The sequence below is a fragment of the Nocardioides sp. GCM10027114 genome, from assembly GCF_042659625.1.
Classification (GTDB): domain Bacteria; phylum Actinomycetota; class Actinomycetes; order Propionibacteriales; family Nocardioidaceae; genus Nocardioides.
In genome coordinates, this window is sequence record NZ_JBHSSS010000023.1 from 1 (window position 1) to 107,474 (window position 107,474).

101 protein-coding genes are annotated in these 107,474 nt (G+C 73.4%); 53 read left to right on the forward strand and 48 right to left on the reverse strand.

Going from position 1 to position 107,474, the window contains the following annotated elements; genetic code table 11:
* Positions 1 to 199: 199 nt before the first annotated feature.
* Together ACFP2E_RS11275 and ACFP2E_RS11280 are read right to left on the reverse strand one after the other, a co-directional pair.
* On the reverse strand, positions 200 to 1,099 hold the full coding sequence (locus tag ACFP2E_RS11275; protein WP_378522927.1) for an NAD(P)H-binding protein: 900 nt from the start codon (positions 1,097 to 1,099) through the stop codon (positions 200 to 202).
* A 55-nt stretch (positions 1,100 to 1,154) separates the two neighbouring features.
* Positions 1,155 to 1,880 (reverse strand): MerR family transcriptional regulator, encoded by a 726-nt coding sequence (locus ACFP2E_RS11280; RefSeq protein ID WP_378522926.1) that lies wholly within the window; start codon positions 1,878 to 1,880, stop codon positions 1,155 to 1,157.
* Between the two features lie 129 nt (positions 1,881 to 2,009).
* Between ACFP2E_RS11280 and ACFP2E_RS11285 the strand changes: the two genes are divergently transcribed.
* The 4 genes from ACFP2E_RS11285 (at position 2,010) to ACFP2E_RS11300 (ending at position 8,087) form a co-directional block, all read left to right on the forward strand.
* Positions 2,010 to 3,221 carry an acetyl-CoA C-acetyltransferase gene (locus ACFP2E_RS11285; RefSeq protein WP_378522925.1) on the forward strand — a complete coding sequence of 404 codons (1,212 nt, stop codon included), beginning with the start codon at positions 2,010 to 2,012 and terminating at the stop codon, positions 3,219 to 3,221.
* A gap of 129 nt (positions 3,222 to 3,350) precedes the next feature.
* On the forward strand, positions 3,351 to 5,555 hold the full coding sequence (locus ACFP2E_RS11290) for a 3-hydroxyacyl-CoA dehydrogenase NAD-binding domain-containing protein (protein ID WP_378522924.1): 2,205 nt from the start codon (positions 3,351 to 3,353) through the stop codon (positions 5,553 to 5,555).
* Between the two features lie 227 nt (positions 5,556 to 5,782).
* Complete coding sequence (locus tag ACFP2E_RS11295) at positions 5,783 to 6,556, forward strand: ABC transporter ATP-binding protein (RefSeq protein WP_378522923.1); 774 nt, start codon at positions 5,783 to 5,785, stop codon at positions 6,554 to 6,556.
* Entirely contained in the window at positions 6,531 to 8,087 is a 1,557-nt protein-coding gene (locus ACFP2E_RS11300) for a hypothetical protein (RefSeq protein ID WP_378522922.1), read from the forward strand. The genes ACFP2E_RS11295 and ACFP2E_RS11300 overlap by 26 nt, the downstream gene beginning before the upstream one ends.
* A gap of 16 nt (positions 8,088 to 8,103) precedes the next feature.
* Here the strand turns inward: ACFP2E_RS11300 and ACFP2E_RS11305 are convergent, their stop codons facing one another.
* Entirely contained in the window at positions 8,104 to 8,709 is a 606-nt protein-coding gene (locus ACFP2E_RS11305) for a hypothetical protein (protein ID WP_378522921.1), read from the reverse strand.
* 169 nt (positions 8,710 to 8,878) lie between these two features.
* Positions 8,879 to 9,469: a hypothetical protein gene (locus ACFP2E_RS11310; RefSeq protein WP_378522920.1), complete on the reverse strand. Its 591-nt coding sequence runs from the start codon at positions 9,467 to 9,469 to the stop codon at positions 8,879 to 8,881.
* A gap of 28 nt (positions 9,470 to 9,497) precedes the next feature.
* Here ACFP2E_RS11310 and ACFP2E_RS11315 point away from each other — a divergent pair, with 28 nt between their 5' ends.
* Genes ACFP2E_RS11315 through ACFP2E_RS11330 form a run of 4 tightly spaced genes read left to right on the forward strand, consistent with a single transcriptional unit; the run spans position 9,498 to position 13,298 of the window.
* Positions 9,498 to 10,745, forward strand: a complete 1,248-nt coding sequence (locus tag ACFP2E_RS11315; RefSeq protein ID WP_378522919.1) for an acyl-CoA dehydrogenase family protein — start codon at positions 9,498 to 9,500, stop codon at positions 10,743 to 10,745.
* Positions 10,742 to 11,500 carry an SDR family NAD(P)-dependent oxidoreductase gene (locus tag ACFP2E_RS11320; RefSeq protein ID WP_378522918.1) on the forward strand — a complete coding sequence of 253 codons (759 nt, stop codon included), beginning with the start codon at positions 10,742 to 10,744 and terminating at the stop codon, positions 11,498 to 11,500. The genes ACFP2E_RS11315 and ACFP2E_RS11320 overlap by 4 nt, the downstream gene beginning before the upstream one ends.
* Positions 11,497 to 12,615 (forward strand): phosphotransferase family protein, encoded by a 1,119-nt coding sequence (locus ACFP2E_RS11325; RefSeq protein WP_378522917.1) that lies wholly within the window; start codon positions 11,497 to 11,499, stop codon positions 12,613 to 12,615. The genes ACFP2E_RS11320 and ACFP2E_RS11325 overlap by 4 nt, the downstream gene beginning before the upstream one ends.
* Entirely contained in the window at positions 12,615 to 13,298 is a 684-nt protein-coding gene (locus ACFP2E_RS11330) for a histidine phosphatase family protein (protein WP_378522916.1), read from the forward strand. The genes ACFP2E_RS11325 and ACFP2E_RS11330 overlap by 1 nt, the downstream gene beginning before the upstream one ends.
* A gap of 28 nt (positions 13,299 to 13,326) precedes the next feature.
* Here ACFP2E_RS11330 and ACFP2E_RS11335 read toward each other — a convergent pair whose 3' ends face one another.
* On the reverse strand, positions 13,327 to 14,091 hold the full coding sequence (locus ACFP2E_RS11335; protein WP_378522915.1) for an SDR family oxidoreductase: 765 nt from the start codon (positions 14,089 to 14,091) through the stop codon (positions 13,327 to 13,329).
* Between the two features lie 29 nt (positions 14,092 to 14,120).
* Here ACFP2E_RS11335 and ACFP2E_RS11340 point away from each other — a divergent pair, with 29 nt between their 5' ends.
* The 16 genes from ACFP2E_RS11340 to ACFP2E_RS11415 all read left to right on the forward strand — a co-directional run bounded on the left by ACFP2E_RS11340 (position 14,121) and on the right by ACFP2E_RS11415 (position 31,092).
* Positions 14,121 to 14,495: a VOC family protein gene (locus ACFP2E_RS11340; RefSeq protein ID WP_378522914.1), complete on the forward strand. Its 375-nt coding sequence runs from the start codon at positions 14,121 to 14,123 to the stop codon at positions 14,493 to 14,495.
* Positions 14,496 to 14,603: 108 nt separating this feature from the next.
* Positions 14,604 to 15,950: a flavin-containing monooxygenase gene (locus ACFP2E_RS11345; protein ID WP_378522913.1), complete on the forward strand. Its 1,347-nt coding sequence runs from the start codon at positions 14,604 to 14,606 to the stop codon at positions 15,948 to 15,950.
* Positions 15,951 to 16,023: 73 nt separating this feature from the next.
* Positions 16,024 to 16,428, forward strand: a complete 405-nt coding sequence (locus ACFP2E_RS11350; protein WP_378522912.1) for a DUF4282 domain-containing protein — start codon at positions 16,024 to 16,026, stop codon at positions 16,426 to 16,428.
* 198 nt (positions 16,429 to 16,626) lie between these two features.
* A complete protein-coding gene (locus ACFP2E_RS11355; RefSeq protein WP_378522911.1) occupies positions 16,627 to 17,253 on the forward strand; it encodes a PadR family transcriptional regulator in 627 nt (208 codons plus the stop codon).
* The gene (locus tag ACFP2E_RS11360; protein WP_378522910.1) at positions 17,250 to 17,411 is read left to right on the forward strand and encodes a hypothetical protein; all 162 of its coding nucleotides are present in this window, start codon (positions 17,250 to 17,252) and stop codon (positions 17,409 to 17,411) included. Before ACFP2E_RS11355 ends, ACFP2E_RS11360 begins: the two co-directional genes overlap by 4 nt.
* A complete protein-coding gene (locus ACFP2E_RS11365) occupies positions 17,408 to 18,130 on the forward strand; it encodes an ABC transporter ATP-binding protein (RefSeq protein WP_378522909.1) in 723 nt (240 codons plus the stop codon). The genes ACFP2E_RS11360 and ACFP2E_RS11365 overlap by 4 nt, the downstream gene beginning before the upstream one ends.
* The gene (locus ACFP2E_RS11370) at positions 18,127 to 20,790 is read left to right on the forward strand and encodes an FtsX-like permease family protein (protein WP_378522908.1); all 2,664 of its coding nucleotides are present in this window, start codon (positions 18,127 to 18,129) and stop codon (positions 20,788 to 20,790) included. The genes ACFP2E_RS11365 and ACFP2E_RS11370 overlap by 4 nt, the downstream gene beginning before the upstream one ends.
* Before the next feature lie 134 nt (positions 20,791 to 20,924).
* Positions 20,925 to 21,614: a TetR/AcrR family transcriptional regulator gene (locus tag ACFP2E_RS11375; RefSeq protein WP_378522907.1), complete on the forward strand. Its 690-nt coding sequence runs from the start codon at positions 20,925 to 20,927 to the stop codon at positions 21,612 to 21,614.
* Positions 21,615 to 21,616: 2 nt separating this feature from the next.
* On the forward strand, positions 21,617 to 22,420 hold the full coding sequence (locus tag ACFP2E_RS11380) for a TIGR03084 family metal-binding protein (RefSeq protein ID WP_378522906.1): 804 nt from the start codon (positions 21,617 to 21,619) through the stop codon (positions 22,418 to 22,420).
* Positions 22,413 to 24,149 carry an acyclic terpene utilization AtuA family protein gene (locus tag ACFP2E_RS11385; protein ID WP_378522905.1) on the forward strand — a complete coding sequence of 579 codons (1,737 nt, stop codon included), beginning with the start codon at positions 22,413 to 22,415 and terminating at the stop codon, positions 24,147 to 24,149. The genes ACFP2E_RS11380 and ACFP2E_RS11385 overlap by 8 nt, the downstream gene beginning before the upstream one ends.
* On the forward strand, positions 24,146 to 25,306 hold the full coding sequence (locus ACFP2E_RS11390) for an acyl-CoA dehydrogenase family protein (RefSeq protein WP_378522904.1): 1,161 nt from the start codon (positions 24,146 to 24,148) through the stop codon (positions 25,304 to 25,306). Before ACFP2E_RS11385 ends, ACFP2E_RS11390 begins: the two co-directional genes overlap by 4 nt.
* Positions 25,303 to 25,809 (forward strand): SRPBCC family protein, encoded by a 507-nt coding sequence (locus tag ACFP2E_RS11395; RefSeq protein ID WP_378522903.1) that lies wholly within the window; start codon positions 25,303 to 25,305, stop codon positions 25,807 to 25,809. The genes ACFP2E_RS11390 and ACFP2E_RS11395 overlap by 4 nt, the downstream gene beginning before the upstream one ends.
* Positions 25,810 to 25,868: 59 nt before the next feature.
* On the forward strand, positions 25,869 to 27,506 hold the full coding sequence (locus ACFP2E_RS11400) for an acyl-CoA carboxylase subunit beta (RefSeq protein WP_378522936.1): 1,638 nt from the start codon (positions 25,869 to 25,871) through the stop codon (positions 27,504 to 27,506).
* A gap of 8 nt (positions 27,507 to 27,514) precedes the next feature.
* Positions 27,515 to 29,497, forward strand: coding sequence for an acetyl/propionyl/methylcrotonyl-CoA carboxylase subunit alpha (locus ACFP2E_RS11405; RefSeq protein ID WP_378522935.1), 1,983 nt, complete (start codon positions 27,515 to 27,517; stop codon positions 29,495 to 29,497).
* Positions 29,497 to 30,672 carry an acyl-CoA dehydrogenase family protein gene (locus ACFP2E_RS11410; protein WP_378522902.1) on the forward strand — a complete coding sequence of 392 codons (1,176 nt, stop codon included), beginning with the start codon at positions 29,497 to 29,499 and terminating at the stop codon, positions 30,670 to 30,672. Before ACFP2E_RS11405 ends, ACFP2E_RS11410 begins: the two co-directional genes overlap by 1 nt.
* 42 nt (positions 30,673 to 30,714) lie before the next feature.
* A complete protein-coding gene (locus tag ACFP2E_RS11415) occupies positions 30,715 to 31,092 on the forward strand; it encodes an MmcQ/YjbR family DNA-binding protein (protein ID WP_378522901.1) in 378 nt (125 codons plus the stop codon).
* A 13-nt stretch (positions 31,093 to 31,105) separates the two neighbouring features.
* Here the strand turns inward: ACFP2E_RS11415 and ACFP2E_RS11420 are convergent, their stop codons facing one another.
* From ACFP2E_RS11420 to ACFP2E_RS11470, 11 genes are all read right to left on the reverse strand, one after another.
* Positions 31,106 to 31,945 (reverse strand): hypothetical protein, encoded by an 840-nt coding sequence (locus ACFP2E_RS11420; protein WP_378522900.1) that lies wholly within the window; start codon positions 31,943 to 31,945, stop codon positions 31,106 to 31,108.
* 49 nt (positions 31,946 to 31,994) lie between these two features.
* The gene (locus tag ACFP2E_RS11425) at positions 31,995 to 32,567 is read right to left on the reverse strand and encodes a protein-L-isoaspartate O-methyltransferase (RefSeq protein ID WP_378522899.1); all 573 of its coding nucleotides are present in this window, start codon (positions 32,565 to 32,567) and stop codon (positions 31,995 to 31,997) included.
* 109 nt (positions 32,568 to 32,676) lie between these two features.
* Positions 32,677 to 33,486 carry a DUF1295 domain-containing protein gene (locus ACFP2E_RS11430; RefSeq protein WP_378522898.1) on the reverse strand — a complete coding sequence of 270 codons (810 nt, stop codon included), beginning with the start codon at positions 33,484 to 33,486 and terminating at the stop codon, positions 32,677 to 32,679.
* 12 nt (positions 33,487 to 33,498) lie between these two features.
* The gene (locus tag ACFP2E_RS11435) at positions 33,499 to 34,812 is read right to left on the reverse strand and encodes a class I SAM-dependent methyltransferase (RefSeq protein ID WP_378522897.1); all 1,314 of its coding nucleotides are present in this window, start codon (positions 34,810 to 34,812) and stop codon (positions 33,499 to 33,501) included.
* Positions 34,809 to 36,125: a class I SAM-dependent methyltransferase gene (locus ACFP2E_RS11440; protein ID WP_378522896.1), complete on the reverse strand. Its 1,317-nt coding sequence runs from the start codon at positions 36,123 to 36,125 to the stop codon at positions 34,809 to 34,811. The genes ACFP2E_RS11435 and ACFP2E_RS11440 overlap by 4 nt, the downstream gene beginning before the upstream one ends.
* Complete coding sequence (locus ACFP2E_RS11445; protein ID WP_378522895.1) at positions 36,125 to 38,245, reverse strand: FAD-dependent oxidoreductase; 2,121 nt, start codon at positions 38,243 to 38,245, stop codon at positions 36,125 to 36,127. The genes ACFP2E_RS11440 and ACFP2E_RS11445 overlap by 1 nt, the downstream gene beginning before the upstream one ends.
* Positions 38,245 to 38,994: an anti-sigma factor domain-containing protein gene (locus ACFP2E_RS11450; protein WP_378522894.1), complete on the reverse strand. Its 750-nt coding sequence runs from the start codon at positions 38,992 to 38,994 to the stop codon at positions 38,245 to 38,247. The genes ACFP2E_RS11445 and ACFP2E_RS11450 overlap by 1 nt, the downstream gene beginning before the upstream one ends.
* Positions 38,994 to 39,596 (reverse strand): ECF RNA polymerase sigma factor SigK, encoded by a 603-nt coding sequence (gene sigK, locus ACFP2E_RS11455; RefSeq protein WP_378522893.1) that lies wholly within the window; start codon positions 39,594 to 39,596, stop codon positions 38,994 to 38,996. The genes ACFP2E_RS11450 and sigK overlap by 1 nt, the downstream gene beginning before the upstream one ends.
* 45 nt (positions 39,597 to 39,641) lie before the next feature.
* Entirely contained in the window at positions 39,642 to 40,280 is a 639-nt protein-coding gene (locus ACFP2E_RS11460) for a fasciclin domain-containing protein (protein WP_378522892.1), read from the reverse strand.
* A 118-nt stretch (positions 40,281 to 40,398) separates the two neighbouring features.
* On the reverse strand, positions 40,399 to 41,298 hold the full coding sequence (locus ACFP2E_RS11465; protein WP_378522891.1) for a DMT family transporter: 900 nt from the start codon (positions 41,296 to 41,298) through the stop codon (positions 40,399 to 40,401).
* Positions 41,299 to 41,344: 46 nt separating this feature from the next.
* The gene (locus ACFP2E_RS11470; protein ID WP_378522890.1) at positions 41,345 to 42,949 is read right to left on the reverse strand and encodes a molybdopterin-dependent oxidoreductase; all 1,605 of its coding nucleotides are present in this window, start codon (positions 42,947 to 42,949) and stop codon (positions 41,345 to 41,347) included.
* 64 nt (positions 42,950 to 43,013) lie between these two features.
* Between ACFP2E_RS11470 and ACFP2E_RS11475 the strand changes: the two genes are divergently transcribed.
* The 4 genes from ACFP2E_RS11475 to ACFP2E_RS11490 all read left to right on the forward strand — a co-directional run bounded on the left by ACFP2E_RS11475 (position 43,014) and on the right by ACFP2E_RS11490 (position 47,940).
* Positions 43,014 to 43,763, forward strand: coding sequence for an enoyl-CoA hydratase-related protein (locus ACFP2E_RS11475; RefSeq protein ID WP_378522889.1), 750 nt, complete (start codon positions 43,014 to 43,016; stop codon positions 43,761 to 43,763).
* 58 nt (positions 43,764 to 43,821) lie between these two features.
* The gene (locus ACFP2E_RS11480) at positions 43,822 to 44,400 is read left to right on the forward strand and encodes a SigE family RNA polymerase sigma factor (protein WP_378522888.1); all 579 of its coding nucleotides are present in this window, start codon (positions 43,822 to 43,824) and stop codon (positions 44,398 to 44,400) included.
* Positions 44,397 to 45,659 carry a hypothetical protein gene (locus tag ACFP2E_RS11485; RefSeq protein ID WP_378522887.1) on the forward strand — a complete coding sequence of 421 codons (1,263 nt, stop codon included), beginning with the start codon at positions 44,397 to 44,399 and terminating at the stop codon, positions 45,657 to 45,659. The genes ACFP2E_RS11480 and ACFP2E_RS11485 overlap by 4 nt, the downstream gene beginning before the upstream one ends.
* Before the next feature lie 94 nt (positions 45,660 to 45,753).
* On the forward strand, positions 45,754 to 47,940 hold the full coding sequence (locus ACFP2E_RS11490; protein ID WP_378522886.1) for a HelD family protein: 2,187 nt from the start codon (positions 45,754 to 45,756) through the stop codon (positions 47,938 to 47,940).
* Here the strand turns inward: ACFP2E_RS11490 and ACFP2E_RS11495 are convergent.
* Positions 47,933 to 48,355 (reverse strand): hypothetical protein, encoded by a 423-nt coding sequence (locus tag ACFP2E_RS11495; RefSeq protein ID WP_378522885.1) that lies wholly within the window; start codon positions 48,353 to 48,355, stop codon positions 47,933 to 47,935. The genes ACFP2E_RS11490 and ACFP2E_RS11495 overlap by 8 nt on opposite strands.
* A 49-nt stretch (positions 48,356 to 48,404) precedes the next feature.
* Here ACFP2E_RS11495 and ACFP2E_RS11500 point away from each other — a divergent pair, with 49 nt between their 5' ends.
* From ACFP2E_RS11500 to ACFP2E_RS11515, 4 genes are all read left to right on the forward strand, one after another.
* Complete coding sequence (locus ACFP2E_RS11500; RefSeq protein WP_378522884.1) at positions 48,405 to 48,623, forward strand: PLDc N-terminal domain-containing protein; 219 nt, start codon at positions 48,405 to 48,407, stop codon at positions 48,621 to 48,623.
* 63 nt (positions 48,624 to 48,686) lie between these two features.
* On the forward strand, positions 48,687 to 50,612 hold the full coding sequence (locus ACFP2E_RS11505) for an anthranilate synthase family protein (protein WP_378522883.1): 1,926 nt from the start codon (positions 48,687 to 48,689) through the stop codon (positions 50,610 to 50,612).
* A 29-nt stretch (positions 50,613 to 50,641) separates the two neighbouring features.
* Complete coding sequence (locus ACFP2E_RS11510; RefSeq protein WP_378522882.1) at positions 50,642 to 51,229, forward strand: anthranilate synthase component II; 588 nt, start codon at positions 50,642 to 50,644, stop codon at positions 51,227 to 51,229.
* Positions 51,226 to 52,512 carry an anthranilate synthase component I family protein gene (locus tag ACFP2E_RS11515; RefSeq protein WP_378522881.1) on the forward strand — a complete coding sequence of 429 codons (1,287 nt, stop codon included), beginning with the start codon at positions 51,226 to 51,228 and terminating at the stop codon, positions 52,510 to 52,512. Before ACFP2E_RS11510 ends, ACFP2E_RS11515 begins: the two co-directional genes overlap by 4 nt.
* A gap of 17 nt (positions 52,513 to 52,529) precedes the next feature.
* Here ACFP2E_RS11515 and ACFP2E_RS11520 read toward each other — a convergent pair whose 3' ends face one another.
* From ACFP2E_RS11520 to ACFP2E_RS11555, 8 genes are all read right to left on the reverse strand, one after another.
* The gene (locus ACFP2E_RS11520; protein WP_378522880.1) at positions 52,530 to 53,291 is read right to left on the reverse strand and encodes a class I SAM-dependent methyltransferase; all 762 of its coding nucleotides are present in this window, start codon (positions 53,289 to 53,291) and stop codon (positions 52,530 to 52,532) included.
* A gap of 1 nt (position 53,292) precedes the next feature.
* A complete protein-coding gene (locus ACFP2E_RS11525) occupies positions 53,293 to 54,669 on the reverse strand; it encodes a M23 family metallopeptidase (protein WP_378522879.1) in 1,377 nt (458 codons plus the stop codon).
* Positions 54,670 to 54,766: 97 nt separating this feature from the next.
* On the reverse strand, positions 54,767 to 56,215 hold the full coding sequence (locus ACFP2E_RS11530; protein WP_378522878.1) for a sensor histidine kinase: 1,449 nt from the start codon (positions 56,213 to 56,215) through the stop codon (positions 54,767 to 54,769).
* Complete coding sequence (locus tag ACFP2E_RS11535; RefSeq protein ID WP_378522877.1) at positions 56,212 to 56,910, reverse strand: response regulator transcription factor; 699 nt, start codon at positions 56,908 to 56,910, stop codon at positions 56,212 to 56,214. Before ACFP2E_RS11535 ends, ACFP2E_RS11530 begins: the two co-directional genes overlap by 4 nt.
* A 178-nt stretch (positions 56,911 to 57,088) precedes the next feature.
* Complete coding sequence (locus ACFP2E_RS11540; protein WP_378522876.1) at positions 57,089 to 57,784, reverse strand: HAD family hydrolase; 696 nt, start codon at positions 57,782 to 57,784, stop codon at positions 57,089 to 57,091.
* A gap of 97 nt (positions 57,785 to 57,881) precedes the next feature.
* Positions 57,882 to 58,739 (reverse strand): fructosamine kinase family protein, encoded by an 858-nt coding sequence (locus ACFP2E_RS11545; protein ID WP_378522875.1) that lies wholly within the window; start codon positions 58,737 to 58,739, stop codon positions 57,882 to 57,884.
* The gene (locus ACFP2E_RS11550; RefSeq protein ID WP_378522874.1) at positions 58,736 to 59,254 is read right to left on the reverse strand and encodes a low molecular weight protein-tyrosine-phosphatase; all 519 of its coding nucleotides are present in this window, start codon (positions 59,252 to 59,254) and stop codon (positions 58,736 to 58,738) included. The genes ACFP2E_RS11545 and ACFP2E_RS11550 overlap by 4 nt, the downstream gene beginning before the upstream one ends.
* A 2-nt stretch (positions 59,255 to 59,256) precedes the next feature.
* Positions 59,257 to 59,649, reverse strand: a complete 393-nt coding sequence (locus ACFP2E_RS11555; protein WP_378522873.1) for a phage holin family protein — start codon at positions 59,647 to 59,649, stop codon at positions 59,257 to 59,259.
* 43 nt (positions 59,650 to 59,692) lie between these two features.
* Here ACFP2E_RS11555 and ACFP2E_RS11560 point away from each other — a divergent pair, with 43 nt between their 5' ends.
* Both ACFP2E_RS11560 and hisC read left to right on the forward strand, forming a co-directional pair.
* Complete coding sequence (locus ACFP2E_RS11560) at positions 59,693 to 60,295, forward strand: VanZ family protein (protein WP_378522872.1); 603 nt, start codon at positions 59,693 to 59,695, stop codon at positions 60,293 to 60,295.
* Positions 60,296 to 60,305: 10 nt separating this feature from the next.
* Complete coding sequence (gene hisC / locus ACFP2E_RS11565) at positions 60,306 to 61,376, forward strand: histidinol-phosphate transaminase (protein WP_378522871.1); 1,071 nt, start codon at positions 60,306 to 60,308, stop codon at positions 61,374 to 61,376.
* On the opposite strand, the gene ACFP2E_RS11570 is transcribed toward hisC, so the two are convergent.
* Both ACFP2E_RS11570 and ACFP2E_RS11575 read right to left on the reverse strand, forming a co-directional pair.
* On the reverse strand, positions 61,348 to 62,634 hold the full coding sequence (locus tag ACFP2E_RS11570) for an MFS transporter (protein WP_378522870.1): 1,287 nt from the start codon (positions 62,632 to 62,634) through the stop codon (positions 61,348 to 61,350). The genes hisC and ACFP2E_RS11570 overlap by 29 nt on opposite strands.
* The gene (locus tag ACFP2E_RS11575) at positions 62,631 to 63,215 is read right to left on the reverse strand and encodes an ArsR/SmtB family transcription factor (RefSeq protein WP_378522869.1); all 585 of its coding nucleotides are present in this window, start codon (positions 63,213 to 63,215) and stop codon (positions 62,631 to 62,633) included. Before ACFP2E_RS11575 ends, ACFP2E_RS11570 begins: the two co-directional genes overlap by 4 nt.
* Positions 63,216 to 63,314: 99 nt before the next feature.
* Between ACFP2E_RS11575 and ACFP2E_RS11580 the strand changes: the two genes are divergently transcribed.
* From ACFP2E_RS11580 to ACFP2E_RS11590, 3 genes are all read left to right on the forward strand, one after another.
* Entirely contained in the window at positions 63,315 to 64,304 is a 990-nt protein-coding gene (locus ACFP2E_RS11580; RefSeq protein ID WP_378522868.1) for a glutathione S-transferase family protein, read from the forward strand.
* 343 nt (positions 64,305 to 64,647) lie between these two features.
* Positions 64,648 to 65,877, forward strand: a complete 1,230-nt coding sequence (locus tag ACFP2E_RS11585; protein WP_378522867.1) for a DUF222 domain-containing protein — start codon at positions 64,648 to 64,650, stop codon at positions 65,875 to 65,877.
* A gap of 28 nt (positions 65,878 to 65,905) precedes the next feature.
* Positions 65,906 to 66,838, forward strand: coding sequence for a cation diffusion facilitator family transporter (locus ACFP2E_RS11590; RefSeq protein ID WP_378522866.1), 933 nt, complete (start codon positions 65,906 to 65,908; stop codon positions 66,836 to 66,838).
* Positions 66,839 to 66,860: 22 nt separating this feature from the next.
* Here ACFP2E_RS11590 and ACFP2E_RS11595 read toward each other — a convergent pair whose 3' ends face one another.
* The gene (locus ACFP2E_RS11595) at positions 66,861 to 67,076 is read right to left on the reverse strand and encodes a DUF2945 domain-containing protein (RefSeq protein ID WP_378522865.1); all 216 of its coding nucleotides are present in this window, start codon (positions 67,074 to 67,076) and stop codon (positions 66,861 to 66,863) included.
* Between the two features lie 268 nt (positions 67,077 to 67,344).
* Between ACFP2E_RS11595 and pdhA the strand changes: the two genes are divergently transcribed.
* The 4 genes from pdhA (at position 67,345) to ACFP2E_RS11615 (ending at position 72,490) form a co-directional block, all read left to right on the forward strand.
* Positions 67,345 to 68,517, forward strand: a complete 1,173-nt coding sequence (gene pdhA, locus ACFP2E_RS11600; RefSeq protein ID WP_378522864.1) for a pyruvate dehydrogenase (acetyl-transferring) E1 component subunit alpha — start codon at positions 67,345 to 67,347, stop codon at positions 68,515 to 68,517.
* Positions 68,517 to 69,494, forward strand: a complete 978-nt coding sequence (locus tag ACFP2E_RS11605) for an alpha-ketoacid dehydrogenase subunit beta (RefSeq protein ID WP_378522863.1) — start codon at positions 68,517 to 68,519, stop codon at positions 69,492 to 69,494. The genes pdhA and ACFP2E_RS11605 overlap by 1 nt, the downstream gene beginning before the upstream one ends.
* A gap of 17 nt (positions 69,495 to 69,511) precedes the next feature.
* The gene (locus tag ACFP2E_RS11610) at positions 69,512 to 71,023 is read left to right on the forward strand and encodes a dihydrolipoamide acetyltransferase family protein (RefSeq protein ID WP_378522862.1); all 1,512 of its coding nucleotides are present in this window, start codon (positions 69,512 to 69,514) and stop codon (positions 71,021 to 71,023) included.
* Positions 71,024 to 71,110: 87 nt separating this feature from the next.
* Positions 71,111 to 72,490 (forward strand): serine/threonine-protein kinase, encoded by a 1,380-nt coding sequence (locus ACFP2E_RS11615; RefSeq protein ID WP_378522861.1) that lies wholly within the window; start codon positions 71,111 to 71,113, stop codon positions 72,488 to 72,490.
* 1 nt (position 72,491) lies between these two features.
* Here the strand turns inward: ACFP2E_RS11615 and ACFP2E_RS11620 are convergent, their stop codons facing one another.
* On the reverse strand, positions 72,492 to 73,964 hold the full coding sequence (locus ACFP2E_RS11620) for a carboxyl transferase domain-containing protein (RefSeq protein ID WP_378522860.1): 1,473 nt from the start codon (positions 73,962 to 73,964) through the stop codon (positions 72,492 to 72,494).
* A gap of 9 nt (positions 73,965 to 73,973) precedes the next feature.
* A complete protein-coding gene (locus ACFP2E_RS11625) occupies positions 73,974 to 74,567 on the reverse strand; it encodes a TetR/AcrR family transcriptional regulator (RefSeq protein ID WP_378522859.1) in 594 nt (197 codons plus the stop codon).
* Between the two features lie 94 nt (positions 74,568 to 74,661).
* Here ACFP2E_RS11625 and ACFP2E_RS11630 point away from each other — a divergent pair, with 94 nt between their 5' ends.
* Positions 74,662 to 75,135, forward strand: coding sequence for a hypothetical protein (locus tag ACFP2E_RS11630; protein ID WP_378522858.1), 474 nt, complete (start codon positions 74,662 to 74,664; stop codon positions 75,133 to 75,135).
* Here the strand turns inward: ACFP2E_RS11630 and ACFP2E_RS11635 are convergent.
* The 5 genes from ACFP2E_RS11635 to ACFP2E_RS11655 form a co-directional block, all read right to left on the reverse strand.
* The gene (locus ACFP2E_RS11635; protein WP_378522857.1) at positions 75,124 to 76,125 is read right to left on the reverse strand and encodes an NAD-dependent epimerase/dehydratase family protein; all 1,002 of its coding nucleotides are present in this window, start codon (positions 76,123 to 76,125) and stop codon (positions 75,124 to 75,126) included. The two genes, ACFP2E_RS11630 and ACFP2E_RS11635, sit on opposite strands and share 12 nt — an antisense overlap.
* A 69-nt stretch (positions 76,126 to 76,194) precedes the next feature.
* Complete coding sequence (locus tag ACFP2E_RS11640; protein WP_378522856.1) at positions 76,195 to 77,694, reverse strand: M1 family metallopeptidase; 1,500 nt, start codon at positions 77,692 to 77,694, stop codon at positions 76,195 to 76,197.
* Between the two features lie 9 nt (positions 77,695 to 77,703).
* Entirely contained in the window at positions 77,704 to 78,285 is a 582-nt protein-coding gene (locus tag ACFP2E_RS11645) for an RNA polymerase sigma factor (RefSeq protein ID WP_378522855.1), read from the reverse strand.
* 92 nt (positions 78,286 to 78,377) lie between these two features.
* Positions 78,378 to 79,220: an ABC transporter permease gene (locus ACFP2E_RS11650; protein WP_378522854.1), complete on the reverse strand. Its 843-nt coding sequence runs from the start codon at positions 79,218 to 79,220 to the stop codon at positions 78,378 to 78,380.
* Complete coding sequence (locus tag ACFP2E_RS11655) at positions 79,217 to 80,116, reverse strand: ABC transporter ATP-binding protein (RefSeq protein ID WP_378522853.1); 900 nt, start codon at positions 80,114 to 80,116, stop codon at positions 79,217 to 79,219. Before ACFP2E_RS11655 ends, ACFP2E_RS11650 begins: the two co-directional genes overlap by 4 nt.
* Positions 80,117 to 80,246: 130 nt before the next feature.
* On the opposite strand from ACFP2E_RS11655, the gene ACFP2E_RS11660 reads away from it, so the two are divergent.
* Positions 80,247 to 81,782 (forward strand): serine/threonine-protein kinase, encoded by a 1,536-nt coding sequence (locus ACFP2E_RS11660; RefSeq protein WP_378522934.1) that lies wholly within the window; start codon positions 80,247 to 80,249, stop codon positions 81,780 to 81,782.
* Between the two features lie 24 nt (positions 81,783 to 81,806).
* Here ACFP2E_RS11660 and ACFP2E_RS11665 read toward each other — a convergent pair whose 3' ends face one another.
* Positions 81,807 to 82,481: a hypothetical protein gene (locus ACFP2E_RS11665; protein ID WP_378522852.1), complete on the reverse strand. Its 675-nt coding sequence runs from the start codon at positions 82,479 to 82,481 to the stop codon at positions 81,807 to 81,809.
* Positions 82,482 to 82,569: 88 nt separating this feature from the next.
* Between ACFP2E_RS11665 and paaN the strand changes: the two genes are divergently transcribed.
* A complete protein-coding gene (gene paaN / locus ACFP2E_RS11670) occupies positions 82,570 to 84,243 on the forward strand; it encodes a phenylacetic acid degradation protein PaaN (RefSeq protein ID WP_378522851.1) in 1,674 nt (557 codons plus the stop codon).
* Here paaN and ACFP2E_RS11675 read toward each other — a convergent pair.
* Complete coding sequence (locus ACFP2E_RS11675; protein WP_378522850.1) at positions 84,226 to 84,729, reverse strand: hypothetical protein; 504 nt, start codon at positions 84,727 to 84,729, stop codon at positions 84,226 to 84,228. The two genes, paaN and ACFP2E_RS11675, sit on opposite strands and share 18 nt — an antisense overlap.
* 52 nt (positions 84,730 to 84,781) lie before the next feature.
* Entirely contained in the window at positions 84,782 to 85,186 is a 405-nt protein-coding gene (locus ACFP2E_RS11680; protein ID WP_378522849.1) for a hypothetical protein, read from the reverse strand.
* A 75-nt stretch (positions 85,187 to 85,261) separates the two neighbouring features.
* On the opposite strand from ACFP2E_RS11680, the gene ACFP2E_RS11685 reads away from it, so the two are divergent.
* Positions 85,262 to 85,888, forward strand: coding sequence for a MerR family transcriptional regulator (locus tag ACFP2E_RS11685; protein ID WP_378522848.1), 627 nt, complete (start codon positions 85,262 to 85,264; stop codon positions 85,886 to 85,888).
* Positions 85,885 to 87,423 carry an amidohydrolase gene (locus tag ACFP2E_RS11690; protein ID WP_378522847.1) on the forward strand — a complete coding sequence of 513 codons (1,539 nt, stop codon included), beginning with the start codon at positions 85,885 to 85,887 and terminating at the stop codon, positions 87,421 to 87,423. The genes ACFP2E_RS11685 and ACFP2E_RS11690 overlap by 4 nt, the downstream gene beginning before the upstream one ends.
* A 73-nt stretch (positions 87,424 to 87,496) precedes the next feature.
* Here the strand turns inward: ACFP2E_RS11690 and ACFP2E_RS11695 are convergent, their stop codons facing one another.
* Together ACFP2E_RS11695 and ACFP2E_RS11700 are read right to left on the reverse strand one after the other, a co-directional pair.
* Positions 87,497 to 88,120: a fasciclin domain-containing protein gene (locus ACFP2E_RS11695; protein ID WP_378522846.1), complete on the reverse strand. Its 624-nt coding sequence runs from the start codon at positions 88,118 to 88,120 to the stop codon at positions 87,497 to 87,499.
* A gap of 112 nt (positions 88,121 to 88,232) precedes the next feature.
* A complete protein-coding gene (locus ACFP2E_RS11700) occupies positions 88,233 to 89,525 on the reverse strand; it encodes a PucR family transcriptional regulator (protein WP_378522845.1) in 1,293 nt (430 codons plus the stop codon).
* A gap of 84 nt (positions 89,526 to 89,609) precedes the next feature.
* On the opposite strand from ACFP2E_RS11700, the gene ACFP2E_RS11705 reads away from it, so the two are divergent.
* Both ACFP2E_RS11705 and ACFP2E_RS11710 read left to right on the forward strand, forming a co-directional pair.
* Positions 89,610 to 90,716: a ferredoxin reductase gene (locus ACFP2E_RS11705; RefSeq protein ID WP_378522844.1), complete on the forward strand. Its 1,107-nt coding sequence runs from the start codon at positions 89,610 to 89,612 to the stop codon at positions 90,714 to 90,716.
* A gap of 40 nt (positions 90,717 to 90,756) precedes the next feature.
* Positions 90,757 to 91,980, forward strand: coding sequence for a fatty acid desaturase family protein (locus tag ACFP2E_RS11710; protein WP_378522843.1), 1,224 nt, complete (start codon positions 90,757 to 90,759; stop codon positions 91,978 to 91,980).
* Here the strand turns inward: ACFP2E_RS11710 and ACFP2E_RS11715 are convergent.
* From ACFP2E_RS11715 to ACFP2E_RS11725, 3 genes are all read right to left on the reverse strand, one after another.
* Positions 91,949 to 92,869 (reverse strand): GNAT family N-acetyltransferase, encoded by a 921-nt coding sequence (locus tag ACFP2E_RS11715; RefSeq protein WP_378522842.1) that lies wholly within the window; start codon positions 92,867 to 92,869, stop codon positions 91,949 to 91,951. The two genes, ACFP2E_RS11710 and ACFP2E_RS11715, sit on opposite strands and share 32 nt — an antisense overlap.
* 18 nt (positions 92,870 to 92,887) lie before the next feature.
* Positions 92,888 to 94,210 carry a TolB family protein gene (locus tag ACFP2E_RS11720; protein WP_378522841.1) on the reverse strand — a complete coding sequence of 441 codons (1,323 nt, stop codon included), beginning with the start codon at positions 94,208 to 94,210 and terminating at the stop codon, positions 92,888 to 92,890.
* A gap of 146 nt (positions 94,211 to 94,356) precedes the next feature.
* A complete protein-coding gene (locus ACFP2E_RS11725; RefSeq protein ID WP_378522840.1) occupies positions 94,357 to 95,754 on the reverse strand; it encodes an FAD-binding oxidoreductase in 1,398 nt (465 codons plus the stop codon).
* A 161-nt stretch (positions 95,755 to 95,915) separates the two neighbouring features.
* Between ACFP2E_RS11725 and ACFP2E_RS11730 the strand changes: the two genes are divergently transcribed.
* On the forward strand, positions 95,916 to 99,275 hold the full coding sequence (locus ACFP2E_RS11730; RefSeq protein ID WP_378522839.1) for a BTAD domain-containing putative transcriptional regulator: 3,360 nt from the start codon (positions 95,916 to 95,918) through the stop codon (positions 99,273 to 99,275).
* A gap of 26 nt (positions 99,276 to 99,301) precedes the next feature.
* Here the strand turns inward: ACFP2E_RS11730 and ACFP2E_RS11735 are convergent, their stop codons facing one another.
* Positions 99,302 to 100,027, reverse strand: a complete 726-nt coding sequence (locus tag ACFP2E_RS11735) for a hemerythrin domain-containing protein (protein WP_378522838.1) — start codon at positions 100,025 to 100,027, stop codon at positions 99,302 to 99,304.
* 143 nt (positions 100,028 to 100,170) lie between these two features.
* Between ACFP2E_RS11735 and ACFP2E_RS11740 the strand changes: the two genes are divergently transcribed.
* Positions 100,171 to 101,739 carry a hypothetical protein gene (locus ACFP2E_RS11740; protein ID WP_378522837.1) on the forward strand — a complete coding sequence of 523 codons (1,569 nt, stop codon included), beginning with the start codon at positions 100,171 to 100,173 and terminating at the stop codon, positions 101,737 to 101,739.
* A gap of 4 nt (positions 101,740 to 101,743) precedes the next feature.
* Here ACFP2E_RS11740 and ACFP2E_RS11745 read toward each other — a convergent pair whose 3' ends face one another.
* Both ACFP2E_RS11745 and ACFP2E_RS11750 read right to left on the reverse strand, forming a co-directional pair.
* Entirely contained in the window at positions 101,744 to 102,220 is a 477-nt protein-coding gene (locus ACFP2E_RS11745; RefSeq protein WP_378522836.1) for a cupin domain-containing protein, read from the reverse strand.
* Complete coding sequence (locus tag ACFP2E_RS11750; RefSeq protein WP_378522835.1) at positions 102,217 to 102,525, reverse strand: hypothetical protein; 309 nt, start codon at positions 102,523 to 102,525, stop codon at positions 102,217 to 102,219. The genes ACFP2E_RS11745 and ACFP2E_RS11750 overlap by 4 nt, the downstream gene beginning before the upstream one ends.
* Positions 102,526 to 102,632: 107 nt before the next feature.
* On the opposite strand from ACFP2E_RS11750, the gene ACFP2E_RS11755 reads away from it, so the two are divergent.
* Both ACFP2E_RS11755 and ACFP2E_RS11760 read left to right on the forward strand, forming a co-directional pair.
* A complete protein-coding gene (locus ACFP2E_RS11755) occupies positions 102,633 to 103,739 on the forward strand; it encodes a LuxR C-terminal-related transcriptional regulator (protein WP_378522834.1) in 1,107 nt (368 codons plus the stop codon).
* A 20-nt stretch (positions 103,740 to 103,759) separates the two neighbouring features.
* A complete protein-coding gene (locus ACFP2E_RS11760) occupies positions 103,760 to 104,125 on the forward strand; it encodes a hypothetical protein (protein ID WP_378522833.1) in 366 nt (121 codons plus the stop codon).
* Between the two features lie 4 nt (positions 104,126 to 104,129).
* Here the strand turns inward: ACFP2E_RS11760 and ACFP2E_RS11765 are convergent, their stop codons facing one another.
* A complete protein-coding gene (locus ACFP2E_RS11765; RefSeq protein ID WP_378522832.1) occupies positions 104,130 to 105,296 on the reverse strand; it encodes an alpha-hydroxy-acid oxidizing protein in 1,167 nt (388 codons plus the stop codon).
* Positions 105,297 to 105,310: 14 nt separating this feature from the next.
* Complete coding sequence (locus tag ACFP2E_RS11770) at positions 105,311 to 106,432, reverse strand: alpha-hydroxy-acid oxidizing protein (protein WP_378522831.1); 1,122 nt, start codon at positions 106,430 to 106,432, stop codon at positions 105,311 to 105,313.
* A 106-nt stretch (positions 106,433 to 106,538) separates the two neighbouring features.
* On the opposite strand from ACFP2E_RS11770, the gene ACFP2E_RS11775 reads away from it, so the two are divergent.
* Positions 106,539 to 107,474: hypothetical protein (locus ACFP2E_RS11775; RefSeq protein ID WP_378539338.1), on the forward strand; the 936-nt coding region annotated here is incomplete at its 3' end.

Sequence of the window (107,474 nt, forward strand, 5' to 3'; positions counted from 1 at the left end):
CGCCATCGAGCTCAACAACCGACCCCGCAAGACCCTCGACTGGCGCACCCCGGCCGAGGCCCTGGACAAGCTACTGTCCGAACACGACAACAAGACCGGTGTTGCGAACGCAGGTTGAAACCGCCCGGGGCGCCTCGCACCTCAACCACCGGTGCCACCTCTGGTCTCGACGGGCTCGACCAACGTGGGTCGCTACCGGCTAGCGGGCGCCGCGCTCCTCGAGGGCGAGGCGGACGGCCTCGGCGTAGGGGATGGGATCGCCGGGGACGACGTCTTGGATGGTGCGATCGGTGACGATGACCTCGGTGCCCATCGAGTCGATGAGGTTGCGGGCGGTGGTGACGTCGACGTCGGTGACGAAGGCCAGCCAGTAGGAGGAGAGCCGGGGCGTCAGCACCGGGACCCGCACGATCGGCACCCGCTTCCCGGCGGACACCTCCGAGGCCACCTGCAGCATCTCGAGGTAGGTCATCTGCTCGGGCCCGCCGATCTCGTAGACCCGCCCGTAGGTCTCCTCGCGGCCGACGACGCCGGCGAGGTAGCGGATCACGTCGTCCACCGCGATCGGCTGGGTGCGGGTGCTGACCCACTTCGGCACCACCATCGCGGGCAGGTTCTTCACCAGCTGCCGGGTGAGCTCCCACGAGATGCCGCCGTCGCCGACGACGATCGCGGCGCGCAGCACGGTGACGGGGACGCCGGCCTCGGCGAGCAGGCCCTCCACCTCCCGGCGGGAGCGCAAGTGTGCGGAAAGGTCCTCGTCGTCGGCGCCGAGCCCGCCGAGGTAGACGATCTGCTTCACGCCCGCAGCCGCGGCGGCCTTGCCGAAGACGCGCGCGGCCTCGGCGTCCTTCTCCTCGAAGTCGGGGCTGTCGAGCGAGTGCACCAGGTAGACCGCCACGTCGGCGCCCTCGAGCGGCTCGGTCAGCGAGGCGCGGTCCTCGACGTCGCCGCCCACCGCGGTGCCGGGACCGTCGTACTCCTCGGGTCGCCGGGTCATCGCCCGGACGTCGTGGCCCTGCGCGACCAGCACCGGCGTCAGCCGGCGGCCGATGAACCCGGTCGCGCCGGTGACCAGGACGGTGAGGCGCTCGCTCATGCCCCCACCCTAGGGATGCCGACCCAACCGGGGAACGGGATCGCCCGGGGAACGCTCAGCGCGCCCGCTTGGCGATGCCCTCGCGCTTGGTCTCGTCCATCGCCGCCTCGTACGCCGCCACCAGGCTGGCGATCGACAGCGGCTTGAGCCGCTCGACGATCTGGCGCACCGTCTCCGGCGGCGTGCCGGACTCCTGGAACACCGGCCACGCCTTGGTGCGGAACACCTCGTAGAGCTCCTCGGCGATCGCCCGGCCGTGGGCGGCGTACACGTCGGCGGCGGCGAGCGCCGCCTCCGTCGGGAAGCCCAGGTCGAGCAGCGCCAGCCCGATCGAGAGCTGGGAGACCGCCACCTGGTAGCGGCCGCGCTTGTTGCGCAGCACGATCCCGAGCGCGGCCAGGGTCACCAGGTCCTCGTCGTCGAGGGTGCGGCCGGCGCGCTGGTCGAGCTCGGCGCGGGTCATCTCGATCGGCGACTCGTGCTGCCAGGGCGCCAGCATGGTCCGCTGCAGCGCGATGTCCTCGGGAGTGGCGTCGGCCGGGATGTTGGCGACGTACCGCTCGATCGCCGCGAGCGTGAAGCCGTGGCTCTGCAGCTCCTGCACCAGCTCGAGCCGGGCCACGTGATCGGCGGTGTAGTAGCCGGACCGGCCGCGCCGGATAGGCGGCGGCACCAGCCCCTTGGTCGTGTAGAAGCGGACGTTGCGCACGCTCATCCCGACCCGCTGGGTCAGCTCGTCGAGGGTCAGCAGCTCGCGCCGCGTCTCGAGCGTCTCGTCCACTCCACCTGCTCCTCTGCCACATCCTGCCGTCCGCGTGATCCAGACCACACGGACCAACGCTCCTTGACGATGATGACAGTAAAGGTGTCACAATCGAAAGAGGCAGCAACCGCGATCCCGAGGACGGTCATGGCAGAAGCATTCGTGTACGACCACATCCGTACGCCGCGTGGCAAGGGCAAGAGGGTCGGCGCGCTGCACGAGGTCAAGCCGATCGACCTCATCGTCGGCCTCCTCGAGGAGATCAAGGTCCGCAACCCCTCGCTCGACCCCGGGCGCATCGACGACGTCGTGCTCGGCGTGGTCACCCCGATCGGCGAGCAGGGTGGCGACATCGCCAAGACCGCGGCGCTCGCTGCCGGCTACCCCGAGACGGTGTCCGGGGTCCAGCTCAACCGCTTCTGCGCCTCGGGCCTCGAGGCCGTCAACCAGGCCGCGGCCCGGATCCGCTCCGGCATGGAGGACCTGATCCTCGCCGGTGGCGTCGAGTCGATGAGCCGGGTGCCGATGGGCAGCGACGGCGGCGCCTGGGCGGCCGACCCGGCCACCGCCCTGAAGACCGGCTTCGTGCCGCAGGGCATCGGCGCCGACCTGATCGCCACCCTCGGCGGCTGGAGCCGCGCCGACGTCGACGCGTTCGCCGCCGAGTCCCACCACCGGGCCGCCAAGGCCTGGGCCAACGGCTACTTCGCCGACTCCGTCGTCCCGGTCCGCGACATGAACGGCCTGACGATCCTCGACCACGACGAGCTCGTCCGGCCCGACACCTCCGTCGAGGGCCTCGCCGGGCTGAAGCCGTCGTTCGCGCAGATCGGCGCCGACGCCGGCTTCGACGACGTGGCGCTGGAGAAGTACCACTGGGTCGAGCGGATCGACCACGTCCACCATGCCGGCAACTCCTCGGGAATCGTCGACGGCGCCGCCGTGATGGCCATCGGCACCGAGCAGGCGGGCAGCGACCTCGGCCTGACGCCGCGGGCGCGGATCGTCTCGATGGCGGTCTCCGGCTCCGACCCGACGATCATGCTGACCGGACCCGCGCCGGCCGCGCGCAAGGCGCTGGCCAAGGCCGGGCTCGAGGTCGGCGACATCGACCTGTTCGAGATCAACGAGGCGTTCGCCGCGGTGGCGATGCGCTTCATGCGCGACCTCGGCATCACCCACGAGATCACCAACGTCAACGGCGGCGCGATCGCCATGGGCCACCCGCTCGGCGCCACCGGCGCGATGATCCTCGGCACCCTTGTCGACGAGCTCGAGCGGCGCGACCTGCGCCGCGGCCTCGCCACGCTCTGCGTCGGCGGCGGCATGGGCATCGCGACCATCGTCGAGCGCATCTGAGCGCGAGCGCGGAGACGCGCTCATCGGTGGTTGAGCCGCGAGCCGGGCTGAGCTCGCGAAGCCCGGACCGAGCGTGTCGAAACCCAGTGAGCCAACAGACCACCTGAGCCCGAGACACAGGACGAGAACATGACCGAGACCCAGACCGTTTCCGCCGTCCGCTACGACCGCGACGCCGACGGGATCGTCACGCTGACCCTGGACGACCCCACCGCGGGCGCCAACACCATGAACGAGCTCTACAAGGACTCGATGGCCGCCGCGGTCGACCGGCTCCACGCGGAGCAGGACGACGTGACCGGCGTGGTGATCACCAGCGCCAAGAAGACCTTCTTCGCCGGCGGCAACCTCAAGGAGATGGTCAAGGCGACCCCGGACGACGCCGCCGCGATCTTCGCCGCCGGTGAGGAGATCAAGCGCGACTTGCGCCGTCTCGAGTTGTTCCCGAAGCCGGTCGTCGCGGCGATCAACGGCGCCGCGCTCGGCGGCGGCTTCGAGATCGCGCTGGCCTGCAACCACCGGGTCGTCGTCGACGACCCGAAGGCCGAGCTCGGCCTGCCCGAGGCGACGCTCGGACTGCTGCCCGGCGGGGGCGGCGTCACCCGCGTCGTCCGGATGCTCGGGCTGCAGTCCGCGCTGATGGACGTGCTGCTGCAGGGCACCCGATTCAAGCCGGCGCAGGCCAGGGAGAAGGGCCTGGTCGACGAGCTCGTCGCCACCCGCGACGAGCTGGTCCCGGCCGCCAAGGCGTGGATCGCGGCCAACCCGGACGCCGCGCGCAACCCCTGGGACGCGGACGGCTACCGGATGCCCGGCGGCACCCCCAGCCACCCGAAGCTGGCGGCGTTCCTGCCGGCATTCCCCGCGCTGCTGCGCAAGCAGACCAAGGGCGCGGTCTACCCCGCCCAGCGCGCGATCCTGTCCGCCGCGGTCGAGGGCGCGCAGGTCGACTTCGACACCGCCTCGCGCATCGAGTCGCGCTACCTGACGAACCTCATCGTCGGGCAGAACAGCAAGAACATGATCCAGGCGTTCTTCTTCGACCTGCAGGCCGTCAACGCCGGCAAGCTCCGCCCGCAGGGCATCGAGCCGTGGCAGGCCACCAAGGTCGGCGTCCTCGGCGCCGGGATGATGGGCGCGGGCATCGCCTACTCGTGCGCCCGCGCCGGCATGCAGGTCGTCCTCAAGGACGTTGCGCTCGAGAACGCCGAGCGCGGCAAGGCCTACAGCGCCGGCCTGCTCGACAAGGCGATCGCCCGCGGCCGCAGCACCGAGGAGAAGAAGGTCGAGCTGCTCGACCGGATCACCCCGACCGCCGACCCGGCCGACCTCGCCGGCTGCGACCTCGTCATCGAGGCGGTCTTCGAGGACCCGACGCTCAAGCACCAGGTCTTCGGCGAGATCGCGTCGCACGTGAACCCCGACGCGCTGCTGTGCTCCAACACCTCGACCCTGCCGATCACCGAGCTGGCCCAGGGCGTGGACCGGCCGGCCGACTTCATCGGCCTGCACTTCTTCTCACCCGTCGACAAGATGCCGCTCGTCGAGATCATCCGCGGCGAGCAGACCACCGACGAGACGCTGGCGAAGGCGTACGACGTCGTCCGGCAGATCCGCAAGACCCCCATCGTGGTCAACGACAGCCGCGGCTTCTACACCTCCCGCGTCATCAGCACGATGGTCAACGAGGGCCTCGCGATGCTGGCCGAGGGTGTCCACCCGGTCTCGATCGAGCGGGCGTCGACCCAGGCCGGCTACCCGGTCGGCGTGCTCCAGCTGACCGACGAGCTCAACATGGAGCTCTTCGGCAAGATCGCCAAGGCGACCAAGGAGGCCGCAGAGCGCGACGGCAAGGAGTGGACCGAGCACCCGGGCGAGGCGGTCAGCCGCCGGATGGTCGAGATCGGGCGTCCGTCGCGGCTCAGGGGCGCCGGCTTCTACGAGTACGACGAGGCCGGCAGGCGGCAGGGCCTGTGGTCCGGCCTGGCCGAGGAGTTCCCGGTCGCCGAGGAGCCGGTGCCGCTCCGCGACGTCAAGGACCGGCTGCTGTTCGTCGAGGCGATCGAGACCGCGAAGTGCTTCGAGGAGGGCGTCCTCGACTCCGCCGCGGCCGCCAACATCGGCTCGATCATGGGCATCGGCTTCCCGCCGAACACAGGCGGCGCCGCCCAGTTCATGACCGGCTACCAGGACCCCGAGGACCCGACCGCCCCGATCGGGCTGGCGGCGTTCGTGGCGCGGGCCGACGAGCTCGCCGAGCAGTACGGCGACCGGTTCCGCCCCACGGCGTACCTCCGGGGGATGGCGGAGCGGGGCGAGACCTTCCCCTCCTGAGGACCTTCCTGACCCCCTGACCCACGGCGAGCTGCCACCAGTTTCCGGCTGGACGGGCAACTGGTGGCAGCTCGTGGTGCTTCGTGGGGGAACTGCTGGCAGCTCGTGGTGCTTCGTGGGGGAACTGCTGGCAGCTCGCGGGGTTTCCCGGGGGATATCCCCACGATCGGGGATTGGATCGGCCAAGCCGGCCCCGCGACCCGCGCCCGCCGGGCACACTGGGCCGGGTGACGGACGCAGCAGCAGCGGGCCGGGACGATGCACGCGCCGGGGGTCCCGCCGACGGCCGGGCCGACCAGCGGCCGGGGGTGGAGGTGCGCTCGCTCCATGTGCGCTTCGGCGACGTGGAGGCGGTCGCGGGTGTCGACCTGCTCGCGGAGGCCGGCCGCGCGACGGCGCTGCTCGGCCGCAACGGCGCCGGCAAGTCCACCACCATGCGGGTGCTGGCCGGCGTGGTGCCGCCGACCGCCGGCACCGTCCTGGTCGCCGGCCACGACGTGCGGCGCGACCCGCTCGCGGTGAAGCGCGCCGTCGGCTACTGCCCTGACGTCGGCGGCCTGGTGCCGCGGGCGACCCCGTGGGAGCACATCCAGCTCAGCGCCCGGCTGCGCCGGCTGCGTGACTGGGAGCCGCGCGCCCGCGACCTGCTCGAGCGGTTCGAGCTCGGCGACGTGGCCCACCGGGTGACCGGCGGCTTCTCGCACGGCATGGGCCGGCGGCTGTCGGTCCTGCTCGCCGCGCTGCACGAGCCCGAGGTGCTGCTCCTCGACGAGCCCTTCGACGGCGTCGACCCGATCGGGGTCGAGGCGACGATGGACGTCGTCGCCGACGCCCGCGCCCGCGGCGCCTGCGTGCTGGTCTCGACCCACCTGCGCGAGCTCGCCGTCGCCGCCTGCAGCGAGGTGCTGGTGCTGCGCGGCGGCGCCCGGGTCGCCACCGTCGCCGCCACCGACATGACCGGCGAGGAGGGGGCGCGTGCCTACCGCGGCCTCCTCGACTGAGCGGCACCGCGGCGGGACCGGGCTGCTGAGCCCGGCCGGCTGGCGCGCGTCGTGCGCCGACGTCGGCCACGTGCTGCGCTTCCGCGCCCAGACCGTACGCCGCGGCGCGTCGCTGTGGGCGGCCGTCTCGCTGCTGCTGGTCACCGCCGCGATCGCGCTCGTCCCGGCCTTCGTCGGGGACGCGGGCGAGGGCCCCGGCGCCGTCGAGGTGGCGATCCTGCTGCCCACCGGGTTCGCGGCGTTCCTGCTGATCGCGATCGTCTCGGCGGTCGTCTCCGGCGGCGGCCGGGAGCTGCTGCCGCGCGACCAGGCGGCGATCCACCCGCTCAGCCCGACCAGCGACCACCTCGGCGCGCTGCTGCTCGCGCCCCTCAACATCGCGTGGCTGCTGCAGGCGTGGGCGCTGCTCGGCAGCGCGGCCTACGGCCTCGGCCCCGACACCCTGCACACGATGATCCCGGTGATCCTGCTGTGGCTGGCCGCGGCGACCGCGGCCGCGCAGGTGGTGGCCTGGGCGGTCGAGGCGGTTCGGCGGATGCACGGCGGGGTCGTCGTGGTCCGGCTGCTCGGCATCACCGTCGCGGTCGTGGCCCTGTGGCTCCACGTCAGCGGCCGGCTCACCTCGGTGCTCGACAGCCTGCCGACGGTCTGGTTCGTGGTCGGCGGCGTGGAGGGCGTCACGTGGCGGTTCGCCGCCACGCTCGCTGCCGAGGCCGGGATCTTCGTCGTTGCGGTGCTGGTGGGCGCGCTGCCCGCCCACCTGGCCGCGCGGCGGACCGCGCGTGACGAGGTGCGGCTGGACAGCGCGGCGCGCGAGCCCCTGCCGATGCCGCGCGGCGACCTGCTGGCCCTGGTCCGCACCGACCGGGCGTCGGTGTGGCGCACGGTGCCGGTCCGCCGCGGCATGGCGGTGCTGGCGGTCGGGCCGGGCCTGGTGGCCCTGGCCGGCAACCTGCAGTGGGCCACCATGACCGTGCTGCCGGGACTCGTCGCGTCCGGTGGCGCGCTGCTGTTCGGGGTGAACGTGTGGTGCCTCGACGGCCGCGGCGGGCTGTGGCGCGAGAGCCAGCCGGTCGAGCCCGGTCCGGTGTTCGCGGCCCGGGCCTGGGTGCTCGCGGAGTTCCTGCTGCTGGCGTCGGCGATCACCATCGCGTTGGCGTCGCTGCGTGCCGGCATCCCGTCGAGCGCCGAGCTGACCGCCCTGCTGTGCACCCTGGTCGTCGTGACCATCCAGGTCGTCGGTGCGGCGATGCGCTGGTCGATGCAGCGGCCGTTCGCCGCCGACCTGCGGTCGGCACGCGCCACCCCCGCCCCTCCGGTGGTGATGGTCGGCTACTCGGCCCGGCTCGCCCTCAGCACCACCCTCACCGGACTGGTGTTCTCGGGCCTGGCGCGGGTGCCGGTGTGGGAGGCGTCGGTGCTGATCGCGATCCCCTTCGTGGGTTGGTCGCTCACGCGCCTGGCCCGGACGCGGGCACGGTGGCTGGATCCCGTGCAGCGCGCCCGGGTGGTCGCGTCGGTCGCCGCCTGATTCCCAGCAGCGGCGGTCAGCGGCCGGCGGACTGGAACCAGGGGTGGTGCAGGTCGTAGAACGTGGCCGTCGGCATGACCTCGTCCATCGCCTCGCGCAGCGCCGGCGGCATCTCCGGCATCTCCTTCTTCTCGCCGACACGGGCGCTGGCCTCGTCGGTGAAGGCGATGGTCTCGGTGAACGTGCCGTCCTCCTCGATCGCCAGCGTGCCGCCGATGATCTCCGGCCGCAGGCGGTGGAGGTCATCGGTGTCGGTCATCGCGCCCTTGAACCGCTCGCGGTCCTCGACGCGGCCGCGGATGACCTGCACGAAGCCGGCCTCGTCCGAGCCGCCGTCCATCATGAGCGTGACGTCGGCGCAGTCGTGGTACTCCACGGGCCCGTCCATCAGCTCCTCCATGCGCCGGGCCCACTCGCCCTGCTCGGCGCGTTCGGAGTTCGCCTGCGCGGCCTCGCGCGACTCGAACCGCACCACGCCGAGGAACTGGTCGTCGTCGGTGAATCCGTAGGTGCCGCCGAGCCAGCCCTCCGCGCCCGGGGCCATCTCGCGGCCCCACTCCTCGGCGAGCGCGCGCAGCTCGTCCTGCCGGGTGCACTTGCCCTGGATGATCTGGATGAACACGACGCCTCCTCTCGCAGGCCGCCTCGGGGTGAGGTGGTCTGGCGGTCCTCTGTCTACCGACGCTAGGAGGGCGCGACCGCCCCGTCCATGCCCTCGACGGGCCAGCCCGGACGGGGTGCCCCGGGGGTCAGTTGCCGGGGGTCAGTTGCCGGGGGGTCAGGTACCGGCGTCAGCGTGGGGCGAGCGAGGACTTCTGGCACTCCGACTGGGCGCGGCCGAGCCGCATCAGGTCGACGCCCTGCCAGTTGCCGGTCAGCGAGTCGACGACCGCGGCCCGCATCTGCTCCGGGGTGAGCTCCCCGCGCAGGCATCCGGCGTACGGCTCGTCGAGGATCCGGCCCTTCGTGGCCGCCTGCTGGGCGCGGGTCGACTCCTCGACGAAGTCGGTGCACGCGAACTGCGCCTCCGCCCAGGCCTCGGCGATGTCCTCGCGCAGCCGGGGGAGGTCCTCGACGACGTCGTACGACGAGTCCAGCACCCCGCCGGCCTGCAGCGCGTCCAGCGACGTGCTGCTGGTCAGCTCCTCGGCGAAGCACTCGCCGGTCGCCGTCTGCCGGGCGTCGGGGTGGTCCCCGGCGAACAGCGCGGCCAGGTCGGCCCGCACCTTCGCGACCCGGGCCGCGTCCTCGCCGCCCGATCCCATGGTCGACCCCTCGCCGGAACCGCCGGCGCTGCAGCCCGCCAGCACGACGGCCAGCACAGGGACGGCGACGGCGAGCGCAACGGGGCGGACGAGAGGCGTGGAACGGGGGAGGAGCACCGCCACATGCTCCCACTAGGGTCGCCGCATGGACTTCGCCCCCTCGCCGCGCGCGGCCGACCTGACCGCCCGGGTGGCGGCGTTCCTCGCCGAGGAGATCGACCCGGTCGAGCCGCAGTACCACCGCGACCTCGCCGAGCAGCGCCGTACGGGCGACCCGTGGCAGCCGCTGCCGGTGCTCGCGGACCTGCAGGCGAAGGCCCGGGCGCAAGGGCTGTGGAACCTGTTCCTGCCGAAGGAGCACGCCGGCGAGTACGCCGCCCGGTTCGGCACCGACGGCGGCGAGGGGCTCAGCAACGTCGACTACGCGCCCGTGGCGGAGGTGATGGGCCGCTCCGCGATCGCGCCGCTGGTCTTCAACTGCAACGCCCCCGACACCGGCAACATGGAGGTGCTGCTGCGCTACGGCACCGACGAGCAGCGTCGCGAGTGGCTCGAGCCGCTGCTCGACGGCCGGATCCGCTCGGCGTTCACGATGACCGAGCCCGACGTGGCGTCCTCCGACGCGACCAACATGGCCGCCACCGCGGTCCTCGACGGCGACGAGGTCGTCATCAACGGCCGGAAGTGGTGGTCCACCGGGATCGGCCACCCGGACTGCAAGGTGCTCGTCTTCATGGGGCTGACCGACCCGGACGCCGACCGCCACCACCGCCACTCGATGGTGCTGGTGCCGCGGGACGCGCCGGGTGTCGAGGTCGTGCGGATGCTCGACACGATGGGCCACCACGACGAGCCGCTCGGGCACGGCGAGGTCTCCTTCACCGACGTGCGGGTGCCGCGCGCCAACCTGCTGGTCGGTCCGGGCGAGGCGTTCGCCATCGCGCAGGGCCGGCTCGGCCCCGGCCGGGTCCACCACTGCATGCGGCTCATCGGGCTGGCCGAGCGGGCGCTCGAGCTCGCCTGCCGCCGAAGCCTCGAGCGGGCGGCGTTCGGCAAGCCGCTGGCCAACCTCGGCGGCAACCGGGAGCGGATCGCCGAGGCGCGGATCGCCATCGACCAGGCCCGGCTGCTGGTGCTGCACGCAGCGTGGAAGCTCGACACGGGCGGCCCGCTCACCGCGCTCTCGGAGGTCTCGCAGATCAAGGTCGCGGTGCCGGCGATGGCCCAGCAGGTCATCGACATGGCGATGCAGCTCCACGGCGGCGGCGGCCTCTCCAGCGACTTCCCGCTCGCGGCGGCCTGGACCTCCGCCCGCGCGCTGCGGCTGGCCGACGGTCCCGACGAGGTGCACCGCGGCGTGGTTGCCCGGATCGAGCTCGGCAAGCACCAGTGACCCGGCGGATCCTGGTCACCGGCGCCGCCTCGGGGCTGGGCGCGGCTCTCGTCCGCGCCTGGCGTGCCCGGGGCGACGAGGTGCTGGCGACCGACGTGGCGGGCGCGGCCGCCGACCTCAGGCTGGACGTCACGTCCGACGACGACTGGTCGGCCGCGCTCGACCACGTCGAGCGGACGTGGGGCGGGCTCGACGTGCTGGTCAACAACGCCGGGATCGCCGGTGGCGGCCGCCTCGACGTCGCCACGGTCGAGGAGTGGCAGCGGCTCGTCGACGTCAACCTGCTCGGCGCCGTGCGCGGCACCCGCGTCTTCACCCCGCTCCTCAAGCGGCAGCGGTCGGGCCACGTCGTCAACGTCGCCTCGCTCGCCGGGCTCGTCCACCCCGCGGGCATGGCGCCCTACAACGCCGTGAAGGCCGCGGTCGTGGCGCTCACCGAGACCACCGGGCACGAGCTCGCCGCCCACGGGGTGCGCGCGACCGCGGTCTGCCCGTCGTATTTCCGCTCGGCGCTGATGTCGTCGATGACCGGCAGCGACGCGGCGGTCGGCGCCGTGGTGCGCCGGCTGGTGGAGGAGTCGCCGCTGACCGCCGACGACGTAGCCGCCGAGGTGCTCGCCGGGCTCGACCGTGGCGAGGAGCTCGTCGTGCCCGACGAGGCGGCCCGTGCCGCGTGGCGGCTCAAGCAGGACGACCGGCCGGGGTACGACGCCCTGATGCGGCAGCAGGCCCGCAAGCTGGAGGAGCAGGCATGACCCCGGCTGAGAGCACCGACCCCGGTGAGGAGGCCCGCGCGGTCCGCGACGAGGACGCCTTCGACGTCGACGCGGCGGCCGCCTGGCTGCGCGGGCACGCGCAGGCCTTCCGTGACGACCTCGAGGGCACCCCGCAGGTCCGGCAGTTCCCGGGCGGCGCGTCCAACCTGACCTACCTGCTCCGCTACCCGCGCCGCGACCTGATCCTGCGCCGCCCGCCCGCCGGGGCGAAGGCGGCCAGCGCCCACGACATGGGCCGCGAGCACCGGATCCAGGCGGCGCTGGCGCCGGTCTTCCCGTACGTCGCGACGATGGTGGCGTTCTGCGACGACCCTGCGGTGATCGGGTCGGAGTTCTACGTGATGGAGCGGCTCGAGGGCACGATCCTGCGACGCGACCTGCCGTGGGACCTGCCGCCCGAGCACGTCTCGACGCTGTGCGAGCGGGCCCTCGACGTGCTCGTCGACCTGCATTCCGTCGACGTCGCGGCGGTGCCCGACCTCGCCGCGCTCGGCCGCGGCGAGGGGTACGTCCTCCGGCAGCTGGCCGGCTGGACCGACCGGTTCGACCGGGCCCGCACCGACGACACCGGCGACTGGTCCGACGTGGTCGGCTGGCTCGAGCGGCACCAGCCCGACGACGTCGCCCAGCGACTGATCCACAACGACTACCGGTTCGACAACCTCGTCCTCGCGGTCGACGACCCGCCGACCCGCTCGGCGCCGCGGGTTGTGGGCGTCCTGGACTGGGAGATGGCGACGGTCGGTGACCCGCTGATGGATCTCGGCGGCGCGCTGGCCTACTGGGTCGAGCCCGGCGACGACGAGTTCTTCCAGCTCTTCCGGCGCCAGCCCACGACCGCCCCGGGCATGTGGACCCGCGAGCAGGTCGTGGCGGCGTACTGCGAGCGGATGGGGTTCGAGATGACCCCGGAGCGGTGGCGGTTCTACGAGGTCTTCGGGCTGTTCCGGCTGGCGGTGATCGCCCAGCAGATCTGGTACCGCTACGTGCACCGGCAGACCACCAACGAGGCGTACGCCGTCTTCGGTCCGGCCGTCGGCTACCTCGAGCAGCGCTGCCGTCGGCTGGCCCGGGGCGGCGGGGCGGGACGCTGATGGGAGTCGTCCTCCTGGTCCGGCACGGCCAGGCGTCGTTCGGCGCCGACGACTACGACGTGCTCTCCGACACCGGCTGGGAGCAGTCGCGGCTGCTCGGCCGCTACCTCGCCGAGCGCGGGGTGACGCCGGACGTGGTGCTGCGCGGCGACATGAGGCGGCACCGGGAGACCGGCGAGGGGATGCTGGCCGGCGCCGCCTGGGCGTGCCCGGCCGAGGCCGACCCCGGCTGGGACGAGTTCGACCACGTCGGCGTGGTCGCGGCGTACCTGAAGGCGGCGGGAGCCGACCTGCCTGCCGGCCAGATGGACCGGCGCGAGTTCCAGCGGGTCTTCGAGCAGGCAACCGCTCGCTGGACCTCCGGCGAGCACGACGCCGACTACGCCGAGCCCTTCGCCGCCTTCCGCGCCCGGGTCGCAGGCGCGCTGCGCCGCGCCTGCGACCGCGCCGGCTCCGGATCGACGGTCGTGGTGGTCTCCTCGGGCGGGCCGGTGGCGACCGCCTGTGGCGAGCTGGTCGCCCCCGGCGCCCCCGCCGACCTGGCCTGGCAGCTCTGGGGCCGCTTCAACACGGTCGTCGTGAACACCTCGGTCTCCCGGGTGGTCGTCGGCGCCACCGGCGCCCGCCTGCTGACCTTCAACGAGCACGCCCACCTCGAGGGGGAGCACCTCACCTACCGCTGACGGCTCGTTCGTCGGCTGAAGTCCTAACTCAGATCAGCTTCCTGAACACCGGCAGCGGGGCGTGCTTCAGGACCACCGACAGCGGCGCCCACGGCAGGGCCGGCACGCAGGCGGACGGCTTCTCCTTCTCGATGGCCGCGACGATCGATCGCACGCCCTTCTCGGTGGAGACCATGAGCGGCTGCTCGTGGGCGACGTGCTCGTTCATCTCCGAGACGATGTAGCCGGGGTAGATCACCGACACCTTGATGGGCTTGCCGTGCAGCTCGGCGCGCAGGCCCTCGGCCAGGTGGGCGACGGCGGCCTTGGTGGCGGCGTACGTCGTCATCGTCCTGGGCATGCCGCGCATCGCGGAGACCGACGAGATCATCACCAGGTGGCCCGAGCCCTGGGCGCGGAAGACCTCCATCGCCGCCTCGGTCTGCGCGAGGGCGCCGATGACGTTCGTCTGCGCGGTCTCGAGGTTGGCGCGGAAGTTTCCGGTGCCCAGCGGAGCGCCCTTGCCGAGGCCGGCGTTGACGACGACCCGGTCGAGGCGGCCGAGCGCCTTCGCGAGGTCGTGGAACACCTCGAAGACCCGGTCGTGGTCGTTGACGTCGAGCGCCCGGACCTCGACGCGGGCCTCCGGGTGGCGGGCCAGGATCTCGTCGCGCAGCGCCTCGAGCCGGTCGGTGCGGCGGGCGCACAGGCCGAGGTCGTGCCCCCGTTCGGCGAGCTGCCGCGCCATCTCCGCCCCCAGTCCTGAGGAAGCTCCGGTGATGAGGACGGTCGTGCGCTCGCTGCGGGTACCCATGGCTCGCAGTCTGGCGTAGCGTCCAAAGCATGAGCGGACGAGTGGTGCACTTCGAGATCCCCTTCGACGACGCCGAGCGGGCGCAGGAGTTCTACAAGCACGTGTTCGGCTGGGAGGTCCAGCCGATGCCGGAGATGGACTACACCATGGTGCAGACCGGCCCCACGGGCGAGCAGGGCCCCACCGAGGCCGGCTACATCGGCGGCGGCATGATGAAGCGGCAGATGCCGGGCCAGGGACCCAACGTGGTCATCGACGTCGAGAACATCGACGAGGCGATGAAGCACGTCTCCGAGCACGGCGGCAGCCAGATGGTCGAGAAGATGCAGGTCGGTGACATGGGGTGGGCGGCCTACTTCCAGGACCCCGAGGGCAACGTCATCGGGCTCTGGCAGAACGCCTGATCCCGCGTAGTCACGGCTGACCCGGACGGGCTGCAGGTCTGGCCCGGGCGGGTCACTGCGGGCCGAAACCCTTCCCCGCCCGCGGGGCCGTGCGTAGGCTCCGCTGCCATGTGTGCCGCTGCTCCCGCCCCCGGTCCCCGCGTCTGCATCATCGGCGCCGGCTCCTCGGGGATCACCGCGGCACAGGTCCTCGACGCCAAGGGGATCGCCTTCGACTGCTACGAGATGGGCTCCGGCGTCGGCGGCAACTGGCGCTACGACAACGACAACGGCGTCAGCTCGGCGTACCGCTCGCTCCACATCAACACGTCGCGGCAGGCGATGGAGTACGCCGCCTACCCGATGCCCGAGTCGCTGCCGGACTACCCGAGCCACTGGCAGATCGCGCAGTACTTCGACGACTTCGTCGACCACTTCGGGCTGCGCGACAAGATCACCTTCCGGACCGAGGTGGTGAAGGTGGCGCCGGCCCGGAGCGGCGGGTACGACGTCACGACGCGACGGCTCGACGGCCGCCACGAGCCCGAGCACCACCACTACGACCACGTGCTCGTCGCCAACGGCCACCACTGGGACCCGCGCTGGCCCGAGCCCGGCTTCCAGGGGAGCGAGACCTTCCCCGGCGTGCAGCTGCACGTCCACTACTACCGGACCCCCGACGTGCTCGAGGGCAAGCGGGTGGTCGTGCTGGGCATCGGCAACTCCGCCACCGACATCGCGGTCGAGTCCGCGCGGGTGGCGAAGGAGACCTACCTCGCCATGCGCCGCGGGGCGCACATCCTGCCCAAGTACATGTTCGGCATGCCGACCGACCACCTCACCGACTCGCCGCTGGCCCGCGGGCCGCTGCTGCTGCAGAAGCTGGGGATGCGCGCGATGCTGCGGCTCGCGGTCGGCAAGGTCACCGACTACGGCCTGCCCGCACCCGACCACCAGGTGCTCGAGGCGCACCCCACCGTCAGTGACGACCTGCTGACCCGGCTCGGCCACGGTGACATCGAGGTGAAGCCGACCATCGACCGGTTCGAGGGGTCCAAGATCTTCTTCACCGACGGCACGGCCGTCGAGGCCGACGTGGTCGTCTACTGCACCGGCTACAAGGTGACCTTCCCGTTCCTCGACGAGCGGGTGGTCCCGGTGGAGAACAACCACGTCGACCTCTACCGCCGGGTCGTCGACCCCGACCATCCCGGGCTCTACTTCATCGGCCTGATCCAGCCCCTCGGGGCGGTGATGCCGCTGGCCGAGGAGCAGGCGCACTGGGTGGCGGAGCTGATCTCCGGCGAGGTGACGCTGCCGTCGCGGCAGGAGATGAAGCAGCAGATCGCGGCGTACGACACGGCGCTGCGCAAGCGGTACGTCGCCTCCAAGCGGCACACGATCCAGGTCGACACGCACAAGTACCGCGCCGAGCTGCGCAAGGAGCGACGCGCCCGGGCGCGCGCGAACGCCTGACGGCGGGGCCCTCCGCGCGCAGGATGGGGTCGACCCGCGGCACGGGTCCGCGGGCCCACACGGAGGAGACCCCATGAGCTACGGAACGCCGCCGCCCGGACAGACACCCCCTCCCGGCCAGACCCCGCCGCCTCCGCCTCCGCCTCCGCCGCCCGGCGCCGGCGGCCCGTCGGGACCCGGAGGTCAGCCCGCCTCCTCGGCCAAGGGCTTCTTCGGGGCCCTCTTCGACTTCAGCTTCGAGCACTTCATCACGCCGATCATCGTCAAGGTCGTGTACGTGATCGCGATGGTCGCGCTGGTCCTCGGCTGGCTCGTCTTCCTCGTCGCAGCCTTCGCCGACAGCGCCGGCGGCGGTATCGCGGTGCTGATCCTCGGCCCGGTCCTGCTGGTGCTCTACCTCGCCTTCATCCGGATGACGCTGGAGTTCTACCTCGCCATCGTCCGCATGAGCCAGGACATCCACCACCGCCTGCGCTGAGGCGCGCGACGTGACGTAGCGATCCCCGGCTCGCCGGGGATCGCTGCGCTTCTCGGCCACTGGAGTGCCCGAGAAGCGGGGCGAGTGGCCGAGAAGCAGCCGCTCGAATTGGGCTATACCGAGTATGCGCATACGTGGTATACATACCCGGTATCCATCGCCACGGGGGCGAAGGACGCCCGAGGTGAAGGAGCCGCGATGTCGGTCAGGCAGGCGATGCTGGCGCTGCTGGAGGAGGGGCCGATGTACGGCTACCAGCTCCGCGCCGAGTTCGAGGAGCGCACCGGGTCCACCTGGCCCCTCAACGTCGGGCAGGTCTACACGACGCTCGCCCGGCTCGAGCGCGACGGTCTCGTCGAGAAGACCGAGACCGAGGAGGCCGAGCACGGCGCCATCTACGCGGTCACCGAGGCCGGCCGCGCCGAGGTGGCGGCCTGGTTCACCACACCGGTCGCCCGCACCCAGCCGCCGCGCGACGAGCTCGCCATCAAGATCGCGCTGGCCGTCACCGTGCCCGGCGTCGACGTCGGCGCGCTGATCCAGCAGCAGCGCAGCGCCACCATGGCCGCGCTGCAGGACTACACCCGCCTCAAGCGGCAGCGCGACGCCGAGGCGAGGGCCGAGGCCGCCGGCGCCGGCGACGACCTCGCCTGGGGCCTGGTGCTCGATTCCCTGGTCTTCGCGACCGAGGCCGAGATCCGCTGGCTCGACCACTGCGAGGCGCGGGTACGCCGGGCGGCGGCCAACGGCGCTGCCTCGGCGGCGGGGGTTTCGAGGCTCGGCGCTGACGCGTCTCGCACCTCAACCGCCGGAGGCCGGCGATGAGCGCGCTGCGCGACCTCGACCACGCCCGGCTCCGCCGCGCCGAGCGCACCTGGCTCGCCCAGAGCGCCGAGCGGCTGCGCCGTGCCACCGCCGACCCAGCACGCCGTACCCGCCCCGCCGCCGACCGCGGCGCCCGGAACGAAGGGATCGCCCGATGAACGCCGTCCTCCGCCTCGACGAGGTCAGCCGGGTCCACGGCTCGGGCGAGACCGAGGTGCTCGCCCTGCGCGGCGTCTCCTTCGCCGCCCACGCCGGCGAGCTCGTGGCCGTGATGGGCCCCTCCGGCTCCGGCAAGTCGACGCTGCTGACCCTGGCGGGCGGGCTCGACCAGCCCACCGCGGGCACGGTCAGCGTCGAGGGCGTCGACCTCGGCGCGCTCGACCAGAAGGAGCGCGCCCGGATGCGGCGTACTTCGATCGGCTACGTCTTCCAGGACTTCAACCTGATCCCGGCGCTCACCGCCGCGGAGAACGTCGCCCTGCCGCTCGAGCTCGACGGCCGCCGGGCCCGCGACGCCCGTCGCGCCGCCCGCGCCGCGCTCGAGGAGGTGGGCATCGGCGCCCTCGCCGACCGGTTCCCGGACGAGATGTCGGGCGGCCAGCAGCAGCGCGTCGCCATCGCCCGTGCGGTGGTCGGCGAGCGCCGGCTGATCCTCGCCGACGAGCCGACCGGCGCCCTCGACACGGAGACCGGCGAGGACATCCTGCGGCTGCTGCGCGCCCGCTGCGACGCCGGCGCCGCCGGGGTGATGGTGACCCACGAGGCCCGGCACGCCGCCTGGGCCGACCGGGTGGTCTTCCTGCGCGACGGCGTCGTCGTCGACGAGTCCGGGTCCGCCCCGGTCGAGACCCTGCTCGAGCCGGGGATGGTCCGGTGACCCTCCTCCGACGACGGCTCGCCGGCTGGCGACCGTCCCTCCGCATGGCCTGGCGCGACGCCTGGCGCCACAAGGGCCGCAGCATCCTGACGCTCGTGATGATCGCGCTCCCGGTCCTCGGCGTCGTGGCGGCCGACATCGTGATCCACACCGCCCGCGTGAGCGGGGCGGAGGCTCTCGAGCGGCGGCTCGGGGCGGCCGACGCCCGTATCACGGTCTCGCCGGGCGCCGGCCGGGTCGTGCAGGACATCGACCCCGACGCGGGCATGGGCAGCTGGAGCGGACCCCGGCAAGAGGAGACCGCAACGCTTCACGGTGTCGCCAAGGTCCTCGGCAGGGAGGTGCGCGCGGTCGAGATGGCGGCCGGCGCGAAGCCGTTCGAGACCGACGAGGGGATCGGAACCCTCGACGTCGTCGAGCTCGAGGTCGCCGATCCGCTCGCCGCCGGGCTCTACGACCTCACGGAGGGCTCCTGGCCGACCAGCGTGGACGAGGTCGCGGTCAGCGCCGAGGCCGCGTCGCGCGGACCCGGCGTCGGCGAGGAGCTGGTCCTGGGTCGCAGCGGGGTGACCAAGACCGTCGTGGGCATCGCCGAGGACGCCTCGAGCACCGGCTTCCCGCTTGCGGTGGGCCTGCCCGGCTCCTTCGGGCTGATCGAAAGCGGCTCGGGCCACCACACCTGGCTCGTCGACGCGGGGCCGGTCACCTGGGACGATGTGCTCGCCCTCAACGCCATCGGCGCCAGCGTGCTGTCGCGTGCGGTCCTGCTGGACCCACCGCCGAGGTCCGCGCTCGACCCCGAGGTCACCCAGTGGGACGGCGGCCCCCAGGAGGCCACCATCGCGGTCGCGGTGCTCATCGTGGTGATGGCTCTGCTCGAGGTGGTGCTGCTCGCCGGCCCGGCGTTCGCCGTCGGAGCCCGCCGGCAGGCCCGGACCCTCGCCCTGATGGCGGCCAGCGGCGGTACGCCGCGGCAGGCCCGCCGCGTCGTGCTGGCGAGCGCGATCGTGCTCGGCAGCCTCGCCAGCGCCTTGGGCGTCCTCCTCGGGCTGGTCGCGGCCCGGGCGCTGCTCCCGGTGCTGCAGGGCTTCAGTCAGAGCAGGTTCGGCCCCTTCGAGGTGCCGTGGACCCACGTGGGCGGCGTGGCCGCCTTCGGACTGACCAGTGCGCTGCTCGCCGCCGTGGTCCCTGCCTGGCTGGCCTCGCGGCAGGACGTGGTGGCCGTGCTCGGCGGCCGCCGTGGCGACCGGGCGCCGAGCCTGCGGTCGCCGGCGCTGGGCGTTGCCCTGCTGGCCGCGAGCGTCGGCGGCGCCGTCTACGGCGCACTCCGGCCCTCGTACGGCGAGATCTTCATCGCCGGCTCCGCGGTGGTCGCGGTGCTCGGCATGATCCTCCTCGTGCCCGTGGTGCTGGTCGGGCTCGCGCGCACCGGCCGGCGGTTGCCGCTGGTCGTCCGCTACGCGCTGCGCGACGCCGCCCGCCACCGCACACGCACGGTGCCCGCCGTGGCCGCCGTGGCCGCGACGGTGTCCGGGGTCGTCGCGCTCGGGATCGCGGTGACCAGCGACTCCGCCGAGTACGAGGCGACCTACTCCGAGGTCGTCCCGCGGGGAACCGGCCTGCTCACCGAGTTCAGCAGCCGCCCCGTCGACTGGGACGCCCATGAGGCAGTGCTGCGGACCGTCCTCCCCGAGGCCGACATCGCGCGCATCCCGGGGGTCTCGGAGGACGTGCGCGGTGGCTGGCTGAGCGTCGAGCTCCACGCCCCCGGCGACGACCGGGTGCTGCTGTCCAGCTGGGGATCGTCCATGGGCTCGAGCATCCTGGTCGGCGAGGGGGTGCCTGCCGGGCTCGCGGACCTCGAGCTGCCGGTGGCCGCGGTGGAGCGGGTGCTCGGTGAGGGCGGAGCGCTGGTCTTCACCGACGCGCCCGTCAAGGCGACCGAGGTCGAGGTCACTGCGGTGCGCAAGGAGCGCGGCTCCCGGCGCCAGGCCTCCTCGGCGACCCTCCCCGCCGTCTACGTCGACCTCGTCTCGGCCGCGGGCGGTGCCGTGGCCAGCGCGCCCCAGATGGTGCTCTCGCCCGCGGCGGCGCGCGAGCTGGGGCTGGAGGTCACGACCCGGTCGCTCTTCGTGACCGGCGCCGCGATCGACGAGGTCGCCGAGGACGACGTGACGGAGGCGCTCAACGCCACGGCGAGGAACGCGAACTTCTACGTCGAGCGCGGCTACCAGACCGACGATGAGACCCGGATAATCCTGCTCGTGCTCGGCGGTCTCGGGGGCGTGCTCATGCTGGGCGGGACGCTCACGGCGACGTTCCTGGCGCTCGCCGATGCGCGGCCCGACCTGGCCACGCTGTCGGCGGTGGGCGCGGCCCCCCGCACCCGGCGGGGCGTCGCCGCGGCGTACGCCGTGGTCGTCGGCGGGGTGGGGGCGCTGCTGGGGGCGCTCGTCGGGTTCGTCCCCGGTGTCGCGGTCACCTACCCGCTCACCGGGGAGGCATGGGTCCAGCAGATGAACCCCGACGCACCGTCGAACTACCTCGACGTGCCGTGGCTGCTGATCGGCGCGCTGGTGCTGGCGCTGCCGCTGGTGACGGCGCTGGTGGTAGGGCTGTTCGCCCGGTCGCGGCTGCCGCTGGTGGCCCGCATCGGCTGAGGGGCCCCGGGCTGACGCGGGACGTCGTGCGAGGTGGTCGCTACTGTGACCGGAACGTATGACGTCCCGCAGCCCGTCCAGGAAGAAAAAGTCAGTCTTGACTGTTTGTTGATCGGTGCACCACGCTGGCAGGTGTGAGCCAGTCCGGTGCCGCCGCGGCCCGGGTGCCCCAGGAGGAGCGCACCCGCGCGATGCGGGCGCGGCTGCTCGAGGCCACCGTCGAGCTGCTGGTCGAGCGCGGCTTCGCGGGTACGTCGACCACGCTGGTCTCGCAGCGGGCCGGGGTCAGCCGCGGGGCGCAGCTGCACCACTTCCCGACGAAGAACGCCCTCGTCGTCGCCGCCGTCGAGCACCTCACCGAGGTCCGCGGCGCCGAGCTCGCCCGCGCCGCGGCCGCGCTGCCCCCGGGGCCGGGCCGGACCCGCGCAGTGATGCGGATGCTCGGCGACCACTTCACCAGCCCGGTCTTCACCGCGGCGCTCGAGCTGTGGGTGGCCGCCCGCACCGACGAGGCCCTGCTCGCCGCCGTCGCGCCGCTGGAGCAGAAGGTCGGCCGCGAGACCCACCGGCTCACCGTCGAGCTGCTCGGCGCCGACGAGACACGGCCCGGGGTGCGCGAGCTGGTGCAGGCCACCCTCGACCTGGTCCGCGGGCTGGGCCTCGCCGACACCATCTCCGACGACACGCGTCGCCGGGCCCGGATCCTCGACCGCTGGGCCGACACGCTGGATGTCGCGCTGGACGGGCACCGGGTCCCGACGAGCTCACGTTCGACGGGCTCAGCGCAAGCGACCTCCGACTACCCGACCTCGGAAGGGACCTGACTGTGAGCAACAAGCTGCTCGACGACCTGCTCGCCGACCTCAAGGCCGAGGGCGACCGGCTCTGGGCGGTGGTCCAGGGCCTCGACGAGTCGGAGACCGGAGGCTGGCGGACGCCGACCCCCGCCCCCGGGTGGACCGTCGCCACGCAGGTCGCCCACCTCGCCTGGACCGACGAGGTCGCCGTCGTGGCCGCCACCGACAAGGTGGCGTGGGACGAGCTGGTCCTCGCGGCGCTCGGCGACCCCGACGGGTTCGTCGACGCCCAGGCCCACGAGCTCGCCCGGCTCGCGCCGGCGGCGCTGCTCGCCCGGTGGGGCGCGGCGCGGGAAGCGCTCGCGGTGGCGCTGCGGGAGTTCCCCGAGGGGCAGAAGCTGCCGTGGTTCGGGCCGCCGATGTCGCCCGCGTCGATGGCCACCGCCCGGTTCATGGAGACCTGGGCCCACGGCCTCGACGTCCACCAGGCGCTCGGCCTCGACCCCGAGCCGACCGACCGGATCCGCCACGTCGCCCACCTCGGCGTCCGCACCCGCGACTTCGCCTTCGGCGCCCACGACCTGCAGCCGCCGGCCGAGCCGTTCCTCGTCCAGCTCACCGCGCCCTCCGGCGACACGTGGACCTTCGGGCCCGAGGACGCCACGCAGACGGTGACCGGGTCGGCGTACGACTTCTGCCGGCTCGTCACCCAGCGCATCCACCGCGCCGACACCGACCTGGTCGCCACCGGCGCCGACGCCGACCGGTGGCTCGACGTGGCGCAGGCGTTCGCCGGTCCGCCCGGAGGGGGACGGGAGGCCAACGGTGGCTGAGACCCAACAGCCCCTGAGGGTCGCCAACTGCTCCGGCTTCTACGGCGACCGGCTCAGCGCCATGCGCGAGGTCCTCGACGCGGGCCCGGTCGACGTGATCACCGGCGACTACCTCGCCGAGCTGACGATGCTGATCCTGGGCAAGGACACGCTCAAGGACGCCTCGCTCGGCTACGCGCGCACCTTCGTCCGCCAGGTCGAGGACTGCCTCGGCGACACCCTCGAGCGCGGCGTCCGGGTCGTCGCCAACGCCGGCGGCCTCAACCCCGCCGGGCTGGCCGACAAGCTCCGCGAGGTCGCGAAGGGCCTCGGCCTCGACCCGGCTGTCGCCCACGTCGAGGGCGACGACCTGCGCGGCCTCGGCCGGTGGCCGGGGGCGCTGACCGCCAACGCCTACCTCGGCGGCCTCGGCATCGCCGCCGCCCTGCGTGGCGGCGCCGACGTCGTCGTCACCGGCCGGGTCACCGATGCCTCGCTCGTCGTCGGCGCGGGGGCGGCCCACTTCGGCTGGACCCCCGAGTCGTACGACGAGCTGGCCGGCGCCGTCGTCGCCGGCCACGTCCTCGAGTGCGGCACCCAGGCCACGGGCGGGAACTTCTCCGGCTTCCGCGACCTGCCCGATCTCGACCGGCCGCTCGGGTTCCCCGTCGCCGAGCTCGCCGCCGACGGCTCCAGCGTCATCACCAAGCACCCCGGCACCGGCGGCGCGGTCACCGTCGACACCGTCACCGCGCAGCTGGTCTACGAGATCCAGTCGACCCGCTACCTCGGCCCCGACGTCACCGCCCGCCTCGACACGGTCCGGCTCGAGCAGGTCGGCGAGGACCGGGTCGCGGTCACCGGCACGCGCGGCGAGGCGCCGCCCGCGCGGCTCAAGGTCTGCGTCAACGAGCTCGGGGGCTTCCGCAACAGCGTCGAGCTCGTGCTGACCGGCCTCGACCTCGACGCCAAGGCCGCCTGGGTCCAGCGGCAGCTCGGCGCGGCACTGGCCGCGCGCCCGCCGAAGGACGTCGTGTGGACCCGCACCTCGCAGCCGCACCCCGACGCCGACACCGAGGAGGCCGCCTCCTGCCTGCTGCGGTGCACGGTCAGGGATCCCGACGCCGAGGTGGTCGGCAAGCCGTTCACCGCGGCGGCCGTCGAGCTCGCGCTCGCGTCGTACCCCGGCTTCACCCTCACCGCGCCGCCCGCCCCGCCCGCGCCGTACGGCGTCTACCGGCCGGAGTACGTCGACCGCGCCGACGTCGAGCACGTCGTGGTGCACGCCGACGGTCACCGCGACGTGGTCCCCGACCCGACGCGGACCGTGGCCGAGCCGGGGCCCGAGGGGCACCGGCCCTCGCCATTCCCCGCGCCGACCGACGTGGTCACCCGGCAGCTGCCGCTCGGCACCTTCGTCCACGCCCGCTCCGGCGACAAGGGCGGCGACGCCAACCTCGGGCTGTGGGTGGCCCGTGGCGGCTCGGCGGCCGACCCGGAGAAGTACGACGCCCGCGTCACCTGGCTGTCCAAGCTGATCACGCCGCAGCGGATCCGGACGCTGGTGCCGGAGGCCGAGGGACTCGACATCGAGGTCTACCTCCTGCCCAACCTCGGCGCCGTCAACGTGCTGATCCGGGGTCTGCTGGGCGAGGGCGTGGCCGCCTCGACCCGCTTCGACCCGCAGGCCAAGGCCCTCGGCGAGTGGGTGCGCTCGCGGATGGTGGCGATCGAGGAGAGCTTGCTGTGACCGATCACCGGGAAGCCCTGAAGCAGACGGCGCGCGAGTTCGTGCGCCGCGAGGTCGCCCCCCACCTCCAGCAGTGGGAGGACGCCGGCGAGGTTCCGCGGGACCTCCACCGCGCGGCCGCCAAGCGGGGGCTGCTCGGCGTCGGCTTCCCCGAGGCAGTGGGCGGCGAGGGCGGCGACCTGCTCGACTCGGTCGCGATGCAGGAGGGCTGCTTCGAGGCGGGCGCCTCGAGCGGGCTGATGGCCGCGCTCTTCACCAGCGGCATCGCGCTGCCGCACCTCGCTGCGGCGGGCGACCCCGACCAGGTCGACCGGTTCGTGCGGCCGACGCTGGCGGGCGAGAAGGTCGGCTCCCTCGCGATCACCGAGCCCGGCGGCGGCTCCGACGTCGCGGGGATCCGCACCACCGCTGAGCTGATCGACCGGGACGGCGACCCGCACTATCTCGTCAACGGCGCCAAGACCTTCATCACCAGCGGCGTCCGCGCCGACTTCGTGACCACCGCGGTCCGCACGGGCGACTCCGGTCACGCGGGCGTGAGCCTGCTGGTCATCGAGAAGGGGACGCCCGGCTTCACCGTCGACCGGTCGCTGGCCAAGATGGGCTGGCACTGCTCCGACACCGCCGAGCTGTCCTTCGTCGACTGCCGGGTGCCGGTCGCCAACCTGGTCGGCCAGGAGAACACCGGCTTCTACCAGATCGCCGATCAGTTCGTCGTCGAGCGGATCTCCCTTGCCGTACACGGCTACGGCATCGCCGCCCGCGCGCTGGAGCTGACCGCGGCCTACTGCCGCGACCGGGAGACCTTCGGCAAGCCGCTGCTCGCCAACCAGGTGGTGCGCCACCGGCTCGTCGAGATGCGGCGACAGGTCGAGGTCGCCCGCAGCTACACCCACCACGTCGCCGCGCGGCACGTTGCCCATCAGCGGGGGGCGGGCGAGGACGTCGTCGCCGAGGCCTGCCTGGCCAAGCAGACGGCGGTCGACTGCGCGACGTACGTCTGCGACCAGGCGGTGCAGCTGCACGGCGGCACCGGATACATGCACGGGACCGAGGTGGAGCGGCACTACCGCGACGCCCGGATCCTGCCCATCGGAGGAGGAGCGAACGAGGTGCTGGCAGATCTTGCGGCGAAGCTGCTGGGGTACGCGCCATGATCGGGGGCCTGGTGCAGGGTACGGTCGGGCGGCTCTTCCCGCCGCCGACGGGCGAGGTCTCGGTCTGGATGGACGCCCCGCCGGAGCGGGTCTGGGACCTGGTCAGCGACGTGACCCGGATCGGGGAGTTCTCCCCGGAGACGTTCGAGGCGCGCTGGCGGCGAGGGTACGACGGCCCCGAGGTCGGCGCGAAGTTCAAGGGCCACGTGCGCCGCAACGGCGTCGGCCCGACGTACTGGAGCCCGTGCACGGTCACCGTGTGCGAGCCGCTGAAGGCGTTCGAGTTCTCCGTCGGCACCGAGGACGTCCCGGTCAACAACTGGGGCTACCGGATGCAGCCGCAGAACGGCGGCACCCTCGTCACGGAGTACTTCCGGCTCGAGACGAGCCTGCCGCTGCGGGCCTACTGGACGCTGCTCGGCGCGCTCCGGCGCCGCACCAACGAGAAGGGCATGCGCACCACGCTGGAACGGATGAAGGCGGTCGTGGAGGCGGAGTCGTGACCACCGCGGATCTCGACGAGCTCGATCGGCAGGAGGCCGGCTCCGAGCGGAGGTCGGCGATGCTCGAGAAGCTCGCCGCGCTCGAGGCCGAGCACGCGAAGGCGGTCGCCGGCGGCGGCGAGAAGTACGTCGCCCGTCACCACGCCCGCGGCAAGCTGCTGCCGCGCGAGCGGATCGAGCTGCTCGTCGACGAGGGGTCGGCGTTCCTCGAGCTGTCCCCCCTGGCCGGGTGGGGGTCCGACTTCACGGTCGGAGCCTCGGTGGTGACTGGCATCGGCGTCATCGAGGGCGTCGAGTGCATGATCACCGCCAACGACCCCACGGTGAAGGGCGGCGCCTCCAACCCGTGGACGGTGAAGAAGATCTTCCGGGCCTCCCAGATCGCCGAGGAGAACGGCCTGCCGACGGTCTCCCTCGTCGAGTCCGGCGGCGCCGACCTGCCGACGCAGAAGGAGATCTTCATCCCCGGCGGCAAGCTGTTCCGCGACCTCACCCGGTCCTCGGCCGCGAAGCAGCCCACGATCGCGCTGGTCTTCGGCAACTCCACCGCCGGCGGCGCCTACGTGCCCGGCATGAGCGACTACACGGTCATGGTCAGGGAGCAGGCCAAGGTGTTCCTCGGCGGGCCGCCGCTCGTGAAGATGGCCACCGGCGAGGAGTCCGACGACGAGTCGCTGGGCGGCGCCGAGATGCACGCCCGGGTCTCCGGCCTGGCCGACTACCTCGCTGAGGACGAGCGCGACGCGATCCGGATCGGGCGGCGGATCGTGGCGCGCCTGAACTGGCGCAAGGCCGGCGGTGACGCCGCTGGATCTCGACGAGCTCGATCCACGTCGGTCGCTTGTACTGAGCTCGTCGAACGTGAGCTCGTCGAGACCCCTCACGGCGGCGGCGCGACCTACACCGAGCCGGACGAGGACCCCGACGGCCTGCTCGACCTGATCCCCACCGACCTGAGGGAGCCGTTCGACCCGCGCCAGGTGATCGTGCGGATCGTCGACGGCACCGGCCCGGGCAACGCACGGCCGTTCGACGAGTTCAAGCCGCTCTACGGCTCCTCGCTGGTCACCGGCTGGGCGCGGATCCACGGCCGGCCGGTCGGCATCCTCGCGAACGCGCAGGGCGTGCTGTTCTCCGAGGAGGCGCAGAAGGCGACCCAGTTCATCCAGCTCGCCAACCAGGTCGACACCCCGCTGCTGTTCCTGCACAACACGACCGGCTACATGGTCGGCAAGGAGTACGAGCAGGGCGGGATCATCAAGCACGGCGCGATGATGATCAACGCGGTCTCCAACTCCACGGTGCCGCACATCAGCGTGATCATGGGCGCGTCGTACGGCGCCGGGAACTACGGCATGAACGGCCGCGCCTACGACCCGCGCTTCCTCTTCACCTGGCCGAGCGCGAAGTCCGCGGTGATGGGGCCGCAGCAGCTCGCCGGCGTGCTGTCGCTGGTGGCGCGCGCCGCCGCCGAGGCGAAGGGGCAGCCGTACGACGAGGAGGCCGACGCCGGCATGCGCGCCTTCGTCGAGCAGTCGGTGGAGGAGCAGAGCCTGCCGTTCTTCCTCTCCGGGATGCTCTACGACGACGGGGTCATCGACCCCCGCGACACCCGGACCGTCCTCGGCATCTGCCTGTCCGTGATCGAGAACAAGGCCTTCGCCGGCACCGACACATTCGGGGTGTTCCGACCGTGACCCAGTCGATGATCGGCAGACTCCTCGTCGCCAACCGGGCCGAGATTGCCAGCCGGGTCTTCCGCACCTGCCGGCGGCTCGGCATCGAGACCGTCGCCGTCCACTCCGACGCCGACGCCGGACTGCCGTACGTCGCCGAGGCGGACCGCGCCGTCCGGCTCCCCGGCAACGCGCCGGGCGAGACCTACCTGCGGGCCGACCTGCTGGTCGAGGCCGCCCGGCGGGCCGGCGCCGACGCGGTCCACCCCGGCTACGGCTTCCTGTCGGAGAACGCCGGCTTCGCACGCGCCGTCCTCGGGGCCGGGCTCACGTGGGTCGGTCCGACCCCAGAGTCCATCGAGCAGATGGGCTCGAAGGTCGAGGCCAAGAAGCTGATGGAGGCCGCCGGGGTCCCGGTGCTCGGGAACCTCACCGCCGACACCGTCACGGAGGCGGACCTCCCGCTGCTGGTGAAGGCCTCGGCGGGCGGTGGCGGTCGCGGGATGCGGATCGTCCGGTCGCTGGCCGACCTCCCCGGCGAGGTCGAGCGGGCCGCGGCGGAGGCGGAGTCGGCGTTCGGCGACGGGACCGTGTTCGTCGAGCCGTACGTCGAGCACGGCCGCCACGTCGAGGTGCAGGTCGTCGGCCACCGCGACGGCGTGCTGGTGCTGGGCGAGCGCGACTGCTCCATCCAGCGACGGCACCAGAAGGTGGTCGAGGAGGCGCCCGCGCCCGGGCTCACCGACGAGGTGCGCGCGGCGCTGCACGAGGCGGCCCGGGCCGCGGCCGCCGCGATCGCCTACATAGGCGCCGGGACCGTGGAGTTCCTCGTCGACGCCCGGGACCCGAGCCGCTTCTGGTTCCTGGAGATGAACACCCGGCTCCAGGTCGAGCACCCGGTCACCGAGTGCGTCTTCGGGGTCGACCTGGTCGAGCTGCAGCTCGCCGTCGCCGAGGGGCGGTCCGCGGAGGTGGAGCTCGCCGAGACCCGGGTGCCGGAGCCGATTGGGCACGCGATCGAGGTCCGGCTCTACGCCGAGGACCCGGCCGCCGACTACCAGCCCCAGTCCGGGCGTCTCACGGCGTTCGCGATCCCGGCCGAGGACGGCATCCGCGTCGACGCCGGTTTCGCGACCGGCACCACCGTCTCGACCCACTACGACGCGATGCTCGCCAAGGTGATCGCCCACGCCCCCACCCGGGAGCAGGCGGCCCGGCGGCTCGCCGGGGTGCTGTCCCGGGCGCGGCTGCACGGCCTGATCACCAACCGGGACCTGCTGGTCCGGATCCTGCGCAGCCCGGAGTTCCTCGCGGGCGACGTGGACACGCACTTCCTGGACCGGACCGGCGTCCTGACGAGCGAGGTCTCGACGAGCTCACGTTCGACGGGCTCAGTACAAGCGACCTCCGTGAGTGCGCGTGGCGCCCACGTTGCGGCGGCGCTGGCGCTCGCCGAGCGGGCGGGCGCGGCGCGCACCGTGCAGCGCGGCATCCCCGTCGGCTGGCGCAACGTCGTCTCGCAGCCACACACGACCCGGTTCGCCGTCGGCGACGACGAGGTCGAGGTGGCCTGGTTCGGAGGCCGCGACGGCTACACCGTCGACGGCTGCGAGGTCGTGGGCGTGGTCTCGACGAGCTCGACCTCCGATTGGGCTGTGACGCTGGAGGCCGGCGGCGTGAGGACGACGTACGAGGTGGCCCTGGCGCAGGACCGGGTCGATGTCGACTCGGCGCAGGGGCACGTGTCGTTGAGGCTGCTGCCCCGGTTCACCGACCCCGCCGACGCGGTGGCCAGCGGCAGCCTGCTCGCCCCGATGCCCGGCACGGTGGTGAGCGTGGCCGTCGCGGCGGGTGACGAGGTCGCCGCCGGCCAGCAGGTGCTGGTGCTCGAGGCGATGAAGATGCAGCACACCGTGAGCGCGCCGCACGCCGGCGTGGTCGCGCAGATCGACGTGGAGCCCGGTCGGCAGGTCGCCGCCGGGGAGGTCCTGGCAGTCGTGGAGGAGAGCTGATGACCGAGCTGATCACCAACGCGTTCACCGAGAGCGACGAGCGCCAGGCGCTGCGGCGCGAGGTGGCGAGGCTGGCGGGCCGGTACGGCCGCGAGTGGTTCACCGAGAAGGCCCGCGCCGGTGAGAAGACCACCGAGCTGTGGCTCGAGATCGGCAAGAACGGCTACCTCGGCATCAACATCCCGGAGGAGTACGGCGGCGGGGGTGGCGGCATCGGCGACATCGCCGCCGTCTGCGAGGAGCTCGCGGCGCAGGGCTGCCCGCTGCTGCTCATGGTCGTGAGCCCGGCGATCTGCGGCACGATCATCAGCCGCTACGGCACCGAGGAGCAGAAGCAGCGCTGGTTGCCGGGGATCTGCGACGGCACCGGCACCATGGCGTTCGCGATCACCGAGCCCGACGCCGGCACCAACTCCCACAACATCACCACCACGGCCCGCCGCGACGGCGACGGGTGGGTCCTCAACGGCCGCAAGATCTACATCTCCGGGGTCGACGAGGCGAACGACGTGCTGGTCGTGGCGCGCACCGAGGACGCGCGGACCGGCAAGCTCAAGCCCTGCCTGTTCGTGGTACCGACCGACGCCGAGGGCTTCGAGGCGCGGCCGATCCCGATGGAGATCGTGAGCCCAGAGCTGCAGTTCCAGGTCTTCATCGACGACGTCCGACTGCCGGGCGACGCACTCGTCGGCGACGAGGACGCGGGGCTCGTGCAGCTGTTCGCCGGGCTCAACCCGGAGCGGATCATGGCGGCGTCGTTCGCCACCGGGCTGGCGCGGTACGCGCTGTCGCACGCCGCGTCGTACGCCAAGGAGCGGACGGTCTTCCAGGCGCCGATCGGCGCGCACCAGGCGGTCGCCCACCCGCTGGCCCAGTCGCACATCGAGACCGAGCTGGCGCGGCTGATGACGCAGAAGGCGGCCGCGCTCTACGACGCCGGCGACGACATGGCGGCGGGCGAGGCGGCGAACATGGCCAAGTACGCCGCCGCCGAGGCCGCCTGCGACGCCGTCGACCGGGCCGTGCAGACCCACGGCGGCAACGGGATCACGCAGGAGTACGGCATGGCCGGGCTCCTCGTCGCCGCCCGCGCCAGCCGCATCGCCCCTGTCTCCCGCGAGATGATCCTGAACTTCGTGGCGATGCACTCGCTGGGGCTGCCCAAGTCCTACTGACCTGCGGGACCGTGCGCCGCGACGGGGTGGCAGGCTCGGCGCGTGGCGAAGACCGAGCGACCCCTCGTCCCCGAGACGTGGCTGCAGCGCCTCGGGACGGTGCTCCGCGGGTTCCCGCAGGTGGTCGAGGAGTCCGCCTGGGTCGGCACGCGCTGGCGGGTCGGGCAGGCGACTATCGCCCACGTGTTCGGCGGTGAGGACCAGCTGTTCCGGATCACCTTCCGGGCCGAGCTGGACGAGGTGATGGCCTTCGAGCACCTCGGCCCGCCGTACTTCCGGGCGAGCTGGGGCAGCAACGTCGTCGGCCTGCTGCTCGACGACGACACCGACTGGGAGGAGCTGGGCGAGCTGCTCACCGACTCCTACTGCCTGCAGGCGCCGGAGCACCTCGCCGCCCAGGTGGACCGGCCGCCCGGCTGACCGGCCGGCCGCCTCAGTCGACGATCTCGATGGGGTAGCTCTCCCCGCCGTCGGCCTCCGCGGTGAAGCCCCAGTGGGGCGGCAGTGCGAGGTAGGGCCAAGCGCCCGGGCAGCGACGGTGTGCCTCCTGGACGGTCACCATGCGGAACCCCGCAGCCTCCCGCGCCGCCGCCATGTCGTCGTGGCGCGCCCAGACGACCCAGCCGACGTCGCCGCGCTCGGGGTCGGGGTCGAAGCGGCCCCCGAAGAGCGGGAAGTCCTCCGGCCCGACGTCCTCGGCGAGGAGCAGCGCCCCGAAGAACGACGGCGGGTGTGGCCGGACGCCGGCCTCCGCACAGACCCGCTGCTGGTCCGGGTGGACCCGGGGCAGGGCGGTCGGGTCGACCGGGTCGTGGGCGCGGGCGGCCGCCTCGCCGAACTCCTCGGCGAGAGTCAGGAGGTAGCCGGTGAGATTCTGCTCCGTGCCGGTGGACACGGTGATGACGTGGCTCCGTGGGATCTCCAGCCCGGTCCCCGGCACCAGGGCGCAGTGGGTGGAGAACGGCTGGTTGTCGAGGACGCATCCGAGGACCTCGTCGCCCGGGTCGACGACGAGGGCCCACATCCGCTCGACGAAGTTGACGAGCTGCGGCCGGCCCGCGGCGTCGTACGGCGCGAGCCCGTTGCGCGACTCGTCGGCGATGGTCACGCAACGGAACATCGCCTGCACGATGGAGCCGGGCTGCAGCCCGTCGAGGTCCTCGTCGGAGGGCATCTCGAAGGTGTCGGGGTGGGCGAGCGCCGTCGGCCGGGGGTCGACCAGCGCCCAGCCGCCGTGGGTCAGCAGCGTCGCGACGTCGGTCGTGTCCTCCATTCCCCGAGGCTAGGCGGGTCCGCCGACCCTCGCGGCCGAACAGGCACAGTCAGCGCAGCGGCACGAACCGGTAGAGCCCGTGCTCGGAGATGTCGAGGTCGTCCTCGTCGGTGCCCGGTCCGGGACGGACGACGAGCAGCATCCGGCCACGGACGGGGATGACGAGCCGGCCGCCGACCGTGAGCTGGGTGACGAGCGTGTGGGGGAGGGTGCGGGGCTCCGCCGAGACCAGGATCCGGGCGTACGGCGCCTCCTCGGGCCAGCCGAGCACCCCCGGCTTCGCCTCGCGGATCTCCGCCCAGGGCTGGTCGGTGGCGAGCAGGTTGGCGGCGCCGAAGTCGACGAGGGCCGGCTCGAGCTCCACCCCGAGCACGTGCCCGGTCGGTCCGGTCAGGTGCGCGAGCAGCGCGGTCGTCCACCCCGACCCGGAGCCGACGTCGAGGACCCGGTCGCCCGGACGCACGTCGAGCAGCCGGAGCATCGCCTCGACTGTGCGCGGCTGGGAGTTGGTCTGGCCGTGCCCGATCTGCAGCGGCCCGTCGAACCCGGCCAGCGGCCGCTGGCCGGGCCGCAGGAAGCCGGTCCGGGCGACGGCCGAGAAGGCGGCGTCCACCGCATCCATGCCTCCGAGTCAACCACGCCCCGCACGGGCGTGGGGATCTCGCGACTCGACGCTCACAACCCCGGACTCGACCGTCGGAAGTTCCGACTCGGCGGTTGGAACTCCCGACTCAACGTTTCGGGGGGAGGGGGACGAACATCGACGTTCGCTCGGCGTACTCCGGGTAGCCGTCGCGCTTCATCATCTCCTGCTCCAGCAGCCGGGCGCCCGTGGCGAAGGCGAGGAAGTAGGTCATGGTGACGGGGGCAGGGAGGGTGAGCAGCCCGGGGAGCCAGCCGGTCGAGAGGGCGCCGGCGAGCCAGATGCCCCACCAGACGCAGGAGTCGCCGAAGTAGTTCGGGTGGCGGGTGTAGCGCCACAGGCCCTGGTCCATGACAGGCGGGCGCTGGTCCCTCGGCTGCTCCTTGTAGGCCTTGAGCTGGGCGTCACCGACGGACTCGAAGACGAAGCCGAGCAGCCAGACCGCGACGCCGACCCAGACCAGCCAGGTCCACCGTGGCTCACCCAGCGCGGCCGCCTGGAGCGGCAGCGAGACGAACCAGATCGCGGCGCCCTGGACCAGGAAGACCTTGCGGATGCCGGCCCGGAACCACTCGCGCTTGCCGTCCTCGGGGGCGGCGCCGAGCATCTTCGCGTAGCGCGGGTCCTCGCCGTGCCCCTGGGCCCGGGTGAAGATGTGGCGCGAGAGCCGGCCGCCCCACACCAGCACCATCGCGGCGAGCAGCCACGGCAGCCAGCCGGCGTCGGTGACGGTCGAGCCGAGCACGGCGCACAGCACCGCGACGCCGGTGAGGCCGAGCCCCCAGGTCACGTCGACGACGGCCACGCGCTCCAGCCGCCAGGCGACCACCGCGGTGACCGTCATCGCCCCCGCCGCGAGCAGGAACGACAGGCCGGTCACCAGCATGAGCTCACCCATGTCCTCAGGCTCTCACCAGGAGCGGACCGGCGGCAGCGAGTGCGGCGAACCCGGCCGCACGCACAGCATCTGGTCGACGCCCATCCGGCCGTCGCGGAAGGTGAGCATCCCGCCGACGAGGTAGAGCCGCCACACGCGCACGACCTCCTCGCCGACGAGCCCGGTGAGCTGCAGGAGGTTCTCCTCGAACCGCTCGAGCCACGCGCCGATCGTGCGGACGTAGTGCTCGCGCATCCCGTGCACGTCACGGACCTCCAGGCCACCGGTCTCGAGGAACGCCACGGTCTCGCCGACGGGCCGCATGTGCATGTCGGGGGCGATGAACGACTCGATGAACGGCCCGCCGCCGGGGTGGCGGCCGCCGCCCTTCCCGGGCCGCGACATCTGCTGCACCAGCACCCGGCCGCCGGGCTTCACCGACCGCCGCAGCACCTCGACGTACGTCGGGTAGTTGGCCTCACCGACGTGCTCGCCCATCTCGATCGACGACACCGCGTCGTGGGTGCCGACGGCGTCGCGGTAGTCCTGCAGCCGGATCTCCACCCGGTCGCCGAGGCCGCGCTCGCGGATCCGGGCGTCGATGAAGGCCTTCTGCTCGGCGGCGATCGTGAGGCCGGTGACCTTGGCGCCGAAGTGCTCGGCGGCGTGCAGCGACAGCGAGCCCCAGCCGCAGCCCACGTCGAGCAGCGTCATCCCGGGCTCCAGGCCGAGCTTGCGGCAGACCAGGTCGAGCTTGTCCCTCTGGGCGTCGGCCAGCCCGTACGACGGGTCGTCGGAGGTCCAGTAGCCCGAGGAGTAGGCCATCGCCGGGTCGAGCAGCAGGGAGTAGAACTCGTTGGAGAGGTCGTAGTGGTGGCTGATCGCGCGGCGGTCGCGCAGCTGGCTGTGAAGCCTGCCGCGGATCCGGGCCTGCGACGCGGGTGGCTGCGGCGGTCGGCCGAGCACGCCGAGCCCGGCAGCGACCTTGACTGCCTCGAGCACCGACGCGGGCGAGATCCGGGCGCCGGTCAGCCCACGCTCGCGGGCGACGTCGAACGCGTGGGTGAGCGCCTCGCCGAGGTCGCCGTGGACCTCGAGCTCGCCGGTGACGTAGGCCTGGGCGGCGCCGAGCTCGCCCGGGTGCCACAGCATCCGGCGCACGGCGTCGGGTGCGCGGAGCTCGACGAGCGGCGCGTCGGCCGGGCCGGCCTCGGAGCCGTCCCAGGCTCGCAGCCGCACCGGCAGGTCGCCGGCGAGGAACGGCCGGACCGCGGCAGCGAGCCGCCCGGCGACCCCACCCTCTCCGGTGGGGCCGGTCGGGCGCTGCGTCACCTCGGTCGAGGTCACGCGACCCCCTCCCCGGTCTCGTCACGGGTGAGCACGAGCTGCTGCACGTCGAGGTAGCCCGACGCGAAGCCGGCCCGTGAGTACTCGAGGTAGAAGTGCCACATCCGCTCGAAGGTCTCGTCGAAGCCGAGCGCCCGCACCTGCGGCGACGCCGCGCGGAACCGCTCGTCCCAGATCCGCAGCGTCTCGGCGTAGTGCAGTCCGAAGGAGGTGCGGCCGGTGAGCCGCAGGGTGGTGTCCTCGCGGGTCACCTGGTCGATCGCCTCGACGGAGGGGAGCATCCCGCCGGGGAAGATGTACTTGGTGATCCAGGTGTGCGTGCCCTGCGTGGCGACCATCCGGTCGTGGGGCATCAGGATCGCCTGGATGGCGACCTTCCCGCCCGGCGCGAGCACCCGGTCGATGGTGGCGAAGTACGTCGACCAGTACTCCGCGCCGACCGCCTCGATCATCTCGACAGAGACGACGGCGTCGTACTCGCCCTGCACTGCCCGGTAGTCGCAGAGCTCGACCTCGACCCGGTCGGCGAACCCGGCCTCGGCGATGCGCCGGCGGGCCAGCGCCTGCTGCTCGGTGGACAGCGTGATCGAGTGGACGGTGGCGCCGCGACGGGCGGCGCGGATCGCGAGCTCGCCCCAGCCGGTGCCGATCTCGAGCACCCGCGAGCCCTCGCCGACGCCGGCGTCGTCGAGGAGCCGCTCGATCTTGCGGCCCTGTGCGGCGGCGAGGTCGTCGGTGTCCTCGGGCGGCAGCACGGCGAGGTGGTCGTCGCGGTCGATGACCGAGGCCGGGAACAGGGCCGAGGAGTAGCTGAGCGTCTCGTCCAGGAACAGCCGGAACAGGTCGTTCGACAGGTCGTAGTGGTGGGCGATGTTGCTGCGGGTGTTGTCCTCGGTGTTGCGGTGCAGGTGCGGGCGCTTCGCGACGTAGAACGCGCGGAGCCGTTGCAGGCGGCGCGGCACGAGATCGGCGATGTCCGAGGCCAGCACGGTCAGGAAGGCCGCGAGGTCGTCGGCCTCCCAGGCGCCGGTCATGTAGCCCTCGCCGAAGCCGATCAGGCCGTCGCGGCCGATCCGGCCGAAGAACTCCTCCGGGTCGCGCACGGTCATCGCCGGCCCGCCCATGCCGAGCGTCTCGCCCTCGAGGTGGACGGTCACGTGGAGCCGGCCGACCGCGGCGAGGAACAGGCGTCGGGCGATCCGGGAGGCGACGGCCGCGCGGGGGCCACGGGGCGGGGCGACGAGGTCGGGCCAGCGCTCGACCGCGGGGGCGCGACGGGTGCCGACGGACTGCTCGGGCTCGAGGCGGGGCATCAGACGCCTTCCTGGTGGTGGGTGGGTCGGGGACGTACAGGCAACCGCCGCAGCCACAGCCAGATTCCGTGCATCCGGATCAGGGCCGCCCCACGGAGTGCGGCGGGTGCCGCGCGGACGGCCGACGCGTCGCCGCGGCAGCCGTCCATGGAGGCCGAGAAGACCTCGCCGTCGTCGGTCCGCAGCGTCACTGCGACCCGCAGTCGGTCGTCGGGGACCGGCACGGCGAGGTCGTAGGTGCCGTCGGTGCCGTGGAACGGCGAGACGTACATCTGCTTGTCGGTGCGGGCCCGGCCCTGCTCGTCGGGGTGGACGAGGTAGGCGTGCCGGTCGCCGTAGGTGTTGTGGACCTCGACGACGGTGGCGGCGAGCCGGCCGGAGTCGTCGAAGCACCAGAACACGCTGATCGGGTTGAAGCAGTAGCCGAGCGCCCGCGGGTGGGCGGCCATCAGGATCCGGCCGGCGCCGGCGCCGGCGCCGTCGCCGAGCGCGACGTCGTGGCGGGCGAGGAACGACTCGACGTTGTGCCGGATCGTGCGGTCCGCGTCGCCGAGGTGGTCGCGCGCCTCGAAGCTCCCCCTGAGCCACGCGGCCCGGCCGTGGTCCGGCAGCTCGTCGAGGTCGACCAGCCAGGTGTGGGAGCGGTGGACGAAGGTCCGCCGGAACGGCGAGCGGCGGGTGTGGCGGATGGTGGTGTCGTAGACGCCGGTGCGGACGCTGTGGATGGCGCCCTGCGTCGGTGTGAGGGGTTTCGAGGCTCGCTCCGCTCGCACCTCAACCACCGAGCCGGCTCGCTCCGCTCGCACCTCGACCACCGAGCCGGCTCGCTCCGCTCGCACCTCGACCACCGGCTCGTCCCACTCGAAGCCGAGCCGCTCGATGGCGGCCAGCCCCGACCGCGCGCCGTCCTCGTGGAAGCCCCAGCCGTGGTAGGCGCCGGCGAACGTGATCCGCCGGGTGTCGATCTCCGGGAGCCGCCGCTGGGCGGCGACGGACTCGGGGGTGTAGAGCGGGTGCTCGTACTCGCGGCGGGCGATGACCGACTCCGGGTCGACGAGGTGCTCGCCGCCGAGGGTGACGAGGTAGTGCGTCGGCGTGGGCAGCCGCTGCAGCCGGGTCAGGTCGTAGGTGACGGTGACCTGGCCCAGCGCCACCGCCGGCCGCAGGAAGTTCCACGACGCGCGGGCGCCCTCCGCCTCCGGGAGCAGCGAGGTGTCGGTGTGCAGCAGCGCGACGTTGCGGGAGTAGGGGATGGCGGCGAGGACCTCGCGCTGCGCGGCGGTCGGCTCGGCGAGCATCGCCAGCGCCTGCGCGGGGTGGGTGGCGACGACGACGGCGTCGTACGTCGCGACCTCGCCGTTGCCGTCGGTGACCTCGACACCGCGGTCGGTCTCGAGCACCGAGGTCACCTTGGTGTCGAGCCGGACCTGCTGCAGCCCGGCCGCCACCCGATCGACGTACTCGTGGGAGCCGCCGGTGACGGTGCGCCAGGTCGGCGAGCCGAAGACGCTGAGCATGCCGTGGTGGCGCAGGAAGGAGAAGAGGTAGCGCGCGGGGTAGTCGAGCGAGGTTTCCGGGTCGCACGACCACACCGCCGCGACGAGCGGCTCCATGAAGTGCGTCAGGAAGTACGGCGTGAAGCCGCCCTCGCGCAGGAAGTCGCGGAGCGTCTGGTCGGAGGTGTCCCCACTGTCCGCCTGGTCGAGCAGGCGGCCGGCGCGGCGGTGGAAGCGGGGGATCTCGGTGAGCATCCGCAGGTACGCCGGCCGGGCGAGGTTGCGGGGCGTCGGGAACAGTCCGCGCGGGCCGAGCGCGCCGGCCCACTCGAGCCCGGTGGCGTCGTCGCGCACCGACAGCGACATCTCGGAGTCCTGGGTGGCGATGCCGAGCTCGGCGAAGAGCCGCAGCAGCACCGGGTAGGTGCGCTCGTTGTGGACGATGAAGCCGGTGTCGATGCGCAACGGACCGCCCGGCGCCTCGACCGTGTGGGTGTCGGCGTGGCCGCCCAGGCGGTCGTCGGCCTCGTAGAGCGTCACGTCGGCGGACTTCGCCGCCACGTGCGCAGCCACGAGGCCGGAGACGCCGGACCCGATGACGGCGACCCTGCGACGCTGTCCCATCACGCGTTCTCGAACGGAATGAGGGCGACGGTGTCGCCGGTGGGCTCCTCGGAGCCGCCGGCCGGCTCGACGGTGATGCCGGCGCCGACGGCGGTCGCCGGGTCGCCCTCGAGGAGCACGACCGCGTCGGCCTTCACCGGCATCAGGCCGGCCGGCACCATGCCGATGCCCTCGTGGTCGAGCCACAGCTCGTAGACCTTGCCCTCGGGCGGCGGCGCCATGTCGTTGGTGACGATGACCGCCTTGTTGAGCGACTTCGACCGGGTGAGCACGGCGCTCGAGCCGTCGGGAAACTCCTGGACGTACTGCTCGGCGTCGTCGGCCTCGAGCACCTGGTCGACGGCGCTGAGCGTCGGCGACTGGCTGGTGGTGGGGTCGTTCCACGGCTGCCACACGACGCCGCCGGCGCCGAGGGCGATCACCGCCGCCGCGGCCGCAGCCAGCGTGAGAGGGCGAAACCGCCGCCCCCGCGAGCCGTGCGCCGGCTCGTCGACGGGCTCGTGGATCGGCGAGGGGACCACCGGCGGGAGCGGCCGCACGGTCGCGATGCCGGAGAGCACCTTCTCACGCAGCGCCGCGGGCGCCGCCGTCGCGGAGGCCTCGGCGAGCACCGCGGAGGCCTCGCGCAGCGAGGCGACCTCGGCCTGGCACTCCGGGCACTGGGCGAGGTGTCGCTCGAACTGGGCACGCTCGATGTCGTCGAGCGCGTCGATGGCGTAGGCGCCGGAGAGGGCATGCACGTCGTTCATCACGCACCCACTCCCATCGCGTCTCGCAGTCTGATCAAACCGTCCCGGATACGGGTCTTGGCGGTGCCGACCGGCAGGTCCAGCATGCTCGCCACCTCCGTGTGTGTGTATCCACCGAAGTACGCCAGCTCCAGTGCCTGGCGCTGCACCTCGGTCAGCTCGCCCATCGCGCTGCGGACCCGGCGGGCCTCCAGCGAGGCCTGGGCGGCCTCCGCGGTCGCGTCGTGGGCGACCGGTTGGTTCTGATGGTGGTAGTTCTCGTCCCGCCGTGTGGCCGCTTCGGCCGAACGGACCCGGTCCACGGCCTTGCGGTGCACGATCGTGAGCAGCCACGAGATGGCGCTGCCCCTGTCCGGGTCGAAGCGGGCGGCCGTCCGCCAGATCTCGAGGAAGGCCTCCTGGGCGACCTCCTCGGCCTGGGCCGGGTCCCGGACCACCCGCACCGCGAGTCCGTAGACCCGCGCCGAGGTGGCGTCGTACAGCCGGGAGAAGGCGAGCTCGTCGCCGCGCCCGGAGCGCTTCAGCAGCTCTCCGAGGTCGGCCGGGGCCGGCGCCCCCTCCGAGGAGGGGGCACCGGTCGGAACGGGCCGGATTGGGTCCACGTCTGTGATCCTTCCGCCTTCAACCAAATTCCCGAAACCCTCAGGTCAGGGAATCAGCACCGTGTCGATCACGTAGACCGTCGCATTGGCGGTCGGGATGTTGCCGCAGAGGACCGCAGCGTTCTCGTCGCCGATGGTCGCCTCCTCGCCCTCGCCGTTGATGACGACGGTGTCGCCGGCCAGGGTCTCGAACTCGCCGGACAGGTCCTCGGGGGCGATCTGCTCGGCCACGACGTGGTGGGTCAGGACGCCGGTGAGGGCCTCCTTGTCCTTCAGCAGCGCGTTGAGGTCCTTCTTCGGGATCGCCTCGAACGCCGGGTTCGCCGGCGCGAAGACGGTCAGCGCCTCGGCGGAGTTGAGCGGCTCGACCAGCTCGGCCTCGGACACCGCGGTGACCAGCGTGGTCAGCAGCGGGTTGGCCGAGGCGGCGGAGGCCACGGGGGCGGTCGCCATGCCGTCGAAGGAGCCGTCACCGGTGTCGGGCACCGAGCTGCAGCCGGGACCGTAGGTCTGCGCCTCGGCACCCATCTCCTCGCTCGACTCCTCGGCGGGGGCCTCGCTGGTGGTGGTGGTGTCGGAGGCGGTGGTCTCCGGCTCCTCCTCGCTGCACGCAGCAAGGCCGAGCGAGAGGGTCAGCGCGACAGCGGCGATGCCGCCGGTCCGGCGCAGGTGGGTGAGCTTCATGGTGTCCCTTCCGTCTGTGACTTACAGACGGTGTTCGGAGCGGGACCTCGGCCGGATTGCCCGTGGGGCAAGGGATTCCGTGACGGGTGGGGTGGCTGCGGTCACACCCGCGTCAGGGTCACACCCGGGTGGCGGCGACCGGCGCCGGGCGCCGCAGCAGCAGGACGCCGGTGAGCACCAGCGCGACCGCCGCCGCGTCCAGCCACGCGAGCGCCTCGTCGGCCACCAGCCAGCCCAGCAGCAGCGCAATGACCGGCGGGATGTACGTCGACCCGGCCGCGGTCACCGCCCCGAGTCGGTCGACCACGAAGTAGTAGAGGATGAACGCGACCCCGGTCCCCATCAGGCCGAGCCCCAGGACCATGCCCCACAGTGCCCGGGGCTCGTCGGTGATCGCGGTGATGCCGTCGAGGTCGGTGACCAGCAGCAGGCCGAGCAGCGCGAGCGCCATCTGGTACGTCGTCAGGGCGGCCGGCGCGATCCGCAGGTCGCTGACGAACTTGCGGGCGTAGACGAACGACAGCCCGACGCTGGCCGAACCGACGAGCATCCAGCCGACCCCGGCCGGGTCGACCCCCTGGGGACCGGTGCTCTCCCACGGGCGCGCGATCGCCAGCATGCCCGCGAAGCCGAGCGCCACCCCCAGCACCCTGAGCCCCGTGATCGGCTCGGTGCGCAGGAAGACCGCTGCCCCGAGGAACGCGAAGAGCGGGATCGCGCCGCTCAGCGCCCCCGCGATCCCGGACGGCAGCCGGTCGGTGCCGGCGGCGAACGCGAAGTAGTAGACGCTCGTCGCCAGCAGGGACATCGCGACGAAGTGGTGCACGTGGCGCAGGTGGGCGCGGCGGAACGCGCCTCGCGCCACGGCGTACAACGTCACGGGCAGCAGCCCGAAGAGCACCCGCAGCAGCGTGATCTGGCCCGGGCTGATGAGCTCGGCCGCCCACTTCATGAAGAGGAAGTTGCTGCCCCAGACCGTGCCGAGGACGACGAAGGCCACGGCGGCAGGACTACGCACCGCCGCAGTCTGTCAGCGGCGCGGGACGCCGACGGGCCGACGTCCGTCAGGCAACCCGCACGATGATCCGCTGCAGCCCGCTCGCCCCGTCGGGGAACGGCATCGCCTTCACCGGCGGCTGCACCTCGCCGTCGCGGGTGACCGCCCGGACGGTGATGCCGTGCTCGCCGGGCTCGGCGCGCCACGGGAGGTACCACTGCCGCCAGTAGTCCTCGCCGGCCGAGGGGCCGAGCGTCGCCCGCTGCCACGGTCCGCCGTCCACCTGGACCTCCACCCGGTCGATGCCGCGGGTCTGCGCCCAGGCCACGCCGCCGATGAAGGTGTCCCCTGCGTCGATCTCCGAGAACGACTTGGGCGTGTCGATCCGGCTGGCGATCTTGATCGGGGCGTCGGTCGCCCAGCCGCGCTCGGTCCAGTACGCCTCCTTCTCGGCGTATGTCGTCAGCGTCAGCCGGGTCACCCACTTGGTGGCACTGATGAAGCCGTAGAGCCCGGGGATCACCAGCCGTGCCGGGAAGCCGTGCTCGAGCGGGAGCGCCGCGCCGTTCATGCCGATCGCGACCATGGCATCGCGGCCGTCGGTGGCGAGGTCGAGCGGGGTGCTGATGGTCATGCCGTCGACGTCGGTGCTGAGGATCTGGTCGGCCCGGCGGCCGACGCCGGCCTCGTCCAGCAGGTCGGTGAGCCGGACCCCGAGCCAGCGGGCGCCGCCGACGTAGGGGCCGCCGACGTCGTTGGAGACGCAGGTGAGGGTGATGTCCCGCTCGATCAGCGGCATCGCGGCGAGGTCGTCGAAGGTGAACGTCAGCTCCCGCTCCACGTCGCCGTCGATGGTCAGGGACCAGCCGTCGAGGTCGATCACGGGCAGGCTGAGCCGGGTGTCGATCCGGTAGAACTCGCCCGTCGGGGTCCGGAACGGGCTGATGCCCGGCACCCGGTCGCCGACCCCGGACGGGAACGGCGGGGCCGGGTCGACCGGGGCCGGCAGCGCCACGTCGGCGGGGGACGTGCGGCGCCCCGCGATCCAGCGGCCCGCGGACCCCATGACCGCGGCCGCGGCCGCCAGCACGCCGGCGGCCACCAGCACCCCGCGTCGGCTCGGCTGATCCGGTGATCGGGGTGCGAGGCCGTCCGCGGCCGAGCCTCGAGATCCCCGTAGGACGGGCAGGGCCTCGTCCTCACGCCGGTCGGGCCCGTCGAGACCCCCCAACCCCCGCGCCAGCCACCACAGTGCCCCCAGCCCCACGGCAGCGGTCACCAGCGCCGGCACCACGTCGAGTGGCCCGGCGGTCGGCCGGAGGACCGCGGCGAGCGCGGCGACCGCGACCAGCGCGACCAGAAGCCCGGCCCCGAGGCCGAAGCGGCGGCGGGCGAGGACGCCGGCCAGCCCGGCGAGCAGCAGCGCCCCGACCATCACGGAGCCGACCAGGATCGGCTTGTCGGCAGTCCCGAACTGCGCGACCGCCCACTCCTTCACCGGGGTGGGGGTCAGGTCGATCACCGTCGAGCCGATCGCGAGGACGGGCGAGGCGGCCGGCACGGTCAGCGAGGCGGCCAGGTGGCCGGCGGCGATCCCGACGAGCGAGGCCAGCACGCCGGCCCCCGCCCACGGGAGCCGGCTGCGGACACGGGTGGCGAGGGAGGCAGGCACGTGGGTTGTTCGGTGCCGAGCCCGCCCCGGATCGTTTCCGCCCCGGTGCGGCAGGATGCCTGCCATGACTGAGCTCGTGCACCACGACGTCGAGGGCAGCCTGGCCACCATCACGCTGGACTCGCAGCACAACCGCAACGCGCTGTCCCGCCAGCTCGTCGCCGAGCTGTTCGGGCACCTGCAGGCCGCCGAGGCCGACGACGCGGTCCGGGTCGTGCTGATCCGGGCGGAGGGCAAGGTGTTCTGCTCCGGCGCGGACCTGTCCGAGGCCACCGCCGGCGGCATGGAGGAGGGCGCCCGGCGGATCGTCGAGCTGCAGCGGCTGATCTGCACGATGGGCAAGCCGGTCGTGACGCGGCTGCACGGCGCGGTGCGGGCCGGCGGGATCGGCATCGTGGCTGCGTCCGACATCGCGATCGCCAGCGACGACGCCACCTTCGCGCTGACCGAGGTCAAGCTCGGCCTGGCCGCGGCGATCATCTCGCTCACCGTCCACCACCGGATGAACCCGCGGGCCGCGGCGCTCACCACGCTCGGCGGCGAGGTCTTCACCGGCGCCGAGGCGGCGACGTACGGCCTGGTGACCGCGGCCGTTCCTGCTGACGCGCTCGACGCGCAGGTCGACAAGGTCTGCGCCTCGCTGGCCACCGGCGCCCCGCAGGGGCTGCGCGAGTCCAAGAAGATCCTCAACCGCGACCTGGTCGCCCGGATCGACGCGGGTGGCGAGGAGATGGCGGCGCTGTCGGCGCGGCTCTTCGCCTCGGACGCCGCACGCGAGGCGATGACCGCCTTCCTGAACCGCTCGAAGAAGTAGCCGCCCTTTCTCGGGACGGCAGGCAACCATCGGGGGAGGTCAGGTGGTCGACCGGGACATGAGCACCTTGACGGGGGAGAGCGCCGGGGAGGCCACGACGTCGCCCGGACGGCCGGCAGCCCGGGTCGGCTTCGACGACTTCGTCGCGGCCCGTTCCAGCGGTCTGCTGCGCACGGCCTACCTGCTGACCCACGACCACGCGCTCGCCGAGGACCTGCTGCAGACCGCGCTCACCAAGGCGTGGTTCGCGTGGTCCCGGATCGAGACGCACCCGGAGGCCTACGTCCGCCGGATCCTGGTCACCACCTACGCCTCGTGGTGGCGCCGCAAGTGGAACGGCGAGCACGCCACCGGGGACCTGCCCGAGCCCGGGGTCCCGGACGGGACCGCGGCCGTCGACGCCGGCCACGACCTGTGGCGGGCGATGGAGCGACTGCCGCGCCGGCAGCGGGCCGTGCTGGTCCTCCGGTACTTCGAGGACCTCACCGAGGCCCAGACCGCCGACCTCCTCGGGGTGACCGTCGGCACCGTGAAGAGCCAGGCCAGCAAGGCGCTGGCCAAGCTGCGGATCGACCCCGCCCTGGCGGCGGGACCCGACGTGGACGCTGCAGCTCAGACCCAGGAGGAGGACCGATGAGCACGCTCGACGACCTGCGCAACACCCTCGACCAGCAGGCCCGCGGCCTCCACGACGACGCGGTCGCCGACCGTGCCGACGCCGTCCGCGGCCGGGTCCGCGCCGTACGCCGCCGCCGGGCCGCCGCCGTCGTGGCCGCCGCCGCGGTGGCGGTCGCCGGGGTCGCGGTCGCCGTGACCGACGGCTCCAGCGACATCGACCCCGCCTCCGACCGGGAGCTCGTCGGCCAGGTGGCGCCGTCGGCGATGTCCTCGCTCGGCTACGTCTACGAGTACTCCTCCGGGCAGGAGGGGACCGATCGGCTGGAGGTCGAGCTGGCGGCCGGCGACGGGCCGAGGCTCGTCTCGTGGGCCACGGGCTCGGAGGCCCAGGAGGTTACCTACTGGCTCAGTGACGGTCGGGCCGGACGTGCCGACGCGGTCGACTTCGGCGACTTCGTGTGGGTGTCGCCCGGGTACGAGGGCACCTTCACGCTCAAGGGCGACGGCGACCTCGGCGTCGCGGTCTACGAGCTGTCGGAGGGGTTCGACCCGCCGGCCGGCTACACGGAGCGCGGGATCACCTTCCGCCAGAACATCGCGGGTGCGACCCTGGCGGGCGCCGACCTGGGCGAGCCCGGCGACGCGGAGCTGACCGTCGAGGCCGACGTCTCCGGCCGCGTCCAACTGTCGTTCCTCTGCGCCGGCGGACCCGCGAACACCTGGACCCACTACGAGGTCGACGGCCGCCCCGGAGGGGCGTTCGGACCGGGCTGCGACGACGGTGCGTTCGACCCGGGGGACGGTGGCGTCACCACCACCGTCGACCTGACCGGCAGCCCGGTCCAGGTGAGGATGTGGGTGACCCGCGGCGAGGACGGCCCCCGGGTCGACGACGAGGACCTCACCGTGGGACTGGGGCTCTACGAGCCGCCGCCCCCGGCGGCACGGCTGGCCGGGCAGCGCGTCGAGGAGGTCGTCGAGCGTCTGGGCCACCGCTGGCGGCTGGTCGACACGGGCGAGATGCCTCCGGGCGGACGCGATATCGAGGCGGCGGCACTGCCGGGCCGTGACACCCTGGTGGTCGGCTACTTCCGCAGCGGAGCCGAGAGCCTGGTCCTCGAGGTGCTGAACGGGCGCACGGGGACGGAGTGGGCGACCGGGGTCGGTGCTCCCGAGATCGGAATCCTCCACGACGGCCGCGGCACAGCGGGGCTGGAGGTCCGTGGTGGAGCCGAGGGGCTCGAGCTGGGGATCGCCCGCTACGAGCGGGTCGACTGACGCCCGACCAGCGACGGCGAAACGGCTCGTGACGGGTCCAGCGGGTAGTCTTGAAGACTTGTCACATCCGGTTCGTGGGGGAAGAGGAACGTCGTTGTCTGATCAGCTTGCCGAGCGCGAGACCGCTCTCGAGCAGGAGTTCGTCGACCGCGTCTACCGCCAGCTCGAGGTGTCGGCCGCGGCTGCCAAGGAGCTCGCGCGCGAGGGCCACGGCCGGGGCCGGCTCGGCCACGAGGGCGGGCTCGTCGAGCGCGACGCCATGGTCTTCCAGGCCGCACGGCGCATCGCCCAGCTCGACGCTGCCCACGAGGGCCTCGTCTTCGGCCGGCTCGACCTGCGCGAGGACGTCGACCGCGAGCCGCGCTACATCGGCCGGATCGGTCTGCGCGACGAGCACCGCGACTCCCTGCTGATCGACTGGCGCGCGCCCGCCGCCGCCGTCTTCTACCAGGCGACCGCCGCCTCGCCGCACGACGTGGTGCGCCGCCGCGTGCTGCGCTGCGCGGGGCCGCAGGTGGTCGGTGTCGAGGACGAGCTGCTCGACCCTGACAGCCCAGGGGCCGAGGCGCTTCCCATCGTCGGCGAGGGCGCGCTGATGGCGCAGCTCTCGCGGGCCCGCGACCGGTCCATGCACTCCATCGTCGCCACCATCCAGGCCGAGCAGGACAAGGCGATCCGCGCCCCCGGCAAGGGTGTCGTGTCCATCTCCGGCGGCCCCGGCACCGGCAAGACGGTCGTCGCGCTGCACCGCGCGGCGTACCTGCTCTACACCGACCGGCGGCGCTACGAGGGCGGCGGCGTGCTGATCGTCGGCCCCAGCGGCGTGTTCATGCGCTACATCGAGCGGGTTCTGCCGTCGCTGGGTGAGACCGCGGTCGCGCTGCGCTCGCTCGGTGAGGTCGTCGACGGCGTCCGTGCGATCCGCCACGACGAGCCGGCCGTCGCCGACGTCAAGGGCGCGGCGAAGATGGCCGAGCTCATGCGCCGCACCGCGCGGCAGCAGGCGCCCGGCAGCCCGACCGAGTTCCGGGTGTTCTGGCGCGACGACGTCATCACCCTCGACAAGGGCCTGCTCGGCCGGCTGCGCCGCCAGCTGATGTCGCAGGGCCGCCGCAACCGGCAGCTGCCGCGCGTTGCCGCGACGCTGCTCGACGCGATGTGGCGCCAGGTGAAGGGCGAGCGCGGTCGCGAGCGCGGCCGCGAGGCCTTCAACGACGAGATGCTGTCGCGCCAGGACTTCGTCGACTTCGCGCTGGCCTGGTGGCCGCCGCTCGACGCCCCCGAGGTGCTGTCGTGGCTCCGCGACCGCGACTTCCTCGCCCGCGTCGCCGAGGGCGTGCTGAGCGCCGAGGAGCAGCGCCTGCTCGCCAAGTCGTGGAGCGGCGAGGGCCCGATCGAGAAGAACCTCTCCGTCGAGGACGTCCCGCTCCTCGACGAGCTGCGCTACCTCCTCGGCGACGTGCCCGCGCGCCACGAGGACGACCACGGCCTCGACGACCACGTCGGCGGCGACCTGCAGGAGCTCACCACCGCCGCGGACCGCGAGTACGCCCCGTCCGGCCGGGCCTGGACCCCGCCCACCCACCGGATCGAGGACGACGCCTACGCCCACGTCCTCATCGACGAGGCACAGGACCTCACCCCGATGCAGTGGCGGATGGTCGGCCGGCGCGGCCGCACCGCCTCGTGGACCATCGTCGGCGACCCCGCCCAGTCGTCGTGGCCGGTGCCCGAGGAGGCCGCCGAGGCCCGGGCCGCCGCGCTGGAGGGCAAGGACCAGCACGAGTTCCACCTGTCGACCAACTACCGGAACTCCTCGGAGATCTACGCCCATGCCGCGGCGTACGCCGAGCGGGTCGGCCTCGACGCCGACCTGCCCACCGCGGTCCGGTCGACCGGGATCGAGCCGAAGGTGCTCACCGAGGTCGCCGACGTCGAGTCGGCCACCCGCCAGGCGGTCCGCGAGATCGCCTCGGAGGTCGCCGGCACCGTCGGCATCGTGGTGCCGGTGGCCCGCCGCTCGGAGGTGAACTCCTGGCTGGCGTCGTGGCCGGAGCTCGCCGAGGACGCCCCGTCCGCGAAGGCCGCCGTCGACTCCTCGGTCGCCCCGTCCGGCGAGGACCGGATCGTGGTGCTCACCGGCCTCGACACCAAGGGCCTCGAGTTCGACGGCATCGTCGTCGTCCGCCCGCAGGAGATCGAGGACGAGTCCGCCACCGGGCGGGCCACGCTCTACGTCGTGCTCACCCGCGCCACCCAGCTGCTCACCACGGTCAGCTGAGGCTGGCCCGGCGCTGCACCTCCCGCAGCATGTGGCGAACGGCGAGCACGTGTCCGCGGCTGCCGACCACCAGCAGCCGGTAGGCCCGGCCGCGCAGGCCCGGGAAGTCGGCGTGGGTCGTGGCCCGCAGGATCGTGGCGACACCGGGCCCGGGGCCGACCGCGAAGTCCAGCCGGTACCGCGCGAACCGGTGCCGTCCCACCAGCGTCAGCCGCTCGTTCGGGACCTCCTCGGCGACTTCGAAGCCGGGCGCTGGGTCGGTGCCGAGCAGCGACGTGATGAGCCGCGCCGCCGGACCGCCCGGCTGACTGTGCAGCGAGGCCGCGTACTCCCGCAGTGCCGCCCACACCCGCTCGGGCGCGCCCTCGACCGTGAGGGAGTGCTCGTCGACGAACGCCAGCCGGTCGCTCTCCACGTGGCCACCGTAGGTCCGTGTCGGGTCCCGAGCGAGTAGGTTTCGGCGCATGGGTGGGAGCAAGAAGTCCTGGGAGGACCTGACACCGCTGCAGCAGAAGGCGATCGTCGTCACCGGCATCGTCGAGGTGGTGCTCACGACGTACGCCGCCCGCGACCTGCGGCACCGGCCGTCGGCGGCGGTGCGGGGGCCGAAGGCGCTGTGGGCGCTGGCGCTGGGCGTGCAGCCTGTGGGGCCGGTCGCCTACCTGCTCGTCGGCCGCCGCTGACCGCCGTCCCAGCGGCACCGGCTCGGCCCGGGCCGCAGCACGCCACGGCCTAGGCTTCTCCGCATGACCGCCACGCCCGACGCCCGGACCGCCATCGCCGCGATCCAGGAGCACGAGGCGTGGGCGATCATCCGCCGCTCCACTCGCGCGGGCGACCGCGACACCGTCGGCGTCGTCGGCGGCGCCCGCCGTGAGGTCGAGTCGCTGCTCGACGTGCCGCTGGAGTCGGGCGTGCCGGAGCCGGGCCACATCGCCGACCGGCTGCTGGCGGTGCCGTTCCGGCAGGTCCGCGAGCGCGGCTTCGAGGCCCACGACGACGGCACCCCGCTCGTGGTGGTCGACGTCGAGACCGAGCTGGAGTTCACCGTCGCCGAGGTGATCGACGCGATCGACGACACGGGCATCGAGTTCGCCGACCGCGGGGGCTTCGACACCAGCGACGAGGAGTACGCGAAGGTCGTCGAGGCGATCATCCGCGACGAGATCGGCCAGGGTGAGGGCGCCAACCTCGTGGTCGGCCGCCACTACCGCGCCCAGGTCGCCGACTGGGGCGCCGACAAGGCGCTGACCGTCTTCCGCCGGCTGCTCGAGCGGGAGCGCGGCGCCTACTGGACCTTCGTCTTCTTCACCGGCGACCGCTACCTCATCGGGGCCAGCCCCGAGCGCCACGTCTCCATCCATGGTGGCGACGTCCGGATGAACCCCATCAGCGGCACGTTCCGGGTCCGGCCCGACGAGCCGGGCGGCGCCGGGGACGAGTCGGGCCTCAAGCCGCGGCTGCTCGACTTCCTGCGCGACGAGAAGGAGATCTACGAGCTCTTCATGGTCGTCGACGAGGAGCTCAAGATGATGTGCGACATCTGCCACGAGGGCGGCCAGGTGCTCGGGCCGTTCCTCAAGCCGATGACGCACCTCGTCCACACCGAGTACCTCCTCGCCGGCCGCACCGCCCGCGACCCGCGCGAGGTGCTCCGCGACACGATGTACGCCGCCACGGTGACCGGCAGCCCCGTCGAGAACGCCTGCAGGCTGATCAAGCGCTACGAGCAGGAGGGGCGCGGCTACTACGGCGCCGCGCTCGCGATCCTCGGCCGCGACGAGCAGGGCGGCCCGGTGGTCGACAGCCCGATCGTCATCCGCACCGCCGACGTGGGCCTCGACGGCCGGCTCAAGGTGACCGCGGGGGCGACGCTGGTGCGCGACTCCGACCCGACCTACGAGGTGGCGGAGACCCGGGCCAAGGCCGGCGGGATCCTCTCCGCGTTCGGCCTGGTGCCGCCCGCGCCGGCGCCGTCGGTCGGGATCGCCGAGCTCGCGGCCGACGAGGACGTCCTCATCGCGCTCAACTCGCGCAACCGCCGGCTCAGCACCTTCTGGTTGACCGACCAGGCCGGCACCCCGCCGGACCCCCGGCTCGCCGGCAAGCGGGTTGTGATCCTCGACGCCGAGGACGACTTCGTGAACATGCTGTGCCACGTGCTCGGCGTGCTGGGCCTCGAGACCACGGTGGTGCGCCACGACCGCTACCGGCCGGGCGACCTCGAGGGGCACGACCTCGTCATCGTCGGCCCCGGGCCGGGCGACCCGCGCGACGGCGACGACCCGAAGATCGCCACCGTACGAGAGGTCGTTGCGGGGCTGCTCGAGGGCGACACCCCGTTCCTCGCGGTCTGCCTGGGCCACCAGACGCTCAGTCACCTGATCGGGCTCGACCTGGACTTCAAGGACATCGTCTTCCAGGGCACCCAGTCGCCGGTCAGCATCGGCGGCCGCACCGAGCGGGTCGGCTTCTACAACACCTTCGTGGCCCGAGAGCCCGAGGCCGGGCTGCCCGACGGGGTCGAGGTCGAGGCGGACCCGGCGACGGGCGACGTCCACCTCCTGCGCGGGCCGCGCTACCGAGGCATCCAGTTCCACGCCGAGTCGATCCTCACCGAGCGCGGCTACGACCTGATCCACGACCTGGTCCGCGACCTGCTGCTGGGGTGACGCGGGTGGCCGCCCGGGACGTTCCAGTCGTGCCAGACGTCACCGACGTCCCTGATGTGGTGGTCGTCGACCACTACGACTCCTACACCTGGAACCTGGTGCACCTGCTCGCCGAGGTGACGGGCCGGCTGCCGCGGGTCGTCCAGCACGACGAGACCTCGCCGGAGGAGGTCCTCGCCCACTCCCACGTCGTGCTCTCGCCGGGGCCGGGGCACCCCGACGTCCGCGCCGACTTCGCGGTCGGCCGCGAGGTGCTGCTCGCCGCGACCCGGCCCGTGCTCGGCGTCTGCCTGGGGATGCAGGGCCTCGTGACGGCGTACGGCGGGACGGTCGACCGGCGGCCGCCCGCCCACGGTGAGGTCGCACAGATCGCCCATGACGGCCGGGGCGTCTTCACGGGCCTGCCGCAGGGCTTGGCCGCGGTCCGCTACCACTCGCTGGCCGCCGTCGAGGTGCCGTCGTGCCTCGAGGTGACCGCGCGCAGCGACGGCGACGGGGCCGTGATGGGCGTGCGCCACACCGACCTGCCGTTGGAGGGCGTCCAGTTCCACCCCGAGTCGGTGCTCTCCGAGCACGGCGCCCGGCTGGTCGCCAACTTCCTCGCGGGGACGCGATGAGCGATCCGGTCCCGTTCTTCCGCGACCTCGCCGCCCGCGAGGCCAGGTGCTTCTGGCTCGACGGCGGCGGCGCCCGCGAGTGGTCCGGGAGCCGGTCGGTCGTCGGGTGGCTCGAGCCCGACGACGTGTCGCTGACCTACGACGCCGCCCGCCGCGAGGTGGTGCGGCACGCCGGCGGTCGCAGCGAGGTGGCCGGGGACGACGTCTTCGCCGTGCTCGCCGACGAGCTGGCCGCCGGGCCGGACGACGCCTCGTGGTTCGGCTACCTCGGCTACGCCTGCCGCCCCGACCTGCCCGCGGCGACCGGCGGCGGGCTGCCCGACGCGGTGTGGATGCGGCCGAGCCACGTGCGGATGTTCCGGCACGACGCGGGCGTGTCCGGTGGGGGGTCTCGACGGGCTCGACCGGCGCCGGGCACGGCGGACGAGGGGTCTCGACGAGCTCGACCGACGTCCGACGACGCTGTCGTTCCCGAGGAGTACGCGGCGGCCTTCGCGCGGGTCCAGGAGCACCTCCACGCCGGCAACACCTACGAGGTCAACCTGACCCACCGGCTCGACGTCGACAGCGACCTCGACCCGGCGACGGCGTACCTGCGGCTGCGCGACCTCAACCCGGCGCCTTACGCCGGGTTCCTGCAGCACGACGTCCCCGGCCACCGGGCCTGGCTGCTGAGCTCCTCACCCGAGCGCTACGCGCTGGTGACCGCCGACCGGGTGCTGGAGACCAAGCCCATCAAGGGCACCACCCCGCGCGGCGCCACCCCCGCGGACGACGAGCTGCTCCGGGCGCGGCTGGGCACCGAGTCGAAGTTCCGCGCCGAGAACCTGATGATCGTCGACCTGCTGCGCAACGACCTGTCGATGGTGTGCGAGCCGGGCAGCGTCGAGGTCCCGGCGCTGATGCAGGTGGAGTCCTACGAGAACGTTCACCAGCTCGTCTCGACCGTCCGCGGCCGCCTCGCCGACGGTGTCAGCACCCTGGACGCGCTGCGTGCCCTGTTCCCCGCGGGGTCGATGACCGGCGCGCCCAAGCTGCGGACCATGCAGGTCATCGAGGAGGTCGAGGCCACGCCCCGCGGGCCGTACGCCGGCGCGTTCGGCTGGCTCTCCGCCGACGGCCGCGCCGACCTGGGCGTGGTGATCCGGGCGCTGGTGACCGCGGGCGACGGCCGCTACCGGCTCGGCACCGGCGGCGGGATCACGGTGCAGTCCGACGTCGCCGACGAGCACGCGGAGACCCGCTGGAAGGCGGACCGGATGCTGCGCGTCTTCGACGACTGAGGGCGTCGGAAGCACGCTCAGGCGAGGCCGCGCGCTGACCAGGCGGTCGCCGTGACCTCGAAGGGGCCCCGGGGGAGAGCCTCGAGACAGGCGACGCGGAGCCGGTCGCGGGTCGAAGCGTCGAGGCCCGCGACCCAGGCGCCGGCTGGCCCCACGCCGAGCGTGAACGGCTCCCACCACGCCTCGGCGCCCGCAACGGCGACGGTGACCGTGAGCGGTGCGGCCTCGACCGCCGCGAGCCCGGCTGCCCCGAACAGCTCGGCCAGGTGGCCCTCCCGAGTCCCCGGCAGCTCGTGCTCACCGGGCGCGGAGGGGACGACCTGCCGAGCCACGCGCCAGAAGAGGGACAGCGGGCCGGTGTCGCCACCGTGGTCCCAGACGCATGCCGCCACCACCGATCCCGGTCTCGCCACTCGACGCATCTCCCGCAGGCCCGCGACCGGGTCGGCCATGAAGTGCACGACGAGCTCGGCGGCGACGAGGTCGAAGCTGTCATCGGGGAAGGGCAGCGCCTCGGCGCTGCCGCGACGGACGTCGACCCCGGGGCACCGGGCCGACGTGGCCGCCACGAAGTGTCCGGAGGGGTCGACGGCCGCCACGGCCTCCGCTCCGAGGTGGTCCACGAGGCACGCCGTGAGCGCCCCCGCGCCGCACCCCACGTCGAGCGCGGTGCCCCCGAGCGCCGGTGGTCCGGCCCAGTCCAGGAACACGTCGGCCAGCGGCTCCGAGAACCGGCCCATGAAGCGCGTGTAGGCGTCGGCAGCGACGTCGAAGCTCACCTCACCGAGGGTAGGCGCCCGACGCCTTCAGCCACGCGACCGGATCGACGTTGTCCTCGTAGATGCCGCCGCCGGTGGGATGCACCTCGAAGTGGAGGTGGCAGCCGGTGGAGTTGCCCTCGGTCCCGACCAGCCCGATCGGCTGCCCGGCCCGGACCTTCTCGCCCGGCTCGACGGCCAGCGCCGACATGTGGGCGTACCAGGTGGTGAGCGAGCCCTCGCGCCGCGAGACCATCACGAGCCAGCGGCCCGACCAGCTCTGGTCGGTCCGGACGATCACGGTCCCGGCGGTCGAGGCCAGCACCGGCGTGCCGCAGGCAGTGGAGAAGTCGGTGCCGGTGTGCATGCTCGCCCACCGCTTGCTGGTGCGGCCCCAGTTGTCCTGGTCGACCCAGGACGCGCTCTTCGGCAGCGGGAAGGCGACCTTCCCGATCCCCTTGATGCGGGCTGCGGCGGCGGCCGCCGCTGCCGCTGCTGCGGCCGCCGCCAGCTCGTCGGCGAGCACGGACTCCTTCACGACCGTGCGCGCGGTCTTCATCTCCTCGAGGACCTCCTCGCGGGCGGCCTCGGCCTCGTCCACGGCGGTCCGGGCCTTCTCCAGGGCCCGCTGCGCCTGCCGCTCGGCCTGCGCCACGCTGTCCGTGGCCGCCTTCAGCGCGTCGCGCGAGCGCTCGGCGTCCTCGACGGTGGCCGACTGGTTGCGGCTCATCTGCTGGACCAGCACCAGGCCGTTCACCAGGTCCTCGTCGCTCTCGGCGGAGAACAGCCGGCCGAACGCGCCGATCGAGTCGATCGCATAGCCCTCGGTGATCAGGTCGACGAACAGCTCGCGGTCGCGCCGGTAGTCGGCGCGGGCCACCGAGAGCACGCCCCGCGCGGTCTGCAGCGTCAGCCGGGCGTAGCGGGCGTCGATCTTGGCCTCGTCGGCGACGACCACGGCGGCGTCGTACTCCGCCACGCGCTCCATCAGTCGGGCGTGGGTGTCGGCGAGCGCCTGACGCGCCTCGAGGGTCGCGTCGCTGTCGGTGGGCAACGGCTCCACGAGCTCGGGATCGAGCTCCCAGGTGCTTGCCATGGCGATCTCCTGCTCGGCGGCGAGCTCCTTGCCGTGGCTGCCCTTCCCGCCGACGCCGTGGTGCTCGTGGCCGTGGTGCTTGCGGGCCGTCTTGGTCCCCGCACGCTTGCCGGCAGCCTTGTGCCGGTCCTTCGCGGCGACCTCGCGGGCGGTGTCGGAGGCGTCGAGCTGCGTCGGGGCCAGCTGCGGGCGCACGCCAGCGGCCGCCGCCGGTCCGGGCCCCAGGGCCGTGAGCGCGGCAGCGACCGCAAGGGCGTACACGACACCCCGTTGGCGCCGGAGGGCCCGGCGGTTCCGCTGCATGGGGAAAGAGTTCGGCCCGGAGGCCAGCCGCCGCGCCGAAATGGGAGGCGCCTCCCCAACATTGGGGACGCCGTGTAGTCCGTTCGGGTGGGATGGGTCAGGGGTTGCTGGGGGCTTCGTGGCCCTCCCGGACCTCCGGGGCCCCAGCAGGTCTGGACCGGCCCGGGTCCGCCGCGCCGGGCAGCCGGACGACGAGCCGGGTGCCGCCGCCCGGCCGCGGCTCGGCGGAGACCGTGCCGGCGTGGCGCTCGACGACCTGCTTCACGATGGACAGCCCCAGGCCGGAGCCCGGCATCGACCGGGCCTCCTCGGCGCGGTAGAAGCGGTCGAAGACGTGCGGCAGGTCCTGCGTCGGGATGCCGGGGCCGTGGTCATCGACGGTGAGCACGCCGTCGGCGATCCGGACGGTCACGCTCCCGTCGGGCGGGCTCCACTTGGCCGCGTTGTCGAGCAGGTTGGTGACCGCACGCTCCAGCCCGGCGGCCTCGCCCACGACCCACCAGGACCCGGCCCGGACGTCGAAGTGGACCGCCGGCGCCCGGCGGCGTACCCGGGCCAGGGCGCGGTCGATGATCTCCGCGAGGTCGACCGGCTCGACCACCGGGGCCAGCGGCTCCTCGCGGGCCAGCTCGACGAGGTCGCCGATGAGGGTGGTGAGCTCCTCGATCTGGGCACGGACGTCGTCGAGGAGCTCGGCGCGCGCCTCCGCGGGCAGGCCGCCCGCGGTGTCGGCCTGCGACAGCAGGTCGAGGTTGGTGCGCAGCGACGTCAGCGGCGTGCGCAGCTCGTGGCCGGCGTCCGCGACGAGCTGTCGCTGCCGGTCGCGGGAGGCCGCCAGTGCGGTGAGCATCTGGTTGAACGCCGTGGCGAGCCGCGCGATCTCGTCGTCGCCCTCGACAGGCAGCGGCCGCAGGTCCTCGGTCCGGGCGATCTCCTCGACCGCCACCGTGAGCCGTCGCACCGGACGCAGCCCGTTGCGGGCCACCGCCCAGCCGGCCATCCCGGCGACGATGACGCCGGCGCCGCCGAACAGCAGCATCACCAGGCCGAGCCGCGCCAGCGTCTCCTGCTGGGGCTCGATCGACTGCGCCAGCACCAGCGCCTGGCCGGGGACGGTGGGCACGGTCACCACGCGGTAGTCGGTGTCGCCGGCGCCGATGGTCCGGACGCTGTACGACGCGTCCCCGCCCGCCACGTCGAGCTCGGGGGAGCCGAGCTCGAGCGCCGGGCCCGTGTCGAAGGTGCGCCAGCGCTGGTCGCTGGTGATGTAGATGATCCGGACGTCGGCCGCGCCCAACGCCCACGACGGCAGCTCGTAGTCGGTGGTGATCCGCGACAGCGCCGGGTAGCGGGCGGCCTTCTCGGCGCGGTCGAGCAGCGACTCGTCGAGGGTGGCGAGCATCTGCATCCGCACGGTGAGGAAGGCGCCGAGCGCCACGAAGGCGACCGCGAGGCCCACCGCCATGGTGGTGAGCAGGATGACGCGGCTGGCCAGCGAGCGACGGTAGTGCCAGCCGGAGCGGACGTCCCCGCGCGAGGCGGTCATGACTCCTTCAGGACGTAGCCGACGCCGCGCACGGTGTGGATGAGCCGCGGCTCGCCGCCGGCCTCGGTCTTGCGGCGCACGTAGCCGACGTACACCTCGAGGGAGTTGGCGGAGGTGGGGAAGTCGTAGCCCCACACCTCCTCGAGGATGAAGGAGCGCTCCAGCACCCGCCGCGGCCGGCGCAGGAACAGCTCGAGGAGGGTGAACTCGGTGCGGGTCAGCTCGACCAGCCGGTCGCCGCGCCGCACCTCGCGGGTGGCGAGGTCCATGGTGAGGTCGCCGAACTCGAGCACCTCGTCCTCGTCCTCGGCGGGCGGCGCGGCCCGGCGCAGCAGCGCCCGGAGCCGGGCGAGCAGCTCCTGCAGCGCGAACGGCTTGGTGAGGTAGTCGTCGGCGCCGGCGTCGAGGCCCTCCACCCGGTCGCCGACGGCGTCGCGGGCCGTGAGGACCAGGATCGGCACGTCGTTGCCGGCGGTGCGCAGCGCCTTGGTGGCCTCGATGCCGTCGAGCCGCGGCATCATCACGTCCATCACGACCACGTCGGGGCCGACGCCGGAGATCCGAGCGAGCGCCTCGGCGCCGTCGGTCGCGAGCGCGACGTCGTAGCCGTTGAACTCCAGCGACCGGCGCAGCGACTCGCGCACGGCCCGGTCGTCGTCGACGACGAGCACGCGGGGTCGGTCGGCTGCGGTCACGTCACCACTGTGCCAGTCCCGCCTGAGTCGGCCCTGAGAATCAAGGGCAGCGACGTCTCACTGGGTGTGTCTCATTTGGCCGGCTCGGGACCCGGCTGCGCTTGCCGCACATGCCGATGAGCGCGTGAGCCGGGCACCTGTCCGCGTATGCCGGTGGGCGGACCGGTGGATGTGCAAGTCAGGGAAGCAGCGCCTCTACCTCACGGAGGCTCTTGATCGTGGCTTGTGGTTGCACGTGAGCCGTCTCTGCCAAGCGGTTCAGCCATACGCCTCGCAGTCCTGCCTGTGATGCGGCCAATGCGTCCGTTTGGAGATTGTCGCCCACGTAGCAGACGAAGTCAGGAGACCGGCCAAGCCGCTCACAGGCAGCAAGGAAAGCCTCAGGCGCGGGTTTCGGGGCAGGCAACGAGGAGGATGCGATCACGAAGTCGAAGCGGTCGAGAAGACCGACGGCTCGAAGTTTCGAGCGCTGCTGCGCTTCGTCCCCGTTAGTGAGCACCCCGAGTGCCGCGCCAGAGGCAGCCAGAGAGTCCAGTGCGGGAACCACGTCCTCGTAGGCGACCCACGCGGCCTCATAAAGTTCGAGGTAGGACTCGAATAGTCCGTCGACCACCGAGGTGTCGGGGACAGGACGTTCGAGGAACATCAGCAAGTCAGTGATCCTGGAGCGGCGTTGGGCCTGGAACGTCAGGTCGCCGCGCAGGTAGGCGGCGTAGTGGATGGCTTCGAGGCGGATCCACTCTGCGGCGATGACGTCGTACCCCAGATTGCCCCTAGCGCCGTGCCAGGTCACCCAATCCGCGACTGCCGTAACGGAGGCGGCTGTGTGATCCACCAGCGTGCCGTCTAGGTCGAACAGGCCTCCCCGCTTCACGCGCTGGACGCTAGCAACCGGTCCCGACACGTCCGCACATGCCGCACTCCGCGCGGACGCCGGTCATCGCAGTCAACGCCAAATGGGACACACCGGCTCAGAGGTAGCGACCGGCAATGGTCGCGGCGCGGGCGGCGTACCCGCCACCGAACATGGCGGCATGCACCAGCAGCGGGAAGAGCTGGTGCAGCGGCAGCCGGTCCTCCCAGCCGTCGGCCAGCGGGCTCGCCTCGTGGTAGGCCTCGAGCACGCGGGGCAGGTGGGGCAGCCCGAACAGCGACAGCATCGCGAGGTCGGCCTCGCGGTGGCCGCCGTGCGCGGCCGGGTCGATCACGCGGACCTCGCCGTCGAGCCCCCAGAGCACGTTGCCGTTCCACAGGTCGCCGTGGATCCGGGCCGGCCGCTCCTCGGGCAGCAGGTCCGGCAGCCGGCCCACCACTCGCTCGACGGTGCGGGCGTCGTCGTCGGTCGCGGCGCCCCGGTCGCGCGCCAGCTTGAGGTAGGGCAGCACCCGCCGGGTCGCGTAGAACTCGCCCCAGGTGGGCGCAGGCCGGTTCGGCAGCGGCAGCCGGCCGATGAACCCGTCCCGGCCCCCGCCGAACTCGGGCGCGCCGGCGTCGTGGGTCCGGGCGAGCGCACGGCCGAACGCGAGCGCCGCCTCGACGGTGGTCTTGCCGGGCTCGACCCAGCGCAGGATGACGCACTCCTCGTCGTGGCCGAGGACTTCCGGAACCCCCACGCCGTCTGCCTCGCCGAGCCAGCGCAGGCCCCGCACCTCGGCCTCGAAGAAGCCCTCGGGCGCGTGCGGAAGCGTCTTCATCAGCGCGGTCGTGCCGTCGTTGAGGCGCATCCGCGTGGCGGTCGCGATGTCGCCTCCGGCGACGGGGGCCGTGCTCACCACGGCCACGCCGAGGATGTCCTCGGCCCGTCGGGCGACCAGCGGCAGCCGGGTCATCGCGGTGCGCTCTCCCAGGTGCGCTGCCGCAGCTCCGCGACGATCGCGTCGGCGGTCCGTTCGACCATCTGCAGCACCTCCTCGAAACCGGAGTCCCCACCGTAGTACGGGTCGGGCACGTCCGCGCCGCGGTCCACGGGGTCGAGGTCGCGGAACTTCGCCACCCGCTCGCCCCGGCCGCCGAGGTCGGCGAGGTTGTCCTCGTCCATCGCGAGCAGCAGGTCGTACGCCGCGGCCCACCCGTCGTCGTACTGCCGGGCGCGGTGCCGGGTGGGGTCGTAGCCGGCCCGGTCGAGGGTCGCGGCGGCGCGGGAGTCCATGGGCCGGCCCACGTGCCAGCCGGCGGTGCCGCAGCTGGCGACCTCGACGACGAGTGCGGGCTCGGTGCCGTCGTCGAGCAGGTCGTCCAGCTTGGCGCGCAGCACCACGTCGGCCATGGGGGAGCGGCAGATGTTGCCGAGGCAGACGACGCCGATCCGGTAGCGGCCGGGCTCGCGCGGCGGGGGGAGGGCCACCGTCAGTCCCGCTCGCCGATCAGGCCGTCGACCATCCAGGTGACCAGGGTGACCACCAGCGCGCCGCCGATGGAGGTCCAGAACCCGGTCACGGTGAAGTCGATGCCCACCTCGCCGGCCAGCCAGTCGGTCAGCTGCAGCATCAGCGCGTTGATCACGAGCAGGAACAGCCCGAGGGTGAGGATGATGAAGGGGATCGAGAGGAGCTTCAGGACCGGCTTCACCACGGCGTTGACGGCGGTGAAGATCGCCGCCACCACGAGCAGCGGGAGCAGCTTCTCCTCGATCTCGGTGGTGCCGTTGCCGCTGGGGCCGGCGAACCGGATCCCCTCGAAGAGCCAGGCCGCGGCGGCCAGGGCGGCGGCGTTGCCGATCAGGAGGCTGAGGATCCGCATGCCTCGATCCTAGGGCCCGGTGCCGCGGGCTAGCCTCGGGCGAGTGTTCCCCGTCGGTGGTGTGGGCGTCATGCTCCTCGGCGCCGCGCTGGCCCTCGTGCCGTGCGGCCTGCTGGCGCTGCTCGCCCGCCGCCGCTACGGCCCGGTCGGCTCGTTCGCCCTCGGCGGCCTGGTCTGGAGCCTGGTGGTCATCGGCCTGGTGACGCTCCTCCCGGCCGACGGCGCGCCCGGCATCGTCGCCGCCGAGGGGCGGCTGACCACGTGCGGCGAGATCGGCGGCCCGGCCCCGGACGGCTTCTGGATCTTCGACGGCGGGCAGCGGCTGCTCAACACGGTGCTCTTCGTGCCGGCGGGCGCGCTGCTGCTGGTCGCGGCGCTGTCCCGGCCGGCCTGGTCGCTGCTCACCGTCCCGGTGGGGCTGGCCGCGCTCGCGGCGTACTCCGGCGCCATCGAGTGGACCCAGCTCGAGCTCGCCCGGCTCGACCGTGCCTGCGACCTCACCGACGTCGTCGACAACGTCTCGGGCGCGCTGATCGGGGCGCTGGTCGGGCTGGGTGTGGGACTGGTGCTGCGGCCGTGGCGGCGAACCCCGTCCGGGCGGCCCGGAGGTGCCCGCCCCCGCGCCGGGTCTGGCGCGACGCACTAGCCTCGCCCGCATGAGCACGCCCCAGCCGCGCCCCAACGTCGCCGCCATCCCGCCGTACGTCGCCGGCAAGCCGCCGCGGCCGCGCGAGGGGCTCACCACCTACAAGCTCTCCTCCAACGAGAACCCCTACCCGCCGCTGCCGGGCGTGGTGGAGGCCGCCTACGCCGCCGTCTCGCGGATGAACCGCTACCCCGACATGGGCAACAGCGAGCTCTACGACGCGCTGGCGAAGCGGCTCGGGGTTCCGCAGGAGCACCTGTCGTTGGCGACCGGCTCGGTCGCGCTGATCTACCAGCTGGTGCAGGCGTTCTGCGAGCCCGGCGACGAGGTCGTCTTCGCCTGGCGCTCGTTCGAGGCCTACCCGATCGGCGTCACCGCCGCGGCCGCCAAGTCGGTGCGGGTGCCGGTGCTGGCCGACGGCCGCCACGACCTCGACGCGATGGCGGCCGCGATCACCGACCGCACCAAGGTCGTCCTCGTCTGCACGCCCAACAACCCGACCGGCCCCGCCGTCACCCAGGCCGAGCTCGACGAGTTCCTCGCCAAGGTGCCGTCGCACGTCCTCGTCGTGGTCGACGAGGCCTACCTCGAGTTCGTCCGGATGGACGACGCGATCGACGGCGTCGCCACCTACCGCCGCCACGAGAACGTCATCCTCACCCGGACCTTCTCCAAGGCCTACGGCCTCGCCGGCCTGCGCGTCGGGTACGCCGTCGCTCCCGAGCAGATCGCGACCGCGCTGCGGGCGGTCTCGCTGCCCTTCGGCATCTCCTCGGTCGCGCAGGCCGCCGCGGTCGCCTCGCTGGAGCGCGAGGCCGAGCTCCTCGAGCGCGTCGACGCGCTGGTGGCGGAGCGGTCGCGGGTGGTCGCCGGGCTGTCCGAGGCGGGCTGGGACGTGCCGGACCCGCAGGGCAACTTCGTGTGGTTCGAGCTGGGTGACCGCACGGCCGAGTTCGCGGCCGCGGCCGACGACCTCGGCATCGTGGTCCGGCCCTTCGCCGGCGAGGGGGCCCGGGTCTCCATCGGGGAGACCGAGGCCAACGACCGGCTGATCAGGCTGGCTGCGGACTGGTCTCGCTGACGGTCTCCTCGGCGGCGTCGGTCGTGGTGGCGGGTCGCCGGTCCATCTCGCGCCACCGTGCGTCGAGGGCGGGCAGCACCGTCACCGCGAGGTAGGCCGCGCCCACGGCGAGCATGGCCGCGGGCAGCCCGAAGGCGGCGATGAGCCCGCCGCCGAGCAGGCCCCCGAAGGGCATGAGTGCGAAGGCCATCGACGTGCTCAGCGAGGTCACCCGTCCCACGAGCGGGGCCGGGATCCGCTCGAAGACCACGGCGCCGAGCACGGGATTGATGAACCCCGCGGCGAAGCCGCCGACCACGGCCACCGCGAGCACCCAGGCGAATGGGATGTCGAACGCCGTCGCCACGTAGCGGGGCGCGCCGCCGACCAGGAACGCCAGCAGGTAGGTGCGGTGGCGCGGCAGCCGGTGCCCCCACGTCGCGGCGCAGGTCGCCCCCAGGACCGAGGCGCCGCTGAAGACGGCGAAGAGGATGCCGATCGCGGCCGCGCCGCCGCCGTACTCCTTGGCCCAGACCGGCACCATCACGCTGAACCACGCCACGTCGAGCAGGTTGGTGAGCGCGACCATCACCGCGATCCCGAGCAGCACCCGGTCGCCGCGCAGGAACGCCCACCCCTCCCGCAGTTGGGACAGGTAGCCGGGAGACACGCTGGCGCCGGGGGACACGCTGGTCGAGCCCGTAGAGACCAACGACCTCGTCGACCACGCGAGCACGACCGCCGCCACTCCGAAGCTGGCCGCATCGACGGCCAGCGCGTACGTCGGGCCGACCAGCGCGACCAGGCCGCCGGCGAGGGCGGCGCCCAGCATGGACGCGGTCCGCTCCACGGTGGAGGCGAGCCCGGTGGCCCGCTCCATCGGGACACCGGCCTGCGCGACGAGGGTCGGGATGAGGGCGTGCTTGGCGGCGTCGCCCGGCCCGCGCAGGGCACCGGCGACGGCGACCAGCGCCAGGAGCACCGGGAAGGACAGCGCTCCGGCGAGGTGGAGCAGCGGGACCAGTCCGACGACGACGAGGCTGCCGACGTCGCAGACGATCGAGACCCGGCGGGCGCCGAGCCGGTCGATGACGGGTCCGCCGAGGACCTTGAGCACGACCATCGGGGCCATCTCGGCGAGCGCGACGAGGCCCGTCAGCGTGGGCGAGCCGGTCGTGGTGAGCACGAACCACGGCAGCGCGATCATCGAGATGCGCGTGCCGGTGAGGGAGACTGCCTCGGCGGTCAGCCAGCCGTAGAGCGGGCGGCGGGTGCTCACGGCTGCTCCTCGCCCGTCGCCACCGCCCCGGGGCGCGGAAAGGCATGGAGCTGGAGGACGAAGTCCGCGGCGCCATCCGCTGTCTCGGGCTCCTCCTCCACGTCGTTCACCACCGCGATCAGCGCCTCGACCAGCGCCTTCGCCTTGGCCGGTGTGAGTCTGATGCCCCAATCGCTGACGGTGGTCGCCTCCAGCCAGGGCCGCGGGAGCAGCCCGCGCTCCTCGACGGCCTGCTGCAGCTGCTCCGTGTGCACGACGGCTACGGCCTGCATGAAGGCGTCGAGCGCGTCCCGCGCCTCCTCGTCGACGGCCGCCTCCGGCGCGGTGGAGGTGGCCTGGTGGCTGGCGCGCCACCAGCGCTCGCGCCCGGTGCCGCGGTCGGGGTCGTCCTCGACGAAGCCGTGTTGGGCGAGCTGGCGCAGGTGGTACGACGTGGCGCCGGTGTTCAGGCCGAGCCGGGTGGCGAGCGTGGTGGCCGTGGCGGGGCCGTCCGAGCGGAGCAGCCCGAGCATCCGCATCCGCGCCGGGTGGGCGAGCGCCCGCAGACCGGCGATGTCAGGGGTGATCGAGGTGAGGTCCACGGCAGCAGCGTAGGACTGCAAAGAAGTCTTTGCAAAGGATTCTTGGTATTTGAATGTTGAACCGTTTGGGGAGGTCCGGGGCTGGGAACGCTGACGGGCATGAGCAGCCAGGACCCGACGTACGTGAAGGACGGCGAGGAGTTCCAGCGGGACATGACCTACGTCCCCGACCGGATCACTCGCGACGCCCGCACCCCCGAGCACGGCCCGGTCGACGGGAGGCTGTGGCCGGTCGAGCCGGGGCGCTACCGGCTGGTCGCCGCGCGCGCCTGCCCGTGGGCCAACCGCTCGCTCATCGTCCACCGGCTGCTCGGGCTCGAGGACGTCATCTCGGTCGGGCTGCCCGGCCCGGTCCACGACGCCCGCAGCTGGACCTTCGACCTCGACCCCGACGGCCGGGACCCGGTCCTCGGCTACGAGCGGCTGCAGGAGGCGTACTTCGCCCGCTTCCCCGACTACGACCGCGGCATCACCGTGCCGGCGGTCGTGGACGTGCCGACCGGCGAGATCGTCACGAACGACTTCCCGTGGATCACCCACGACCTGTACTTCGAGTGGCAGGACCACCACCGCCCCGGTGCGCCGGACCTGTGGCCCGCGGACCTGCGCGAGGAGATGGGCGAGGTGATGGATCGGGTCTTCACTGAGGTCAACAACGGCGTCTACCGCTGCGGCTTCGCCGGCTCGCAGGAGTCGTACGACGACGCCTACGACCGTCTCTGGGCCGCGATGGACTGGCTCGAGGACCGGCTCGCCGACCAGCGCTTCCTGATGGGCGACCAGGTCACCGAGGCCGACATTCGGCTCTTCACGACCCTGGTCCGCTTCGACGCCGTCTACCACGGCCACTTCAAGTGCAACCGCAACAAGCTGACCGAGATGCCGAACCTCTGGGGCTACGCGCGCGACCTCTTCCAGATGCCCGGCTTCGGCGAGACCATCGACTTCGACCAGATCCAGGCGCATTACTACGTGTGCCACAAGGAGATCAATCCGTCCCAGATCGTCCCCAAGGGCCCCGAGCGGTCCGTCTGGGAGGCCGCGCACGACCGCGAGCGCCTCGGCGGCAAGCCCATCCAGCCCTGGTAGCGGCAGGGCTGCGACCGGCGGTGTGGTCTCGACGAGCTCGACCGGCGTGTGGTTGCGGAGGGCCGGAAAGTACGACGGTGGGTGAAGGCAGGGCGGCGACCGACGGAGGTCGAGCCCGTCGAGACCCGGCGGGTGGAGCAGGGCGGTTTCCCCGGTGGTCGAGCCCGTCGAGACCCGGCGAGGTCGGTGCGGCGGTGGTCTCGACGAGCTCGACCGGCGTGTGGTGGCGGTCGGTTCGTCCGCTTCCGGCCCGGTATTCGTCCACAGTTGAGGGGTTGGGGAGGGTCTCCACGATCGAACTGGCGTTCGAAGACGTGTCGGTGGTGGCGCCTAGTGTCTGGGTATGTCGATCCGGCCGCTGCACCCCACGCACCCGGTGCTGGCGTGCACGGAGGCGATCGGCAAGGAGCTCGACCGGGTCGCGCAGGTGGACCCGGCCTACATGCGGACCGAGGACCAGGCGGCCGCACTGGTCGAGCTGACCGCGCTGGCCTCGCGGGTGGAGGAGCTGAAGCTGCGCGTGCTCGCGACCGCCGATGAGGTCGCGCTCGACTCCGGGGCCCGGTCGGCGGCGGCGTGGTTGGCCAATGCGACCCGGACCGACGCCGGGCCGGCGCTGGGGGCGGCCCGGCTGGCCGAGGCGGTGACCGGCCGCTGGGGCCGGGTGGGGCAGGGGCTGGCGTCGGGGGCGGTGAATCCGGCCCAGGCCCGGGTGCTGGTCACGTCGCTCGACGACCTGCCGGCCGACCTCGACCCCGACGTCGTCGCGAAGGCGGAGGAGTACCTCGTCGGCCAGGCCGCCCACTTCGCGCCCAAGCAGCTGCGGGTGCTCGGTGCGAAGGTGCTCGAGGTCGTCGCGCCCGAGGCCGCCGAGGCTGCCGAGCGGGACGCGCTGGAGCGGGCCGAGGCGCACGCCCGGCGCCGCACCAGCCTGACGTTCCGGCGACAGGGCGACGGCACCACCGAGATCCACGCCCGCGTCAGCGACGCCGTGGCCAGCCGGCTCCGGACCTACCTGGACGCCTACTCCAGCCCACGCCAAGCAAGCGGCGACGAGAAGGTCCCGCGCGACCGGCTGCTCGGCGAAGCGTTCGCCGCGCTGCTCGAGCACCTCGACCCCGCGAGGCTGCCCCGGCACGGCGGCCGCGCCACCACCGTCGTGGTGACGATCGACCTCGAGCAGCTCCGCACCCGGCTCGGCGCGGCCGGGCTCGGGACCGGCGACCTCGTGAGCGCGTCGGAGGCGATGCGGCTGGCCTGCACCGCGGACCTGGTCCCGATGGTGCTCGGCGGCAGGGGCGAGATCCTCCACCAGGGCCGCGCCAAGCGGCTGTTCACCGACGCCCAACGCCTCGCGATGGCGGTGCGCGACAAGACCTGCCGCGCGGCCGGCTGCACCATCCCCGCGACCTGGTCCGAGGCGCACCACAAGCACGAGTGGGCCCTGGGCGGCCGGACCGACCTCGACGACGGGGTCAGCCTCTGCTCGTGGCACCACCACCGCGCCCACGACCCGGCGTACACGGTCGAGTTCCACGCCTCGGGCGACGTCCGCTTCCACCGACGCAGGTGAGCGGCTTCGGCACCCCTAGGCTCGAACAATGGGGCACGGACACGGACACGGGCACTCGCACTCCCACGCCGCAGGCAGGGCAGCCGACCGCGGCCGGCTGCGGCTCGTGCTGGCCATCACCGGCTCGGTGCTCGTCCTCGAGCTGGTCGGCGCCTGGCTGACGGGGTCGCTGGCGCTGCTGGCCGACGCCGGCCACATGGCGACCGACACCGCGGCGATCGTGCTCGCGCTCGGGGCGTCGTACGTCGCGGCGCGGCCCGCCGGACCCCGCTCGACCTTCGGCTGGCACCGTGCGGAGATCCTCGCCGCCGCGGTCAACGCGCTGGTGCTGCTGGTGGTGTGCGGCTACCTCCTGATCGAGGGTGTGCGCCGCCTGATGGAGCCCTCGGAGGTCGAGGCCGGGCTGATGCTGGTCTTCGCGGCCGGCGGCCTCGTCGCCAACGGTGTCTCCCTCGCGGTGCTGAACCGCTCCGACACCGGCTCGCTCAACCTGCGCGGAGCCGCCACGGAGGTCTTCGCCGACCTCGTCGGCTCGGTGGTCGTGGTCGTGGCCGGCGTCGTCATCCTGACCACCGGCTTCGCGCGCGCCGACGCCGTGGCGTCCCTGGTCATCGCGGTGATGATCGCGCCGCGCGCCTGGTGGCTGCTGCGCGACGCGGCGGTCGTGCTGCTCGAGATCGCCCCACGCGACCTCGACCTCGACGACGTCCGACGCCACCTCGAGGCCATGCCCGGCGTCGTCGACGTCCACGACCTGCACGCCTGGACCATCACCAGCGGGATGCCGTCACTCTCGGCCCACGTGACCGTCACCGACGAGGAGCTCGAGCGGCGCGGGATCGGTGAGCTGCTCGACCGGCTCAGCCACTGCATCGCCGAGCACTTCGGGATCGACCACGCCACCTTCCAGGTCGAGCCGGTCAGCCACCGCGACCACGAGCACCTCGGCGAGCCGCACTAGCCCCCGACCGCGCGGGACGGCGTCAGTCCGCGCGCTCGACCTCGCTGCGCAGCTTGAGGACCTTGCCACCGTCCTCCTGCTCGATGACGTACGCCGGGTCGTCGTCGCTGCCGTTGCGGCTGATCTCCGACCCGTCGATGGTGCGGGTGACCGAGGACCGGTGGATCTCGGTGACGGTGCCGCGGGCGGTGCCGTTGCCCCAGGACCAGGTGACCTCGGTGCCTTCTCGGATGCTCATGGGTCCGTCGTACACCGCGGGTCCAAGCGGTGCGCCGGAGGCGATTGGCGGCGCTCACGGACCCACCGGTAGATTCTCACTCGCACGATGTGGTGCCGGTCACAGGAGTCCCACAGACCCCTCGGTCCCCCGTCGTGGCGTCCCAGCGACACAGGATCAGCAACGGGACCGGCCGGGCGCTCGGACCACCCTTTCCGAGGGCCCACCGGTCCCTCGTGGAGGGCATGCGGAGACCCCGCAGCGCCCCCGGCGAACCGAAGGAGTGCAGGTGACCCACGCAGGATTCGGCCCCGACCTGGCGGAGGTCTTCGGACCTTCCCAGCGCGACGGCGGCCCCGAGCTCGTCCAGCTGCTGACGCCGGAGGGAGAGCGGGTCTCGCACCCCGAGTTCTCCTTCGGTGAGGGCATGAGCGCCGAGGAGGAGGCCGAGACGGTCCGCGGGTTCTACCGCGACATGGTCCTCACCCGGCGCATCGACACCGAGGCCACCGCGCTGCAGCGCCACGGCGAGCTCGGGATCTGGGCCCAGCTGCTCGGCCAGGAGGCCGCCCAGATCGGCGCCGGCCGCGCGCTGCGGCCGCAGGACTACGTCTTCCCGACCTACCGCGAGCACGGCGTCGCCTACTGCAAGGGCGTCGACCCCCTCAACCTCCTCGGCCTGTTCCGCGGCGTCGACCAGGGCTCGTGGGACCCGGCCGACAACAACTTCGGGCTCTACACGATCGTCATCGGCGCGCAGACCCTCCACGCCACCGGCTACGCCATGGGCATGCAGCGCGACGGCGTCGTCGGCACCGGCGACCCGGAGCGCGACGCGGCCGTGATCGCCCACTTCGGCGACGGCGCCTCCTCGCAGGGCGACGTCAACGAGGCCTTCATCTTCGCCGCCTCCTACAACGCCCCGGTCGTGTTCTTCTGCCAGAACAACCAGTGGGCGATCTCCGAGCCGATCGAGCGCCAGACGCGGATCCCGCTCTACCAGCGCGCCCTCGGCTTCGGCTTCCCCGGCGTCCGCGTCGACGGCAACGACGTCCTCGCGACGTACGCCGTCACCCAGGCCGCGCTGCAGCGGGCCCGCGACGGCCAGGGCCCGACGTTCGTGGAGGCCTACACCTACCGGATGGGTGCCCACACCACGACCGACGACCCGACCCGCTACCGGCTCAGCGACGACGTCGAGCACTGGAAGCTCAAGGACCCGATTGCGCGCGTGAAGGCCTACCTCAAGCGCAACGGGCTCGCGGACGAGGACTTCTTCGGGGAGGTCCAGGAGGAGGCCAACCAGCTCGGCCACCACCTGCGCGAGGGCTGCAAGGCGCTCCCCGACCCGAAGCCGATGAGCATGTTCGACCACGTCTACAGCGAGATGACCGAGGAGCTCGCCGCCCAGCGCGACGGCTTCGCGGCGTACCTCGAGTCGTTCGAGGGGAGCCACTCCTGATGTCCAAGATCACGCTCGCGAAGGGCCTCAACATGGGCCTGCGCAAGGCCATGGAGGACGACCCGAAGGTGCTCGTCATGGGCGAGGACGTCGGCAAGCTCGGCGGCGTCTTCCGCATCACCGACGGCCTGCAGAAGGACTTCGGTGAGGACCGCGTCATCGACTCCCCGCTGGCGGAGTCCGGCATCGTCGGCACCGCGGTCGGCATGGCGCTGCGCGGCTACCGCCCCGTCGTGGAGATCCAGTTCGACGGCTTCGTCTACCCCGCCTACGACCAGATCGTCTGCCAGGTCGCCAAGATGACGTTCCGCAGCCAGGGCAAGTCGAAGATGCCGATGGTCATCCGGATCCCGTTCGGCGGCGGCATCGGCGCGGTCGAGCACCACTCGGAGTCCCCGGAGGCGCAGTTCGCGCACACCCCGGGCCTGAAGGTGGTCGCCTGCTCCAACCCGGTCGACGGCTACTGGATGATCCAGCAGGCCATCGCCCACGACGACCCGGTGATCTTCCTCGAGCCGAAGCGGCAGTACCACGCCGACAAGGCCGAGCTCGACGAGAACGCCACCCCCGACCCGCTCTTCACGTCGCGGGTGGTCCGTCAGGGCAGCGACTGCACCGTGCTGGCCTACGGCCCGCAGGTGAAGATCGCGATGATGGCCGCGGAGGCCGCCGCCGGCGAGGGCAAGTCGCTCGAGGTCATCGACCTGCGCACGCTCTCCCCGCTCGACATGGGCCCGGTCTACGACTCGGTCCGCCGCACCGGCCGCGCCGTCGTCACCCACGAGGCGCACGTCAACCTCGGCATGGGTGCCGAGGTGGCCTCGCGGATCACCGAGGAGTGCTTCTACTCCCTCGAGGCCCCGGTGCTGCGCGTCGGCGGCTTCGACACGCCGTACCCGCCGTCGCGGATCGAGGAGGACTTCCTCCCCGACCTCGACCGGATCCTGGACGCCGTCGACCGGTCCCTCGGGTACTGAGGGCGAGGAGAGGACACATGGCTGACTACAAGCTGCCCGACCCCGGCGAGGGCCTGACCGAGGCCGAGATCGTCTCCTGGAAGGTCAAGGTCGGCGACGTCGTCGAGATCAACGACATCGTCGTCGAGATCGAGACCGCGAAGTCCCTGGTGGAGCTGCCGTCCCCGTACGCCGGCACCGTCACCGCGCTGCTCGTCAAGGAGGGCGAGACCGTCGAGGTCGGGACCCCGATCATCAGCATCGGCGACCCCGATTCCGCCGAGTTGTCGCCAGTTGCCGACGACGACGGCAAGGCTTCCGAGACTGCCCAGGCAACTGGCGACAACTCGGCTTCCGACATGGAGATCGACCTCTCGAACCCGCGCGCCAGCGGCGGCGGCGAGGGCGAGAGCCTCGTGGGCCGCAACAAGGCCGACCGCGGCCCGGTCCGTCGAGCCCGCCGCGGCAGCGCATCGCCGCGCACCGAGGCCGGCGCCTCGACCCAGATGCAGGTCCAGGGCGCTTTCGCCCCGGGCGGCGCCCAGTCCGGCGAGGTCATGCCGGCCGACGAGACCCCGGTGCCCGCCACCTCCGCGCGCCCCGACTCCAGCGCCGGGTCCAACGGTGCGGCGCCGGGCGACGTGCGGGTGCTGGCCAAGCCGCCGGTGCGCAAGCTCGCCAAGGACCTCGGCGTCGACCTGACCACGCTGACCCCGTCCGGACCGCACGGCACCGTGACGCGGGAGGACGTGCAGGCCGCAGTCTCCGGGGCCGGTGCAGGGGTCTCGACGGGCTCGACCACCGGTGGTGCGGCCGCGGCCCCGTCGCGGCCGGCCGGCGAGCGGGAGACCCGCGAGCCGATCAAGGGCGTGCGGAAGATGATGGCCCAGGCGATGAGCCAGTCGGCCTTCACCAGCCCCCACGTCACCGAGTGGATCACCGTCGACGCCACGGCGACGATGGAGCTCGTCGAGCGGCTCAAGCAGCGGCGCGAGCTCAGGGACGTCAAGGTCTCCCCGCTGCTCGTGCTCGCCCGCGCGGCGATCCTCGCGATGCGGCGTACGCCCGAGATCAACTCGTTCTGGGACGAGCAGGCCCAGGAGGTCGTCTACAAGAGCTACGTCAACCTCGGCATCGCCGCGGCCACCCCGCGCGGGCTGGTCGTGCCGAACGTCAAGGAGGCGCAGGACCTGTCGCTCGTCGAGCTGGCCCAGCAGCTCAACCAGCTCACCGCCACCGCCCGCGACGGGAAGACGCAGCCGGCGGAGATGAGCGGCGGCACGTTCACCATCACCAACGTGGGCGTGTTCGGGGTCGACGCCGGGACACCGATCATCAACCCCGGCGAGTCCGCGATCCTCTGCTTCGGCGCCGTCCGCAAGCAGCCGTGGGTCGTCACCGAAGGCGGCGTGGACAAGATCGTGCCGCGCCACATCACCACGCTGGCGCTGTCGTTCGACCACCGCCACATCGACGGCGAGAAGGGCTCGCGCTTCCTCGCCGACGTGGCCGGGATCCTGGAGGACCCCGCCTCGGCGCTGCTCTTCTGAGACGGCTGAGGACGACAGCCCGAGGTATCCACCGCCGACCCGCCCGAAAGCTTCGGGCGGGTCGGCGCATTTGGTAGGACGGGCGGTGTGACGGACACGGGGGACGTGCCGGGGCTCGAGCCCGGGCAGATGATCGGGCCCTACCGCGTCGTGCGCACGATCGGCGCCGGCGGGATGGGCGTCGTGCTCGAGGCGTACGACGTCGCGCTCGACCGCCGCGTCGCTCTCAAGGTCATCTCGCCCCACCTCGCCCACGATCGCGACTTCCGCGACCGCTTCCAGCGCGAGGCGCAGGCGATGGCCTCGCTCGACTCGGGCCACGTCGTGCACGTCTACGCCCACGGCGAGGTCGACGGCCGGCTCTACCTCGCCACCCAGCTCGTGTCCGACGGCGACCTCGGCGCACTGCTCGAGTCGGTCGGGCCGCAGCCGGTGCGGGTCGCCCTGGAGCTGGTCGCCCAGGTCGCCTCCGGGCTCGCCGACGCCCACGAGGCCGGGCTGGCGCACCGCGACATCAAGCCGTCCAACGTGCTGCTACGGCGCCGGCCGCACGGGCTGCACGCCTACCTCGGCGACTTCGGCCTGGCCCGGCCGGTCGACGGCGACCCCGACCGGACCCGGACCCGCTACGCCGCGGGGACGCCGGCGTACATGGCTCCGGAGCTGCACACCGGGGGCCGGGCCGGGGTGGCGTCCGACCTCTACTCCGTCGGCTGCCTGCTGTGGACCACGCTGACCGGGCGGCCGCCCTACCCCGGCGGGACCGACTTCGAGGTCGTCAGCGCCCACGTAGGCCGGCCCGTGCCGCAGCTCCCCGGCAGCTCGCCGCTCGTCGCCGAGGTCAACCGGCTGCTCCGCGCCACGATGTCCAAGGACCCGGCCGCGCGGCCGGAGTCGGCGGCCGCGCTGGCGGCCGACCTGCGCCGCGCACCGGCGCTGTCGGACGAGCCGGCGGACGGCCGCGACGAGCCGCGGTTGCTGCCGGGTCGGGGCTCCCGGGCCGCTGCCGTGAGCCGTCCGGTGGCCGCGGCCGTCGGCGCGGCCGCCCTGCTGGCGGCACTCGCGGTGGTCGGCGCCGGGCTGGTGCTCGACGACCGGGCCGGCCCGGGGCCGACCGGGCCGTCGGGCTCCATCAGGTCGGACGGTGCCGTGAGGTCGGACGGTGCCGACGACGGGGCCGGCTCGGGCTCCCCGCCGAGGGGCGGGTCGGGCGGGCACGCGCCGACAGGACCGGCGGCGACGGAGGCGGCGCAGGCGTCACTGACCCGCGCGCTGGAGGACGAGGGCCTGCTGACGGGCGACCAGGCCCGTTGCACCGCGCGCGAGTGGCTGCGCGGCGCCGGCCTGGCGGCGATGCTCGACGCGGGGTTCTTCGACGAGGACCTCGGGTTCGTCGACCAGTCACCGCAGGCGATGACGCCCGCGATCGAGCGGGCCGCGACGGCGGCGGCCCGGATCTGCTCGTGAGCTAGAGGTAGCGCGCCGCGCGGGCCGACGGCGACCCGGGACCGGCGGCGAGCAGCCGGGCCAGCTCGTGCTCGAGCACCGCGCCCACCCGCTGGCAGAACGCCTCGGGCTCGTCCGCGGCGTCGGGCTTCTCCGGCACGATCCGGTCGACGATGCCGCGGGCATGCAGGTCGAGGGCACGCACCTGCTGGGCCCGGGCCATCTCCGGGGCGTGGTCGGTGTCGCGGTGCACGATCGCCGACGCGCCCTCCGGCGGGAGCGGCGACAGCCAGGCGTGCTGGGCTGCGACGACCCGGTCGGCGGGCAGCAGTGCCAGCGCACCACCGCCGTTGCCCTCGCCGAGCATGAGGCAGAGCGTCGGGGCGTCCAGGGTGACCAGGTCCTGCAGCGACCGGGCGATCTCCCCGGCGAGCCCGCCGTTCTCGGCCTCGGGGGAGAGCGCGGCGCCCTGCGTGTCGATGACGGTGACCAGCGGCAGGCCCAGCTCGGACGCGAGCCGCATGCCGCGGCGGGCCTCGCGCAGCGCCTCCGGACCCATCGGGTGGTCCTTGGTCTGGCCGCGGCGGTCCTGGCCGAGGAACACGCAGGGTGCCTCGCCGAACTTCACCAGCGCGATGAGCAGGCCCGGGTCGGCCTCGCCGGACCCGGTGCCGTTGAGCGGCACCACGCTGCTCGCGGCGTACCGCAGCAGCCGTCGTACGCCGGGCCGGTCGAGCCGTCGGGAGCGGGTGACGGCGTCCCAGGTGTCGACGTCGGGGACCGGCTCGTCCAGCGGCGCGGGCCCGACGGGTACGCCGTGGCGCGGCGCCAGCAGCACGTCGAGCGCGCGGTCGAGCACGTCCGCGATCTCGTGGGGCGCGAGGACGGCGTCGACGATGCCGTGGGCGTGGAGGTTCTCCGAGGTCTGCACGCCCTCGGGGAACGGCTTGCCGTAGAGCGCCTCGTAGACCCGGGGGCCGAGGAAGCCGACGAGCGCGCCGGGCTCGGCGACGGTCACGTGGCCGAGCGAGCCCCACGATGCCATCACGCCGCCGGTGGTGGGGTGGCGCAGGTAGACGAGGTAGGGCAGCCCGGCCGCCTTGTGGGCCGCGACCGCCTCGCTGATCCGCACCATCTGCACGAAGGCGGGAGTGCCCTCCTGCATGCGGGTACCGCCGCTGACCGGGGCCGCGAGCAGCGGCAGCCCCTCACGGGTGGCGCGGGTGATCGCCGTGACCAGCCGGTCCGCGGCGGCCCGGCCGATCGATCCGGCGAGGAAGCGGAACTCGCCGATCAGCACCGCGACCCGCCGGCCGTGCATCCGGCCCTCGCCGGTGAGGACCGACTCGTCGACGCCCGACTTCTCCTCGGCGGCGGCGAGCTCGGCGGCGTACTCGTCGCTGATCCCGGTGCGGTCCGGCGGGGAGTCCCAGGAGGTCCAGGAGCCCTCGTCGAGGACGAGGTCGATGAGCTCGTGCGCGGAGAGGCGGGCCATCGCCGCAGGCTAGTGCACCCCATCGGCGACGACCGCACGAGTCACCACGTCGGCCAGCACGGCATGGGCCTCGGCGACCGAGACCTCCGCGGGGCGGGCCACGAGGCCGAGGCAGAGGCCGTCCACGAGGGCGAGGCAGGTGGTGGTGTGCTGCTCCCGGCTGCCGGGCTGGAGTCGGGACTCCGAGTCGAGGACCGCCAGCCATCCGTCGACACGAGTCCGCGCGTGGCCGGCCAGGCTGCTCAGGAGCCGGCCGCCCGCGTCGGTGCGTGCCGGGCCGACGGCGGCGGCGTAGAGGCCGACCCACCCGTCCAGACGGTGCCGGTCGCGCTCGTGCTCGGGGAGGAACTGCGCGAGGCACTCGACCAGTCGGCGGGCGGCGCCGACCCGGCGGTCTCGAATCCGGCGGTCGCTGAGCTGGGAGTCGAACGACCGGCCGACCACGGCGTCGTACAACGCCTGCTGGGTCGGGAAGTAGTGACGCAGGGTGCTCGCACCGATCGCTGCGCGCTCCGCCACGTTGCGAACTGTCATCGCCGACAGACCTGACTCGTTGGCGATTCCCTGGGCGGCTATGAGGATCTGCTCGCGCCGGTCGATCATCCGCAATCTCCTAGCACGGTGTGCTAGCACAGTGTGCTAACTTGGCTGTTGGTACAGCGTACTAGTCGGAACGCTGCAGTGCTGAGGGGGAAGCATGATCGAGGACCTGCAGGAACTGATGCGCGCTCTGCCGGAGGTGCTGCAGTGGCTCGGGGTGATGGTGGCCGGTGCCGTGCCCTTCGTCGAGTCCTACTTCGGATCCGTGATCGGCATCGTGGCCGGCGTGGACCCGGTGGTGGCCGTCGCCGCAGCGATCACCGGCAACGCGCTCTCCATGCTCGTCCTCGTGCTGGGTGCCGGCTCCGTCCGCCGACGTGTGCGGGGGGAGCGGCCGGCGCCGTCCGGGCGGAGGGCGAGGCTGAAGCGCGCGTTCGACCGGTACGGCGTGGCCGGCGTCAGCCTGCTCGGACAGAGCGTGTTGCCGAGCCAGATCACCTCGATGGCGATGGTCTCCTTCGGCGCCTCGGTCAGGGCCGTGGTGCTCTGGCAGTCGGTGTCGATCGTCCTGTGGGGCGTCGCCTTCGGGACTGCCGCCGCCCTCGGCGTGGACCTGCTCTCAGGAGGCTGAGCCGGACGATCCGTTCTGCGCGTGCCACGCCGCCAGCACGGCGGCCTCGTCGTCGCGGCCGATCCCGGTCGTCGCGGCGTCGGGGGTGGCGCGTAGCCAGGCGAGGGTGTCGCGGGCGGTCTCGGCGAGGGGCCGGGTGCGCAGCCCGGCGTCGTGGGCCGCGGTGACGTCGTGCGCCATCAGCCCGGCGTACTCGGGGAGCGGCAGCCACACCGGCAGCGACCGGTCGCCCATCCACGGCCGGACGTCCTGCTCGAGCAGGAACTCCTGAGGCACCCAGGTGAGGCTGGGATCGGCCCCGACGCCCTCGGCGACCTGCGCCAGGAAGTCGCCGCGCGGCAGGGCGCGCGACGTCGCGACGAAGGTGCCGGTGGTCCGCTTCTCGGCGAGGTCGACCAGCCAGGCGGCGAGGTCGCGCACGTCGACCACCTGCACCGGGTCGTCCGGGGTCCCGGGCGCGAGCACCACGCCACCGTCGGCGAGCCGGGTCGGCCAGTAGCTGAACCGGCCGGTGGGGTCCTCCGGCCCGACGATCAGGCCGGGCCGCACGACGGTGGCCGACGCGGCTCCCTCGAGCACGGCCTGCTCGCAGGCGACCTTCATCCCGCCATAGGTGGTGGGGGTCGAGAACGGGTCCTCGTCGGTGCGGACCAGGTCGAGCAGCGGCAGCGTCTCCGGCGTCCCGCCCGGGACGGAGGCTTCGGCGTACACGCTGATGGTTGAGACGTAGACCCAGTGGACGTCGGGCAGTGCCGCCACGGCGCTGCGGACGTACGACGGCCGGGTGGCGACGTCGACCACCGCGTCCACGCCGCCGGCCAGCCCGGCGGGCGGGGCCTCGGCGCGGTCCCACGCCAGGTGGGTGGCGCCGTGCGGCACCGCGCCGGAGACCCCGCGGCAGGCGCAGGTGACGTCGTGGCCGCGCCCCACCGCCTCGACGGCGACGGCGCGGGAGAGGAACCGGGTCCCGCCGAGCACGAGCAGCTTCATGCGGCCACTCAAGCAGCCGAGGTGGTCCCGACGGGCTCGACCGACGTGAAATCGCTGTCGGCGTAACCGTCAGGGCGTGAACGGTGGCGAGGTCTCGCCGAGGAGCCAGGCCTCGAAGAGCGGGGCGAGGTCCTCGCCCGACTGCTCGGACCACCACGAGACGGCCTCCTCGTAGGAGACGTGCCCGTCGTCGTCGGCCCGCGGCCACTCCCGGACCAGCTCCCAGAAGAGCTCGTCGCCGATCCGGTCGCGCACCTCGTGCCACATCAGGGCGGGCAGCTGGTAGACGTTCCCCTGCCCGAAGGCCGTCGGGTCGTAGGCGGCCGGCGGGCCCGCCTCGTCGCGCGCAGCCTGGTCGGCGGCGGCCCACCACCGCAGCGTGTCCTCGAGCGGCCGGTAGCCGCGGTCGGCCTCCCAGACGGCCTGGAGGTACATCGCCATGCCCTCGTTGAGCCACATGTCGTACCAGTCGGTGGGGCCGACCTGGTTGCCCCACCACTGGTGCACCAGCTCGTGCACGACCACCTGCGGCGAGAGCGTGTAGTCGGTGTTGCCCAGCGTGATCATCGTCTGGGTCTCCATGCCGCTGCGCGAGTCGACGACCAGCACGCCGAGCGTGGAGAACGGGTAGGCCCCCAGTCGCTGCTCGACCCAGCCGAGCTCCCGGTGCGCCGCCCGGACGGCGCGCAGCGCCCGCGCGTCGCCTCGCGGCGTCCAGTAGGTCACCGGGACCCCGCTCGCAGACTCGGCCCGGGACATCCGGAAGTCGCCGAAGGCGGCGGTGACGAGGTACGCCGCCGCGGGCTCGTCGAGGTGCCACTCGGTGACGGTGGTGCCGTCGACGACCTCGCGCGACGTGAGCTCGCCGTTGGCGACCCCGGACCAGGGCGCGGGCACCCGCATCCGGAAGTCGTAGAGCGCCTTGTCGGACGGGTGGTCGTTGACGGCGTACCAGGAGTGGGCGCCGTACGGCTCCTGCATCGTCCACGTCTCGCCGTCGTCGGTGATCGTCCAGCCGAGGCGGGAGAAGTCGGAGCGGGTGGTCGGCGCGGCGACCGGCTGCGGCGTGCCGCCGTACTCGATCTCGACGGTGTAGCGCTCGTCGGCGGTGACCGACGACGCGATGACCAGCTCGTCGCCCACCTCCTCGAACGACGCCACCTCGCCGTCGACCGCCACCGACGTCGCCTCCAGCGCGGCGCCGAAGTCGAGACGGAACTCGTCGGCGTCGCGGGTCGCGCGGAACACCAGCGTCTGGACCGCGTCGAGGGTGCGCGAGTCCGGCGACCAGCCGAGGTCGAGGCCGTAGTGGAGGGCGTCCACGCCGGGCTGGCCCACCTCGGGGTAGACCGGGTCGCGCACCGGCTCGCTGAGGGCCACGTCGAGGTCGACGGCGTCGGAGACGCCGACCCCCGCCGCGTCCGCCACCTGCCCGTCATCGACCCGCCCGGTGGCGGGCTCGCCCTCCGGGGCCTCGGCGCCGCCCGTGCAGGCGGCGAGCAGCAGCGCCGCCGCGGCCAGGCCAGCCGGGGCAAGGGCCAGCGCAGCCGGCGTGCGGGGGAGGGTCACGCGACGACGCTAGCCGTCTCCTCGCAGCAGCGGGCGGGCGAGGCGGCGGCCGTGGTGGATCTGCGCCTTCACCGTGCCGAGCGGCAGGTCCAGATGGCGGGCGATGTCGTCGTACGGGAGCTCGTAGACGTCGCGCAGCAGCAGCGGCTCGACGTACTGCGGGTGGTCCCGCTCGAGCGTCTCCATCGCCTCGAGCAGGTCGAGGCGGGTGCCGGCGATGACGCTCGTGGTGCGGGGGTCGGGCCGCTCGTGCCACGCCAGGTGCTCGGGGTCGGTGGCGACGGCCTGGTTCCGCATCCGTCGGTACGTCGACCGGGCGGCGTTGACGGCCACGACGTGCAGCCACGTCGTGAACCGGCCGCGGCCGTGCCAGGTGCCGACCTTGCCGGCGACCTTGAGCAGCGCCTCCTGGCAGGCGTCCTCGGCGTCGCCGCTGTAGGGCAGCACGCCGCGGCACACCTGCAGCACCCGCGGCCGGATCGCCGCGAGCAGCCGCTCGAGCGCCTCGCGGTCGCCGTCGCCGGCCCGCCGCGCGAGCTCGTCGATCTCGTCGGGACCCAGCGCCCGCTCCTGAGCCTGTCCGGTGTCCATGGCTCACCCCCTGCCTTCCAGACGCCGGCATCCTTCCCCAGCCCCCGCGGGTGAGCGCAAGGGCTGGGGAGGGAGTGGGACCGACTCGTGACCTACTTGACCTCGGAGCGCAGCAGGATCCGCAGCCCGACGGCCAGCGGCAGCACGAGCCACAGCGCGCCGCTCGCTGCGATCTGCTGCCACTGCTCGGCGGAGGGCAGGCCCTCGAAGAGCGCGCCCTGGGCGTACCTGAAGTCCACCCACGGCTGCAGGTCCCTGAACCACTCCTGGTTGAAGGCGAGCACCCCGGAGATCGGCGGCAGCACGAGGGAGTAGACGAAGTAGGCCACGATCGCCCCCGCCGAGCCGCGGACGACGACACCGAGCATGAAGCCGACCATCAGGCCGAGCACGTTGCCGACCACGATCATCGAGAGGTCGGCAGCACTCGAGTTCCAGACCGGGTCGGTGCCGGCGAGCGCCGTGCCGGCGACGTTGCCGGCCGCCCCGACCACCATGGCCACCAGCATCGAGACGACGCCGACTCCCACGGCGACGACCCCTTTGGCGAGGATCGTCCGGCCGCGGTGGGGCACGAGCGTGAACGTCGTCAGGCCGTTGCGCTGGCTCCACTCGGCGGTGACGGAGAGGATCGCGATCATCGGCAGGATGACCGCCATCGGGAAGCCGACCGCGGTCGAGAAGGTCGCGTACGTCAGCTCCGACTCCGGCGCCCACAGGATCACCGCGCCCGTGGCGAGCACCGACACGATGCCGATGCTGGCGAGCAGCCAGAAGCCGGCGCGGGTGTCGAAGCTCTTGCGGGCCTCGACCGCTACCAGCCGGGTCAGTGGGATCCGCTGCGCCGCGGGGCGGCCGGTGGCGGCCCGGGTCGGCGCCGGGCCGGCAGGGCTGCCCGGGACGGCGGTGCTGTCGCTGGTGGCAGTGGTGGTCATGCGACCGCTCCTTCGCGCTGGGTGTCGGCAGTGAGGTCGAGGAACATCTCCTCCAGCCCGGCCCCGTCGGCCGGCCGGAGCTCGCGCAGCGGGACGCCAGCGCCGAGGGCGATCGCGCCCACCAGGTCGGGGTCGGCGTCGGTGCGCAGCGCGTCGTCGCCGGTGACCGTGTGGTCCACACCGGCGGCGGTCAGCGCGCCGGCCAGCGCGGCGAGCTCGCCGGAGCGGACCAGGGTGCCGGCGGCGGCCAGCAGCTCGTCCTTGGTGCCCCGGGCGACGATCCGGCCGCGGCCGATCACCACGAGGTCATCGGCGATCACCTCGATCTCGTGGAGCAGGTGCGAGGAGAGCAGCACGGTGGCCCCCTGGTCGGCATACGAGCGCAGCAGGTCGCGCATCCACCGGATGCCGGCCGGGTCGAGGCCGTTCGCGGGCTCGTCGAGGACCAGCACCTCCGGCTCCCCGAGGAGCGCGGTCGCGATGCCGAGCCGCTGCCGCATGCCGAGGGAGTAGTGGCGCACCCGCCGTCCCGCCTCGGCCTCGGTGAGGCTCACGAGGTCGAGCATCTCGTCGACGCGGCGCCGGGGCAGGCCCATGGTCGCCGCGGCCACGCCGAGCACCTCCCGGCCGGTGCGGCCGGCGTGCTGGGCGGACGCGTCGAGCAGCACCCCCACCTCGAGGCCGGGGTTGGGGAGGTCGGCGAACCGGCGACCGAGCACCTCGGCGGTGCCCGTGGTCGGCGGGGTGAGCCCGACGAGGACACGGAGGGTCGTGGACTTGCCGGCGCCGTTGGGGCCGAGGAAACCGGTGACCCGGCCCGGCCGGGCGTCGAAGCTGACGTCGTCGACGGCCGTGAAGGCGCCGTACTTCCTGGTGAGCGACTCGATCCTGATCATGCGCCCCAGCCTCGGGCGCGGAACGCCCCCGCCACATCGGGGACGACTCCCGGGCGCACCCCGGTCCCGACCCCTGAGGTCTCTCGGGGTTCCACCCCCGGGACGGGTGTGGATAATCCGGACCGTGTCCATGCGATCGGGGTCATCGGGGCCCTCCCGCCTCGGCCGCTACGCGGTCCGCCGCCGGATCGGCTCGGGTGCCTTCGCCACCGTCTGGCTGGCCTACGACGAGCAGCTCGACTCCCCGGTCGCGGTGAAGGTGCTCGCGGACAACTGGACCGAGGACCACCACGTGCGGCGACGGTTCCTCGAGGAGGGGCGCTTCCTGCGCCGGGTGGAGTCGCCCCACGTCGTCACCGTCCACGACGCGGGCACCCTCGACGACGGCCGGCCCTACCTCGTCATGTCGTACGCCGACCAGGGCACGCTCGCGGACCGGCTCGAGCTCCACGGGCTGACCGTGGCCCAGGCGCTGCAGGTGGTCGAGCAGGTGGGCGCGGGGCTGCAGGCGCTGCACGACCGCGACGTGCTGCACCGCGACGTGAAGCCGGCGAACGTGCTGTTCCGGTCGGTCGAGCGGGACGGCGGCGCCGAGGTCCGCGCCATGCTGGGCGACCTCGGGCTCGGCAAGGCGCTCGACGTCTCGTCGCGGCTGACCATGATCGCCGGGACGCCGTCCTTTGTGGCGCCGGAGCAGGCCCGCGGTGACGCCCTCGACGCGCGCGCCGACCAGTACTCCCTCGGAGCGCTGGCCTTCCTGCTCCTGTCCGGCAGGGCGCCGTTCGCCCACACCTCGCTCGGTGCCGCTGGGTCCCCGGGCGCGCCGCCGCCGCTGGGCACACCGGACCGCCCGTTCGACGACGACGTCGACGCGGTGGTGAGGCGTGCCCTTGCGCCGGACCGCGAGGACCGGTGGCCGGACGTGGCGGCGTTCGTGTCGGCCCTCGGCCAGGCGCTGGGTCCCGTGCTGGGCCAGGCGCCGGGGGAGTCGCCGGGTGGCGCGCCACGGGACGGCGGGACGGATCGCTGGCTGCCCGTCGACTCCGGGCTCACCCAGCCGGGGCGACGGCCCACGTCGCTCACCGACCACGCCCCATCCGGGAGCCAGGAGGTCGGTCCCGGGCCGGTGCCGGACCCCGGCGCCGGGCGCCGCCGCGTCGTGCTGACCGCGGTCGGCGTCCTTGCCCTCGTCGCCGGGACCGCCGCAGGTGTCTGGCTGCACCGCGGCGACGCCGTCGTGAGCGTGTCGGACTCGACCGCCTCGCTCGAGGTGACCGTGCCGCGCGCCTGGACCGCAGTGAGCGCGGTCGGGCAGTGGACCCCGCCCGACCAGGAGCTCGCCCTGCCCGCCCTGTCGCTCGGGACGGCGCCGGGCTGGAACCGGTCGGGCAGCGCCGCGGAGGGGGTCTTCGTCGGTGTCGTGGCGGGCGACGACATGCCCGAGCAGCTGCCGGGCCATGCCGAGTGCGACGAGGTCCTCGACCCCGTGGGCGACGTCGCCGGCCAGGACCCGCTCCTGACCCAGGTGGCCACCGGCTGCCCCGGGGTCGTCGTCGAGCGGGTGCGTCAGGTGGCGCAGGACCGCTACCTGTGGGTGCAGGTGCGCAGCGCGGACCGGGCCACCGCCTACGACGTGCTGGAGACCGTCGCCGCGCCCGGATACTGACCTCCGGCAGCTATCGGGCCGGCCTCACCCGGAGGCGGGCGGGGCGGGCCGCGGTCGCTGGCGCCGGATGTCGGTCGCCATCCGCGCGACCAGGGCCTCGAGCCCCGGCTGGTCGATCAGCCGCCCCTCGGCGGCGATCTCCACGTCGGCGTTGGTGCCGTCGAAGCCCACCCAGCGGATGATCTGGAGCTTGCGGTAGCCCGACAGGATGTAGCTCGCGATGAGCGTGTCGCCCGACTGCTGCAGCACCTCGAGGTCGGAGACCCGCGGGTCCAGCGGGAGCGCGGCGGCGCGCTCCGCGACGGCCTGCGCCAGCGACCGGTTCCGGTCGACGACCTGGACCCGCACGGAGTAGCCGCCGTCGGGATTGCCGGGCGCGGACCAGCGGGTCCCCAGCCCGTCGCCCAGGTCCGTGCGGGGCCAGTCGGCCGGCACCGGGAGCTCGATGCCCCCGGTGCGCGGGGTGCCCATCCGGGCCGTCGACATCTCGAGGTCGGTGCCGACCGGTGGCAGGTCGGCATCGGGGTTGACCTCCTTCTCGGGCGGGGTCCACGGCACGGCCGGGTCGGCGGCAGCCACCGGGAGTGGCGTCGCGTCGGCCAGGTCGGGCCCGGGCCGGGTCGCGTCCCACGCGTAGCCGGCAATGCCCCCGACGAGCCCGAGGGCGACGACGACCCCGAGGTCCCTCGCGCGCAGCATGGCGTCACGCTAACCGGCCGCGTCGGCGACGGCGGCACACCGCCGCCCGGACTTGCACGCGTGGCCTGCGTCACGCTTACCTGACGCCATGAGCACTGACCTGTTCACCACCCACCGCGACCGTCTCGACGCCGCCACCCGGGCGATCGCGATCCGCGAGTTCTTCTCCGCCTTCGACGAGTCGCCCTCCCCGCGCGTGTACGGCGAGACCGCCGCCGCGCAGGGCCAGGCGGCGTACGAGGCCTGGCTCGGCACCGACTTCCCGGTCGAGACGCCTGGCAGCGAGGGCACCGTCGCCACCGAGCGGTCGCCGTTCGGCATCGACCTCGGGGTGCGCTACCCGCGGGTGCCGGCGACGGACGCCGCGGTCGACGCGCTGCTGCAGGCGGCCCGGTCGGGCATGCGGGAGTGGCGCGACGCGGGCCCCGACGGCCGGACCGGCGTCTGCCTCGAGGTCCTGGACCGGCTGCACGGCCGGGTCTTCGAGCTCGCCAACGCGGTGCAGCACACCAGCGGCCAGGCGTTCGTGATGGCGTTCCAGGCCGGCGGCGCGCACGCGCTCGACCGCGCGCTCGAGGCCATCGCCTACGCCCACGTCGAGATGACCCGGACCCCCGCCACGGCGGTGTGGGAGAAGCCCGGGAAGCACCCGCTGAAGATGGAGAAGACGTTCACGGTGGTGCCGCGCGGCGTCGCGCTGGTCATCGGTTGCAACACCTTCCCGACCTGGAACTCCTGGCCCGGGCTCTTCGCCTCGCTGGTCACCGGCAACCCGGTCGTCGTCAAGCCGCACCCGGGTGCCGTGCTGCCGCTCGCCATCACCGTCCAGGTGTGCCGCGAGGTGCTCGCCGAGGCGGGCTTCGACCCCGACCTCGTCACCCTCGCCGCCGAGGACCCGTCCGACCGGCTGGCCGCGAAGCTCGCCACCCGGGCCGAGGTGAAGCTGATCGACTTCACCGGCGGCAACGCCTTCGGCGACTGGCTCGAGGAGAACGCCCGCCAGGCCGTGGTCTTCACCGAGAAGGCCGGCGTCAACACCGTCGTCGTCGACTCCACCGACAGCTTCAGGGGCATGTGCCAGAACCTCGCGTTCTCGTTCGCCCTCTACACCGGCCAGATGTGCACCGCGCCGCAGAACGTCTACCTCCCCGAGGACGGCATCGAGACCGACGAGGGCCGCAAGTCGGTCGCCGAGGTCGCCCAGGGCATCGGAGCGGCGCTCGACAGGCTGCTCGGTGACGACGCCCGTGCGGTCGAGCTGCTCGGCGGCGTGGTCAACCAGGGCGTGCTCGACCGGCTCGAGAGCGTCGGCGAGCGCGGCGAGGTGCTGGTGCCGAGTCGTGCGGTGACCCACCCGACGTTCCCCGACGCGACCGTCCGCACGCCCACCCTGGTCGGGCTCACCGCCAAGGACGCCGACGTCTACGAGTCGGAGTGCTTCGGCCCGGTCGCCTACCTCATCGCCACCTCCGGCACCGACGAGTCGGTGGCGCTGCTCCGCGACACCGTCCGCCGCCACGGCGCGATGACCGCCTCTGTCTACGCGACCGACGAGCAGGTGCTCGAGGAGGTCCGCGAGGCCGCCCTCGACGCCGGCGTCGCGCTGTCGGAGAACCTCACGGGCGGGGTCTTCGTGAACCAGTCGGCGGCGTTCTCCGACTTCCACGGGACCGGCGCCAACCCGGCCGCCAACGCGTCGTACACCGACGGTGCCTACGTCGCCTCGCGCTTCCGGGTGGTGCAGTCACGCCGCCACGTCTGAGCGCCGACTCGGACTCGTCGTCGCCCGGCCGTCGTTGCCGACGGCCGGGCCCACGTCGCGCGTGCTCCAGAGGGTCCAGGCCACGAAGAGGAGCTGCAGCGGAAGCCTGAACCAGGACGACGCCCCCGGCATGCCGTCGACCTCGACGTCGGCGACCGCCACGTAGACGTTCGCCGGGAAGACCAGCACGAGGTACGCCGCCAGCAGCACCCCGGCTCGACGGCGGCCCGGCTGACGGCGGAGCAGGGCGGCGCCCAGCACGATCTCGAGGACTCCGGTCGCGAGGACGAGCTCCTCGCGCACCGGAACCCACGGCGGCAGGTGCTGGACGAACGGGGCGGGCATGAGCAGGTGGGAGAGGCCGGCGAAGCCCATGGCGACGGCCATGCCCCAGCAGGCCGCCAGGCGCAGCGAGGGCCTGCCCCGCGCGGTGAGGAGGCCGGCCGCGGCTGCGGTGGTGGCGAGCAGGACGAGCAGCAGGATCACGGGACGTTCCTTCGTGTCGGGATGCGGGTTCGTGAGGGGGTGGGGCTCTGCGTCAGCGGGTGGTCAGCAGGCCGAGGCCGAGGCTGGTGAGCGACGCCGCCAGCAGCGCGGCGCCGACCGGGACGAGCACGACCAGCCGGTTGGGGGTTGTCCGGCCCCGGCCCATCGACGCGAAGAAGAAGCCCCCTGGCATGAGGAGGGCGGCGGCCGCCACCCCGCCGCGGGACAGCCAGCCGATGAAGCCGTCCTGGCCGGTCGCGTCCACGTAGGGCTGGATCGCGAGGGCGAGCAGCAGCAGGACCGCGGCGTGCGCGTGCCCGGCCCGGGCGAACTTCTCCTGGAACGCGGTGGCCGGGCCCTTCCCGCGGGCGATCGCGAGGAGGTAGAGGCCGCCGCTCTCGACCGACACCAGCGACAGCAGCAGGATGCCGGCGAGGATCCGGCTCTCGTCGGACATAGGGACTCCTTTGGATAGTTGACTCTCCAATATTGGATAGCGAACTCTCCAATGTGTCAAGATGGATGCGTGTGGATGTCCGAGCTGTCCGAACGCAGCGGGGTCGCGGTGGCGACCGTCAAGTACTACTTGCGGGAGGGGCTGCTCCCACCCGGTGAGTCGGTCGGCGCGACGCGTGCCCGCTACGACGCAAACCACGTGGAGCGGCTGCGACTCATCAGGGCGCTGGTCGACGTGGCCGGCCTCAGCCTGGAGCGGGTGCGTCGAGTGCTGGCGGTGGTGGACGACGAGGCCGTGCCGCTCGACGTCGCGATCGGCAGTGCGCACGGCGAGCTCTCCCCGGAGGTCGCGGAGGAGCCGTCGCAGGGCTCGTCCGCGAGGGTGGCGTCGCTGATCCGGCGGCGACGGTGGCAGGTCGATCCGGAGGGTCGGCACGCCCGCGCCCTCGCGGCGGCGCTCGACGCCCTCGAGGCTGCGGGGCAGCCCTTCGACGACGACGCCCTCGCGGCGTACGCACAGGCGGCCCGCTCCGTGGCCGGGGTCGACGTGGCCGGGGTGCGGGGGCTGTCGCGCGACCGGGCCACGAGTCACGCCGTGATCGGGACGGTCCTGGCCGAACCGGTGCTCATCACCCTGCGCCGCATGGCCCAGGAGGACCTGGCCCGTCGGCGTCTCGGCCGGACGCCTACCGTGACGCCATGACGAGCTTCCTGCTGCGCAACGCGCGCATCGTCGACCTCGGGGCGACGGCGGCGCCCGGCCACTGGCCGGACGCCGCCCTCGACCTCGGCGCCCCTCTCGGTGAGCCCGTCGACGTGCGCGTCCACGAGGGCCGCGTGTCCGAGATCGGCCGCGGCCTCGAGCCCGACCCGTGGGTCCGTGAGCACGACGCCGAGGGCCGCTGGCTCATCCCGGGCCTGTGGGACCAGCACGTCCACCTCGGGCAGTGGACGGTGTCGTCCCAGCGGCTCGACCTCGGGCCCGTGCGCTCCGCGGAGGAGGCGACCGCGCTGGTCGCCGAGCGGCTCGCCGAGTGGCCCGACCACCCGGTCGTCGGGTGGGGCCACCGGCTGTCCAAGTGGGACCGCGACCCGACCGTCTCCGAGCTCGACGCGGTGGCGCCCGAGACGCCCGTCGTCCTCATCAGCGGCGACGGCCACCACGCCTGGCTGAACACCACGGCACTGATCGCGCTCGCCCTCCCGGTCCGCGACACCGTGGTCACCGAGGGGGAGTGGTTCGCGGCGTACGGCCGACTGGTGACGCTCGTCGGCAACGACGGCACCTCGCCGGAGGCCTACCAGCGCACGCTCGAGCACGCCGCCTCCATGGGCGTGACCGGCATCGTCGACTTCGAGTTCTCCGGCGGGATGGCCGACTGGGCCGAGCGGTTCCAGGCCGGCGCCGACCTGCTGCGGATCCGGATGGCGACGTACGCCGACGGGCTCGACGAGGTCATCGAGGCCGGGCTGCGGACGGGTGACGTCCTCCCCGGCTGCGACGAGCGGATCACGATGGGACCGCTCAAGGTGATCTCCGACGGCTCGCTCAACACCCGGACCGCCTGGTGCTGCGAGCCGTACGCCGACGGGTCCGGCGTCGGCGCCCCCAACCAGACGACCGAGGAGCTCCACGAGCTGATGCGGCGGGCGACCGCCCACGAGCTCGAGGTCGCGACCCACGCCATCGGCGACCGCGCGGTGCAGGAGGCACTGGACGCCTACGCCGCCACGGGCGCCCGCGGATCCATCGAGCACGCGCAGCTGATCCTGCGCGACGACGTGAAGCGGCTCGCCCACCTCGGGGTGCGCGCCAGCGTCCAGCCCGCGCACCTGCTCGACGACCGCGACGCGACCGAGAAGGTGTGGCCCGACCGCGCCGACCGGAGCTTCGCGCTGCGCTGGATGCTCGACGAGGGCGTCACCCTGGCGATGGGCTCGGACGCGCCGGTCTCGCCGCTGGACCCGTGGCTGGCGATGGCCGCCGCCGTCCACCGCAGCGGCGACGAGCGGGAGGCCTGGCACCCCGAGCAGGCGCTCACCCCGCGGGAGGCGCTGGCCGCGTCCGTCGACGGCCAGGGCACGGTCGGCGTCGGGTCGCGCGGCGACCTGGTGCTCCTCGACGACGACCCGCTCGCGCCGGGCGACCCGGCCGAGCAGGCGGCCCGGCTCCGCGACATGTCGGTGAGCGCCACCTGGGTGGCCGGCCGTCAGGTCTTCGGCGAGACCACCGACTGACCTCTACCGACACCCTCGAAATCGCGCCGACCCACCCGGAAGTCCCGGGCGGGTCGGCGTGGCAGGGGTGCTGTCAGAGGTCCATCGGACGCAGCACGCGGCTGATGCCGTGGGCGATCTGCTTGTTGCCCTTGTTGATGTCGCTGAGCTTGCGGATGACCCGCGGGTTCAGGTCGTTCGGGTCCTGGTCCTTGAGCACGATCTTGTGGCCGCGGACGTCGACCTCGATGGTGCCGCCGCCGGCGGTGGTCAGCACTGCGCCGTCGGCCTGCTCGGCCGTCTTCCGGTTGATCTTCTCGCCGGCGATCACGTGGTAGAGCAGCACGGCCTCGACGGTGTCGGCGCCGAGCGACTTCACGACCTTCCACGTGGGCTTCTCGCGCATCGGGCGGTCGCCGGTCAGGTCGGCCACCAGGCGCCGGAAGGCGCGGTCCGTCGGGATGAAGGCGGTCAGCTTCGTGTCGCCGTCGGCGAGCACGGCGACGGCGCTGCCGGGCTTCTTCTTGAGCACGAACCGGACGGCGCGGTCGACGATGTCGAAGTCGTCCCAGTTGCGGTCGAAGTTGTTGCCGTCGGCGTCGAGCACCTCGGCCAGGCTGGTGGTGCCCGGGGCCGCCTGGGCGGGGGCCACGGTCAGTCCGGCGGTGGCGACCGCGGCGGCGATCCCGGCGGCGGCGAGGCGTGCTGTCTTCTTCATCGTTCTGTCCCTTCGGTGTCTGGCGGGTCGTCAGGGAGTCCTCCCTCTCCCGACAGCCGTTCGGACCCGATCGGGGTTGAGATTTCGATTTCAACGAATTTCTCTTCCGACGTCACTCCTGTCTGGCGCGGTCTGGTCCGCGCTTGACGCCCCCGTCGCTGTGCCCGTCGCTGTGGCCGTCGCCGTCGCCGTCGCCGTCGCCGTGGCCGTGGCCGTGGTCGGCCGCCAGCGCGAGGGTCAGCTCGAGGACCGTGGCCGGGTCCTCGAGGCCGTCCCCGAACAGGTCGCGCAGCTGCCCCATCCGGTAGCGGACGGTCTGCGGGTGCACGAACAGCTCCGCCGCCACCTCGTCGCGACGACCGTGGTGGAGCAGCCACGACCGCAGCGTGTCGGTGAGCTTCTCGGCCGTGGCGGGGCGGAGGTCCGCGAGCGGCGCGAGGGCCCGGGCCCGCAGGTCCGCCAGGGCCTCGGGGTCCGCGGTGAGCACCAGCCTCGGCAGGTGCGTGTCGGTGTCGCCGACGAGGCCGAGCTCGAGCGCGCGCAGCACCCGGTTCACGGACCCCCGGACCTCGCGCCACGGCCTGGCCGGCCCGAGGGCGCCGCCGCGGTCCGCCACGAGCCGGGCCAGCGTGCGGCGTCGGCGGCCGTCCGCGTGCGGCACCAGCAGCAGCACCCGGTCCTCGAGTCCCGGCAGGTCCTCGGCCGCCTGGAGGGTGCCTTCGGGGGCCGCCGCGAGCACGGTCCGCACCTGCGCCTCGGGCACCACGGCCGCCGCGAGGGTGCTGGGCGGCTCCCAGCCGGCCCGGTCGGCGGCGGCCAGCACGGTCTTCTCCGGTGCGCCGGCCAGCAGGTGGTGTGCCAGCCGCTCGAGCAGCCGCTGCCGCACGCGCCCGCTCGTGGCGAGCTCGTCGGTGTGGCCGGCCACGCTGGCGGCGGAGAGCTCGTCGATGTAGGCGAAGACCAGCTCGGCGAAGCTGGCGAGCATGTCGGCGTCCACGCCGTTGCGGACCGCGGTCGCCGACATCTCGCGCCAGGAGACCCGCGCCCCGATGCGGTACGCCGCCAGCAGGGCGTCGACGGAGCGGCCGCTGCGGGCCTCGCCCCGGCCGAGCTGGTAGGCCCCCTCGACCGCCGGGGCGGCGGGGGTGCGGGGGTCCGCGCCGCGGGTACGTGACGCCAGCGAGATGAAGCCGCCGAGCGCGAGCTGCACCGCCGTCCGGATGTTCTCTCCCATCGCGCCGGTGAGCGCCCCCTCGTAGCTCGGGACCTCCTCCGTGATGGCGCCGACGGTCTTCTCCGCCACCTGCGGCAGCCTGGAGCGCATCTCCTCGATGGCCCCGGGGGTGAGGTGGAGGCCGTGCCCGGCGGTACGACGCGGAGGACGGCTGGCGGACGAGCTGGACATCTTGTTCTCTCCGAACAAAAGCGGCGGCGAAGTTCACGCTGTGAGGTCATGACTCTACTCCCGGAAGCGGAGACCATGGAGGGCATGAGCTTCCTCCTGCCTGCCCGGACGGGACCGGCGGCCGGACCCGGCCCCCTCCGCAGGAACCTGCGCCGCCTCGCGGAGGCCGCCGTCAGCCCCCTCGAGCTCGACGACGTGCTCGACCACTTCCACCCGCTGCGCGCCGGCACCGAGCTGCGCGGCCGCGTGGTCGCGGTGCACCCGGAGACCGCCGAGGCCGCCACGATCGTGATCAAGCCGGGCCGCGACTGGGCCGGTCACGTGCCCGGCCAGTACGTCCGCGTCGGCGTCGACGTCGACGGCGTCCGGCTGTGGCGCACCTATTCGCTCACCCACGGCCCCCGTCCAGACGGCTGCCTGAGCATCACCGTCAAGGCGATCCGGGACGGCGTCGTCTCCCACCACCTCGTCCACCGGGTCCGGCCCGGCACCCTGCTCCAGCTCGGCCAGGCCGAGGGGGAGTTCGTGCTGCCCGACCCGATTCCCGCGAAGCTGCTGCTCGTCACGGCCGGCTCGGGCATCACGCCCGTCATCGGCATGCTGCGCAACCTGTTCTCGCGGGCCGAGCCGGTGACGACCGACATCGTGCTGCTCCACTCCGCGCTGTCCCGCGCCGAGGTGATCTTCGGCGACGAGATCCGCGGGTACGCCGAGCGTGGCCTGATCCGGCTCGTCGAGCTCCACACCGACGTCCACGGGATGCTCGATGTCTCCGACCTCGACGGGATCGTGCCGGACGTCGACGAGCGCCTGACCTACGCCTGCGGCCCGGTGGGCCTCCTCGACGCGCTCGAGGAGCACCACGCCGGTCGTGATCTGCCGCTCCACGTCGAGCGGTTCCGCGCCACCGTCGTCGAGGCCGGCGAGGGTGGCACCGTCACCTTCGCCCGCAGCGGCGCGACCGTCGAGGCCGACGGCGCCACCCCGATCCTCGACGCCGGCGAGGCCGCCGGCGTGCTGATGCCGAGCGGCTGCCGGATGGGCATCTGCTTCGGCTGCGTGCTCCCCATGCGACAGGGCGCGGTGCGCGACCTGCGCAACGGCCAGGTCACCACCGCCGTCCCCGGCGACGGCGTCCTCGTCCAGACCTGCGTCAGCGCCGCCGCCGGCGAGTGCGACCTCGACCACTGACGACCACCCCAGACACCAGCCACCAGCAGCGGAGGCCCCCATGACCGTCATCCAGAAGCAGCCCGTCAGCCCGATCGCCCACCTCACCCCCGAGGACATCGAGCAGATCGGCGTCGAGCTCGACGCGATCCGCCAGGACGTGCTCGACTCCCGCGGCGAGGCCGACGCGGCGTACATCCGCCGGGTCATCGACGTGCAGCGCAGGCTCGAGCTCGGCTCGCGCGCGGTGCTGCTGTTCAGCAGCTTCCCGCCGGCCTGGCTCATCGGCACCGCCGGCCTCAGCGTCGCCAAGATCCTCGAGAACATGGAGATCGGCCACAACATCCTCCACGGCCAGTGGGACTGGATGCGTGACCCGAAGATCCACTCCACGACGTGGGAGTGGGACATGGCCAGCCCGGCGGAGCAGTGGAAGCACAGCCACAACCAGCTCCACCACACCTACACGAACGTCATCGGCAAGGACAACGACCTCGGCTACGGCATCATGCGCGTCGACGAGGACCAGCCGTGGCACCCGTTCTTCCTGGCGCAGCCGTTCTGGAACTTCGTCAATGCCTGCTTCTTCGAGTACGGCATCGCCGCCTACGACCTCGAGCTCGGCGCGACCATCAAGAAGAAGCAGACCAAGGACCCCGACTTCCGCCGCCGGGCCAAGCAGGTGCTGCGCAAGATCCGCAAGCAGGCCACGAAGGACTACCTCGTCCACCCCGCGTTGTCGATCCCGACCGGGTCGTTCCTCACCACCCTGGCCGCGAACTTCACCGCCAACGTGGTCCGCAACCTGTGGAGCCACTCGGTGATCATGTGCGGCCACTTCCCCGAGGGCGTCGAGACCTTCGAGAAGCGCTCGATCGAGGGCGAGACCCGCGGCGAGTGGTACGTCCGGCAGATGCTCGGTTCGGCCAACATCTCGGGCTCGAAGGCGATGCACGTGATGACCGGCAACCTCAGCCACCAGATCGAGCACCACCTGTTCCCCGACCTGCCGAGCAACCGGTACTCCGAGATCGCCCCGCGCGTGAAGGCGCTCTTCGAGAAGTACGACCTGAACTACCACGCAGCCCCGCTGCCGAAGCAGGTCGCGAGCGCCTGGCACCGGGTGGTCCGGCTGTCGCTGCCGAACAACTGGCTGGCGACCACGAACCGTCGCAACGCCCCCGAGCAGCTCGCCACCCTCTACAAGATGGCGACCGGCGGCCCGAAGGTGCGTCGCGCCGCGCAGGCCCGCCTCAACCAGCTGGCGAAGCGGAAGGCTGCCTGAGCGGCTTCCTCAGCCGGAAGGTCCCGTAGGAGACCTCGTAGCCCAGCTCGCGGTTCACCCGACGGATGCCGTGGTTGTTCTCCTCGTTGTCGGTCCGGCTGGTCCGCGCCCCGGCCGCGGCGGCGTCGAGGTGGGCCCGCTCCTTGAGCAGCCTCGCCAGGCCGCGCCCGCGGAACCGCGGGTCCACGCCCGTGTAGCCGACGAAGAACAAGCCGTCGACGACGACGCCGGTCACGATGCCGGCCGGCGCCCCGTCGACCCGGGCGAGGACCGCGACCGCGGCGTCCGCGCCCTGGATGGCACTGCGCAGCTGGCCGCAGTCCAGGAGCTGGCCGGCGAGGGCCTCCGGGTTGGTCTGGCTGACCCGCACCATCTCCTCGACCACCGGCTGGTCCGGGAAGCGGAGGTCGGGGCACGCCTCGAGTGCCACGCCGGCCGGTGGTGAGGGCTCCGGCAGGTCGCGCAGCTCGAGTGCCGAGGTGATCGAGAGCTCCTCGACCTCGAAGCCCCAGCCCCGGGCGACCTCCAGCGACCGCGGCTCGGAGTCGACGACGCCCGACCGGAGCATCACCGCGCCGGGCGGCCGCCGCTCGAGGAGTGCCCGGTGCAGGCTGCCCCCGAGGCCCTGCCCCTCGCTGTCGGCACGCACCGTGACCCACAGCGAGGTCCAGCCGGGCGGGTTGTGCGCCCCCGAGGCCATCCAGCCCCAACCACGCACGTGGCCGCCGTCGTCGACGGCGGCCATCGTGACGAGGTCGGGCCAGGACTCCCGCACGTAGAGCTGCCACCCGATGTCCGACTCGGTCATCGTCGGGTTGCGCTCCAGGGCGAGCGCGATCAGCTCCTGGTACCGGTCCTGCCCGACCTCGACGACGTCAGCGGAGTCCATGCGGGCAGACTGCCACCGTCACCGGCGCCAGACGAGCACCTCGTGCCAGTCGTACTTCACGCCCGGCACCAGGTTGTCGGCGTACGTCGCGTAGGCGAGCGACCGGCCGTCGCCGCTGATGGCGACGTCGAAGGTGGCGCTCCACGAGTCGCCCCCGGTGCCGTCGGCCGTCTCGGACGCCCGGACCACCGTGTCGTTGCGCAGGTCGGCGACGAACGCGTCGGGCATGCCCTCGTCGTCACCCCGGACCAGGTCGGTCGCGTCGGAGCCGAAGCCCACGAAGCGTCCGGTGCGGGACAGGGAGGGCAGGTAGGAGTGGTCGTCACCCGCGGTCACGCGGGTGATGGCCCCGCTGCGCAGCGAGACCCGCCAGATGTCGGTCCCGTTGGTGGACGCGCCGGGGAGCTCCTCGGCGCACGAGGAGAAGGCGACGAAGCGGCCGTCGCCGGAGACCACCGGTCGCCCGGCGCTGGGGGTCGGCTGCTGCGGGAAGCACTGCGGCGGGCCCTCCTCGTGGTGCACCCGGACGGTCTTGCCGGCGGCCATGTCGCGGACCCAGATGTTGTCGTTGTAGCCGAAGGCCACGATGCGGCCGTCGTCGGAGATGTCGCCGTTCAGCACCGGGCCCCGGACGTCGCGGTTCGAGCCCGGCAGCAGGGAGGCCTGTCGGGTGGTACCGCGACGGAGGTCGCGCACGTAGACGTCCTCCTTGCGGTCCTGGTCGCGCGGCCCGAACGCCCCGAACGTCTGGAAGGACACGTAGCGACCGTTGCCGGAGATCACGGGGGCGAAGCTGTTGCGCCCGCGCTGGCGCTCGCGCGAGTCCACGGAGACCCGTTCGATGGTGCCGGTCTGCATGTCCTTCACCACGACGTCGAGGTCGTGGCCGTTGCTGTCCGACCGCACGAGGTCCGTGGCCCACGTCGTGAAGGCCACGTAGCGACCGTCGGCGGAGATCGTCGGCTCGTGGCTGTAGTCGTTGCCCGGCCGGCCGCGGCGCTCGCTCACGAGGACGGTGTGGCCGTCGCCGGTGTCGCGGAGGTAGACGTCGAGGATCCCGTTGTCGTCGTGCGGCACCAGTGCGGCCTCCGTGGAGAACACGACGTACCTGCCGTCGTGGGAGGTGACCTGCGCAGTGCCGTTGAGCGCGCTCTCGGCGTCGGGCTGCTCGTCGGTCTCGTTGACCAGGGCCACACGCTCGTTGGTGGCTGCCGGCGCGGTGCCGGGTGCTCCAGCCGCCGGGGTCGTGGTGGCGAGCGTGGCGCCGAGGGCTGCGACACCGAGGAGGGGGCCGCCGACGGCGGCCGCAAGGCGGCGGGTGCCGCGGGGTCGTGCATGCATGGGGGATCGTCCTTCGGGAAGTGGTGGGTGCTGCCGGAGGAAGGACGCGGTCGGTGTCGCGGGGGTTGGAACGCGACGGACTGGTCTGGAGCAGTGGCACGGCGGCCGGGGGGAGCCGCCCCGGCCGCCGTGCTGGGTGCCGCGGGTCAGCTGCCCGCGAGCACCGGCTTGTTGCTGCGGATCACGCCCTGAGGGTCGCGGCGGCGCTTGATGTCGCGCAGCCGGGCCAGCGTCGTGGGCGCATAGCCGCTGGTGGTGTCCTGCGCGTGGCCGACGAAGTTCGGCAGCCGACGGCCGGTCGCGAGGTGCCCGGCCGCGGCGTCGACCGCGGCGATCGAGGCCGGCAGGCCCGCCGCCAGCTCCGGGGTGGCCGGCACGCCGAGCACGAACAGCAGGAACGGCGCCGTCACCGGTTCCACGGCACCCCGACCCTCGGGGGCCTCGGCGAAGCCGCCGCCGAGGCTGCGGATCTGCAGCATGTCGAGCGTGGTGCGCCCGCGGTCGGCGACCGCGTCGACCAGCAGGTCGATGGTGGCGTCGTCCAGGGACCCGATCAGCGACGAGTGCTCGACGACCGGCATCGGCTCGGTGGGCTCCATCGCGACGTCGCCGAGCTGGCTCGGCTGGATCTCGGCCATGGTGTCCATCCAGACCGGGGCCGCCTCGCGCAGCGACCACAGCAGGATCTCCGCCATCTTCTTCGACCCCAGGTAGGTCGAGGCGACGTTGACGACCGTCTTGTCGCGCAGCGGCTCCGGGATGTCCTCCATGTCGGGGAAGTGGATGATGTGGAACCACATCGTCAGCTCCCGCGGCGCAACCAGGGCGAGGTCACGGAAGGCGCGCATCACGGTGGCCGCGTGCTCGACCTCCCACATCAGCTGGCCGCCGTACAGCTCGGGTGCGGGGTAGAGCCGGATCGTCACCCGCACGACGATGCCGAAGTCGCCGCCGCCTCCGCGGACCGCCCAGAACAGCTCGGGGTCGTTCTCGTGGTCGACGCGGACCAGCTCGCCCTCCGGGGTGACGATGTCGACGGCCAGCACGCTGTTGGCGGTGAAGCCGTGCTTGCGGGTGAACCAGCTGACTCCGCCGCCGAGCATCAGGCCGACGACCGTCGGGTCGGGGTTGCTGCCGCACAGGCCCATCAGGCCGGTGCCGTCGAGCTGCTGGCACAGCTCGCCCCACTTGACGCCGGCGCCGACGGTGGCGGTCTCCCGGTCGAGGTCGACCTCGATGCCCTGCAGCGCGCGGGTGCGCAGCAGCAGCGTGCCGTCCAGGGTGGTGCGGGCACCGTGGCCGCCGGGCTGCGCGGTCACCGCGACGCCGTGGTCGCGGGCGAACCGCACGGCGGCGACCACGTCGTCGGCGTCGAGCACGTGGAGGATCGCGGCGGGCTGCTGGTCGATGTTGACCGCCCACGGGACCCGGGACTCCTCCCAGTCCCGGTCGGTGGGCAGGACGAGCCGCCCGGCGACGGCGCGGCGCAGGGGCTCCCAGTCGACGGCGCCGGTGGTGGCGGGGGACAGGGTGGTGGTGGTCATGCTGGTGCTCCTCGTGGCTCCTGGTGTCTGTTGCTGACTGTGGGCACCACGGTGGGGCCGACCGGTTGGGGCCGGCTTGGGGTCGGCTTACCCACCCCCGGACTGACTGCCCCCCGGAAAAGGGGGGACCGCCGGACCCCCTGCCGCCGTATCCTCGATCCGTGCTGGTCAGCGTCCTGGGCGCCACGGAGGTGTGGCGCGACGGGCTCCGGGTCAACCTCGGCACCCGCAAGCGTCGCGCGCTCGTCGCCGCGCTCGCGCTGGCGCACGGCCGGCCGGTCTCCGTGGACGCCCTCATCGACCTGCTGTGGGCGGACGCTCCGCCCGACGGCGTGGCCGGCACGCTGCAGGTCTACGTGTCGGGGCTGCGCCGGGTGCTCGAGCCCGCCCGCGCGCCGCGCGCGCCCGCGGAGCTGCTGGTCACCGTGGCGCCGGGCTACGCGCTGCGGGTGCCCGACGACACCCTCGACGCCGCCTCCTTCGACCGCACCGTGAGCGAGGTCCACCGGGCGCTCGGCCGCGGTGCCGCGCTGTGGGAGCCGCCGCCCCTCCCAGCCGACGCGCTGGCCGGGCTGGTCTCGCGGCTCGACGCGGCGCTGGCGCTCTGGCGTGGCGAGCCGTACGTCGAGCTCGGCGACGCACCCGCCGCCGTGGCCGAGCGTGCCCGGCTCGAGGAGCTGCGCAGCGTCGCCCTCGAGGACCGCGCGTACGCCGCCCTCGCGCTCGGCGACCACGGCACGGTCGCCGCCGAGCTCGAGGCGCTCACCGCGGCGTACCCGCTCCGCGAGCGGTTGTGGGGGCTGCGGGCGCTGGCCCTGGCCCGGGCCGGTCGCCAGGCCGACGCGCTGGAGACGCTGCGCGAGGTTCGCGAGGTCCTCGACACCGAGCTGGGTCTGGAGCCGTCCGTCGAGCTGCGCGACCTGCAGACCGCGCTGCTGCGCCAGGAGCCGTCGGTGCTCCGACCGGTGGCCCCGGCGCTGGCGGGCGGCTCCCCGCCGATGCCCGCGCTCGACCTCCCGGCGCCGCCGGCGCCGCCGCCCCCGGCGGACCGCGCCGCCCCGCTGCTGCCGAGCTGGCCGATGGTCGGCCGCGACGACCAGCTCGCCGCGCTCGTGGCCGCCCTGGACCGGGCAGAGTCGGGGGCGCCCGCGTTCGCCGCGGTCACCGGCGAGCCCGGCATCGGCAAGTCACGGCTCTGCGCCGAGCTGGCCGCGGTGGCCGTGCCCCGCGGCGCCCGGCTGCTCGTCGGCCGATGCTCGCAGGACGACGGGGCGCCGCCGCTGTGGCCCTGGCAGCAGGTGCTGCGCTGCCTCGGCGCCGACCTGGAGGTCGCGGACGGCGAGGACGAGGGCGCCGAGTTCCGGGTGTGGGAGTCGGTCGTCGCGCAGGTGGCCGCGGCGGCGCGCGACGAGACGCTGGTCCTGGTGCTCGACGACCTGCACTGGGCCGACGGGCCGTCGCTGCGCGTGCTGCGGCTGATGGCGGAGACCGTGCAGGCCGGCCGGCTGCTGGTCGTCGGCACCTGGCGTCCGAACCCCGAGCCGTGCGCCTCTCTGGGGGACGCCGCCGAGGCGCTGGCGCGCCGGCACGCCGTACGCCTAGAGCTGGTCGGCCTCGAGCCCCCGGAGGTCGCCACCGTCGTGGAGGCCGTGGCCGAGGTGTCACCCAGCCAGGCGCAGGCCGACCTGCTCGCCCGGCGGACCGACGGCAACCCGTTCTTCCTCGTGGAGTTCGCCCGGCTCGCCCACGACGGGGGCGACCTCGACGGGCTGGTGGCCGGCGCGGACCCGCCGACAGCGGTCTCCGACGTCCTGGACCGGCGGCTCTCGCTGCTCCCCGACGAGACCCGGAGCGTGCTGCGCTGGGCGGCGGTGATCGGTCGCGGGTTCGAGCTGGCGGTGCTGGCCGAGGTCGCCGGGCTCGACGAGGACGCGCTGCTTGACCTGCTCGACCCGGCCCTCGACGCCGGTCTCGTCCGGGAGGACGACATCGGCAGCTACTGGTTCGGCCACGCCCTCGTCCGCGACCAGATCTACGGGGCCTTCTCGCCGACGCGGCGGGCGCGCGCGCACGCCCGGGTCGCCGAGGTCCTCGAGCAGTGCCCCGACCGCGAGAGCGAGACCGCCCGCCACTGGCTGGCCGCCGGCCCCGCCCGCGCCGGCCGGGCCTGGCGGGCCGCCCGGGAGGCGGCCACGGTGGCCCGCCGGCTGCACGCCCACACCGCCGCGTCGGTGCTGCTCGACGAGGCGCTGGAACGGCTCGCGATCGACCCGGAGGCGACGCCCCGGGACCGCTACGACCTGCTGATGGACCTCGGCGAGGCGCACCGCTGGCGCGGCTCGTGGAGCGAGCTGCTCGAGGTGGTGGAGCGCGCCGTCGCGACTGCCGACGAGATCGGTGACGTGCGGCTCCTGGCCCGCGCCGCGTCGGCCATGACGATCGGCGCGCTGTGGCAGTCCGCGTCCCACGGCCAGGTCCACGAGGGCGTCGTCGCCGCGCTCCGCCGGGCGCTGGCCGACCTGCCGCCCGACGACGACCCGCTGCGCTGCCGCGCGATGCTGGCGCTGGCCAACGAGCTCTACTACGGCAGCACGGCCGCGGAGCGCGCCGCGCTGGTCGACGAGGCCGTCGCGATGGCGCGGCGGCTCGGCGACCAGAGCCTGGCGCTCGACGCCTGCCAGGTCGGCTTCATCGCCCAGTGGCGACCCGACAACGCCTCGATGCGGCTCGCGCTCGCGGAGCAGGCCGTGCGGCTGGCGCGTGACATCGGCAACGAGCGGGCGTTCGTGGTGGCCAGCAACCTGCAGACCGTGGCGCTCAGCGAGCTCGGCGAGGTCGACCGGATGTGGGCCGCGGGCGCGGTCGCCCGCGAGGAGTCCGAGCGGCTGCACATCCCCTACGGGCTGATCGTCCAGGACGTGCTCCAGCTGCCCTGGCTGGCCATGGCGGGCCGGTTCCGGGAGTGCGAGGAGCTCCTCGGCAGCATCAGTCGCCTCGTCGGGCAGATGACGCTGCAGGGTGGTGACGACGCGGTCGCGAGCGCGACGTTGTCGATGGCCCTGTGGGACGGGCGTGCCGGTGAGATGGCGCCGATGCTGACCTCCCTGGAGGACGGGCCGATCCCGATCACGTCGATGGTGCTGACCTACCTGCTGCGTGCCGGACAGGTCGACGAGGCGCGGGCGCACGCTGCGGCGCACCAGGTCGACCTGTCCGCCGTCGACTGGTTCTCGATGCTCAACTGGGCGTGCGCCGCGGAGGCGGCACTGGGCCTCGGCGACCCCGACCTGGGCGCCGGGTCGTACGCGCTGCTGGCGCCGTTCGAGGGGCGCGTCGCCTCGGCCGGCTCCGGCAATGCGATGGGCCCCGTCGACGCCTACCTCGCCCAGGCAGCCGCCGCGGTCGGCGACCGCGAGCTGGCCACACGGCACGCCGACACGGCGGCCGCGCTGATGGAGGCGTGGCGGATCCCGGTGGCCGCCGCGTGGTTCCGGGGGCTGCGGGAGCAGCACGGCTTCTAGCGCTCCCGGCGCCGGCGCCGCAGGTGCTACGGCAGGTAGCGGAAGGCGGTCGCCGTACGCCGCTGGTAGCGGCGGCGGGTCAGCAGCCACACCAGCCGGTGGGCCCCGCCGCCGGGCGCCTCGAGGAGGGCGCGGCGTGCGGTCGAGGGGAGCCCGTCGAGGGCCCACGGGACCAGGGCCAGGAGGTCGCAGAACCCGAGCCCGGTGCGGAAGTGCTCGGCCTCGACCCGCTCCCAGTCGGCCTGGGTCAGCACGCGTTGGAGGATCGGGATCGCCCGGGTCTCCTCGTGGTCGAGGTGGTGGCCGAGCCGCTCGCGCGCGGCGACCAGCCGGACCGAGAGGGCCCGGCGGGCGTCCTCGTCGGCGTGCCGTGCCAGCCGGCGGAGCCCAGCCTCGCAGGTCTCGAGGAGCGGGTCGATGTCGGCGTGCTCGTCCGCCATGCACCGCAGCACCTCGCGCTCGCTGTCGGTGGCGCGTTCGTGGAGCAGCGGCCACACGCCTGCGTCCTCGCCCGAGTGGTGGTGGTGCAGAGCGGCGGCGAACAGCTCCCACCGGGCCGCCATCGCCCTCCACGGCTCGCGGTCGGCCACCGGAGTGGCTGCGGCGGCGGCGGCGAAGCACGCGAGGTCGCGCCGGAAGGCGTGGTGCATCACGTACATCACCGTCAGGTCGACGGGGCCGTCGGCTGCCGCGGCCTGACCGGGGAGCCGCAGCTGTACGGGCTGCGCGGGACGGGTGCGCTGGGTGCTCATGGGGTGCCTCCGTGTCGGTCCGGTCGGTGGCTGCCGCTCGGTGACGCGAGCGTGGCGCGCGTCACTTGCTCCCCACTTGCCTTCCACTTGCCCTGCGCGCGTCGCGGGCGCCGGTGTCGCCGGGGCTTCCTAGGCTTTCCGTCGTGTTCTCCCGCGCGGCTGCCCTCCTCGCCGCGCTGCTCGTGGTGGTGTGGCTCGGTCCCGCGGCACTGCTGCTCGGCGGGCTGCTCGCGGTGCCGCGGGTGCGCGACTGGCTGCGGCCGGCCGACGCCCGGCGTACGGCGGCGGCGGTCGCGGTCGGCTCGCTCGTGGCCACCGCGCTCGTGATCGTCGCGCCGGACGGCTGGCTGCCGGTGCCGCAGGGCCCCGGTCGGCTGGTGACCCCGGCGTACGTCGGCCGGCCCGCGATCGTGCGGCCGGTCGCCGACGGCGTGCTGCCGCCCCACCCGCACCTGGCCGAGGCAGCCTCAGGCCACCCGGGGCCGATCGGCGACCAGCCGTCGGTGGACACCGGCTGGTACGGCCGGGAGCGCTGCCGCGGCCTCGCGGTCGACGCGCGCGGCCGGCTGGTCGGCTGGTGCGGGGAGCCCGACGCGCCCGTCCTGCGGGTGGTCGATCCCGAGTCGCTCAACCCGCTCGCGAGTCGCGAGCTCGGTCCGGGCGTCGCCGGTCTGACCGAGGAGCGGGCGGCGCTGTGCGACGCGTCGTTCCTCCTCGACGAGCGCGACCGCGCCGTCGTGGGCACCGGCCGGTCGCTCGTCGTCGTCGACACCGCCGACGGGGACGGCGAGCCAGACCTCACGGTGGCCGCCACCCACGACCTCTCCTCCGTGCTGGAGGCCGGCGACTGCGTCGCCGGGGTCGTCCCCGACTGGAGCGGACGCCTGTGGTTCGCGAGCGTCGCCGGCGTCGTGGGGCTCGTCGAGCCCGCGAGCGGCCGGGTCCGGGTCACCGACCTGGGGGAGGCGATCGCCAACGGCCTGGTCGCCGACGAGCAGGGCGGGGTGTACGCCGTCACCGAGGGTGCCGCCTACAAGCTGCTGCCTGACGCCTCCGGGGACCCGGTCGTCCTGTGGCGCACCCAGTACGACGCCGGCAGCGAGCAGAAGCCCGGCCAGCTCGCGCGCGGCAGCGGCACCACCCCGGCGGTGCTGCCCAACGGCACGGTCGCGCTCGTCGACAACGCCGAGCCGCAGCCGCACGTGGTCTTCCTCTCCCGCACCTCCGGCGAGCCCGTGTGCAGCGCGGCGGTCTTCGACGAGGACGGCGGCGCCGTCGAGGGGTCGTTGGCCGTCGTCGCCGACGACGCCGTGGTCGTCGCCAACCACCACGGCTCCGCGGGCTGGGCGGGCTCGGGGCTCGGGTTCACCCCGCAGGCGGGGCTGGCGCGCGTCGAGGTCGACGTCTCCGCCGGCGAGTGCCGGGTCCGGTGGACCAACGAGGACGTCGTCGCCCCCGGCACCATCCCTGCGGTGTCGCTTCCCAAGGGGCTCGTCTACATAGCCACCAAGCGCCCCAGCGCCTGGGGCGTCTCCGCCTGGTACCTCACCACCGTCGACGTCCACACCGGCCGCCACGTCTTCAGCGTCCGGACCGGCACCGGCCCGGCGATGGACCACCGCCGCAGCGGGGTCACCCTCGCGCCCTCCGGCGCGGCGTACGTCGCGGCCGCGACGGGGCTCGTGCGGGTGGCCGACAAGGTGCGCGCCTGAGCCGTCACCCGAAGGTGAGGCCGTACTTCTCGACCAGTGCGGTGGTGGCGTCCGGGTCCGCCTCGCAGCCGTACGTCGCGACCAGCGGACCGAGGTCGACCTCCTCGGTGGCGCTGCCGATGATCCGGAACGCCTCCTCGAGCCCGCCGGGGGAGATGAGCTCGAGCACCCGGGCCGGCTCGTCGGCAGCGTTGAAGAAAGTGTGCCACTCGCCGCGCGGCTTGAAGACCAGGTCACCCACGTCGGCGACGTACTCGCGCCCCTCGGCCACGAACCACACACGTCCCTCGAGGATGAGGCTGAACTCGTCCTCCCGGGTGTGCCTGTGCATGGGTGCAGCGATCGAGTGAGGCGCGAGCAGGTGCTCGACGACCGCGAGGTGGCCGCCCCACTCGGCCGAGTCCACGAGGAACCGGTCCCGCACGCCCGCGGGAGGGCCGAGCACGACGCCGTCGGTCGGCCCCAGGACCCGCTGCCTCATGGCGCGGCCGTCTCCGCCGCCACCGACGCTCCCGCGACCCGCTCGTAGACCTCGACGCTGGCGATGCGGAACGGCACCTCCGGGTCGTGGTACGACCGCGGGGCCCCCGCGGCCCGCTCCGCCGCCTCGGCGCTGGCGAACTCCACGAACCCGAGTCCCCAGCGGCCGTCGTCGGTGACGTGCCAGGACCCGGACACGAACCCGTCCTGCTCCCTCGCCCAGACCACCACGTCCTCGCGGAGGTGGCGGATCACCTCGGCCCTGGACTCGGGCCGGCAGTCCATGCGGACGACCATCGTGCTCATCGGTCTCTCCTCTCGTCGGTCCCGCCACGCTAGGTCGGCCGCCGGCCGCCCTCCCATCCCAGATTTCCGTAGTTCCGCCGGCGCGGCCGCGGCCGTAGCCTGCGAACGTGGACACCGACCGCAGGCGCCGCGGGCTGGACAAGGTGGCGCGCCTCTCGTCCCGCGCGGGCGACCTCACCACGCTGTGGTCGGGGGTGACCGAGGTGCTCGCCGACACCGTGCCCTTCTACTGGACCCCCTGCTACTACACGCTCGATCCCGCCTCGCTGTTGATCACCAGCCACTTCCACGAGGGGCTGGCGGAGTTCCCCGCCGAGTGGCTGCAGCACGAGTACGACGGCCGGGACGTCCACTCGCTGGCCGAGGTGGTGGCCTCGCCGACCGGCGTCTCGACGCTGCACGGCGTGACCGGCGGCGACCCCTCGCACACGCGCCGTTGGCAGCAGAACATGGAGCTCGGCGGCGACCAGGAGATGATCGCGAGGCTGCAGACCCGCAGCGGCGAGACCTGGGGCGCTGTCGGGCTCTACCGCGAGCCCGACCGGCCGCTGTTCGACGAGCAGGACCAGGCGTTCCTCGGCAGCCTCTCGGCCACGCTCGCGGAGGGGGTACGCCGATCCCTGCTGCTCGGGGAGGCCAGCGACCCGCAGTGGCCCGATGCTCCCGGCCTGCTCATCCTCGGGCCCGACCTCACGGTCGAGAGCAGCTCGCCAGGAGCGGAGCGGTGGCTGGAGGAGCTCGAGGGGACCGGCCCGGGGCACCTCCCGCCGGTGGTCCGCTCGGTGGCCACGGCCGCCGCGGAGGCGGCAGGCGCCAGCCTGGCTCGCGCGATGTCCCGGCGCGGCGCCTGGGTCGTGCTGCACGGCGCCCCGCTGCGCGGCGAGGACCCGCACCGCGTCGCGGTGATCCTGGAGTCCGCGAACCCGGACCGGCTCCTCCCGCTGCTCATGTCGGTCTACGGCCTCACCGAGCGCGAGCGTCAGGTGGTGGGGCTGGTGCTGCGCGGACTCGCCACCGGCCAGATCGCGAGCCGGCTGTTCGTCTCGACCAACACGGTGCAGCAGCACCTCACGAGCATCTTCGAGAAGGTCGGGGTCCGCAGTCGTGGCGAGCTCACGGCCAGGCTCTTCTTCACCCACTACGAGCCGAGGGTCCGCGACAACGAGCAGCGCACCTCCACTGCCCGGCCCGTGCGCGGTGGTCCCTGGCGATGAGCCGGTCGAGGCGTGCGGCGGTGGCCGGGTTGCTGCTGGGGGCGGCCGGACTGCTCGCGGGGTGCGGGGGTGGCGACGAGCCGGCGGCGCCGGCGGTCGACGTACCGACGAGGGGAGCGCCGGACGCCGAGCCCACCCCGGGCTGCGATGCGGACTGCCGCGCGGAGCGACGCGCCGACCGCGAGGCCAGGCGCCTTGCGAAGGAGCAGGAGCAGTGCGCCCCGCTCCTGTCCCAGGTGGACCTCGACTTCAGGATCACCGCCACCCCGGTCGCCGGTGGGAGCGAGATCGGGCTGCACCTGACGGTGGACAACCGCTCTGCGGTCCGGCTGTCCGGTGACCACGGCGGACTCCTCAGGGTCGCGTCGGGGCAGCCCACCAGGTAGGCGCTCACGTCCGGACGAGCGCGCTCGCGTCCAGGTCGCGGTGGTGCCCGACACCCGCGATGGTGAGGGTGATCTCGAGCTCGGCGAGGAGCGTTCGGAGCATGTGCCGGACGCCGTCCTCGCCTCCGAGGGCCAGGCCGTGGACGTACGGGCGGCCGATGACGACGGCCTCGGCCCCCAGAGCCAGCGCCCGGAAGACGTCGGTCCCCGTGCGGACGCCCGAGCCGAACAGCACGGCGAGCTTGCCGCCGACCGCGTCCGCGATCCGAGGCAGGACGTCGATGGTGCCGTCGACGCCGGGGCCACGACGCCCGCGCTCGTTGGAGACGACGATGCCGTCGAGGCCGCGGCGGACCGCCGTTCGGGCGTCCCGCACGCTCTGGATGCCGCTGAGGACGATCGGCCCGTCCCACACGCTGCGGAACGCGGCGAGCGCCGTCCAGCCCTGCCTGGGTTGGGGCGGCGAGAGCAGGAGGTGGGTGTAGCCCTCGGCCCGCGCACGGGCCAGCAGCACCAGGTCGGGGCCGTCCCTGTCCGGCCAGTCGAGGCCGAACCACCGCGAGCCTTCGGGCGCGGCCGCGGCGACCTCCTCGAGCGACCTGCTGCCACGCGAGGAGTGGACGTAGGTGAGCTCCAGTCCCGCTGCCGCGCGGGCGGTGGCGACCTCGCCGGCGGCGTCGGCCATCGCCTGGCGTCCGACCGGGCCCAGGATGACCGGCGCCGGCATCTCGACGCCGAGCACCGTCGTGCCGAGGTCGCGCTCGGAGCGGTCGACGAACATTCGCGGGAGGATCCGCCAGTCCGACAGCGCCCGCGCGTTCGCCCGTACGGCGGCGGGGCCGCCCGCCCAGGCGAGCAGGTGGTGTCGCGCGGCGTCGGACAGCACGTCGTCCGCAGCGGCCTCGAGGTCGGACAGGTTCGTGGTGAAGATCGGCCTGGTGCCCGCGCTCATCCCGGCGATGTAGATCTCGGACTGGTAGGTGCCGAACGGCGCGCCCGGGCCGACGGGGGCGGGGGAGTCCGGCGAGTCGGGCGAGTCCGCCGGATCCGTGGCGCCACGGGGCACCCGGGTCCCGGCAAGTGCGGGAGGGGCGAGGAGGCTCGCACCGGCAGTCGCAACGGCAGTCGCGGCGGCGATCTCGAGGAACTGGCGGCGAGTGTGCTCGGACATGTCTGGGCTCCGTCTCAGCGCGCGCGGGTCAGGAAGGAAGGGGAGAGCGTGCGGTGGGTGCGGTGACCCGCCCTCCGGACCTCCTCCTCGAGCTCGTCGACGAGGGTCCGCATGACGTCCCGGGCGCCCCTTTGCCCGTCCAGAGCGAGGCCGTAGAGGTAGGGACGGCCGATGAGCACCGCGTCGGCGCCGAGCGCCAACGCCTTGAAGGCATCGCGGCCCGTGCGGATCCCGGAGTCGAAGAGCACGGGCATCGTGCCGCCGACCGCCTCGGCGATCGGCCCGAGCGCGTCGAGCGACGCGACCGCCCCGTCGACCTGACGTCCGCCGTGGTTCGAGACGACGATGCCGTCGATGCCGTGCTCGACGGCGATTCTGGCGTCGCGCGGGCTCTGGATCCCCTTGAGCAGGATCGGGCCGTCCCAGTTCGCACGGATCAGCGGCAGCTGGTCCCAGCTCAGACCCGGGTTCTGGAAGACGCGTGCGAAGGCAATGCCTGCCGCCAACGGGGCGGCCTCGGCCGGCACCGGCATGTGCTTGCGCTGGAAGACGGGGTCGCTGGTGTAGTTCGCGATGCCCTTGTTCTCGAGGAACGGCGAGTACGCGATGTCCAGGTCCAGGGGCCGCCAGCCGAGCAGCGTCGTGTCGAGCGTGATGACCAGATGGGTGTAGCCGGCCGCCGCGGCGCGGTTCAGGAACGACGCCACCAGCTCGTCATCCGTGGGCCAGTAGAGCTGGAACCAGCGAGCGCCGTCGCCGTTGGCCTCCGCCACCTCCTCCATCCTGTAGGCGCCCTGGGTCGAGTGCACGTAGGTCAGCCCGAGCTCGGCCGCCGCGCGGGCGGTGGCGAGGTCGCCTTCCGGGTGCGCGAGCGTCTGTACGCCGACCGGGGCGAAGAGGACCGGCGCGGGCATGTGCGTCCCCAGGATCGTGGTGGAGAGGTCAGCCGTCGCCGGCTTGCGGCCCCTGCGCCGTCTCACCTTCCAGCGCCCGAACGCCGCCGCGTTGGCGCGGGTGGTGTCCCGGTCCCCGGCGCCGGCGCGAATGTAGCCGAGGGCCTCTGGGCTCAGGTTCTCGGCGGCCTGCACCTCCAGCTGCGAGAGGTCGCGCTTGTTGGCCAGCTCCTTGGTCGTCACGTCGGGCGAACGAGCCGGCCCGCCGTCTGGCTACGGCGTGGGTCGATCTCCACAGGTTCCACTGGACCCCTTGCGGGTGTCGGCGGCGCCACGTAGAATCGAACACATGTTCGACGGGGGAAGTGCTCACGGCAGCCGGGCCGGCCAGACCGCCACCGCCGTCGCGCTGCCCGCCGAGCAGATCTCCGGGTGGACCGGCCAGCTCGCGGAGGTGCCCCGTGACCGGATCAGCGACGCCGAACGGGTCGACCTGATCACCGAGCTCGAGCGGCTCAAGGCCGCCGCCGCAGCCGCCCAGGCCAAGCTCACTGCCGACCTCGACGCCTCCCAGCGCGCCGCGCAGGAAGCGGCCGGACTGCCGGCCCGCCGGGTCGGTGTGGGCATCGCCGCCCAGGTCGGACTGGCGCGCCGGGAGTCACCCAACCGAGGCGCGCAGCACCTCGGCCTGGCCAAGGTGCTGGTGCACGAGATGCCCTGCACCCTCGCCCGGCTCACCGCCGGCGATGTCTCGGAGTGGCGGGCGACCCTGCTCGCCCGGGAGACTGCCTGCCTCACCCGCGAGCACCGCGCCTACGTCGACCAACAGTTGTGTGCCGACACGGCCACCTTGAGCGGCCTCGGCGACCGCGCTGTGGTCGCCGCCGCGCAGAAGCTCGCGATCAAGCTCGACCAGGAGGCCGTGGTCCGCCGCCGCGCCAAGGCCCACGACGAGCGCCGCGTCTCGCTGCGCCCGGCGCCGGACACGATGACCTGGCTGACCGCGCTGCTGCCGGTCGAGCAGGGCGTCGCCGCCTTCGCCGCTCTCACCCGCGCCGCCGACGGAGCCCGTGCGTCCGGTGACGAGCGGGGGCGCGGGCAGGTCATGGCCGACACCCTCGTCGAACGTGTCACCGGCCAGACCCTCGCGGACGAGGTCCCGGTCGGGGTCAACCTCGTCATCACCGACACCGCGCTGTTCGACGGCGACCCGACCCCGGCCCACGTCGACGGCTACGGCCCGGTGCCCGCCGCGTGGGCCCGCGACCTCATCGCCCACGCCCTC

What these genes read in the sequence shown, in the direction of transcription:
- ACFP2E_RS11275 (WP_378522927.1), bottom strand. Translation starts at nt 1,099, where the DNA reads ATGAGCGAGCGCCTCACCGTCCTGGTCACCGGCGCGACCGGGTTCATC.
- ACFP2E_RS11285 (WP_378522925.1), top strand. Translation starts at nt 2,010, where the DNA reads ATGGCAGAAGCATTCGTGTACGACCACATCCGTACGCCGCGTGGCAAG.
- ACFP2E_RS11290 (WP_378522924.1), top strand. Translation starts at nt 3,351, where the DNA reads ATGACCGAGACCCAGACCGTTTCCGCCGTCCGCTACGACCGCGACGCC.
- ACFP2E_RS11315 (WP_378522919.1), top strand. Translation starts at nt 9,498, where the DNA reads ATGGACTTCGCCCCCTCGCCGCGCGCGGCCGACCTGACCGCCCGGGTG.
- ACFP2E_RS11325 (WP_378522917.1), top strand. Translation starts at nt 11,497, where the DNA reads ATGACCCCGGCTGAGAGCACCGACCCCGGTGAGGAGGCCCGCGCGGTC.
- ACFP2E_RS11330 (WP_378522916.1), top strand. Translation starts at nt 12,615, where the DNA reads ATGGGAGTCGTCCTCCTGGTCCGGCACGGCCAGGCGTCGTTCGGCGCC.
- ACFP2E_RS11335 (WP_378522915.1), bottom strand. Translation starts at nt 14,091, where the DNA reads ATGGGTACCCGCAGCGAGCGCACGACCGTCCTCATCACCGGAGCTTCC.
- ACFP2E_RS11340 (WP_378522914.1), top strand. Translation starts at nt 14,121, where the DNA reads ATGAGCGGACGAGTGGTGCACTTCGAGATCCCCTTCGACGACGCCGAG.
- ACFP2E_RS11345 (WP_378522913.1), top strand. Translation starts at nt 14,604, where the DNA reads ATGTGTGCCGCTGCTCCCGCCCCCGGTCCCCGCGTCTGCATCATCGGC.
- ACFP2E_RS11350 (WP_378522912.1), top strand. Translation starts at nt 16,024, where the DNA reads ATGAGCTACGGAACGCCGCCGCCCGGACAGACACCCCCTCCCGGCCAG.
- ACFP2E_RS11355 (WP_378522911.1), top strand. Translation starts at nt 16,627, where the DNA reads ATGTCGGTCAGGCAGGCGATGCTGGCGCTGCTGGAGGAGGGGCCGATG.
- ACFP2E_RS11360 (WP_378522910.1), top strand. Translation starts at nt 17,250, where the DNA reads ATGAGCGCGCTGCGCGACCTCGACCACGCCCGGCTCCGCCGCGCCGAG.
- ACFP2E_RS11365 (WP_378522909.1), top strand. Translation starts at nt 17,408, where the DNA reads ATGAACGCCGTCCTCCGCCTCGACGAGGTCAGCCGGGTCCACGGCTCG.
- ACFP2E_RS11395 (WP_378522903.1), top strand. Translation starts at nt 25,303, where the DNA reads ATGATCGGGGGCCTGGTGCAGGGTACGGTCGGGCGGCTCTTCCCGCCG.
- ACFP2E_RS11400 (WP_378522936.1), top strand. Translation starts at nt 25,869, where the DNA reads ATGCTCGAGAAGCTCGCCGCGCTCGAGGCCGAGCACGCGAAGGCGGTC.
- ACFP2E_RS11405 (WP_378522935.1), top strand. Translation starts at nt 27,515, where the DNA reads ATGATCGGCAGACTCCTCGTCGCCAACCGGGCCGAGATTGCCAGCCGG.
- ACFP2E_RS11410 (WP_378522902.1), top strand. Translation starts at nt 29,497, where the DNA reads ATGACCGAGCTGATCACCAACGCGTTCACCGAGAGCGACGAGCGCCAG.
- ACFP2E_RS11420 (WP_378522900.1), bottom strand. Translation starts at nt 31,945, where the DNA reads ATGGAGGACACGACCGACGTCGCGACGCTGCTGACCCACGGCGGCTGG.
- ACFP2E_RS11425 (WP_378522899.1), bottom strand. Translation starts at nt 32,567, where the DNA reads ATGGATGCGGTGGACGCCGCCTTCTCGGCCGTCGCCCGGACCGGCTTC.
- ACFP2E_RS11430 (WP_378522898.1), bottom strand. Translation starts at nt 33,486, where the DNA reads ATGGGTGAGCTCATGCTGGTGACCGGCCTGTCGTTCCTGCTCGCGGCG.
- ACFP2E_RS11440 (WP_378522896.1), bottom strand. Translation starts at nt 36,125, where the DNA reads ATGCCCCGCCTCGAGCCCGAGCAGTCCGTCGGCACCCGTCGCGCCCCC.
- ACFP2E_RS11445 (WP_378522895.1), bottom strand. Translation starts at nt 38,245, where the DNA reads ATGGGACAGCGTCGCAGGGTCGCCGTCATCGGGTCCGGCGTCTCCGGC.
- ACFP2E_RS11450 (WP_378522894.1), bottom strand. Translation starts at nt 38,994, where the DNA reads ATGAACGACGTGCATGCCCTCTCCGGCGCCTACGCCATCGACGCGCTC.
- ACFP2E_RS11460 (WP_378522892.1), bottom strand. Translation starts at nt 40,280, where the DNA reads ATGAAGCTCACCCACCTGCGCCGGACCGGCGGCATCGCCGCTGTCGCG.
- ACFP2E_RS11475 (WP_378522889.1), top strand. Translation starts at nt 43,014, where the DNA reads ATGACTGAGCTCGTGCACCACGACGTCGAGGGCAGCCTGGCCACCATC.
- ACFP2E_RS11480 (WP_378522888.1), top strand. Translation starts at nt 43,822, where the DNA reads ATGAGCACCTTGACGGGGGAGAGCGCCGGGGAGGCCACGACGTCGCCC.
- ACFP2E_RS11485 (WP_378522887.1), top strand. Translation starts at nt 44,397, where the DNA reads ATGAGCACGCTCGACGACCTGCGCAACACCCTCGACCAGCAGGCCCGC.
- ACFP2E_RS11500 (WP_378522884.1), top strand. Translation starts at nt 48,405, where the DNA reads ATGGGTGGGAGCAAGAAGTCCTGGGAGGACCTGACACCGCTGCAGCAG.
- ACFP2E_RS11505 (WP_378522883.1), top strand. Translation starts at nt 48,687, where the DNA reads ATGACCGCCACGCCCGACGCCCGGACCGCCATCGCCGCGATCCAGGAG.
- ACFP2E_RS11515 (WP_378522881.1), top strand. Translation starts at nt 51,226, where the DNA reads ATGAGCGATCCGGTCCCGTTCTTCCGCGACCTCGCCGCCCGCGAGGCC.
- ACFP2E_RS11525 (WP_378522879.1), bottom strand. Translation starts at nt 54,669, where the DNA reads ATGCAGCGGAACCGCCGGGCCCTCCGGCGCCAACGGGGTGTCGTGTAC.
- ACFP2E_RS11530 (WP_378522878.1), bottom strand. Translation starts at nt 56,215, where the DNA reads ATGACCGCCTCGCGCGGGGACGTCCGCTCCGGCTGGCACTACCGTCGC.
- ACFP2E_RS11545 (WP_378522875.1), bottom strand. Translation starts at nt 58,739, where the DNA reads ATGACCCGGCTGCCGCTGGTCGCCCGACGGGCCGAGGACATCCTCGGC.
- ACFP2E_RS11555 (WP_378522873.1), bottom strand. Translation starts at nt 59,649, where the DNA reads ATGCGGATCCTCAGCCTCCTGATCGGCAACGCCGCCGCCCTGGCCGCC.
- hisC (WP_378522871.1), top strand. Translation starts at nt 60,306, where the DNA reads ATGAGCACGCCCCAGCCGCGCCCCAACGTCGCCGCCATCCCGCCGTAC.
- ACFP2E_RS11580 (WP_378522868.1), top strand. Translation starts at nt 63,315, where the DNA reads ATGAGCAGCCAGGACCCGACGTACGTGAAGGACGGCGAGGAGTTCCAG.
- ACFP2E_RS11585 (WP_378522867.1), top strand. Translation starts at nt 64,648, where the DNA reads ATGTCGATCCGGCCGCTGCACCCCACGCACCCGGTGCTGGCGTGCACG.
- ACFP2E_RS11590 (WP_378522866.1), top strand. Translation starts at nt 65,906, where the DNA reads ATGGGGCACGGACACGGACACGGGCACTCGCACTCCCACGCCGCAGGC.
- ACFP2E_RS11595 (WP_378522865.1), bottom strand. Translation starts at nt 67,076, where the DNA reads ATGAGCATCCGAGAAGGCACCGAGGTCACCTGGTCCTGGGGCAACGGC.
- ACFP2E_RS11605 (WP_378522863.1), top strand. Translation starts at nt 68,517, where the DNA reads ATGTCCAAGATCACGCTCGCGAAGGGCCTCAACATGGGCCTGCGCAAG.
- ACFP2E_RS11610 (WP_378522862.1), top strand. Translation starts at nt 69,512, where the DNA reads ATGGCTGACTACAAGCTGCCCGACCCCGGCGAGGGCCTGACCGAGGCC.
- ACFP2E_RS11620 (WP_378522860.1), bottom strand. Translation starts at nt 73,964, where the DNA reads ATGGCCCGCCTCTCCGCGCACGAGCTCATCGACCTCGTCCTCGACGAG.
- ACFP2E_RS11625 (WP_378522859.1), bottom strand. Translation starts at nt 74,567, where the DNA reads ATGATCGACCGGCGCGAGCAGATCCTCATAGCCGCCCAGGGAATCGCC.
- ACFP2E_RS11630 (WP_378522858.1), top strand. Translation starts at nt 74,662, where the DNA reads ATGATCGAGGACCTGCAGGAACTGATGCGCGCTCTGCCGGAGGTGCTG.
- ACFP2E_RS11635 (WP_378522857.1), bottom strand. Translation starts at nt 76,125, where the DNA reads ATGAAGCTGCTCGTGCTCGGCGGGACCCGGTTCCTCTCCCGCGCCGTC.
- ACFP2E_RS11645 (WP_378522855.1), bottom strand. Translation starts at nt 78,285, where the DNA reads ATGGACACCGGACAGGCTCAGGAGCGGGCGCTGGGTCCCGACGAGATC.
- ACFP2E_RS11650 (WP_378522854.1), bottom strand. Translation starts at nt 79,220, where the DNA reads ATGACCACCACTGCCACCAGCGACAGCACCGCCGTCCCGGGCAGCCCT.
- ACFP2E_RS11655 (WP_378522853.1), bottom strand. Translation starts at nt 80,116, where the DNA reads ATGATCAGGATCGAGTCGCTCACCAGGAAGTACGGCGCCTTCACGGCC.
- ACFP2E_RS11660 (WP_378522934.1), top strand. Translation starts at nt 80,247, where the DNA reads ATGCGATCGGGGTCATCGGGGCCCTCCCGCCTCGGCCGCTACGCGGTC.
- ACFP2E_RS11665 (WP_378522852.1), bottom strand. Translation starts at nt 82,481, where the DNA reads ATGCTGCGCGCGAGGGACCTCGGGGTCGTCGTCGCCCTCGGGCTCGTC.
- paaN (WP_378522851.1), top strand. Translation starts at nt 82,570, where the DNA reads ATGAGCACTGACCTGTTCACCACCCACCGCGACCGTCTCGACGCCGCC.
- ACFP2E_RS11680 (WP_378522849.1), bottom strand. Translation starts at nt 85,186, where the DNA reads ATGTCCGACGAGAGCCGGATCCTCGCCGGCATCCTGCTGCTGTCGCTG.
- ACFP2E_RS11685 (WP_378522848.1), top strand. Translation starts at nt 85,262, where the DNA reads ATGTCCGAGCTGTCCGAACGCAGCGGGGTCGCGGTGGCGACCGTCAAG.
- ACFP2E_RS11690 (WP_378522847.1), top strand. Translation starts at nt 85,885, where the DNA reads ATGACGAGCTTCCTGCTGCGCAACGCGCGCATCGTCGACCTCGGGGCG.
- ACFP2E_RS11695 (WP_378522846.1), bottom strand. Translation starts at nt 88,120, where the DNA reads ATGAAGAAGACAGCACGCCTCGCCGCCGCCGGGATCGCCGCCGCGGTC.
- ACFP2E_RS11700 (WP_378522845.1), bottom strand. Translation starts at nt 89,525, where the DNA reads ATGTCCAGCTCGTCCGCCAGCCGTCCTCCGCGTCGTACCGCCGGGCAC.
- ACFP2E_RS11705 (WP_378522844.1), top strand. Translation starts at nt 89,610, where the DNA reads ATGAGCTTCCTCCTGCCTGCCCGGACGGGACCGGCGGCCGGACCCGGC.
- ACFP2E_RS11710 (WP_378522843.1), top strand. Translation starts at nt 90,757, where the DNA reads ATGACCGTCATCCAGAAGCAGCCCGTCAGCCCGATCGCCCACCTCACC.
- ACFP2E_RS11715 (WP_378522842.1), bottom strand. Translation starts at nt 92,869, where the DNA reads ATGGACTCCGCTGACGTCGTCGAGGTCGGGCAGGACCGGTACCAGGAG.
- ACFP2E_RS11720 (WP_378522841.1), bottom strand. Translation starts at nt 94,210, where the DNA reads ATGCATGCACGACCCCGCGGCACCCGCCGCCTTGCGGCCGCCGTCGGC.
- ACFP2E_RS11725 (WP_378522840.1), bottom strand. Translation starts at nt 95,754, where the DNA reads ATGACCACCACCACCCTGTCCCCCGCCACCACCGGCGCCGTCGACTGG.
- ACFP2E_RS11735 (WP_378522838.1), bottom strand. Translation starts at nt 100,027, where the DNA reads ATGAGCACCCAGCGCACCCGTCCCGCGCAGCCCGTACAGCTGCGGCTC.
- ACFP2E_RS11745 (WP_378522836.1), bottom strand. Translation starts at nt 102,220, where the DNA reads ATGAGGCAGCGGGTCCTGGGGCCGACCGACGGCGTCGTGCTCGGCCCT.
- ACFP2E_RS11750 (WP_378522835.1), bottom strand. Translation starts at nt 102,525, where the DNA reads ATGAGCACGATGGTCGTCCGCATGGACTGCCGGCCCGAGTCCAGGGCC.
- ACFP2E_RS11765 (WP_378522832.1), bottom strand. Translation starts at nt 105,296, where the DNA reads ATGTCCGAGCACACTCGCCGCCAGTTCCTCGAGATCGCCGCCGCGACT.